Source organism: Marinobacter salinexigens, from assembly GCF_008370345.1.
GTDB lineage: Bacteria > Pseudomonadota > Gammaproteobacteria > Pseudomonadales > Oleiphilaceae > Marinobacter > Marinobacter salinexigens.
Map to the genome: position 1 here is coordinate 1 of NZ_VTUU01000009.1, position 113,867 is coordinate 113,867.

At 55.2% G+C, this 113,867-nt stretch carries 112 protein-coding genes and 1 riboswitch (1 of these 113 running past the window's edge); of the genes, 82 read left to right on the forward strand and 30 right to left on the reverse strand.

The annotated features are described in order from the left end of the window. From FWJ25_RS15595 to rplQ, 29 genes are all read left to right on the forward strand, one after another. The coding region (locus FWJ25_RS15595) for an EF-Tu C-terminal domain-related protein (protein ID WP_497755918.1) at positions 1-158 on the forward strand (158 nt) is incomplete at its 5' end. A gap of 185 nt (positions 159-343) precedes the next feature. Continuing rightward, entirely contained in the window at positions 344-655 is a 312-nt protein-coding gene (gene rpsJ, locus FWJ25_RS15600) for a 30S ribosomal protein S10 (RefSeq protein ID WP_004580743.1), read from the forward strand. Between the two features lie 76 nt (positions 656-731). Then, the gene (gene rplC, locus FWJ25_RS15605; RefSeq protein ID WP_149601199.1) at positions 732-1,370 is read left to right on the forward strand and encodes a 50S ribosomal protein L3; all 639 of its coding nucleotides are present in this window, start codon (positions 732-734) and stop codon (positions 1,368-1,370) included. 11 nt (positions 1,371-1,381) lie between these two features. Beyond that, positions 1,382-1,987, forward strand: coding sequence for a 50S ribosomal protein L4 (rplD, locus tag FWJ25_RS15610; protein WP_149601200.1), 606 nt, complete (start codon positions 1,382-1,384; stop codon positions 1,985-1,987). Beyond that, positions 1,984-2,277 carry a 50S ribosomal protein L23 gene (rplW, locus tag FWJ25_RS15615; RefSeq protein ID WP_149601201.1) on the forward strand — a complete coding sequence of 98 codons (294 nt, stop codon included), beginning with the start codon at positions 1,984-1,986 and terminating at the stop codon, positions 2,275-2,277. Before rplD ends, rplW begins: the two co-directional genes overlap by 4 nt. Before the next feature lie 17 nt (positions 2,278-2,294). Beyond that, positions 2,295-3,122: a 50S ribosomal protein L2 gene (rplB, locus tag FWJ25_RS15620; RefSeq protein ID WP_149601202.1), complete on the forward strand. Its 828-nt coding sequence runs from the start codon at positions 2,295-2,297 to the stop codon at positions 3,120-3,122. A gap of 24 nt (positions 3,123-3,146) precedes the next feature. Beyond that, a complete protein-coding gene (gene rpsS / locus FWJ25_RS15625) occupies positions 3,147-3,422 on the forward strand; it encodes a 30S ribosomal protein S19 (protein ID WP_007154011.1) in 276 nt (91 codons plus the stop codon). Positions 3,423-3,438: 16 nt separating this feature from the next. Further along, positions 3,439-3,771: a 50S ribosomal protein L22 gene (rplV, locus tag FWJ25_RS15630; protein ID WP_149601203.1), complete on the forward strand. Its 333-nt coding sequence runs from the start codon at positions 3,439-3,441 to the stop codon at positions 3,769-3,771. Positions 3,772-3,782: 11 nt separating this feature from the next. Then, positions 3,783-4,466 carry a 30S ribosomal protein S3 gene (gene rpsC / locus FWJ25_RS15635; protein WP_008174872.1) on the forward strand — a complete coding sequence of 228 codons (684 nt, stop codon included), beginning with the start codon at positions 3,783-3,785 and terminating at the stop codon, positions 4,464-4,466. A 12-nt stretch (positions 4,467-4,478) separates the two neighbouring features. Then, entirely contained in the window at positions 4,479-4,892 is a 414-nt protein-coding gene (gene rplP, locus FWJ25_RS15640) for a 50S ribosomal protein L16 (protein WP_149601204.1), read from the forward strand. Further along, on the forward strand, positions 4,892-5,083 hold the full coding sequence (rpmC, locus tag FWJ25_RS15645) for a 50S ribosomal protein L29 (protein ID WP_008174877.1): 192 nt from the start codon (positions 4,892-4,894) through the stop codon (positions 5,081-5,083). The genes rplP and rpmC overlap by 1 nt, the downstream gene beginning before the upstream one ends. 1 nt (position 5,084) lies before the next feature. Next, positions 5,085-5,351 (forward strand): 30S ribosomal protein S17, encoded by a 267-nt coding sequence (rpsQ, locus tag FWJ25_RS15650; RefSeq protein ID WP_092005427.1) that lies wholly within the window; start codon positions 5,085-5,087, stop codon positions 5,349-5,351. Positions 5,352-5,369: 18 nt separating this feature from the next. Continuing rightward, entirely contained in the window at positions 5,370-5,738 is a 369-nt protein-coding gene (gene rplN, locus FWJ25_RS15655) for a 50S ribosomal protein L14 (RefSeq protein ID WP_149601205.1), read from the forward strand. Positions 5,739-5,755: 17 nt separating this feature from the next. After that, complete coding sequence (rplX, locus tag FWJ25_RS15660) at positions 5,756-6,076, forward strand: 50S ribosomal protein L24 (RefSeq protein ID WP_149601206.1); 321 nt, start codon at positions 5,756-5,758, stop codon at positions 6,074-6,076. 15 nt (positions 6,077-6,091) lie between these two features. Beyond that, entirely contained in the window at positions 6,092-6,631 is a 540-nt protein-coding gene (gene rplE, locus FWJ25_RS15665) for a 50S ribosomal protein L5 (RefSeq protein WP_149601207.1), read from the forward strand. A gap of 13 nt (positions 6,632-6,644) precedes the next feature. Beyond that, positions 6,645-6,950: a 30S ribosomal protein S14 gene (gene rpsN, locus FWJ25_RS15670; RefSeq protein WP_036134925.1), complete on the forward strand. Its 306-nt coding sequence runs from the start codon at positions 6,645-6,647 to the stop codon at positions 6,948-6,950. 87 nt (positions 6,951-7,037) lie between these two features. Further along, on the forward strand, positions 7,038-7,430 hold the full coding sequence (gene rpsH / locus FWJ25_RS15675) for a 30S ribosomal protein S8 (RefSeq protein ID WP_149601208.1): 393 nt from the start codon (positions 7,038-7,040) through the stop codon (positions 7,428-7,430). Positions 7,431-7,442: 12 nt separating this feature from the next. Next, entirely contained in the window at positions 7,443-7,976 is a 534-nt protein-coding gene (rplF, locus tag FWJ25_RS15680; protein ID WP_149601209.1) for a 50S ribosomal protein L6, read from the forward strand. Positions 7,977-7,985: 9 nt separating this feature from the next. After that, entirely contained in the window at positions 7,986-8,333 is a 348-nt protein-coding gene (gene rplR, locus FWJ25_RS15685) for a 50S ribosomal protein L18 (RefSeq protein ID WP_149601210.1), read from the forward strand. A gap of 12 nt (positions 8,334-8,345) precedes the next feature. Then, positions 8,346-8,846, forward strand: coding sequence for a 30S ribosomal protein S5 (gene rpsE, locus FWJ25_RS15690; protein WP_149601211.1), 501 nt, complete (start codon positions 8,346-8,348; stop codon positions 8,844-8,846). Between the two features lie 4 nt (positions 8,847-8,850). Next, positions 8,851-9,039, forward strand: a complete 189-nt coding sequence (rpmD, locus tag FWJ25_RS15695; RefSeq protein ID WP_149601212.1) for a 50S ribosomal protein L30 — start codon at positions 8,851-8,853, stop codon at positions 9,037-9,039. 1 nt (position 9,040) lies between these two features. Next, positions 9,041-9,475 (forward strand): 50S ribosomal protein L15, encoded by a 435-nt coding sequence (gene rplO, locus FWJ25_RS15700; RefSeq protein WP_149601213.1) that lies wholly within the window; start codon positions 9,041-9,043, stop codon positions 9,473-9,475. Between the two features lie 17 nt (positions 9,476-9,492). Beyond that, on the forward strand, positions 9,493-10,815 hold the full coding sequence (gene secY, locus FWJ25_RS15705; RefSeq protein ID WP_149601214.1) for a preprotein translocase subunit SecY: 1,323 nt from the start codon (positions 9,493-9,495) through the stop codon (positions 10,813-10,815). Between the two features lie 29 nt (positions 10,816-10,844). After that, a complete protein-coding gene (rpmJ, locus tag FWJ25_RS15710) occupies positions 10,845-10,958 on the forward strand; it encodes a 50S ribosomal protein L36 (protein WP_008174902.1) in 114 nt (37 codons plus the stop codon). A gap of 140 nt (positions 10,959-11,098) precedes the next feature. Further along, the gene (rpsM, locus tag FWJ25_RS15715; protein WP_036134911.1) at positions 11,099-11,455 is read left to right on the forward strand and encodes a 30S ribosomal protein S13; all 357 of its coding nucleotides are present in this window, start codon (positions 11,099-11,101) and stop codon (positions 11,453-11,455) included. 13 nt (positions 11,456-11,468) lie between these two features. Beyond that, complete coding sequence (gene rpsK, locus FWJ25_RS15720; RefSeq protein ID WP_007153992.1) at positions 11,469-11,858, forward strand: 30S ribosomal protein S11; 390 nt, start codon at positions 11,469-11,471, stop codon at positions 11,856-11,858. Between the two features lie 18 nt (positions 11,859-11,876). Then, positions 11,877-12,497, forward strand: coding sequence for a 30S ribosomal protein S4 (rpsD, locus tag FWJ25_RS15725; RefSeq protein WP_149601215.1), 621 nt, complete (start codon positions 11,877-11,879; stop codon positions 12,495-12,497). Between the two features lie 35 nt (positions 12,498-12,532). Further along, positions 12,533-13,537 carry a DNA-directed RNA polymerase subunit alpha gene (locus FWJ25_RS15730; protein ID WP_149601216.1) on the forward strand — a complete coding sequence of 335 codons (1,005 nt, stop codon included), beginning with the start codon at positions 12,533-12,535 and terminating at the stop codon, positions 13,535-13,537. Between the two features lie 33 nt (positions 13,538-13,570). Then, a complete protein-coding gene (gene rplQ / locus FWJ25_RS15735; RefSeq protein ID WP_149601217.1) occupies positions 13,571-13,969 on the forward strand; it encodes a 50S ribosomal protein L17 in 399 nt (132 codons plus the stop codon). 220 nt (positions 13,970-14,189) lie between these two features. Here rplQ and uvrA read toward each other — a convergent pair whose 3' ends face one another. Next, positions 14,190-17,012, reverse strand: a complete 2,823-nt coding sequence (gene uvrA, locus FWJ25_RS15740; RefSeq protein WP_149601218.1) for an excinuclease ABC subunit UvrA — start codon at positions 17,010-17,012, stop codon at positions 14,190-14,192. 179 nt (positions 17,013-17,191) lie between these two features. Here uvrA and FWJ25_RS15745 point away from each other — a divergent pair, with 179 nt between their 5' ends. Both FWJ25_RS15745 and ssb read left to right on the forward strand, forming a co-directional pair. Continuing rightward, entirely contained in the window at positions 17,192-18,562 is a 1,371-nt protein-coding gene (locus tag FWJ25_RS15745; RefSeq protein ID WP_149601219.1) for an MFS transporter, read from the forward strand. Between the two features lie 57 nt (positions 18,563-18,619). Then, positions 18,620-19,153: a single-stranded DNA-binding protein gene (gene ssb / locus FWJ25_RS15750; RefSeq protein WP_149601220.1), complete on the forward strand. Its 534-nt coding sequence runs from the start codon at positions 18,620-18,622 to the stop codon at positions 19,151-19,153. A 125-nt stretch (positions 19,154-19,278) separates the two neighbouring features. Here ssb and ntrC read toward each other — a convergent pair whose 3' ends face one another. The 4 genes from ntrC to glnA all read right to left on the reverse strand — a co-directional run bounded on the left by ntrC (position 19,279) and on the right by glnA (position 24,151). Then, positions 19,279-20,706, reverse strand: coding sequence for a nitrogen regulation protein NR(I) (gene ntrC, locus FWJ25_RS15755; protein ID WP_149601221.1), 1,428 nt, complete (start codon positions 20,704-20,706; stop codon positions 19,279-19,281). After that, the gene (glnL, locus tag FWJ25_RS15760) at positions 20,703-21,797 is read right to left on the reverse strand and encodes a nitrogen regulation protein NR(II) (RefSeq protein ID WP_149601222.1); all 1,095 of its coding nucleotides are present in this window, start codon (positions 21,795-21,797) and stop codon (positions 20,703-20,705) included. Before glnL ends, ntrC begins: the two co-directional genes overlap by 4 nt. Before the next feature lie 259 nt (positions 21,798-22,056). Continuing rightward, positions 22,057-22,581: a DUF4124 domain-containing protein gene (locus FWJ25_RS15765; protein ID WP_149601223.1), complete on the reverse strand. Its 525-nt coding sequence runs from the start codon at positions 22,579-22,581 to the stop codon at positions 22,057-22,059. A gap of 166 nt (positions 22,582-22,747) precedes the next feature. Then, on the reverse strand, positions 22,748-24,151 hold the full coding sequence (glnA, locus tag FWJ25_RS15770; protein ID WP_149601224.1) for a glutamate--ammonia ligase: 1,404 nt from the start codon (positions 24,149-24,151) through the stop codon (positions 22,748-22,750). Positions 24,152-24,690: 539 nt separating this feature from the next. On the opposite strand from glnA, the gene typA reads away from it, so the two are divergent. From typA to FWJ25_RS15795, 5 genes are all read left to right on the forward strand, one after another. Then, a complete protein-coding gene (typA, locus tag FWJ25_RS15775; protein ID WP_149601225.1) occupies positions 24,691-26,502 on the forward strand; it encodes a translational GTPase TypA in 1,812 nt (603 codons plus the stop codon). Between the two features lie 98 nt (positions 26,503-26,600). Beyond that, positions 26,601-27,563 carry a prolyl aminopeptidase gene (pip, locus tag FWJ25_RS15780; RefSeq protein ID WP_149601226.1) on the forward strand — a complete coding sequence of 321 codons (963 nt, stop codon included), beginning with the start codon at positions 26,601-26,603 and terminating at the stop codon, positions 27,561-27,563. A 95-nt stretch (positions 27,564-27,658) separates the two neighbouring features. Then, a complete protein-coding gene (gene dtd, locus FWJ25_RS15785) occupies positions 27,659-28,120 on the forward strand; it encodes a D-aminoacyl-tRNA deacylase (protein ID WP_149601227.1) in 462 nt (153 codons plus the stop codon). Positions 28,121-28,628: 508 nt separating this feature from the next. Continuing rightward, the gene (locus tag FWJ25_RS15790) at positions 28,629-29,591 is read left to right on the forward strand and encodes a porin (RefSeq protein ID WP_149601228.1); all 963 of its coding nucleotides are present in this window, start codon (positions 28,629-28,631) and stop codon (positions 29,589-29,591) included. An 86-nt stretch (positions 29,592-29,677) separates the two neighbouring features. Continuing rightward, on the forward strand, positions 29,678-30,538 hold the full coding sequence (locus FWJ25_RS15795; protein WP_149601229.1) for a CYTH domain-containing protein: 861 nt from the start codon (positions 29,678-29,680) through the stop codon (positions 30,536-30,538). Positions 30,539-30,543: 5 nt separating this feature from the next. Here FWJ25_RS15795 and FWJ25_RS15800 read toward each other — a convergent pair whose 3' ends face one another. Next, the gene (locus tag FWJ25_RS15800; protein ID WP_149601230.1) at positions 30,544-31,710 is read right to left on the reverse strand and encodes a potassium channel family protein; all 1,167 of its coding nucleotides are present in this window, start codon (positions 31,708-31,710) and stop codon (positions 30,544-30,546) included. An 80-nt stretch (positions 31,711-31,790) separates the two neighbouring features. Here FWJ25_RS15800 and glnE point away from each other — a divergent pair, with 80 nt between their 5' ends. The 3 genes from glnE (at position 31,791) to FWJ25_RS15815 (ending at position 36,224) form a co-directional block, all read left to right on the forward strand. Continuing rightward, positions 31,791-34,697 (forward strand): bifunctional [glutamate--ammonia ligase]-adenylyl-L-tyrosine phosphorylase/[glutamate--ammonia-ligase] adenylyltransferase, encoded by a 2,907-nt coding sequence (glnE, locus tag FWJ25_RS15805; RefSeq protein ID WP_149601231.1) that lies wholly within the window; start codon positions 31,791-31,793, stop codon positions 34,695-34,697. 76 nt (positions 34,698-34,773) lie between these two features. Beyond that, positions 34,774-35,700, forward strand: a complete 927-nt coding sequence (locus FWJ25_RS15810) for a branched-chain amino acid transaminase (RefSeq protein ID WP_149601232.1) — start codon at positions 34,774-34,776, stop codon at positions 35,698-35,700. 119 nt (positions 35,701-35,819) lie between these two features. Continuing rightward, entirely contained in the window at positions 35,820-36,224 is a 405-nt protein-coding gene (locus tag FWJ25_RS15815) for a DUF6165 family protein (protein WP_149601233.1), read from the forward strand. Between the two features lie 62 nt (positions 36,225-36,286). Here the strand turns inward: FWJ25_RS15815 and FWJ25_RS15820 are convergent, their stop codons facing one another. Then, on the reverse strand, positions 36,287-37,324 hold the full coding sequence (locus tag FWJ25_RS15820) for a glycosyltransferase family 9 protein (protein WP_149601234.1): 1,038 nt from the start codon (positions 37,322-37,324) through the stop codon (positions 36,287-36,289). A 151-nt stretch (positions 37,325-37,475) separates the two neighbouring features. Here FWJ25_RS15820 and FWJ25_RS15825 point away from each other — a divergent pair, with 151 nt between their 5' ends. The 4 genes from FWJ25_RS15825 to FWJ25_RS15840 are packed head-to-tail and all read left to right on the forward strand — an operon-like array spanning position 37,476 to position 41,414. Further along, positions 37,476-38,192: a 3-deoxy-D-manno-octulosonic acid kinase gene (locus FWJ25_RS15825; RefSeq protein ID WP_149601235.1), complete on the forward strand. Its 717-nt coding sequence runs from the start codon at positions 37,476-37,478 to the stop codon at positions 38,190-38,192. Next, positions 38,189-39,307 (forward strand): glycosyltransferase family 4 protein, encoded by a 1,119-nt coding sequence (locus FWJ25_RS15830; protein WP_149601236.1) that lies wholly within the window; start codon positions 38,189-38,191, stop codon positions 39,305-39,307. The genes FWJ25_RS15825 and FWJ25_RS15830 overlap by 4 nt, the downstream gene beginning before the upstream one ends. Then, positions 39,308-40,384, forward strand: coding sequence for a CDP-glycerol glycerophosphotransferase family protein (locus FWJ25_RS15835; RefSeq protein ID WP_149601237.1), 1,077 nt, complete (start codon positions 39,308-39,310; stop codon positions 40,382-40,384). 25 nt (positions 40,385-40,409) lie between these two features. Then, positions 40,410-41,414 (forward strand): polysialyltransferase family glycosyltransferase, encoded by a 1,005-nt coding sequence (locus FWJ25_RS15840; protein WP_149601238.1) that lies wholly within the window; start codon positions 40,410-40,412, stop codon positions 41,412-41,414. A 27-nt stretch (positions 41,415-41,441) separates the two neighbouring features. On the opposite strand, the gene FWJ25_RS15845 is transcribed toward FWJ25_RS15840, so the two are convergent. Genes FWJ25_RS15845 through FWJ25_RS15855 form a run of 3 tightly spaced genes read right to left on the reverse strand, consistent with a single transcriptional unit; the run spans position 41,442 to position 45,786 of the window. Further along, positions 41,442-43,457, reverse strand: a complete 2,016-nt coding sequence (locus FWJ25_RS15845; protein WP_149601239.1) for a glycosyltransferase — start codon at positions 43,455-43,457, stop codon at positions 41,442-41,444. An 11-nt stretch (positions 43,458-43,468) separates the two neighbouring features. Further along, complete coding sequence (locus tag FWJ25_RS15850; RefSeq protein WP_149601240.1) at positions 43,469-44,374, reverse strand: lysophospholipid acyltransferase family protein; 906 nt, start codon at positions 44,372-44,374, stop codon at positions 43,469-43,471. Beyond that, positions 44,371-45,786: a mannose-1-phosphate guanylyltransferase/mannose-6-phosphate isomerase gene (locus tag FWJ25_RS15855; protein WP_149601241.1), complete on the reverse strand. Its 1,416-nt coding sequence runs from the start codon at positions 45,784-45,786 to the stop codon at positions 44,371-44,373. The genes FWJ25_RS15850 and FWJ25_RS15855 overlap by 4 nt, the downstream gene beginning before the upstream one ends. 128 nt (positions 45,787-45,914) lie before the next feature. Here FWJ25_RS15855 and FWJ25_RS15860 point away from each other — a divergent pair, with 128 nt between their 5' ends. Continuing rightward, positions 45,915-46,727: a glycosyltransferase family 2 protein gene (locus tag FWJ25_RS15860; protein ID WP_149601242.1), complete on the forward strand. Its 813-nt coding sequence runs from the start codon at positions 45,915-45,917 to the stop codon at positions 46,725-46,727. On the opposite strand, the gene FWJ25_RS15865 is transcribed toward FWJ25_RS15860, so the two are convergent. From FWJ25_RS15865 to lpxL, 4 genes are read right to left on the reverse strand one after another with little or no spacing between them, the layout of a single operon-like run. Next, a complete protein-coding gene (locus FWJ25_RS15865; RefSeq protein ID WP_149601243.1) occupies positions 46,712-47,779 on the reverse strand; it encodes a glycosyltransferase in 1,068 nt (355 codons plus the stop codon). The two genes, FWJ25_RS15860 and FWJ25_RS15865, sit on opposite strands and share 16 nt — an antisense overlap. Continuing rightward, positions 47,776-48,891, reverse strand: coding sequence for a glycosyltransferase family 4 protein (locus FWJ25_RS15870; protein ID WP_149601244.1), 1,116 nt, complete (start codon positions 48,889-48,891; stop codon positions 47,776-47,778). Before FWJ25_RS15870 ends, FWJ25_RS15865 begins: the two co-directional genes overlap by 4 nt. After that, on the reverse strand, positions 48,888-49,874 hold the full coding sequence (locus FWJ25_RS15875) for a mitochondrial fission ELM1 family protein (protein ID WP_149601245.1): 987 nt from the start codon (positions 49,872-49,874) through the stop codon (positions 48,888-48,890). Before FWJ25_RS15875 ends, FWJ25_RS15870 begins: the two co-directional genes overlap by 4 nt. 34 nt (positions 49,875-49,908) lie before the next feature. Beyond that, positions 49,909-50,856: an LpxL/LpxP family Kdo(2)-lipid IV(A) lauroyl/palmitoleoyl acyltransferase gene (gene lpxL, locus FWJ25_RS15880; protein WP_149601246.1), complete on the reverse strand. Its 948-nt coding sequence runs from the start codon at positions 50,854-50,856 to the stop codon at positions 49,909-49,911. A gap of 76 nt (positions 50,857-50,932) precedes the next feature. Here lpxL and waaA point away from each other — a divergent pair, with 76 nt between their 5' ends. Continuing rightward, positions 50,933-52,186 (forward strand): lipid IV(A) 3-deoxy-D-manno-octulosonic acid transferase, encoded by a 1,254-nt coding sequence (gene waaA, locus FWJ25_RS15885; protein WP_149601247.1) that lies wholly within the window; start codon positions 50,933-50,935, stop codon positions 52,184-52,186. 47 nt (positions 52,187-52,233) lie between these two features. Here waaA and FWJ25_RS15890 read toward each other — a convergent pair whose 3' ends face one another. Further along, complete coding sequence (locus tag FWJ25_RS15890; protein WP_149601248.1) at positions 52,234-53,592, reverse strand: TolC family outer membrane protein; 1,359 nt, start codon at positions 53,590-53,592, stop codon at positions 52,234-52,236. 169 nt (positions 53,593-53,761) lie between these two features. Beyond that, positions 53,762-53,875, forward strand: a riboswitch (TPP riboswitch). 137 nt (positions 53,876-54,012) lie between these two features. On the opposite strand from FWJ25_RS15890, the gene thiC reads away from it, so the two are divergent. The 6 genes from thiC to FWJ25_RS15920 all read left to right on the forward strand — a co-directional run bounded on the left by thiC (position 54,013) and on the right by FWJ25_RS15920 (position 59,719). Further along, entirely contained in the window at positions 54,013-55,890 is a 1,878-nt protein-coding gene (gene thiC / locus FWJ25_RS15895; RefSeq protein ID WP_149601249.1) for a phosphomethylpyrimidine synthase ThiC, read from the forward strand. A gap of 63 nt (positions 55,891-55,953) precedes the next feature. After that, positions 55,954-56,574 carry an NUDIX domain-containing protein gene (locus FWJ25_RS15900; RefSeq protein ID WP_149601250.1) on the forward strand — a complete coding sequence of 207 codons (621 nt, stop codon included), beginning with the start codon at positions 55,954-55,956 and terminating at the stop codon, positions 56,572-56,574. Beyond that, on the forward strand, positions 56,571-57,056 hold the full coding sequence (locus FWJ25_RS15905; RefSeq protein WP_149601251.1) for a DUF1249 domain-containing protein: 486 nt from the start codon (positions 56,571-56,573) through the stop codon (positions 57,054-57,056). The genes FWJ25_RS15900 and FWJ25_RS15905 overlap by 4 nt, the downstream gene beginning before the upstream one ends. A 152-nt stretch (positions 57,057-57,208) precedes the next feature. Then, a complete protein-coding gene (gene cpdA / locus FWJ25_RS15910; protein ID WP_149601252.1) occupies positions 57,209-58,015 on the forward strand; it encodes a 3',5'-cyclic-AMP phosphodiesterase in 807 nt (268 codons plus the stop codon). Between the two features lie 94 nt (positions 58,016-58,109). Next, positions 58,110-58,502, forward strand: coding sequence for a glycine cleavage system protein GcvH (gene gcvH, locus FWJ25_RS15915; protein WP_149601253.1), 393 nt, complete (start codon positions 58,110-58,112; stop codon positions 58,500-58,502). Between the two features lie 20 nt (positions 58,503-58,522). Then, the gene (locus tag FWJ25_RS15920) at positions 58,523-59,719 is read left to right on the forward strand and encodes a class I SAM-dependent rRNA methyltransferase (protein WP_149601254.1); all 1,197 of its coding nucleotides are present in this window, start codon (positions 58,523-58,525) and stop codon (positions 59,717-59,719) included. Between the two features lie 34 nt (positions 59,720-59,753). Here the strand turns inward: FWJ25_RS15920 and FWJ25_RS15925 are convergent, their stop codons facing one another. Continuing rightward, positions 59,754-60,410 carry a histidinol-phosphatase gene (locus tag FWJ25_RS15925; protein ID WP_149601255.1) on the reverse strand — a complete coding sequence of 219 codons (657 nt, stop codon included), beginning with the start codon at positions 60,408-60,410 and terminating at the stop codon, positions 59,754-59,756. A 173-nt stretch (positions 60,411-60,583) separates the two neighbouring features. Here FWJ25_RS15925 and FWJ25_RS15930 point away from each other — a divergent pair, with 173 nt between their 5' ends. The 3 genes from FWJ25_RS15930 to FWJ25_RS15940 all read left to right on the forward strand — a co-directional run bounded on the left by FWJ25_RS15930 (position 60,584) and on the right by FWJ25_RS15940 (position 64,825). Beyond that, a complete protein-coding gene (locus tag FWJ25_RS15930) occupies positions 60,584-61,114 on the forward strand; it encodes an RNA pyrophosphohydrolase (RefSeq protein WP_149601256.1) in 531 nt (176 codons plus the stop codon). A gap of 21 nt (positions 61,115-61,135) precedes the next feature. Next, positions 61,136-63,442: a phosphoenolpyruvate--protein phosphotransferase gene (ptsP, locus tag FWJ25_RS15935; protein WP_149601321.1), complete on the forward strand. Its 2,307-nt coding sequence runs from the start codon at positions 61,136-61,138 to the stop codon at positions 63,440-63,442. A 141-nt stretch (positions 63,443-63,583) separates the two neighbouring features. Then, positions 63,584-64,825 carry a patatin-like phospholipase family protein gene (locus FWJ25_RS15940; RefSeq protein ID WP_149601257.1) on the forward strand — a complete coding sequence of 414 codons (1,242 nt, stop codon included), beginning with the start codon at positions 63,584-63,586 and terminating at the stop codon, positions 64,823-64,825. A gap of 72 nt (positions 64,826-64,897) precedes the next feature. Here FWJ25_RS15940 and hslU read toward each other — a convergent pair whose 3' ends face one another. The 6 genes from hslU to FWJ25_RS15970 form a co-directional block, all read right to left on the reverse strand. Continuing rightward, a complete protein-coding gene (gene hslU / locus FWJ25_RS15945; RefSeq protein WP_149601258.1) occupies positions 64,898-66,226 on the reverse strand; it encodes an ATP-dependent protease ATPase subunit HslU in 1,329 nt (442 codons plus the stop codon). Positions 66,227-66,238: 12 nt separating this feature from the next. Further along, the gene (hslV, locus tag FWJ25_RS15950; protein WP_149601259.1) at positions 66,239-66,769 is read right to left on the reverse strand and encodes an ATP-dependent protease subunit HslV; all 531 of its coding nucleotides are present in this window, start codon (positions 66,767-66,769) and stop codon (positions 66,239-66,241) included. Positions 66,770-66,866: 97 nt separating this feature from the next. Further along, complete coding sequence (locus FWJ25_RS15955) at positions 66,867-67,511, reverse strand: SPOR domain-containing protein (RefSeq protein ID WP_149601260.1); 645 nt, start codon at positions 67,509-67,511, stop codon at positions 66,867-66,869. A gap of 9 nt (positions 67,512-67,520) precedes the next feature. Then, a complete protein-coding gene (argS, locus tag FWJ25_RS15960) occupies positions 67,521-69,206 on the reverse strand; it encodes an arginine--tRNA ligase (RefSeq protein ID WP_149601261.1) in 1,686 nt (561 codons plus the stop codon). 151 nt (positions 69,207-69,357) lie between these two features. Beyond that, positions 69,358-71,358 (reverse strand): Ig-like domain-containing protein, encoded by a 2,001-nt coding sequence (locus tag FWJ25_RS15965; RefSeq protein ID WP_149601262.1) that lies wholly within the window; start codon positions 71,356-71,358, stop codon positions 69,358-69,360. 195 nt (positions 71,359-71,553) lie between these two features. Then, positions 71,554-73,725: a primosomal protein N' gene (locus tag FWJ25_RS15970; RefSeq protein ID WP_149601263.1), complete on the reverse strand. Its 2,172-nt coding sequence runs from the start codon at positions 73,723-73,725 to the stop codon at positions 71,554-71,556. Between the two features lie 264 nt (positions 73,726-73,989). Between FWJ25_RS15970 and rpmE the strand changes: the two genes are divergently transcribed. Both rpmE and FWJ25_RS15980 read left to right on the forward strand, forming a co-directional pair. Then, a complete protein-coding gene (rpmE, locus tag FWJ25_RS15975; RefSeq protein WP_149601264.1) occupies positions 73,990-74,211 on the forward strand; it encodes a 50S ribosomal protein L31 in 222 nt (73 codons plus the stop codon). 219 nt (positions 74,212-74,430) lie between these two features. After that, on the forward strand, positions 74,431-75,696 hold the full coding sequence (locus tag FWJ25_RS15980) for a malic enzyme-like NAD(P)-binding protein (protein WP_149601265.1): 1,266 nt from the start codon (positions 74,431-74,433) through the stop codon (positions 75,694-75,696). 63 nt (positions 75,697-75,759) lie between these two features. On the opposite strand, the gene FWJ25_RS15985 is transcribed toward FWJ25_RS15980, so the two are convergent. Then, a complete protein-coding gene (locus FWJ25_RS15985) occupies positions 75,760-78,255 on the reverse strand; it encodes a penicillin-binding protein 1A (RefSeq protein WP_149601266.1) in 2,496 nt (831 codons plus the stop codon). Between the two features lie 196 nt (positions 78,256-78,451). Between FWJ25_RS15985 and FWJ25_RS15990 the strand changes: the two genes are divergently transcribed. From FWJ25_RS15990 to FWJ25_RS16045, 12 genes are all read left to right on the forward strand, one after another. Then, entirely contained in the window at positions 78,452-79,516 is a 1,065-nt protein-coding gene (locus tag FWJ25_RS15990) for a pilus assembly protein PilM (RefSeq protein ID WP_149601267.1), read from the forward strand. Beyond that, positions 79,516-80,079: a PilN domain-containing protein gene (locus FWJ25_RS15995; RefSeq protein ID WP_149601268.1), complete on the forward strand. Its 564-nt coding sequence runs from the start codon at positions 79,516-79,518 to the stop codon at positions 80,077-80,079. The genes FWJ25_RS15990 and FWJ25_RS15995 overlap by 1 nt, the downstream gene beginning before the upstream one ends. Further along, complete coding sequence (locus FWJ25_RS16000) at positions 80,079-80,690, forward strand: type IV pilus inner membrane component PilO (protein ID WP_149601269.1); 612 nt, start codon at positions 80,079-80,081, stop codon at positions 80,688-80,690. The genes FWJ25_RS15995 and FWJ25_RS16000 overlap by 1 nt, the downstream gene beginning before the upstream one ends. A 2-nt stretch (positions 80,691-80,692) precedes the next feature. After that, entirely contained in the window at positions 80,693-81,241 is a 549-nt protein-coding gene (locus FWJ25_RS16005) for a pilus assembly protein PilP (RefSeq protein ID WP_149601270.1), read from the forward strand. Positions 81,242-81,253: 12 nt separating this feature from the next. Then, positions 81,254-83,368 (forward strand): type IV pilus secretin PilQ, encoded by a 2,115-nt coding sequence (locus FWJ25_RS16010; RefSeq protein WP_149601271.1) that lies wholly within the window; start codon positions 81,254-81,256, stop codon positions 83,366-83,368. A gap of 91 nt (positions 83,369-83,459) precedes the next feature. Further along, on the forward strand, positions 83,460-84,026 hold the full coding sequence (aroK, locus tag FWJ25_RS16015; RefSeq protein WP_149601272.1) for a shikimate kinase AroK: 567 nt from the start codon (positions 83,460-83,462) through the stop codon (positions 84,024-84,026). Then, a complete protein-coding gene (gene aroB / locus FWJ25_RS16020; RefSeq protein ID WP_149601273.1) occupies positions 84,019-85,113 on the forward strand; it encodes a 3-dehydroquinate synthase in 1,095 nt (364 codons plus the stop codon). The genes aroK and aroB overlap by 8 nt, the downstream gene beginning before the upstream one ends. Before the next feature lie 42 nt (positions 85,114-85,155). Beyond that, complete coding sequence (locus FWJ25_RS16025) at positions 85,156-86,727, forward strand: AAA family ATPase (protein ID WP_246166861.1); 1,572 nt, start codon at positions 85,156-85,158, stop codon at positions 86,725-86,727. Positions 86,728-86,941: 214 nt separating this feature from the next. Then, a complete protein-coding gene (gene gltB / locus FWJ25_RS16030) occupies positions 86,942-91,390 on the forward strand; it encodes a glutamate synthase large subunit (RefSeq protein WP_149601275.1) in 4,449 nt (1,482 codons plus the stop codon). Between the two features lie 78 nt (positions 91,391-91,468). After that, on the forward strand, positions 91,469-92,887 hold the full coding sequence (locus tag FWJ25_RS16035) for an FAD-dependent oxidoreductase (RefSeq protein WP_149601322.1): 1,419 nt from the start codon (positions 91,469-91,471) through the stop codon (positions 92,885-92,887). A gap of 130 nt (positions 92,888-93,017) precedes the next feature. Continuing rightward, entirely contained in the window at positions 93,018-94,082 is a 1,065-nt protein-coding gene (gene hemE / locus FWJ25_RS16040; protein WP_149601276.1) for a uroporphyrinogen decarboxylase, read from the forward strand. 71 nt (positions 94,083-94,153) lie between these two features. After that, on the forward strand, positions 94,154-94,522 hold the full coding sequence (locus FWJ25_RS16045) for a PilZ domain-containing protein (protein ID WP_149601277.1): 369 nt from the start codon (positions 94,154-94,156) through the stop codon (positions 94,520-94,522). Between the two features lie 44 nt (positions 94,523-94,566). On the opposite strand, the gene radA is transcribed toward FWJ25_RS16045, so the two are convergent. Together radA and ettA are read right to left on the reverse strand one after the other, a co-directional pair. Next, positions 94,567-95,943 (reverse strand): DNA repair protein RadA, encoded by a 1,377-nt coding sequence (gene radA / locus FWJ25_RS16050; RefSeq protein ID WP_149601278.1) that lies wholly within the window; start codon positions 95,941-95,943, stop codon positions 94,567-94,569. A gap of 74 nt (positions 95,944-96,017) precedes the next feature. Next, complete coding sequence (ettA, locus tag FWJ25_RS16055) at positions 96,018-97,679, reverse strand: energy-dependent translational throttle protein EttA (RefSeq protein WP_149601279.1); 1,662 nt, start codon at positions 97,677-97,679, stop codon at positions 96,018-96,020. Positions 97,680-97,944: 265 nt separating this feature from the next. On the opposite strand from ettA, the gene glyA reads away from it, so the two are divergent. The 8 genes from glyA (at position 97,945) to FWJ25_RS16095 (ending at position 104,565) form a co-directional block, all read left to right on the forward strand. Continuing rightward, complete coding sequence (gene glyA / locus FWJ25_RS16060; RefSeq protein WP_149601280.1) at positions 97,945-99,198, forward strand: serine hydroxymethyltransferase; 1,254 nt, start codon at positions 97,945-97,947, stop codon at positions 99,196-99,198. Positions 99,199-99,268: 70 nt separating this feature from the next. Next, positions 99,269-99,787: a transcriptional regulator NrdR gene (gene nrdR / locus FWJ25_RS16065; RefSeq protein WP_149601281.1), complete on the forward strand. Its 519-nt coding sequence runs from the start codon at positions 99,269-99,271 to the stop codon at positions 99,785-99,787. Next, positions 99,784-100,899 (forward strand): bifunctional diaminohydroxyphosphoribosylaminopyrimidine deaminase/5-amino-6-(5-phosphoribosylamino)uracil reductase RibD, encoded by a 1,116-nt coding sequence (gene ribD, locus FWJ25_RS16070; RefSeq protein WP_149601282.1) that lies wholly within the window; start codon positions 99,784-99,786, stop codon positions 100,897-100,899. The genes nrdR and ribD overlap by 4 nt, the downstream gene beginning before the upstream one ends. 63 nt (positions 100,900-100,962) lie before the next feature. Continuing rightward, complete coding sequence (gene ribBA / locus FWJ25_RS16075; RefSeq protein WP_149601283.1) at positions 100,963-102,078, forward strand: bifunctional 3,4-dihydroxy-2-butanone-4-phosphate synthase/GTP cyclohydrolase II; 1,116 nt, start codon at positions 100,963-100,965, stop codon at positions 102,076-102,078. Positions 102,079-102,126: 48 nt separating this feature from the next. Continuing rightward, the gene (ribH, locus tag FWJ25_RS16080; RefSeq protein ID WP_149601284.1) at positions 102,127-102,603 is read left to right on the forward strand and encodes a 6,7-dimethyl-8-ribityllumazine synthase; all 477 of its coding nucleotides are present in this window, start codon (positions 102,127-102,129) and stop codon (positions 102,601-102,603) included. Then, positions 102,603-103,082 (forward strand): transcription antitermination factor NusB, encoded by a 480-nt coding sequence (gene nusB, locus FWJ25_RS16085; protein WP_149601285.1) that lies wholly within the window; start codon positions 102,603-102,605, stop codon positions 103,080-103,082. Before ribH ends, nusB begins: the two co-directional genes overlap by 1 nt. Then, positions 103,082-104,041, forward strand: coding sequence for a thiamine-phosphate kinase (thiL, locus tag FWJ25_RS16090; protein WP_149601286.1), 960 nt, complete (start codon positions 103,082-103,084; stop codon positions 104,039-104,041). The genes nusB and thiL overlap by 1 nt, the downstream gene beginning before the upstream one ends. Beyond that, positions 104,038-104,565: a phosphatidylglycerophosphatase A family protein gene (locus FWJ25_RS16095; protein ID WP_149601287.1), complete on the forward strand. Its 528-nt coding sequence runs from the start codon at positions 104,038-104,040 to the stop codon at positions 104,563-104,565. The genes thiL and FWJ25_RS16095 overlap by 4 nt, the downstream gene beginning before the upstream one ends. Positions 104,566-104,606: 41 nt before the next feature. Here FWJ25_RS16095 and FWJ25_RS19755 read toward each other — a convergent pair whose 3' ends face one another. Continuing rightward, positions 104,607-104,810 carry a DUF6316 family protein gene (locus FWJ25_RS19755; protein WP_149601288.1) on the reverse strand — a complete coding sequence of 68 codons (204 nt, stop codon included), beginning with the start codon at positions 104,808-104,810 and terminating at the stop codon, positions 104,607-104,609. A gap of 241 nt (positions 104,811-105,051) precedes the next feature. Between FWJ25_RS19755 and FWJ25_RS16105 the strand changes: the two genes are divergently transcribed. Then, positions 105,052-105,732 carry a DUF2057 family protein gene (locus tag FWJ25_RS16105; RefSeq protein ID WP_149601289.1) on the forward strand — a complete coding sequence of 227 codons (681 nt, stop codon included), beginning with the start codon at positions 105,052-105,054 and terminating at the stop codon, positions 105,730-105,732. Between the two features lie 30 nt (positions 105,733-105,762). Here FWJ25_RS16105 and FWJ25_RS16110 read toward each other — a convergent pair whose 3' ends face one another. Together FWJ25_RS16110 and FWJ25_RS16115 are read right to left on the reverse strand one after the other, a co-directional pair. Continuing rightward, on the reverse strand, positions 105,763-107,292 hold the full coding sequence (locus tag FWJ25_RS16110; RefSeq protein ID WP_149601290.1) for a WS/DGAT/MGAT family O-acyltransferase: 1,530 nt from the start codon (positions 107,290-107,292) through the stop codon (positions 105,763-105,765). 106 nt (positions 107,293-107,398) lie between these two features. Then, complete coding sequence (locus tag FWJ25_RS16115; RefSeq protein ID WP_149601291.1) at positions 107,399-108,319, reverse strand: LysR substrate-binding domain-containing protein; 921 nt, start codon at positions 108,317-108,319, stop codon at positions 107,399-107,401. A gap of 115 nt (positions 108,320-108,434) precedes the next feature. Between FWJ25_RS16115 and FWJ25_RS16120 the strand changes: the two genes are divergently transcribed. Continuing rightward, complete coding sequence (locus tag FWJ25_RS16120) at positions 108,435-109,421, forward strand: glutathione S-transferase family protein (protein ID WP_149601292.1); 987 nt, start codon at positions 108,435-108,437, stop codon at positions 109,419-109,421. Here FWJ25_RS16120 and ispB read toward each other — a convergent pair. Next, a complete protein-coding gene (gene ispB, locus FWJ25_RS16125; protein WP_149601293.1) occupies positions 109,414-110,382 on the reverse strand; it encodes an octaprenyl diphosphate synthase in 969 nt (322 codons plus the stop codon). The genes FWJ25_RS16120 and ispB overlap by 8 nt on opposite strands. A 256-nt stretch (positions 110,383-110,638) precedes the next feature. On the opposite strand from ispB, the gene rplU reads away from it, so the two are divergent. The 4 genes from rplU (at position 110,639) to proB (ending at position 113,730) form a co-directional block, all read left to right on the forward strand. After that, complete coding sequence (rplU, locus tag FWJ25_RS16130; protein ID WP_149601294.1) at positions 110,639-110,950, forward strand: 50S ribosomal protein L21; 312 nt, start codon at positions 110,639-110,641, stop codon at positions 110,948-110,950. A 35-nt stretch (positions 110,951-110,985) separates the two neighbouring features. Continuing rightward, entirely contained in the window at positions 110,986-111,246 is a 261-nt protein-coding gene (gene rpmA, locus FWJ25_RS16135) for a 50S ribosomal protein L27 (RefSeq protein WP_149601295.1), read from the forward strand. A 142-nt stretch (positions 111,247-111,388) separates the two neighbouring features. Next, positions 111,389-112,585 (forward strand): Obg family GTPase CgtA, encoded by a 1,197-nt coding sequence (gene cgtA, locus FWJ25_RS16140; protein ID WP_149601296.1) that lies wholly within the window; start codon positions 111,389-111,391, stop codon positions 112,583-112,585. Between the two features lie 20 nt (positions 112,586-112,605). Next, positions 112,606-113,730, forward strand: coding sequence for a glutamate 5-kinase (gene proB, locus FWJ25_RS16145; protein WP_149601297.1), 1,125 nt, complete (start codon positions 112,606-112,608; stop codon positions 113,728-113,730). A gap of 84 nt (positions 113,731-113,814) precedes the next feature. Here proB and rpsT read toward each other — a convergent pair whose 3' ends face one another. After that, positions 113,815-113,867, reverse strand: partial view of a 30S ribosomal protein S20 gene (gene rpsT, locus FWJ25_RS16150; RefSeq protein WP_149601298.1) — the 3' portion only. 217 nt of this gene lie beyond the right edge of the window; the window shows 53 of its 270 coding nt (coding positions 218-270); the start codon falls outside the window, past its right edge; the stop codon is at positions 113,815-113,817.

Here is a 113,867-nt window from a genome sequence, read left to right on the forward strand (position 1 = left end):
AACTGCCGGAAGGCGTTGAAATGGTAATGCCGGGTGACAACGTCAAGATGACGGTTACCCTGATCGCTCCGATCGCCATGGAAGATGGTCTGCGCTTCGCGATTCGCGAAGGTGGCCGTACCGTTGGTGCCGGTGTGGTATCCAAGATCATCGAGTGATTCTGCTCGTTTGATCAGGAAAAAGGGGCTGATTCATCAGCCCCTTTTTCTGTTTCAGTCGCATAGTCTGCTTAACTCTGTTGACGGGATAACTGTTGACAGGGTTGTCTAATATGCATACAATGCGGCTCCTTTTTTTGAAGGTCGGCTAAAAAATAGCTGCTACGAGTGGAGTTTGGTGCATCATGCAAAGCCAAAAGATTCGAATCCGGTTGAAGGCGTTTGATTATCGCCTGATCGACCAGTCCACGCAGGAGATCGTCGATACCGCTAAGCGGACCGGCGCTCAGGTGCGTGGCCCTATTCCTCTGCCGACGCGGAAGGAAAAGTACACAGTATTGATCTCTCCGCACGTCAACAAAGACGCGCGCGATCAGTATGAAATTCGTACTCACAAGCGTTTGCTCGACATTGTTGAGCCGACCGAAAAGACAGTAGATGCTCTGATGAAGTTGGACCTGGCAGCAGGTGTAGACGTTCAGATCAGCCTCGGCTAATACCGCCCGGTATTAGTCTGTGTAACTGTCATAAGGCCATAGAGGGTGAGAGCCCCGTACACTTAAGAGGTGAAACATGGCAATTGGTGTTGTCGGTCGTAAGGCCGGTATGACCCGTATTTTTACGGAAGATGGGCAGGCTCTGCCTGTCACGGTAATTGAGGTTGAACCCAACCGCATTACCCAGCTGAAGACTCTCGAAAGCGATGGTTATCGGGCCGTACAGGTTACTGTCGGTGCACGTCGTTCCTCTCGCGTATCCAAGGCAGAAGCAGGTCACTTTGCGAAGGCTGGTGTAGAAGCCGGTCGTGGTGTTTGGGAATTCCGTCTCGCTGATGGCGAGGGTGAAGACCTGGCAGCAGGTGGCGAAATCACTGCATCCATCTTTGAAGATGGTCAGGCAGTCGATGCTATCGGCCAATCCAAGGGTAAGGGCTATCAGGGTGGTGTTAAGCGCTGGAATTTCTCCATGCAGGACGCTACTCACGGTAACTCTCTGTCTCACCGTGCTCCGGGTTCTATTGGTCAGAACCAGACTCCGGGCCGGGTATTCAAAGGCAAAAAGATGGCGGGCCAGATGGGTAATGCGCAAGTTACTGTGCAGAATCTCAAGATCGTCCGTGTCGACGCCGAGCGCAACCTGCTGCTGGTGAGTGGTGCCGTACCAGGTGCAACTGGCGGCGACGTTGTCATCAAGCCTGCAGTCAAAGCCTGAGGAGCGGTGCGATGGAATTGACAATTACTGGTAGCGGTAAAGGAATTTCTGTTTCCGACGCTACGTTCGCCAAAGATTTCAATGAGGCTCTGGTTCACCAGGTCGTCACTGCCTACATGGCAGCTGGTCGTCAGGGTACCAAGGCTCAGAAGACTCGTTCCGAAGTAAGCGGTGGTGGTAAGAAGCCATGGCGTCAGAAGGGTACAGGTCGTGCCCGTGCCGGTACTATTCGTAGTCCGATCTGGCGTTCCGGTGGTACCACGTTTGCTGCCAAGCCTCGTGACTTTGAGCAGAAGGTTAATCGTAAGATGTACCGCGCGGCCATGCGCTCGATTCTTTCCGAGCTGGTCCGTCAGGAACGTCTGGTGGTTGTTGACGATATGAATGTCGACACTCCGAAAACCAAGGCTTTCAATGCCAAGCTGAAGGATCTGGGCGTGTCCAGTGCGTTGATCCTGTCAGAAAGTGTTGAGCAGAACCTGCATCTGGCTTCTCGCAATGTTCCTCACGTGGACGTGCGCGATGTGGCGGGTCTGGATCCGGTTAGCCTGGTTGCCTTTGAGAACGTCGTAGTGACTGTTCCCGCTCTGAAGAAGATCGAGGAGATGTTGGGATGAACCAGGAACGTATTTATAAGGTCCTGCTCGGGCCTCACGTGTCAGAGAAAGCATCTCTGGTAGCTGAAAAAGGTCAGGTTGTATTTCGCGTAGCGCCTGATGCTACCAAGCCGGAGATCAAAAAAGCCGTTGAGCAGTTGTTCAACGTCACCGTAGAAGGTGTTCAGGTTCTGAATCGCAAGGGTAAGCTCAAGCGCACTATCCGCGGGTTCGGCAAGCGTAATGACATTCGTAAGGCTTACGTCAAGCTGGCAGAAGGTCAGGACATCGATTTTCTGGATGTGGAATAAGGTAAAGGGGTCGTAAAATGCCGATCATCAAAACCAAGCCAACATCTGCCGGACGCCGCCACGTTGTAAAACTTTACAACCCGGATCTGCACAAGGGGCGCCCTTACGAACCGTTGGTAGAAACTCAGAGCAAGTCGGGTGGTCGTAACCATTTTGGTCGCATCACTACCCGTCACATCGGTGGTGGTCATAAGAAGCACTACCGTGTCATCGATTTTAAGCGGACCAAAGATGGTATCCCGGCCGTTGTAGAACGTCTGGAATATGATCCTAATCGCTCTGCGCACATCGCGCTGCTGAAGTACGCCGATGGCGAGCGTCGCTACATTATCGCTCCCAAAGGTGTAAAGGCTGGTGATGAAGTGCGCTCCGGTATCGACGCGCCGATTAAAGTGGGCTCCACACTGCCTATCCGGAATATTCCGGTTGGTTCTGTGATCCACTGCGTTGAACTCAAGCCTGGCAAAGGTGCTCAGCTGGCTCGCTCTGCGGGCGCATCCGTACAGCTGGTTGCTCGGGAAGGGGCTTATGCCACCCTCCGCCTGCGTTCAGGTGAAATGCGTAAGGTGCTTGTAGACTGCCGTGCGACGCTGGGTGAAGTATGTAACAGCGAGCATAGCCTCAAGCAGCTTGGTAAAGCGGGTGCATCACGTTGGCGCGGCAAACGGCCAACAGTACGTGGTGTTGCTATGAACCCAGTTGACCACCCGCATGGTGGTGGTGAAGGGCGTACCTCTGGCGGACGTCACCCGGTTACTCCGTGGGGTGTTCCGACCAAAGGGCATAAGACTCGTAAGAACAAGCGTACTGATAAGATGATAGTACGTCGTCGTTCGGCCAAGTAAACGACTACATAGAGGTAATTTGCTGTGCCACGTTCTTTGAAGAAAGGTCCTTTTATAGACCTGCATCTGTTGAAGAAGGTCGAGGCAGCTCTGGAAGCTAACGACAAGCGGCCCATTAAAACTTGGTCCCGCCGGTCAACAGTCTTTCCTGAGATGGTAGGCCTGACCATTGCAGTCCACAACGGCAAGCAGCACGTGCCGGTTTATGTCACCGAAGATATGGTCGGACATAAGCTGGGTGAGTTCGCGGCAACGCGTACTTATCGTGGTCATGCGGCCGACAAGAAAGCTAAACGCTGATTCTGAGGTAATAGAAATGGAAGTAGCAGCCAAGTACAAGGGCGCTCGCCTCTCAGCTCAAAAAGCGCGTCTTGTCGCTGACCAGGTACGCGGCAAGGCTGTTGAGGACGCCCTGAACATTCTGACTTTCAGCCCGAAAAAGGCGGCAGTAATCATCAAGAAAGCTCTTGAGTCTGCTATCGCCAATGCTGAGCATAACGAAGGTCTGGACGTAGATGATCTGAAGGTATCCACCATCATGGTGGACGAGGGCCCGACGCTCAAGCGGATCAAGGCTCGAGCCAAGGGGCGCGCTGATCGTATTTTCAAGCGCACCTGTCATATCACCGTCAAGGTCGCCGACAAGTAGGAGATGCTCAGATGGGTCATAAAGTAAATCCAACCGGCATTCGCCTGGGTGTGATCAAAGAGCACAACTCAGTCTGGTATGCCGACAAAAAGGAATACTCCAAGAACCTGCTGAATGATATTCAGGTTCGCGAGTTCCTTGACAAGCGTCTGGTTAAGGCGTCTGTCAGCAAGATTGTGATCGAGCGCCCTGCTCAGAACGCCCGGATCACGATCCATACTGCCCGCCCCGGTATTGTTATCGGTAAGAAGGGCGAAGATGTTGATCGTCTGCGTCGCGAAGTAAGCGACATGATGGGTGTGCCTGTGCACATCAACATCGAGGAAGTCCGCAAGCCGGATCTGGATGCTCGCCTGGTAGCGCAAAACGTTGCTGGTCAGCTTGAGCGTCGTGTGATGTTCCGTCGTGCCATGAAGCGCGCGGTTCAGAACGCTATGCGTCAAGGTGCCAAGGGTATCAAGATTCAGGTCGGTGGTCGTCTTGGGGGTGCTGAAATCGCACGTTCCGAGTGGTATCGCGAAGGTCGTGTACCTCTGCACACACTGCGTGCAGATATTGATTACGCAACCTACGAAGCGCATACCACTTACGGCGTAATCGGCGTCAAGGTATGGATCTTCAAAGGTGAGATTCTTGGTGGTATGGAGCAGGTCCGTGCTGACAAGAAAGCCTCTGGGAAGAAAGGTTCTAAGTAAAGGGGCACTCTTATGCTGCAACCAAAACGCACCAAATTTCGCAAGGTAATGAAAGGCCGTAACACCGGTCTTGCTCACCGTGCTAACAAGGTGAGCTTCGGTGAATACGGATTGAAGGCGACTAGCCGTGGGCGTATAACTGCGCGTCAGATTGAGGCAGCGCGTCGTACCATGACACGTCGTATCAAGCGGGGCGGTAAGATCTGGATCCGGGTATTCCCGGACAAGCCGATCACTGGTAAGCCCCTGGAAGTACGGATGGGTAAAGGTAAAGGTTCTGTCGAGTATTGGGTGGCTGAAATCCAGCCAGGCCGCATGCTCTACGAGATGGAAGGTGTTGCTGAAGAAGTAGCGCGCGAAGCCTTCACTCTCGCGGCGGCCAAACTGCCGGTACAGACCACCTTTGTAACGAGGACGGTGATGTGATGAAAGCAACAGAGCTGCGTGAAAAGTCAGTCGAGGAGCTGAACAAAGAGCTGATCGACCTCCTGAAGGAGCAGTTCAACCTGCGCATGCGTAAGGCGACGGGTCAGCTGAATCAGTCTCACCTTCTCGGCAAGGTGAAGCGTGACATTGCTCGCGTGAAAACAGTATTGAACGAAAAGGCAGGACAGTGACATGACCGAAGCTACCCAAACTGCCAGAACTCTGAGCGGGAAGGTCGTGAGCAACAAGATGGACAAGTCCATCGTGGTTCTGGTCGAGCGTCAGGTGAAACACCCGCTGTACGGTAAGTACATGAAGCGTTCTACCAAGATTCACGCTCATGATGAGAGTAACCAGTGCAACATCGGTGACACTGTAACCATCCAGGAAACCCGTCCGGTCTCCAAGACCAAGAGCTGGGCCCTGGTTGAAGTCACCGAACGTGCATCCAAGGTGTAATTCGCCCGGAGAACAACCATGATTCAGACTCAAACAATGCTTGAAGTCGCGGACAACAGTGGTGCACGCCAGGTTCAGTGCATCAAGGTCCTGGGCGGTTCACACCGGCGCTATGCCGGCGTTGGGGATATCATCAAGGTGACCGTTAAGGAAGCCATCCCCCGCGGTAAAGTGAAAAAAGGCCAGGTCCTGAAAGCTGTTGTTGTGCGTACGCGTAAGGGCGTTCGTCGTCCTGACGGTTCGCTGATCCGTTTCGACGGTAACGCGGCAGTACTTCTGAACAATCAGGACGCACCGATTGGTACCCGTATCTTCGGACCGGTTACCCGTGAACTGCGTAATGAAAAGTTCATGAAAATTATCTCACTGGCACCCGAAGTACTTTAAAGGACCAGAGGCCGGTTATGAAAAAGATCAAACGAGATGACGAAGTAATCGTCACTACGGGGAAAGATAAGGGCAAACGTGGTAAAGTCCTGAAAGTTCAGGATGATGGCCGCCTTGTTGTTTCTGGTATCAATATGATCAAGAAGCACACCAAGCCCAACCCGATGCTGGGTACCCCTGGTGGTATCGTCGAAAAAGAAGCACCTATCCAGGCTTCCAACGTGGCTATTTTTAATCCGCAGACCGGCAAGGCCGATCGCGTAGGCTTCCAGACCAAGGAAGACGGCGCTAAAGTGCGGATCTTCAAGTCCACGAACGAAGCTGTCGATAACCAGTAAGCGGTGGTGGTTACGATGCTTAATATGAAAGAGCAATACAGTAAGGAAGTGGTACCCGCCCTGCAGCAGGAGTTCGGCTACAAGAACATTATGCAGGTGCCGCGTATCGAAAAGATCACCCTGAACATGGGTGTCGGCGAAGCAGTTGGCGACAAGAAACTGATCGAAAATGCAGTGGCTGATCTCGAAGCCCTGACTGGTCAGAAGGTTGTTGTCACCAAGGCGCGTAAATCCGTAGCGGGCTTCAAAATCCGTGAAGGTTGGCCTATCGGCTGTAAGGTTACTCTGCGCGGCGAGCGTATGTGGGACTTCTTTGATCGCCTGGTTCACATTGCGGTTCCCCGCATTCGTGACTTCCGCGGTCTGAACCCCAAATCGTTCGACGGTCGTGGTAACTACAGCATGGGTGTGCGTGAGCAGATCATTTTCCCTGAGATCGAGTACGACAAAGTCGACAAGATCCGTGGTCTGGATATCACCATTACCACCACTGCCGGTACCGACGATGAAGGTCGTGAACTGCTGAAAGCCTTCGGCTTTCCGTTCAAGAAATAAAGGAACGAGTGTAATGGCTAAGGTTTCCATGAAAAACCGTGAGCTCAAGCGCGAGAAAACCGTTGCGAAATATGCAGCGAAGCGTGCAGAGCTCAAGGCGATTATCAAAAACCCGAATACCAGCGACGATGACCGTTGGGACGCTCAGATGAAGCTTCAGCAGCTTCCTCGTAACGCGAGCCCTGCACGTCTTCGTAATCGTTGCCAGGTGACTGGTCGTCCTCACGGCGTCCTGCGTAAGTTCGAGCTTTCACGAATCAAACTTCGTGAATACGGCATGCGCGGTGATGTCCCGGGTCTGACTAAGTCCAGCTGGTAAAATAGGTTCCTGACTTCGGTCAGGAGCCTGTTGGTAAGCGGTGCGGCAAGCCGCTGCACAACTAAAAAGATCAGGAGCCTCATACCAATGAGTATGCAAGACACGCTTGCGGATATGTTTACCCGTATCCGTAATGCACAGATGGCATCAAAAGCAGACGTTACGATGCCGTCTTCAAAGATGAAGATCTCCGTAGCCCAGGTCCTCAAGGACGAAGGCTACGTAGAAGATTTTTCCGTTTCAGCTGATGCCAAGCCCGAGCTGACCATCGCTCTGAAATACTTCGGTGGCAAGCCTGTTATCGAAGAGATTCAGCGGGTTAGCCGTCCGAGTCTGCGCCAGTACAAAGGCGCTGGGGAACTGCCGAAAGTATCCGGTGGTCTGGGTGTCGCCATTGTCTCAACGTCCAAGGGCGTTATGACAGACCGCGCTGCACGTGCTGCAGGCGTGGGTGGCGAAGTCATCTGCACCGTATTCTAAAGGAGGTTTATCATGTCCAGGGTTGCCAATAATCCTGTCGTGCTGCCTTCCGGTGTTGAAGTGAAGCTGAACGGACAGGAAATCAACGTGAAGGGCTCTAAAGGAGCACTTCAATTCACCGTACATCAGGCTGTTGAAGTGTCTCAGGAGGAAAATACCCTGCGCTTCGCCGCCCGTGATGGCGCCAAGCAGTCCCGCGCACTCGCAGGTACCACCCGCGCGCTGGTAAACAATATGGTTACCGGTGTTTCTACGGGCTTCGAGCGTAAACTCCAGCTTGTGGGCGTTGGTTATCGTGCCCAGGCGCAGGGCAAAAAGCTCAACCTGACTCTGGGTTTCTCACACCCGGTTGAGTATGAGCTGCCCGAGGGGGTCACCGCTGAAACTCCGTCACAGACGGAAGTTGTTATCCGCGGGATCGATAAGCAACAGGTTGGCCAGGTCGCTGCGGAAATCCGCGCTTACCGTCCGCCCGAGCCGTATAAAGGTAAGGGTGTTCGTTATGCGGATGAGCAGGTCAGACGCAAAGAAGCCAAGAAGAAATAAGGCGGGACTATGAGCGCGAATAACGAAAGATTGCGTCGTGCACGCAAAGTGCGCATGAAGATCCGTGAGCTGGGTACTAATCGCCTGTGCGTTCACCGCACACCGCGTCATATGTACGCCCAGGTCACTACTGCAGACGGCAGCACTGTGCTGGCTTCTGCCTCCACGTTGGATAAGGAACTGCGCCAGGGTGCAACCGGTAACGTGGACGCTGCTAAAAAGGTCGGTCAGCTGATTGCTGAGCGCGCCAAGGCAGCAGGTGTAGAGCAGGTTGCTTTTGACCGCTCCGGTTACCGTTATCACGGTCGCGTGCAGGCTCTGGCCGACGCTGCTCGTGAAGCTGGCTTGCAATTCTAAGAGGTGGAGAAGATGAGCGTTAACGAACAGAAAGCGCCTGAGCTCCAGGAAAGGCTGGTTCAGGTAAACCGTGTCGCCAAAGTGGTTAAAGGTGGCCGGATTTTCGCTTTCACCGCACTGACTGTAGTGGGTGATGGCAAGGGTCGCGTTGGTTTTGGTCGTGGCAAGGCGCGTGAAGTGCCAGTTGCTATCCAGAAAGCCATGGAAGCTGCGCGTAAGAACATGGTTGACGTCGCACTGGACGGAAACACTCTCCAGTACCCGGTGAAAGCCCAGCATGGAGGCTCCAAAGTCTACATGCAGCCGGCTTCTGAAGGTACTGGTGTCATTGCCGGCGGTGCGATGCGCGCCGTTCTGGAAGTGGCAGGTGTTCAGAACGTACTGTCCAAGTGTTACGGGTCTACAAACCCTGTAAACGTGGTACGTTCCACCATCAAGGGTCTTCAGGCAATGCAAGCGCCGGAAGATATCGCAGCCAAGCGCGGTAAGACCGTGGAAGAGATTCTGGGTTGAAGTCATGGCGAACGCAAAAACGATCAAAGTAACTCTGACTCGTAGCCCGATCGGCTGTCAGCCGAAGCACAAGCTGTGCGTTAAGGGCCTGGGTCTTCGTAAAATCGGTCATACCGTTGAACTGGAAGATACTCCTTCCGTTCGCGGAATGATCAACCGGGTTAATTACCTGGTTCGGGTTGAGGAGAACTAAGATGCGTCTGAACGAACTTGCTCCAGAACCCGGTTCACGTCCTTCCGCTAAGCGCGTTGGTCGTGGTATCGGTAGTGGCCTCGGTAAAACCGGTGGTCGCGGTCACAAGGGTCTGAAATCTCGTTCCGGTGGCTCCGTAGCTCCTGGCTTCGAGGGTGGTCAGCAGCCTTTGGCTCGCCGTCTGCCTAAGTTCGGTTTCACCTCCCGTCAGCAGCGCTACGTGGCGGAGATCCGTCTTAACGAGCTGGCGAAAGTTGAAGGCGACGTGGTAGATCTGGAAGCCCTGAAGAAGGCCGATATCGTTCGCGAAGAGATTCGCGAAGCGAAGGTTATCCTGTCCGGCGAACTGAGCCGTGCGGTAACCGTTAAGGGACTTCGGGTAACCAAAGGCGCACGCGAGGCAATTGCTGCCGCGGGTGGTAAAGTCGAAGACTAAGGCGAGTCGAGGACTAAATGGCCAAGACAGCATCATTGCCTGCGGGCGCGGGTAAAGGACTGGCAGAGCTGCGTTCGCGGCTCTGGTTCGTCTTCCTGGCATTGTTGGTGTACCGGATCGGTGCACACATTCCGGTGCCGGGGATTAACCCCGACCGTTTGGCGGCACTGTTCGAGCAGAATCAGGGCACGATCCTGAGTATGTTCAACATGTTTTCAGGTGGTGCGCTTGAGCGCATGAGTATCTTCGCTCTCGGTATCATGCCGTATATTTCGGCATCCATTATCATGCAGCTCATGACTGCGGTTAGTCCGCAGCTTGAGCAGCTGAAAAAGGAAGGCGAAGCTGGCCGTCGTAAGATCAGCCAGTATACGCGGTATGGTACGGTTATCCTTGCTCTGGTACAGGGCGCGGGTATTTCTGTCGGCCTGGCTTCCCAAGGCGTGACGTTCAATGACAGCTTCAGCTTCCACTTCGTAGCTGTCGTATCGTTTGTCAGTGGTGCCGTTTTCATGATGTGGCTTGGTGAGCAGATCACCGAGCGAGGCGTCGGAAATGGTATTTCCCTGCTTATATTCGCAGGCATCGTGGCCGGCTTACCGGGTGCGATTGGACAGACGCTTGAGCAGGCACGCAATGGGGAGATGAGCCTCCTGTTTGTGCTCGGTATTGGTATTGTTGCCGTTGCGGTGATTGGTTTCGTTGTGTTTATGGAACGCGGTCAACGCCGGCTTACAATTAACTATGCCAAGCGTCAGCAGGGGCGCCGGGTGTTCGCGCAGCAATCCAGCCACCTGCCTCTCAAGGTTAATATGGCTGGTGTTATACCGCCGATCTTCGCATCGTCCATACTGTTGTTCCCAGCTTCCATGGGGCAGTGGTTTGGTCAGGGTGAGGGTATGGAATGGTTGAGCGACATCTCCCAGGCGCTGGCACCGAGCCAGCCGCTGTACATTATCCTGTTTGCTGTAGCTGTGGTATTCTTCTGCTACTTCTATACAGCCCTGATGTACAACCCGAAAGAAGTTGCGGATAACCTCAAGCGCTCTGGAGCGTTTATCCCGGGTATTCGTCCTGGTGATCAGACCGCCAAGTATATTGATGGTGTTCTGACCCGGCTGACGTTGTTCGGGGCAATGTACATTGCAGCAGTGTCTCTGTTCCCTCAGTTTCTGATGGTTGCGGGGAATGTTCCGTTTTATCTTGGCGGTACCTCACTGCTGATTGTGGTAGTCGTGGTGATGGATTTTATGGCTCAGGTTCAGTCGCACCTGATGTCGCATCAGTATGAATCTCTGATGAAGAAGTCCAATCTCAAAGGCTATGGTCGGAACGGTTAATCCGTTCCCCTTGGAAACTGGAGTCGACAATGAAAGTACGCGCTTCGGTAAAGAAAATTTGCCGTAACTGCAAAGTAATTCGTCGCAATGGCTCAGTACGAGTCATTTGCTCGGAGCCTCGTCACAAGCAGCGCCAGGGCTAATTCCTTCGGGAAGAAAACCTGACATTGCAGGGGATCGGAATAACGGCGCTTGACTCCGGTAGGGGTCAAGCGCTATTATTTCGCGCCCTTTTTGTGGCGGAAAATTCACACAGCAAAGCTTTGAACGCGGAGTAATTTGGATGGCACGTATAGCCGGTGTCAATATACCCGATAACAAACATGCTGTTATCTCGCTGACTTACATCTTTGGTGTTGGCAAGACAACAGCCCAGAAGCTTTGCGATGCAACCGGCGTTAAGCCGGACGTCAAGGTCAAAGACCTTACCGACGATCAGCTTGAAGCACTTCGTACCGAAGTGGGCAAGGTGACTGTCGAAGGCGATCTGCGTCGTGAAGTACAGATGAACATCAAGCGTTTGAAGGATCTCGGTTGCTTCCGTGGTCTGCGTCACCGTCACGGCCTTCCGGTCCGCGGTCAGCGCACTAAGACCAACGCCCGCACCCGTAAAGGTCCTCGCAAACCTATTCGCAAGTAACAGGTAGGCAAACATGGCAAAGCCAGGTACACGTACCCGTAAAAAGGTGAAAAAGACGGTTGTTGATGGCGTCGCGCACATTCACGCGTCCTTCAATAACACTATCGTGACCATTTCGGACCGTCAGGGCAACGTCCTGTCCTGGGCCACTTCTGGTGGTTCCGGTTTCCGCGGCTCGCGTAAGAGTACACCTTTTGCTGCGCAGGTAGCAGCTGAAAGAGCCGGTAATGCGGCTGCTGAATACGGCCTTAAAAACCTGGACGTAGAGGTTAAGGGTCCTGGGCCCGGACGTGAATCTGCAGTTCGTGCGCTGAATGCGTGCGGCTACAAGATCACTAACATCACTGATGTGACGCCGATTCCTCACAACGGTTGTCGTCCGCCCAAGAAGCGCCGCGTCTAACACAGGAGACAGTGAAAAATGGCTCGTTATATAGGCCCGAAGTGCAAGCTGTCTCGTCGTGAAGGGACAGATCTTTTTCTGAAGAGCGGCGTTCGCGCGCTCGATTCGAAGTGCAACATCGAGACTCCGCCGGGTATGCACGGCGCGCGTCGCGGTCGTCTGTCCGAATACGGCGTACAGCTTCGTGAGAAACAGAAAGTTCGTCGTATTTACGGTGTGCTCGAGAAGCAGTTCCGTAACTACTACAAAGAGGCTGCCCGTCTGAAGGGTGCAACAGGCGAAAACCTGCTGCAGCTTCTGGAAGGCCGTCTTGACAACGTTGTATATCGCATGGGTTTTGGTTCTACTCGTGCGGAAGCTCGTCAGCTCGTCTCTCACAAGGCGATCCTGGTAAATGATAAGACTGTTAACATTCCGTCTTATCAGGTTAAGCCGGGTGACGTTGTGAGCGTGCGTGAAAAGGCGAAGAATCAGCTGCGTGTTAAAGGCGCACTGGATCTGTCTGCCAGCCGCGCTGCGGTGGGCTGGGTAGAGGTCGACGCCAGCAAGATGTCCGGCGTATACAAGTCAGTACCTGAGCGTACTGAACTGCCGGCCGACATCAACGAGAACCTCATCGTCGAGCTTTACTCTAAGTAAAGCCCAGTTAGCAACGATAGCAGATAGGGGCGTCTATGCAGCGTTCAGTACATGAGTTATTGACACCTCGTACCATTGACGTGAAGGAAGCGAGTGCTACACGAGCCAAGGTGACACTTGAGCCTCTCGAAAGAGGGTTCGGTCATACCTTGGGTAGTGCACTGCGTCGCATCCTCTTGTCTTCGATGCCGGGCTGCGCTGTAACTGAAGCGCAGATCGACGGCGTCTTGCACGAGTACAGCGCCATTGAGGGTGTCCAGGAAGACGTTATTGAGATTCTCCTGAATCTTAAGGGCGTCGCCGTTAAGATGAACGGCCGGGACGATGCAGAGCTTACGCTCAGCAAGAAAGGCCCAGGTGCCGTTACAGCCGGTGATATCAAGCTGGATCATGATGTCGAGATCGCTAATCCCGACCACGTTATCTGTCACCTGAGTGAAAATGGTGAAGTTAACATGCGTCTCCGGATTGGTCGCGGTCGCGGCTATGAGCCTGCCGACCAGCGCGGTCTCGACGAAGACGAAACCCGCGCCATCGGACGCCTGCAGCTGGACGCTACTTTCAGTCCGGTTCGCCGCGTAGCCTACGCAGTAGAAAGCGCACGGGTTGAGCAGCGTACCGACCTGGACAAGCTGGTTATTGACCTGGAAACCAATGGCACCATCGACCCGGAGGAAGCAATTCGTCGGGCGGCGACCATTCTCCAGCAGCAACTGGCTGTGTTCGTAGATTTCGATCATGAGAAAGAGCCTGAGCGCGTAGAGGAAGAGGAAGAAATCGATCCTATTCTGCTGCGTCCGGTTGATGATCTGGAATTGACAGTGCGTTCAGCTAACTGCTTGAAGGCTGAGAACATTTACTACATCGGCGATCTGATCCAGCGCACAGAAGTTGAGCTGCTGAAGACGCCTAACCTTGGTAAAAAGTCGCTAACCGAAATCAAGGACGTTCTTGCGTCCCGTGGTTTATCCCTCGGTATGCGGCTCGATAACTGGCCACCGGCTAGCCTTCGTGGCGACGACCGGGTTCTGGGCGGTTAATCGCCGATTAGTTTAAGGTAAGGAATCAGAGCAATGCGTCATCGTAAGAGTGGTCGTAAGTTCAGCAGGACCAGTGCGCATCGCAAGGCCATGTTCCGTAACATGACTGCGTCACTGGTTGAACACGAGCTGATCAAAACAACGCTGCCGAAAGCTAAAGAGCTTCGTCGGGTAGCTGAGCCTTTGATCACGCTTTCCAAGAATGATTCGGTCGCGAATCGTCGTCTGGCGTTCTCACGCCTGCGTAGCGATGCAGCGGTTGCCAAGCTCTTTGACGAGCTGGGTCCCCGTTACAGCGAGCGTCCGGGTGGTTACCTTCGTATCCTGAAGTGCGGTTTCCGTGCTGGCGACAACGCGCCTATGGCGTTTGTTGAGCTGGTAGGTCGTCCGCTGGATATTGAAGCGGAAGAGGTGGACGAAGACGAGGAGTAAGTTCCTCGGCTTCGGCCAACCAGAAAAACCGGGTTCCGTGAGGTTCCCGGTTTTTTTGTGCCTTGGTTGTATGTAATTAGTAGGCTGTTGGCTCGGGTGGCTGGCAAGGGAGTGGGGGTTTATTTTCTTTGGAAAAATAACTCGCTTCGCTCAGACATCTTTTTCCGGCAGAAAATAAAGCCCCACTCCCTCGCCGACAGAGCTCTTCATTTCCCGCCAATTACTGCTTCAACATGGGCTTCAAGTAGCGGCCCGTGTGGGATGCGGGGTTCTCGGCAACTTCTTCTGGTGTCCCCTCTGCAATAATCTGTCCGCCTCCGGAACCGCCCTCTGGCCCCAGATCCACAATCCAATCTGCGGTTTTGATCACGTCCAGGTTGTGCTCGATCACCACAATGGTATTGCCGTGGTCACGTAGCCTCTCCAGTACATTCAGCAACTGCTGGATATCATAGAAGTGCAGGCCTGTGGTCGGTTCGTCCAGGATGTAGAGTGTTTTGCCTGTGTCGCGTTTGGAGAGTTCTTTGGCCAGTTTTACCCGTTGAGCTTCGCCACCTGAGAGGGTGACCGCACTCTGTCCCAGGCGGATGTATGAAAGGCCGACGTCGATCAGTGTTTGAAGCTTGCGGGCTATGAAGGGCACTGCCTCGAAAAATTCACGGCCTTCTTCGACAGTCATCTCCAGCACTTCGTTGATGTTTTTACCCTTGTAGCGGACTTCGAGTGTTTCCCGGTTGTAGCGCTTTCCTTTGCACACATCGCAAGGTACGTACACATCGGGCAGGAAGTGCATTTCAACCTTGATGACGCCGTCACCCTGGCAGGCTTCACATCGGCCGCCTTTCACGTTGAACGAGAAACGCCCGGGTTTGTAACCCCGCGAGCGGGCTTCCTGGGTTCCGGAGAACAGTTCACGGATCGGGGTGAACAATCCGGTATAGGTCGCAGGGTTTGAGCGAGGCGTCCGGCCGATGGGGCTCTGGTCTATATCGATGACCTTATCAAGGTGATCAAGCCCTTTCAGTGATTGGTAGGGGGCGTGGCTCAGGCTCGTGGCCTTGTTAAGTTTTGTCGCGGCTACTGGGTACAGGGTGCCATTGATCAGCGTGGATTTTCCGGAACCTGATACCCCGGTGATACAGGTCATGATTCCCAATGGGATGTTCAGGGTTACGTTCTGGAGGTTGTTCCCGGAGGCTCCCTTGAGTGTCAGCTTTTTACCTGACCCAGGGTTTCGCGTTTTCGGCACAGCGATTTCCCGTGCTCCACTCAGGTACTGGCCGGTGAGGGAGCTGGGGTTTTCGATAATTTCGCCGGGGGTTCCCTGGGCTATAACCTGTCCACCATGGACTCCGGCGCCGGGCCCTATGTCGATGACATGGTCAGCAGCGCGGATAGCGTCTTCATCGTGCTCGACCACTATGACGGTGTTGCCGAGATCCCGCAGATGATTGAGGGTTGCGAGCAGGCGATCGTTGTCCCTTTGGTGGAGGCCAATAGAAGGCTCATCAAGAATGTACATGACGCCCACCAGGCCAGCTCCAATCTGGCTGGCTAGCCGGATGCGCTGAGCTTCACCGCCGGAGAGGGTGTCCGCACTGCGCTCGAGGGTGAGGTATTCAAGTCCGACATTGACAAGAAACTGTAGGCGCTGGCGCACTTCCTTGAGAATTTTTTCTGCTATTTCTCCCTTTCGGCCCGGCAGCGAAAGGCTTTCGAAGTAGGCATGGGCATCGCCAACAGGCAAGTGGGTTATATCGGGAAGTGCGCGTTCCTCGATGAAGACGTTACGTGCGCCTCGACGGAGCCGTGAGCCGTGGCAATCTTTACAGGGTTGAGTGCTGAGGTTTCGAGAAAGCTCCTCCCGCATGCTCTGTGAGTCGGTTTCCCTGTAGCGCCGTTCCAGATTGGGGAGGATGCCTTCAAAGGGGTGGGCTTTTTCCATGATATGGCCCCGGGAATTGACATAGCGGAAGCTTATGTCCTCCTTGCCTGAACCGTTCAGAAGGACATCCTGAAAGTCCTCGGGTAGGTCCGCCCACGGTGTTTCCAGATCAATACCATAATGCTCTGCAACGCTGCCCAGCATCTGAAAGTAATACACGGCACGTCGGTCCCAGCCCTTGATGGCTCCGGCTGCCAGTGTTGCTTCGGGGTGCTGGACGATCTTTTCGGGGTCAAAAAATTGCCTTACTCCAAGTCCGTCACAGGTTGGGCAGGCACCGGCCGGGTTGTTAAACGAGAATAGTCGGGGTTCGAGCTCGCTGAGAGCGTAGCCACACTGTGTGCAGGCAAACCGGGCGGAAAAAGTATGTTCTTCCCCGGTGCCGTCCATCGGTGCAACCAGCGCAATCCCGTCGGCCAGTTCGAGCGCTGTTTCAAAACTTTCAGCCAGGCGCTGCTCGAGTCCGGGTTTGACCTTGAAGCGGTCAACAACCACGTCGATTTGGTGCTTCCGCTTTTTGTCGAGGGCCGGCACATCGTCAATATCGTAGACGGTGCCGTCGATTCTGAGGCGAATGAACCCCTGGCTTTTCATGGTATCAATAATTTGCAGGTGTTCGCCTTTTCTGTCCCGGATCACTGGCGCAAGGATCATTAACTTGCTTGCTTCCGGCATCGCCAAAACCTGGTCTACCATCTGGCTAACGGTCTGGGCCTCAAGGGGCTGGCCGTGGTCAGGGCAGCGAGGTTCGCCCGCCCGGGCAAACAACAAGCGCAGGTAGTCGTAGATTTCAGTAATGGTGCCCACGGTTGAGCGGGGGTTGTGTGAGGTTGATTTCTGCTCGATTGAAATGGCAGGAGACAGACCTTCGATGTGGTCTACATCGGGCTTTTCCATCATGGAAAGGAACTGGCGGGCATACGTTGACAAGGATTCAACATAACGGCGCTGGCCCTCGGCGTAGAGGGTATCGAAGGCGAGGGAGGATTTGCCTGAGCCGGATAGGCCTGTAATGACAATGAGTTTGTCCCGCGGCATGTCCAGGTCGATGTTCTTCAGGTTGTGAGTGCGTGCGCCCTTGATCTGGATGCGGTCCATAAAACCTCGCTCAGAGAAAAAACGGAAAGTATACCGCGTTATAGCGGCGGTCGTGAAAGCGTGATTGCCCGGATGATCTGGATTGTGCGCCCACTGCCTGCCTTCTGTTACAATGCGCCGCCTGCGGGCCCCGGCGCCCGACTCGAATTATTCATCTCCTGGCTGAGGTAGTTGCCACCATGAACGCACTGGAAAAGCGATCCGTTCTGGCCCTGGCGTCAGTGTATGCCATGCGCATGCTCGGGCTGTTTATGGTCATGCCGGTGTTCATGTTACTGGGGGCCGATCTGGAAGGCGCAACGCCCGCTCTGCTTGGCTTCGCTATTGGTGCCTATGGTCTCAGCCAAGCGCTCCTGCAAATACCCTTTGGCCTTTTGTCTGACAGAGTTGGCCGAAAACGCATGATTTACATCGGTCTGATTCTTTTTGCGTCGGGCAGTTTGCTGGCCGCCTCCGCCGATTCAATATACGTAGTTATCGCCGGTCGGGTTCTCCAGGGCGCTGGCGCGATTGCGAGCGTGCTGATGGCTCTTCTGAGCGATCTTACCCGTGAGCAGGAGCGAACCAAGGCGATGGCAACGGTGGGTATTTCCATCGGTATGTCATTTTCGGTGTCTCTGGTGCTTGGCCCGCTTCTCGGTTCGGTTTGGGGATTGTCCGGGTTGTTTTACGCGACAGCCATCCTCGCGGCTCTGGCTCTGCTGATTGTGTTCCGGCTGGTTCCCACCCCACACCAGAGTAAAGTCAGCGCCGATACCCATCCTGCGCGGGAAATGCTGGGGCGGGTGTTATCAGATGGCCGATTGTTGCGACTGGATTTCGGTATTTTTTCTTTGCACCTCGTGCTGACTTCTTTATTCCTTGTATTCCCGGTGATGCTCAGGGATCAGCTGGGATTGCCCAGCAGCTCCCATTGGTGGTTCTACCTGAGCGTGATGGTCACTTCGTTTTTCGCCATGGTGCCGTTCATTATCATTGGTGAAAAGAAAAGGAAGATGAAGCAGGTGTTGTGTGGTGCGATTGCGCTATTGACGCTTTCCGCCGCAGGATTGTCCGTTGTGTCTGCCAGCCTCCCGTGGGCCTGGGGAACATTATTCTGTTTCTTTATGGCATTTAATCTCCTCGAAGCGAGCCTCCCTTCTCTGATTAGTAAAGAAGCGCCTGCGGCTGCTAAGGGCACCGCCATGGGGGCTTATTCAACCTCGCAGTTTCTGGGGGCTTTCCTGGGTGGGGCCTTGGGGGGGGCGTTAATGGGCCTGCTTGGCATGACGGGAGTATTCTGGTTCATGGTTGCTGTTCTGGCATTGTGGCTTGTTGTCGCGATCACGATGCCTGCACCGGGTTATAGCACCAGTTTCGTGTTACAGTTGAAGGAAGTTGTCGCGAGCCAGTATGACGAGATTGACAACCGTCTCCGCGGGTTGCCGGGGGTTGAGGATGTGGTCATCGTCGAAGATACCGCCACCGCGTATCTCAAGGTGGATCGACAGTATTTTGATGAGGGGTTACTTGCCGGTTTTTCGTTTGTCCGGCAAGGTAGCAGTTCTTGAAATCCGGAGGTTCGCAAGGATTGCGGGCTTTCATGAAACGATAGTCGGGAGCAGAACATGGCACGTGGTGTAAACAAGGTTATTCTCATCGGGAATCTGGGGCAGGATCCGGATACCCGTTATACCCCCAACGGTAGCGCCGTTGTGAATCTGACCCTTGCGACTGATGAAAGTTACAAGGATCGTCAGACCGGGCAGATGGTACCCAAGACGGAATGGCATCGTATTGTGTTGTTCGGCAAGATCGCCGAAGTGGCCGGTCAGTACCTGCGTAAAGGCTCCAAGGTTTACATTGAAGGCAAGCTTCAAACCCGCAAGTGGCAGGGGCAAGATGGTCAGGATCGTTACACCACCGAGGTGGTTGTAGACATCAATGGCCAGATGCAAATGTTGGATAGCCGCGGTGACGGTGGTATGAATCAGGGGGCCCCTGCAGGTCGCCCACAACAGTCGGGCTACAACGCGCCAGCGGGTGGTCAGCCTCAGCAGGGTGGTAATCCTCCGCCTCAGCAATCTGGCGGATACAGCCAGCCTTCTCAGGGCTCCATGCCGGAGCCAGTGGATGACTTCGACGACGATATTCCGTTTTAAGGTTTACCGCGCACTAAACCGGTAGAGCATCCGATAGAAGCCCCGTTTTGCGGGGCTTTTGTTTTTGCAGAAATAAAAAAAGGGGCAAACCTTTCGGCCTGCCCCAAAACAAAGAGCCCGGCGGCTCAGTCGTCATCGCTTTCGGGGTGATCAAGCCCCAATTCGTTGATTTTTCGGGTCAGCGTGTTTCGTCCCCAGCCCAGCAAGACAGAGGCATCCCGGCGTCGCCCGCCGGTGTGCTTGAGAGCTGTCTCAATCATGATTTTTTCAAACTCCGGCACGGCGGTGTCCAGAATGCCCTTCTTACCCCTTTTAAGCTCCTGCTCAGCCCAGCCGCGCAGACCCTCCTGCCAGGTTGTGCCTGTCGTGGGGGTTTCCGCCTGGTGCAGAAGTTCCGGGGGGAGATCGTCGATATGAATCTCCCGACCACTGGCCATGACCGTCAGCCAGCGGCAGGTGTTTTCCAACTGACGGACGTTGCCGGGCCAGGGCAGGGTTGTGAGGTATTCCTCGGCATCCGGGCGCAGGATTTTGGGCTCGACTGCCAGCTCTTTCGCTGCGCGCTTCAGGAAGTGTTGCATCAACCTCGGGATGTCTTCCCGGCGTTCCGCAAGCTTGGGCAGGTGTACCCGGATGACGTTCAGCCGGTGGAACAGGTCTTCCCGGAAGGATCCCGCCTGTACAAGTTTCTCCAGGTCCTGGTGAGTGGCGGCAATTATGCGGACATCAACCTTGATGGGGGTGGTTCCGCCAACGCGATAGAATTCCCCATCCGCCAATACCCTGAGCAGTCGGGTCTGAGTGTCCGCCGGCATGTCACCGATTTCGTCCAGAAACAGAGTGCCTCCATTGGACTGTTCGAAGCGACCCTGCCGGGCGGCGCCGGCCCCTGTGAAGGCGCCTTTCTCATGGCCGAACAGCTCTGATTCGATCAGATCCTTGGGGATGGCGGCCATGTTCAGGGCGATAAACGGGTGGTTTGCCCTTGGGCTGTGGTTGTGCAGGGCCTGGGCGACCAGTTCCTTACCTGTACCACTTTCACCGTTAATCAGAACGGTAATGTTGGAATGAGAGAGGCGACCGATAGCGCGGAATACCTCCTGCATTGCAGGAGCTTCACCAATAATCTCGGCGTTGCGGGCGGCACTATCTGGTTGGGGCTCGGCATTTGCCCGCTTCTCGTGGCTATGGGCTACAGCCCTTTTGACCAGAGCAACAGCATCGTCCACGTCAAATGGTTTTGGCAGGTATTCAAAGGCGCCGGTCTGATAGCTGGTAACGGCGCTTTCGAGGTCCGAGTGGGCGGTCATTATGATGACCGGGACATCGGGATGGACTTCGACGATCTGAGAGAGCAGGGTGATGCCATCAACGCCGGGCATCCGCACATCACTGATGATGGCATCTGGTTGTTCATGTTCCAGGCGCATCATGATGCTCTCGCCGCTGTCAAATACGCGAGGCTCCATACCGGCCTGTGTGAGGGCGCGTTCCAGCACCCAGCGAATGCTCTTGTCGTCGTCAATAATCCAGACGTTTGCCGGTTGGCTCATGGGGTTTCCTCCAGGGGCAGGAAGATGATGAAGTCGGTCTGTCCTGGTTCGCTTTCACACTCAACCAGGCCTTTATGTTGTCCGATAATGCTTTGGGTAATGGAAAGGCCCAGGCCTGTGCCGGTGGCTCGGCCGCTGATCATCGGATAGAAAATGTTCTGCAGAAGCTCGGGCGGAATGCCCGGACCGTTGTCGATAACATCAACACGACATACCAGTCGATGACGTCGGTGACCAATAGTGAACTGTCGGAGAGCTCGGGTCCGGAACGTGATGGTGGGCGGCTCGTCGCTGCTAGGACCATCCTGATTTTCGAACGCTGCTTCCATGGCGTTGCGGGCAATGTTGAGGAAGGCCTGTATCAGCTGCTCTTTGTCACCGGTCACTTCTGGAATGCTGGGATCGTAGTCCCGTCGAAACACCAGCCGCCCCCGGCTTTCGGCTTCCAGTAGAGTGGCAACGCGTTCCAATACTTCGTGAATGTTGGTTTCGGCAAGCTTCAGCGCCTTATTGGGGCCGAGCATCCGGTCTACGAGGCTTCTCAGGCGGTCCGCCTCGTCAATGATGACCCGTGTATATTCACGTTGATCTTCGCTGTTCAACTCCCGGTCCAGCAACTGCGCTGCTCCGCGGATTCCTCCCAGCGGGTTCTTGATCTCGTGGGCCATTCCCCGAACGAGTGTGCGGGTCGCTTCATGTTGTGAAATGATGTCTTCTTCGCGGCTGATGCGAAGCAGGCGATCCCGGGGCTGGATTTCAATCAAGAGTTCGGTCGGGGCCAGGCTGAGGGGGCTGACGGAGTAATCTACAGTGAGCCGACATCCGCTGGTGAGAATGAACTCCGCTTCCCGGCGAGTATAGGATTGCCCGTTTTCCAGGGCGGCCCACAGTGTTTTCAGGGCATCTGCCGAGTCGATCAGAATGTCGCTGAAGGACTGACCGCTGCTGCGGGTCATACTGGTTTCAAAGAGGCTTTCCGCTGCAGGATTCAGGTAGCGGATATTGAGATTGTCTTCCAGAACCAACACGGCCGTAGTGAGGCTGTCGAGAATGCTTTTGTATTCGTTGGTGTAGGCCTTGGACAGTGCCATGGGTGAATTCCGTTGGTCCGACATAGTGATCTTGGTAACCCCTATATATTTGCAAAAAGCGAACCAGTTTCGTGGTTGTGTCTGAATTGATGAGCAAAGTCCGGGCACGGGGGAGTTATGTGTAGCAATAGCATGCCGTAAGCTGGTGCATGCCCTTTTTAGAGGCCGTGCCTGGCGGCAAGGGTCGCCCTGTTGCTGATCAGAGTATGGCTTTTTTCTGGTGCGAGCGCACTAAAGTAGTGCGCTTGTGTTCGTGGGATCAGTTGGCGACGGAGGGGCGGTGAACGGTGAATGAGATGGGGGTGCCGCTTTTTACCTGAATGCCGTTTTCGTCAACGATATGGACGAGAGCTGTGTGAGTGCCACGATATATGTTGCTGACCGTGATGGACCCTGAGGTGGTCTGGCCTACTGGCTGGCCGTCGATGGTAACTTCGAACTTGTGGCCGGGCTGTAGGTCCGGGGTACTTTTCAGTTCAAACTGAATGTCGCCGCTACCGCTGTGAAAGGCCTGATTGTTTTTCGGGTACGTAAAGGATACGCCCTGGTAAATGGCTCCCTCGCGCTTGACCTCTTTTCGCAATGTTTCTGTTTCCTGCACAGTTTGGGGTTTCGGCAGGGTTATTGTGGTGACCGGTTTTACTTCAATCGCCTCTGCACCTTTGGACGGTTCATCGGAATAGGTGACATTCCCGTACTGGTCCACGTTGCGGTAGATCTCGGCGGCTGTAGGGCCGCTCAAAGCGATCAATGCTGCGGCAAGTAGTCCGTGACTCGCGTTCATACGCACACCTTCTAGTGATTTTTCTCGATTATCGGTGGCCCCTTGAGGCATTTCAACGCCTGGGGTTGAGATGTTGGTTACATATCGTTAAGGGGAGCGGGGAGGGGCGGTTATAAAAAAAAGCCCCGCACGAGGCGGGGCTTTGAAATCCTGAAAAACGGCTGTTTTAGCAGGAGTAGTAAAGATCGAACTCAACCGGGTGAGTGGTCATGTTCAGTTTCTCTACTTCGCCGCGCTTCAGGTCAATGTAGCCAGCGATCATGTCTTCGGTGAACACGCCGCCACGAGTCAGGAACTCGTGATCTTCCTGCAGGCAGTCCAGCGCTTCCTGGAATGTTTCTGCAACAGTCGGGATGCTCAGTGCTTCTTCCTTCGGCAGGTCGTACAGATCCTTGTCCATGGCATCGCCGGGGTGGATCTTGTTCTGGATGCCGTCAAGGCCGGCCATCATCAGAGCTGCGAAAGCCAGGTACGGGTTAGCGGAAGGATCCGGGAAGCGTACTTCGATACGACGGGCCTTCGGGCTGTTTACGTACGGGATACGGATGGAAGCGGAGCGGTTACGGGCAGAGTATGCCAGCATAACCGGAGCTTCGAAGCCTGGAACCAGACGCTTGTAAGAGTTGGTAGAGCTGTTGGTGAAGGCGTTGATGGCCTTGGCGTGCTTGATGATGCCGCCGATGTAGTACAGGGCAGCTTCGCTCAGGCCGGCATAGCTGTCACCGGCAAACAGGTTTTTGCCGTCTTTGTTCAGAGACATGTGAACGTGCATACCGGAGCCGTTGTCACCTACAACCGGCTTGGGCATAAAGGTTGCGGTCTTGCCGTATGCGTGAGCTACGTTGTGCACGCAGTACTTGAGGATCTGTACTTCGTCAGCCTTGCGGGTCAGGGTGTTAGCGCCAACGCCGATTTCACACTGGCCAGCTGTGCCCACTTCGTGGTGGTGTACTTCGATTTCCAGGCCCATGGACTCCATGGCCGCGCACATTGCTCCGCGCAGGTCATGCAGGCTGTCGACCGGTGGAACCGGGAAGTAGCCACCTTTAACGCCGGGGCGGTGACCGATGTTGTTGCGGTCGAAGTCTTCGCCGGAAACCCAGGCAGCTTCTTCGGAGTGGATGGAGTAGCTTGCGCCCTTCATGTCCACTTCCCATTTTACGGAATCAAATACGAAGAACTCCGGCTCAGGGCCAAACAGTGCGCCGTCTGCGATACCGGTAGACTTCAGGTACTCTTCTGCGCGCTTGGCAACGGAGCGGGGATCACGCTCGTAACCCTGCATGGTAGAAGGCTCTACAATGTTGCAGGTGATGTTGATGGTGGTTTCTTCGGTGAACGGATCCAGTACGGCAGTTTCGTCGTCCGGCATCAGGATCATGTCGGATTCGTTAATGCCCTTCCAGCCGGCAATTGAGGAGCCGTCGAACATCTTGCCATCGGTGAAGAAATCTTCTTTTACCTCGGTGGCAGGCAGTGTTACGTGCTGTTCCTTACCACGGCTGTCGGTAAAGCGCAGATCTACCCATTTGACTTCGTGTTCTTTGATCAAATCAACTGTCTTGGACATTGTGCATGCTCCATCGGTTTTCCCGCAGTCGCGGGCCTGTTTCATGTTCGGTGTGCCGGATCGCTCGGGGCTCCCGAGTTCCGATCGGTTTTCAGGTCTGCGCAGCTTATCAAAAACTCTCGCAAGTAACCTGCAAATTTCGGCTGCATTCTGCAAAGCAAGGGGCTTGCCAATTTTTGGGGCATTCGGCAAACTCCAGTAATAACAAGGGGTTTCTGCGTTCTTAGGTCGCCAGATTGGCATCCTCCGCTGCAAAAAAGGGCGGCTAAAGCACCAAAAAGGTGCGCAAAATGATGATTTGCCTTATTGTGGTGCGGGCGCTGTTCAAAGAATAGGCGTTTTTCTACATATTAACGTCATCAACTTTCGGATATACTGCGCGCCTCCTCATTTTTTGCCGGTCTGGCTACGCCAGTCGGAGCTGGTGCCGCCCGGTGCCGGACAATGGGTTCACTTTACGGATTTGAGACGGCATGTGTGGGGCCCCGGCTCCAGTAGATCCTCTCAGGTCAATGAAAGCATGCCGCAGGATTATTGTTGTGATTGAAAAGCTTCGTAATATCGCCATCATCGCCCACGTCGACCATGGCAAGACTACGCTTGTAGACCAGTTGTTGCGCCAGTCCGGAACCCTGGATCGGAAAGAGCTGGAAAATGATCGGGTCATGGACTCTAACGATCAGGAAAAAGAGCGGGGTATTACCATCCTCGCCAAGAACACAGCCCTGAAGTGGAAGGACTACGATATCAATATCGTAGACACCCCGGGCCACGCTGACTTCGGTGGTGAAGTAGAGCGGGTGATGAGCATGGTTGACTGCGTGCTGCTGGTGGTTGACTCCATCGATGGACCCATGCCTCAGACTCGTTTTGTTACCCAAAAGGCTTTTGCCGCAGGTCTGCGGCCTATCGTTGTTGTTAACAAGATCGACCGCCCGGGCGCCCGTCCGGATTGGGTCATTGATCAGGTATTCGATCTTTTCGATGCGCTTGGTGCGACCGATGAACAGTTGGATTTTCCAATTGTTTACGCCAGCGCCCTGAACGGTATTGCTGGTGAAGATCACGAAAACCTTGATGACAACATGGATGCGGTATTCCAGGCGATTGTTGATCATGTGCCTGCACCGAGCGTTGATCTCGATGGTCCTTTCCAGATGCAGATCTCCCAGCTGGATTACAACAGCTTCCTGGGTGTAATCGGCATTGGTCGCATCATGCGCGGCAAGGTCAAAGCAAACTCCCCGGTTACTGCAATTGGCGCTGATGGCAAGAAGCGTAACGGTCGTATTCTCAAGATCATGGGCCACTCGGGTCTGCAGCGTGTTGAAGTCGAAGAGGCTCAGGCGGGTGATATCGTCTGTGTCAGCGGTCTGGATGAGTTGTATATTTCAGACACGCTTTGTGATCAGAGTGCCGTTGAGGCCCTGCCGCCTCTGACCGTTGACGAACCGACCGTATCGATGACGTTCCAGGTCAACGATTCGCCGTTTGCCGGTAAGGAAGGCAAGTACGTTACCAGCCGGAATATCAAGGAGCGCCTTGAAAAAGAACTGCTGCATAACGTTGCTCTGCGCGTCGAAGAAGGCGACTCCGCTGACAAGTTCAAAGTGTCTGGCCGTGGCGAGCTGCATCTGTCAGTTCTGATTGAGAACATGCGTCGGGAAAACTTCGAGCTGGCGGTTGGCCGCCCTGAAGTTGTCATTCGTGAAGTCGATGGCGAAAAGCAGGAGCCGTACGAAAACGTTATTGTTGATATTGAAGAGGCGCACCAGGGGCCTTTGATGGAACAGATGGGTCTGCGCAAAGGCGACCTGACCAACATGGCTCCGGACGGTAAAGGGCGTATGCGTCTTGAGTACACAATTCCTGCTCGCGGGCTTATCGGCTTCCGGAATACGTTCCTGACGATGACCTCCGGTACCGGTATTCTGACGTCTACCTTCAGTCACTACGGGCCGATCAAGTCTGGTGATATGACCAGCCGCCAGAATGGTGTACTGGTATCAATGGCTAACGGAACTGCGCTGACATACTCTCTGGAAACCCTGCAAAGCCGGGGCAAGCTGTTCCTGGAGCCTGGTCAGGATATTTACGAAGGTCAGCTGTGCGGCATTCATAGCCGCGAGAATGATCTCGTGGTTAACCCGACCAAGGGTAAAAAGCTCGACAACATGCGTGCTTCAGGGAAAGACGAAGTCATTGCGCTGGTTCCGCCGATCAAGCATACCCTTGAGCAGGCACTTGAGTTCATTGACGACGACGAGTTGGTTGAGGTTACTCCGAAATCTATCCGTCTGCGCAAGAAGTTGCTGACTGAAAACGAACGGAAACGCGCCAACAAGAAGTAATTCTGGCAAGTGGTATCCGGAAGGGGCAGATCACCTGATCTGCCCCTTTTTTTTTGTGTTCAGCTACACTCCGGGTAAATCCATCTCGGGAATTGCCCATGCTGACTCTTTATCCGGAAATTCAGCCGTATGCACAGCACCGCGTTGTCGTTGATGCGCCTCACGCGCTTTACGTGGAAGAAAGTGGTAATCCCGATGGCATACCCGTTGTGGTCATTCATGGTGGGCCTGGGGGAGGGTGTGAAGAGTATCATCGCCGTTTCTTCGATGCTGAACGCTTCAGGATCATCCTTATGGACCAGCGTGGAGCCGGTCGGTCAACTCCCCTGGCTGAGCTTGATGGAAATGATACCGGGGCCCTGGTTAGAGATCTGGAAACGGTGCGTTGCTTTCTTGGCGTAGATCGTTGGCTGTTGTTCGGTGGTAGCTGGGGCTCGACCCTCAGCCTGGTGTATGCCCAAGCGTATCCGGAGCGAGTTCTGGGGCTGATTTTGAGGGGGATTTTTCTTTGTCGTCCAAAGGATATCGAATGGTTCTACCAGGACGGTGCGAGCAGAGTTTTTCCTGACTACTGGGCGGACTACGAGTCTCAGATTCCTGAGCGCGAGCGGGAGAATATGGTCGCTGCATACTACCGCAAGCTCACCAGTAGTAATGAGCTGGAGCAGATTCAGGCCGCGAAAGCCTGGTCGGTTTGGGAGGGGCGGTGCGCAACGCTGCATCCTAATCCCCGGGTGGTGGAGCATTTTGGCCACCCTCATGTAGCAATCGCATTGGCGCGGATCGAGTGCCATTACTTTATGAATAATGCTTTTCTGGAGCCGGATCAGATTGTGCGTGATGCCCACAAACTGGCGGATATTCCAGGGGTTATTGTGCATGGCCGGTACGACATGGTTTGCCCTCTGGATAACGCACTGGCTCTCAGCAAAGCCTGGCCGGAAGCGGATATGAGGATTATCCGGGATGCCGGGCATTCGGCTTCCGAGCCGGCGATTGTCGATGCTCTGATCCGTGGGGTGGAAGAGGTGGTCGCGAAGTTCCGCGGGCAGGCCGGGTAGGTTTTCTGACTTTTGTATGGTTGCGATAGCGAATCCACAGAGATAGAATCCCGCCCGGAGTTGACCACCTCTCCCAACGGAATTCAGGGATGTGAATGAAAGGGCTGATCCAGCGAGTATCGGAAGCCAGTGTCAAGGTTAATGGTGAGCAGATTGCAGCCATTGATCAGGGCCTGTTGCTCCTGCTGGGGGTGGAGCGTGGAGATGGAGATGCGCAGGCAAGGGAACTATGCCGAAAAATTCTGACTTACCGAGTTTTCCCCGATAGTCAGGGACGAATGAATCTGAGCCTGAAGGACATTGCGGGCTCCCTTCTGATTGTTCCCCAGTTTACGCTTGCTGCAGATACGTCGTCCGGAACCCGGCCGGGTTTTTCGCTGGCGGCTGCTCCCGATGTGGCCAATGACCTGTTTGAGCTGTTTGTGGCTGAGTCCCGTTCGGTGCTTGGCTCCGGTAGCGTAGGTTGTGGGATGTTTGGCGCGGATATGAAGGTGACGTTAGTCAATGATGGGCCGGTGACCTTCATGTTACAAACCGGGGCTGCCAGCAAAAAGTAAGTGCCTGTGAATCTTGCACAGAAGTGGGGCGACCTTGTGGCGTGTGACCTCGAGTGGTGCGAAAATTGGCCCTTGATGAGAGTCGGAATAAATTCCACGTAAGGTTTTTTGTGTTAAGTGCATGAAATTCTGACGTTTAATGGCATTTGGCCCCGTAATTGAAATATAGCTGTCACGAAGGGTTATGCGCACTTTACGGTATAAGTCCTTGCCTTTCTGGTGCCAAACGAGCTAAAAATGCACCGCCTAATATTTGCAAAATCAGGCAGGTTGTATTAAAACAGGTTCATCATGTGGGGCTTTAAGAAGATCCCGTAAGTGATTGACCTGTATAGATCTGCTGGATTGCGGATTTTCAGGATACAGAGAAAAGTTATCCTTCATGTCACAAAACTGACATAAGGGTAATGCAGAATCGGGCACATCCAGCATGACTGGTGATGCCTTACAAAATCGGGATAAGAACCCGTCGCTAAAACCTGAGTTAACTCAAAAAGGAAGACGCAACATGAAAAAAACGCTCCTCGCATCTGCTATCGCTGCTGCTACCGCGTTCTCTGGCGCTGCTGCTGCCGCTGACAACATGCCGACTGTTTACGGTAACATTCAGCTGGCTATCAGCCATTCTGATTCCGATCCCGGTTCTTCCGCTGTTGATTTCCTCGACAACGGTTCTACCCTGGGTGTTAAGCACTCCCACGAGATTGCTCCTGGCATCGAAGGTTTCTTCAAGGCTGAGCTCGAGTTCGACGCTGACGACAAAGCCGGCAATGGCGGTCTGAACGCATTCGACGAAGCCTACATCGGTATTAAAGGCGACAGCTTCGGTACTATCTGGGCCGGCTCTGATGACTCTACTTACGAGTCTGCCATCGACGAAATTGCCAACTACTACGAGTACGCCTCTCAGAACATCGGTGGCTCCTACGACACCGGCGAAGGTGACCTGGTTCAGTACAGCTCCCCAAGCTTCGGTGGTCTGCAGCTGCACGGTGCTGTTCAGATCAATGGCGATTCCACCACTGGTGGCAAGTCCTACCCGTACCAGCTGGCGGCTACTTACGCTGTAGACGCGTTTGAGCTGGCCGTTGCCATGGACTCCAACGACGGTACTACTTCTTACTCCTCCAACGGTGCGGACGTAAACAACGAAAACACCTACGGTGCTCGTGGTAGCTACACCGCTGGCGACCTGCGTCTGACTGGTCAGTTCCAGACTCGTGAAGACGTTGGTGACGTTTGGGGTGTATTCGCTGGTTACTCTGTAGGCGCTAACACCTTCGCTCTGTCCTACGAATTCGCTGACGGTGCTGACTCCAACGAGGAAGCGTCTACCGTTTCTGCACAGGCTCTGCACAACGTGTCTGACAACATGTACGTTTGGGTTGAAGGTTACCTGAACAACTCTGAAGACGTATCTTCAGACGTAGACAACACTGATCTGGCTATCGGTGCTGTTTACTACTTCTGATCACTCTCTGAGTTGATTGGATAGCCGAAACCGGCAGCCTGAGGGCTGCCGGTTTTTTATTTTCAGGCGCTGAAAAAGGAGGCGTCATGTCGGAAGAGCTCGAAATAAAGCTGACACTCTCAGGCGATGCGTTACCGCAGGCACTGGATTGGCTGCTGGCTCAGCCGGAGGCCATCAAGGGCAATGAAAAGCTGCTGGTGAATCGCTATTTCGATACGCCGGGCTCTGACCTGAACCGTCAACGGGCGGCCTTGCGGGTACGGCAGGCTGGTGGTCGGTTTATCCAGACACTTAAAACCCGCGGCGAGTTCGTTGATGGTGCCCATAAGCGGCAGGAGTGGGAATGGCCCCTGCAGGGTGCCGGTCTCGATATGTCCCTGCTGGCCGCAACCTCGTTGGGTGATGCGGTGGACTTGAGCAGTCTGTACCCTGTGTTTGAAACGAATTTCCGCCGCCAGGTCGTTGATCTTCAGCTGGGGGCTACAGAGGTTGAAGTTGCCGTTGATCATGGTGAGGTTATCTCCGGTAACGCCGTAAAGCCACTTTCAGAGGTTGAGTTTGAGCTGAAGGCGGGCGACCCCGGGGCGCTGGTGCAATGGGCCATGAAGCTGGCAGAACAGGTTCCCGTGTTTCTGAACCTTGTCAGCAAAGCGGAGCAGGGATATTACCTCGCCGGGCTTCACACACCTCAGGCCTGGCCGGAAGGCAACGGATCTCCACTCTCGGTGACCGACTTTCTTTATGGGCTCAGCGTTCTGTGGTTAACCGGTGAGGTCGTGTCTTTTGATCAGCTGGACCTGTCTGATGTGGCGAACAGGGCAAAAGAGGCTGGTGCGAGTGATCTGTTTGCCAGAGTGGTGGACGCCGCTGCGGCGGGAGTCGGGCTCGATGCACTGATCAACGAGGGTGTGCTGGGTCGCCTGCAGTTGTCCATTGCAGCCGCCTGACCGAATCAGGCGTCTGTGGCCGGCTCCTCAGTATTGTCTTTGTTATTGCTTTTGGCGTGCCAGCTGGCGATGAATGCCCGGTAGCGATCAAGCGCTTCTCTGACCATCTCGACATCGGGCGTGTTGGTTGACTTCACCAGTACGATCAAACCCTTCCCTTCAATCTCTTCCGAAGTCGGTGGATGGCAGATAACTTCGTCATCCTTGTCGATGTAGGCGAGTGCTGTGCCGATGCCGTGGCGTACCAGGGCGCTCACAATGTCGGCCCAGTTCAGATCATCCAGTGGCAAATCGTAACGATGAGGGTGGTCGTGTTCGTAGTTGAACAAATCCTCCAATACCTTCTCGGATCCCGGCGCTACGACCGATCTCACCATGATTTCCGGATACGTGCGCACGGGTCGTATGACGGTCCGGATTCCCAGTGCCTTGAACCGGCTGCGGTTCTCGTCGCTGACACACTCCACCGTAGCGCGGTTTGCGAGGTTCAGTTCGCTCAGACGATGGGAGATATCGAAGGTCAGGCTATCGGAAATGGGATCGGATTCATCGGATGCCAGCACGATAATGTGTCGGGCGCTGCCCGCGTGAACAGCTCTCAAAGCCTGGGCGTCAAACCCTGCACCATGATAATGCACCAGCCCTACGTCAGACAGTTCTGTGGGAAGTCCCTGGGGGAACTGGCGGGTCAGTAGCATAATGGGGATGGTTTCATAGCCCGGAATGGATCGTATCTGGGACGCAAAACGCATGAAATACTGCTCACCGCCGTTCCTGGGTGTGTTGATGATGACGATATGGTCTTTCATGGTGTAGATCCACCTCCCCGTAAGAATGCGTTCCCGGCGATAGAACCGGTATTCGATAAAGTCACTGACGATCAGCGTCAGGAGAGTGATCGCCCCGACGAACATGATCAGAATGGTGCTGAGTCGTCCGATGGTTGTCTGGGGCGAGTAATCCCCGTAGCCAACGGTAGATACCGTTGTCATGGTGATCCAGACTGACTCAAACAAGGTCAGGTCTTCCACCGTCCAGATAACCAGTATTTGCAGCAGCAGCAGTCCGGCGAGAATCGCGAACAGCCTTTTCATGCGGTGCCTGATTAACCCTCCCATGGACAGGTGAGGTTGTTGATGTTCAGGATTGAGCGGGCGACGGTTTCTCTGCATCCCTGGGTCTGGCCTGTTCAGTCGCGGGTAAGTTCGTTATACAGTACCGGAAATATAACAGAGAGACAGGGGTTTGCATTATGTCCGAGCCATGGAATTCCCTTCCAGTACCGTTGGCTGACGAGATTTCAGGATGTTGGTCTTCAGTATTTCCTGACGGTTTCCCGGATTGGCTTAAGAGTGCTGAGGGAATGACGGAAGGTGTCGTGGCAGGTGCTTTTGCACGCAGCCTGTTTCTCAGGCAAACCGTAGAGCGTCATCCGGAACAGGTGAGGGCGATGATGGTTTCCCGGAGTCTCACAGAGGCGACGACGGCAGGCTACCTGGAACAACGTTGGCAGGAATATCTTGCCGATGTTGATAGTGAAACGTCTCTGCATGCCGCACTTCGGCAGTTCAGACGGGAAGCCCAGTTCAGGATTATCTGGCGGGATCTTATGCGCTGGGCCGACCTGTCTGAGACCATGCTCGCCACCAGTGGTTTTGCCGATACCTGCATTCAGGGAGCACTTGATTGGCTGTATGACGATGCCTGCGAACAGTCAGGAACGCCGTGGGGCGAGCACCCGGTAACCGGTGAGGATGCACCTCAGAAAATGGTGGTGCTGGGAATGGGCAAGCTGGGTGGCCGGGAACTGAATGTTTCCTCTGATATCGACCTGATTTTTGCGTTTCCAAGTGGTGGAGAAACCCGGGACGGTCGGCGCTCTATCGACAATCAGACCTTTTTTATCCGGCTGGGGCAGCGTCTCATTCAGGCGCTGGACCAAATAACCGGAGATGGCTTCGTGTTCCGTGTGGATATGCGGTTACGTCCATACGGACAGAGTGGCGCGCTGGCACTGAGCTTCGCGGCTCTGGAGGCGTACTACCAGGATCAGGGGCGGGACTGGGAACGCTACGCCATGGTCAAGGCCAGGGTAGTGGCCGGTGATCAGGAGGCGGGTCAGGTTCTGATGGAGAGCCTTCGTCCCTTTGTTTATCGCAAATACATTGATTTCAGTGCGTTTGAGTCGCTGCGCAGTATGAAGGCGATGATCAGTCGGGAAGTGCGGCGTAAAGGGCTGGAAAACAATATCAAGCTGGGTAGCGGCGGGATCCGGGAAATCGAATTTGTTGTCCAGGCATTCCAGCTGATTCGTGGTGGCCGGGACAGGGAGCTGCAGCAGCGGGAACTTCTGGTCATCCTCAAGGAACTGGAAGAACTGGAGCTTTTGCCCTCCCGGGTGGTGATCGAGCTCCGTGAGGCTTATGTGTTTCTCCGCAATCTGGAGCACGCATTGCAGGGTATGGAGGACAAGCAGACCCAGCTCCTGCCCGATGATGATCTGAGCAGAGATCGGGTCGCTTTGATCATGGGGTTTGACGACTGGGCTGGCTGCGAACACGCCCTGAACCGCCATCGTGAACAGGTGGCTACTCACTTCTCGGATATCATTACTACGGAAGACGAAGAGGAATCGGGGGCGGATGCCCTCGACGAAGGTTGGCATGAACTCTGGCTGGCGGAAGTCGAGGAAGAGGCCGCAACCCGCTGGCTTTCGGACCATGGTTATGAGGCGCCTTCAGACAGCTATAAGGCCTTGTGTGATCTTCGTGAGAACCGGACTGTACAAACCATGCAGACTCAGGGGCGAAAACGGCTGAACCAGTTCATGCCGATGCTGCTGAATGCGCTTACAACGGTGGACAATCCGTCGGAGACACTGTCCCGGGTTCTTCAGTTGGTGGAAGCCATACTGAGGCGCACGGCCTACATGGTGTTGTTGCTGGAAAATCCAGGGGCCGGTACCCAGTTGGTCAGGTTGTGTAGCGACAGTCCCTGGATTGCCAGGCAACTGGCGGAGACGCCTCTGCTGCTGGATGAGTTGCTGAATGCCGAGAGCCTGTATCACCCGCCGGCAAAAGAACAGCTGCAGGACGACCTGAGGCAGCAGATGTTGAGGATTCCTTTCGAGGACCTCGAAGAGCAGATGGAATCCCTTCGCCATTTCAAGAAGGCGCATATCTTGCGAGTTGCTGCATCGGAACTTAAAGGCACCCTGCCGTTGATGAAGGTCAGTGACTACCTGACCTGGATTGCCGAAGTGGTACTGGATCACGTGGTCGACGTGGCTTATGCCAACCTGGTCAGTCGTCACGGTTATCCCGGGCGAGCGGATGGGGAAACGGGAGAAATGGACTTTGCGGTGATCGGCTATGGCAAACTTGGCGGGATTGAGCTGGGATATAGCTCTGATCTTGACCTGGTGTTCGTTCACAAAGGTGATCCGGAACTGTCCACCGACGGTGATAAGCCTATCGATAACGCCGTGTTCTATACCCGGCTGGGTCAACGGATTGTGCATATTCTCAATACCCAGACGCCATCGGGACAACTCTATGAAGTGGATATGAGGTTGCGGCCGTCTGGTAACTCGGGGTTGTTGGTCAGTACGCTTCAGGCGTTTGATAAATACCAGCGGAACGATGCCTGGACATGGGAGCATCAGGCGCTGTCCCGTGCCCGGGGTGTTGCGGGGTGTCCGGAAACCCTGCAGTCCTTCGAGCGCATCAGGCATGATATTTTGTGCCAGCCACGGGAGCGGGAGGCGCTGCGAAAGGAAGTGGTGGATATGCGCGAGAAAATGCGGGCGAACCTAGGTACCCCCGCCAATCGCCAGACGGAAACCTTTCACATCAAGCATGATGCCGGCGGTATCGTTGATATTGAATTCATGGTTCAGTACCTGATGTTGGCCTGGAGTTCCGATCACCCGGAACTTACCCAATGGTCAGACAATATCCGTCAGATGGAAGAGCTGGGCCGGGCCGGGCTGATACCGGTTGAGGACACGGAAAGGTTGCGGGAGGCCTTTATTGCCTTGCGCTCCACCATCCATCGCCGGGCGTTGCAAAACCTTAACAGCCAGGTGGAAGGAGGTTCTTTCCCCGAGGAAAGAACCTATATCCGGGCTATGTGGAAAAAAGTCATGATGGACAGCTGAGCAAATTCATTTCTGGCGAAAATTCCTGCTAGAATGCCGGTTCCCCGAAAACCGCTTTATTTAGGAGCAACGTAGAATGTCGATGGCTGATCGCGATGGCCTTATCTGGCTTGATGGTGAAATGGTTCCCTGGCGGGAAGCAAAAACCCATGTACTCACCCACACCCTGCATTACGGCCTGGGCTGTTTTGAAGGCGTGCGTGCGTATAACACCGCGAATGGCCCGGCGATTTTCCGTCTCAAAGAGCACACTGACCGTTTGTTCCGTTCTGCTCACATCCTCAACATGAAAATGCCGTTCACCAAGGACGAGCTCAATGAGGCACAGTGCGCAGCGGTTCGCGAGAACAACCTCGACGAAGCGTACCTCCGCCCGATGGTATTCCTTGGTTCTGAAGGTATGGGTCTGCGCGCAGACAACCTGAAGGTTCATGTGATGGTTGCCGCCTGGAGCTGGCCATCCTATATGTCTCCGGAAGCCAAGGAAATGGGTATCAAGGTGCGTACGTCATCGTATACCCGCCACCACGTAAACATCACCATGTGTAAAGCCAAGGCGAACGGCAACTACATCAACTCCATGCTAGCGCTCAACGAAGCGATTTCCGGCGGTGCCGAAGAAGCTCTGTTGCTGGACAATGAAGGTTATGTTGCTGAAGGTTCGGGGGAAAACATCTTCATTGTGCGTGACGGTGTTCTGCATACTCCAGAGCTGACCTCGTGCCTTGAAGGTATTACCCGCGCCACCATCATCGACTTTGCGAAAGATCAGGGGCTGGAAGTTCGTGAGCGTCGGATCACCCGCGATGAAGTCTACATTGCGGAAGAAGCCTTCTTTACCGGAACTGCCGCAGAAGTTCTGCCGATTCGTGAGCTGGACGGCCGCTCGATTGGAGCCGGTAAGCGTGGACCAGTGACCGAGAAGCTCCAGTCACTGTACTTCGATGCAGTGAAAGGGAAGCTTCCTGAACACAGCGAATGGCTGACACCCGTCAACGGCTGAGAGGTCGATCTCGGGAAGTCTCTGAGTAAAGGCCGCCTTCTGTTATTTGGCAGAGTGGCGGCTTCTGTTTTTTGATACAACTGATTTTTGATACACCAGATAGTGGGCAGGAACAGATAATGGCAGATGTCATCAAAGTCCCGGTTTCCTTCGGGGAAGTTCTCGACAAGATCACCATTCTTGAGATCAAGTCCGAGCGCATCAAGGACGAAGCCAAGCTCAACAATGTCCGTCTCGAGCTTGAAGAACTGAGTGAGACCTGGAATGAAGCCGTTCCGGATCAGAACGCAATTGCGGATCTTCGTCAGCAACTTAAAGCCGTTAACGAAGAGCTTTGGGTGATCGAGGATGATATCCGGGATCAGGAAGCGGATCAGAGCTTCGGGCCGAAGTTCATCGAGCTGGCTCGGGCAGTCTATGTGACAAACGACAAGCGAGCTGCGATCAAGAAAGACATTAACCTTGCATTGGGCTCTCGTTTTGTTGAAGAAAAGTCCTATCAGGATTACACAGCCAGAAAGTGATTCTGGTCCGGGGCTGGTGAAGGGTGCCGCTGGCGAGCACCCCATCAGTCCCCGTCACTGTTTTACGATCCCGCCTTTTCCTTGAACCACCGATCCAGAATATCGGTAGTGTCTTCAACGGTCACCAGCTCCATCGCACCTTCGAATTCTGCCTTCGCCCCCCACCGAGCCTCCCCAACGGCTTTTCCGGTGAATTTTTTGAGGGCTTCGGGGTAGCGGTTGACGCACCATTTGAGCGAATTGTATGGGCCAGAGCGGTTCGGGTTACTGGCGGCAAACAGGCCGAGTACATCGGTCCCCACCGCGCTGGCGATGTGTGCGGGGCCGGTATCAGGGGCGACCACCAAGTCGGCATGAGTCATCATGGCGGTTAGTTGTTTGAGGGTATCCTGGCCACAAATGTTCAGAGCCTTTTCCCTCATTGAGGCTTCGATGGCAGAGCAGTACTCTTTCTCAAAAGGCGCCGGGCTTCCCACAAGGATCACGTTCATACCGTAAGTTTGTATGGCGTAGTCGGCAAGGCGTGCATAGCGCTCGGCGGGCCAGTTACGGAGTGCGTGGCTGGCACAGGGGCTGATGACCAGATTCTTGCGGTCGCTGGCAAGGTGTTTGTAGGCGAACTCATGATCTGACTCGCTCAGGGGGATGTTCCAGCGGGGAGGTGCGGCTTTCAGGCCGATGGGTTCAAGGAAACTGGCAAGGCAATCGCGAACGTGCTGCTCTGGTGCAGCAGCGATGCGCTTGTTGATAAACAGGCTGTGAAGATCCTTGCTGCGGGCGTAGTCATAGCCAACCCGTACGCGGGCGGGAATGCAGGCAGCGGCAAGGTTGGCGCGGAATGCAACCTGCATGTGGAGCAAGGCATCAAAGCGCCGCCCTCTCATTTTCTGGCGCAGTTCCTTGTAGCCCTGTCGCCCTGCCTTCTTGTCGAAAATGATGAACTCGACACCGGGCAGATCGCCAATCAGTCTGGCTTCGATCTTACCAATCACCCAGGTGATTTCGATGCCTGGAACCTGTTCCTGAAGGCTCAACACCACGGGTATTACGTGGGTAACGTCGCCAATGGCTGACAAGCGAAGTATGCAGATGGATTTCATCAGGCAGTCGTCCGTTCCAGGTTATTCCGCCCCTTTTGTGGAGCTGGGTAGTCATTCGTTGATAAACTGGCGGCCATTCTATCCTACTCACCGGCACACGTCCTGATGCCTGTATGAGCAGGTGCAGTTGAACGATGTTAGTTAGGAAACCATGGCCGACTCCGAGATTATAGAGCGACACAAAGGCTCCGCGTTGCTGGTACATCCAGACTATCGGGGGCGGGTGACTGCCGAATGGTTCAGTGCCGAGTATTGGGGAGACTGCGCACGCCCTGTCAGCAGTGGCGGTCGAGGTGGTGCCTGGTTCATTGAAGCGGGCGAGGTGAGTCTGGTGCTGCGGGAATACCGTCGTGGAGGTCTGGCGGCGCGGATATCCCGGAAGACTTATGCTTACACCAAAGAAGCGGAAGTCAGGTCATTCTCGGAATTCCGATTGCTTGATCAGCTTTATCGGATGGGATTGCCCGTGCCCAAGCCCGTAGGGGCCTGGTACCGGAAAAGATCCCCAGTGCAATACCAGGCGTCTATTATCATTGAGCGGCTGAACGATACGGTACCGCTGGCGGAGTTGCTGGAAGATCTTGATCTCAAAGACTGGACTGCTCTGGGGCAGGTGATCCGTCGCTTCCATGATGCCGGCGTTCGCCATGCTGATCTCAACTGCTTCAACGTGCTGGTGCGGGGTAATGTCTATTACCTGATTGATTTCGATAAAGGCAGCATTGTCCCTCCCGGTTCGCCTTTGGACTGGAAAAGCCGAAACCTGGAGCGCTTTGCGAGGTCGATCAGAAAAGTCGCGGGCGATGCGGTCCAGGCCCGGGTCTGGGAACCTTTTATGACTGGATATAACGGGAGTCACTCTGTTTGACTGAACTAAACCGTGATAGTGAATTGCCTGCGATCCTGTGCCTGACGGATTCGTGTGACCGTCCAGAGTCCGAACTCTTTATCGGGCTCAGGAATGCTGGTTTTGATGTGGATGTCATGTGCAATCCCAAGGGTCGGAACTACCAGCGCCTGGTAGATGAAGGCTTGGTGGCCCAGCCGATGGCGTTGAAGAATCGTTTCGATAAAGAGGGCACGGAAGCGATCCGAAGCCAACTGTCGAAGAAACACTACGAGGTTATTCACGCCTATAACCCACGGGCACTGGCTTGTGGGTTGCGGGCGTCGAAAGGAACCGATATCAAAGTGGTGGCTTATCGGGGCGTCATTGGCAATATCAGTTTCGTGAATCCGGAATCCTGGATAACGTTTTTGCATCCAAGGGTCAGTAAGATCGTCTGCGTGGCTGATGCAATTAAAGACTATCTTGCCAGCCTTCATTTCCTCTGGATGCACATCCCTGACAGCAAGCTACAGCGTATCTACAAAGGGCATGATCTTGCCTGGTACCAGGCGGAACCTGCTGATCTCAGTGAGTTTGGTGTGCCGGAAGATGCTCTGGTGGTGTGTTGTACAGGCCGTAACAGCCCGAGAAAGGGGTTTGATGACCTGATTCAGGCCATGAACCATCTGCCGACGGACGCGAATGTTCACTTGCTGCTGGTTGGTGATGTCATTAACAGTGAGGAGATCCGGCAACTGGCTGAGCAATCCCCCCTTGCCGACCGGATCCATTTCACCGGATACCGCAATGATGCTCCAGCCATTGCAGCAGCCAGCGACGTGTTCGTGTTGCCCTCAAAAGGCCGGGAAGGTTTGCCCCGAGCTGTTATTGAAGCAATGGTCTATGGCGTTGCGCCTGTCGTTACCAGCGTTGGGGGCATGCCAGAGTTGGTGGAAGATGGTGTCAGTGGATTGGTTGTTCCGCCGGAGCATCCCGCTGCGCTGGCAGCAGCGATAGATCGTTTGATTAGGGACCGGGCATTGGCTGGCGCCTTGGGGGCGGCTGCGAGGGACCGGATTGCCCGGGACTTCCATACCTCCATGACGGTTCGAGAAACCGGTGAGCTCTACAAATCATTAACGGGCAGAAGCTGAATGCGTCGCTATCTGTTTTTCGTCAATCAGCCATATTCATACTCTATCCTGAGGCCGTTACAGGATGAAATCCGCCGTCGTGGAGACGAGGCCGCCTGGTTCGTAGCGGGGTGTTCCACTGCACCACTGCAAGCAGGAGAGCGTCGGCTGAAGACGGTCAGGGAAGTGATGGAGTTCAAGGCGGACGCGACGTTTGTGCCGGGAGACTGGGTTCCCTATTTCTTTCCGGGCATCAAGGTGGAAGTGTTTCACGGCATGGCACGGAATAAACGGGGCCACAGCAGTGAGGATGAAAGCGATCATTACCGGATTCGTGGGTGGTTTGATCTTTACTGCACACATGCGGTGAAGGACACTGCCAAGTTTCAGGCGTTGGCAAAGGAGCATGGGCATTTCGCGGTAGCGCATACCGGTTGGCCCAAGCTGGATCCGTTGCTGTCAGGCGCATCGTTGGGGAAACCGCAACGAGCGGAGGGAGAGGCCCCGGTCGTTTTTTATGCATCGACGTTCAGTCGTTCGGTGACCTCTGCACCTGCACTGGTAGACAAAATCGGTGAGCTTTCCCGAAGCGGACGATGGCAGTTTATTGTTACTCTGCACCCCAAAATGGATGAGGAGGTTGTTGAGCAGTATCGCAAACTGGCGGGTGATAACCTGAGATTTGTGGAGAGTGATGAAGATTTGCTTCCTATTTTGCCGGAAGCCGACGTTATGATGTGTGATACGTCCTCCATCATGTTTGAATTCATGTTCCTGGACCGCCCGGTAGTGACTTTCCGGACCAAGATGCCAGGGCCCTACCTGATTGATGTAGATAGCCCGGATGAGGTTGAGGCGGCGCTTGCCAGGGCGGTGTCGTACCCTGACGAGCTGATGTCGGAAACCCGTAGACTGTGTGACGATCTCCATAGTTTCCGGGATGGCCAGTCCAGCCCGCGAGTGCTGGATGCGGTTGAAAACTTCCTGCGGGATAAGCAGGGCGCACTGAAGAAAAAGCCGCTGAACCTGCTGAGGAAACTCAAGGTCAGGCGCCGGCTTCAGAGGGAACTGAAGCGGATGAAACAGCAGGACAGCTAATTTACATCTAACGGAATAAGCCAGCTTGACTAGCCTCGACACCACCCTGAATGTATTTGTGGTAAGTACACCGTTGCAACTGATCAGTTGCGCTGAGGCACGCCGCTATTATGGGTGTTCTGCCGCGGAGTCTCTGCTGGTTATCGCCCGACCGGACAACAGTGAAACAGAGTCTCAGCTCGCACTGCTGTCCACAGCCTTGGGGTGGCAGGACGTCGAGACGATACACCTGAAAAAAAGCTCCTTCTACCTGCATTTAGGTGGTGTGGCCCGATCCCTGGCGCATCGCCCCATTAAAAGAATGTTCATCGGTAACAAGGCCAGTTGGATTCACGAGGTTTTCTATCGGGGGTTCGACGCCGAGGAACTGGTTTTTGTGGATGATGGTCTGGCGACGGTCAAGTATTACCATGCCATCCACAACGAGGGGCTAGCGTCCCGGGTGTCGAAGGGAAAAGCCCGCTTGCTATCAGCCATGGGCATCCGGCTCCATCGGGTTGTACCCGAGGTCGTGTCCTTTTTTACTTTTTTCCCGTTGCCATGCACGGACAAGATCACGACTGTAATCCACGATTTTCCAGTATTTCGGGAAACGTTCCGGACCCGTGAGCATGTAAGCTCGGCACTGCCCCCGCTGATTGGCTTTCTGGGGCAGCCGTTTGGCGGTGGTATACGTCTGCAGCGGTTAAAACTTCAGATTGAACATGTACTGGAACGTCATCCAGACAGTCGTATTGTTTACTTTATGCACCGTAAGGAAGTCCGCGCAGAACTGGATTCACTGCTTTGGGGCTTGCCCGTAGAGGTGCGGCAGGCCGGCCGTCCTATCGAAGTGGAAGTTGCGCTTTCCGGAGAAAAGTACACGGCGTTTTACAGTTTCGCCTCCACGGCTCTGTTTACCCTGAAAAAGATGTTCCCCTATATCAACGTGTACCAGATTGACGATGAGGCCCTGGGCGCCCAGGTGCCTTATTACGAGGAAATCGTGTCCATGTTCCAGTCTGCGGGCGTAGAAGCCACCACTCTCTGACGGTTGGTCAGAGCTGGTGATCGGTCTTCATTCTTGCTGGCGCCTTGGGCGCTTCAGGGTCCACAATCCCGCATATTTGTTAAACGTAACCTGGGCGTAGGTAACGGCTGTCAGATAGCCGACAGAACCGTCGAGAAAACCAAAACGGATAAAATAAACCTGCACGAAGGTCATCAGGCCGCGAAGGGTAGGGTAGATCATTGTGCGGGTTTTCTTGCCCTTCCTGTGTTTTTCCAGTGATCCCAGCCAGGCATATTTTGCGCTTTTCTCCAGCGAATGGCCGAAGTCCCGGTGGGTGTAGTGCGTCAGGCGGCCTCGCAGAGTTTTGACTTTTCTCCCGGAGGGAATCAGGATGCGCTCATGAACCAGAGCATCCGAGAAGCTGACGCCCTCCCGCCGGAACAGTCTCAGAGGGGCTCTTCCACTTCGCCCGAAGTCCAGTCGTGAACCATAGATGGTGACCGCCCACGGTAATTTGTAGGCATCGGCATCCGGTGCTGCCAGGTGATGATTGATCTCCCTGGCCAGTTCTGGAGTGATTCTTTCATCGGCATCAAGTGACAACACCCAGTCGCCAGTCGCTTTTTCCAGTGCTCGTTGCTTCTGAATGCCAAAGCCTGGCCAGTCCGTCACTTCAACAATATCGGCATACTCGCGGGCGATGTCGACGGTGCGGTCGGTACTGCCACTGTCCAGAACAATGATTTCATCTGCCACCAGCCGTGCTGATTTCAAGCAATCGGCGATATGATCTTCTTCATTTTTGGTGATGATGGTGGCGGATACGGTACGTGATCGCGTACGCGTGTACGAAGCACTGAGTTCTGTATACAGCGCTGAGCCTATGGCAGCCACGTACACCATATAGAGTGTCAGGAAGAGGCTTCTGTCGAATGCTGCTTCTGTCAGGCCAAACATCAGATAGCCAACGCTGACCATGGTGCCCGCTACCGCCAAATGGGCCGCTGGAGCGTGGGAGCTGAACAGGTGGCGCCCGAACAGCACCATCGGGATGAAGATCAGAAATGTCCAGCTCAGAATGCCGGGAACACCGCTGGTTGCGGCATTATTGAGCAGATCGTTGTGGGCATGACCCGTACAGCAAAGGTAGGTCTTTGAGAGCTGCCCAGCTTCAACGGCATCCTCTATATGGTGGGTATAGCCCCCAAGGCCGGCGCCAAACCAGGGGTTATCGAGGAACAGACCGCTGGCCTGATCCCATATCTCGATGCGTTTGCCCATACCCTGCTCAAGCTGGCCCTTGTCAACAAGGCCATCAAGGGATTTGGACATACGGTCACTGGTAGTGACTGCGGTAACCAGGATGGCAGGGATCAGGAAAAGTGCCACGATTCGCAGCTTTTTGCTGACCAAGGGGATCAACAGGAGAAGCAGGAAGGGCAGTGCAACGAGGTTGCTCCGGGTTTCAGACAGCATGGAGATCAGGGCCGCTGTTGTGCCCATAGCCATCAATGCCAGAGCTGTCAGTGGCCGTTTGCTTTTCAGGAAGAAAAAACCACCGACGATGGTCAGCATTCCTCCCAGGAGTGCAAGGTTGCCGAAGCTGATGGGATTGATACCGCCACCGAACCGATACTTCATGATGCCGCCGAGAGCGCCTTTGCTCTCGATGATCACTGACAGAAGTATGGCAATCACTGAAACGGACATCAGAGCCGCCGCCAGGAATACCGTGCCGGCCCTTACCCTGGCAAAGGTAAATGCAGTGATCAGCGGCCAGAACAGGATAAAGCGGGCATGGGTGCCCAGTGTCTTGCCTCCGTCATAGTCGAATCCTTCAAGGGACCAGGAGCAAAGGCTTACCAGGAAGAAAAACCAGAAGGCAAAATGCAGAAGGCGCAGTTCCTTGGGCTTATCCCAGCCGGCTTCGTACAGGGTTTTGCGGAATGCGACCACCATACCGCTGATGGCCAGCAACAAAGTGGCAGCGGCAAGCAGGCTGGACGAGAGTAGTGCGCCCCCGAGGCCGGTCATTAGCAGAGCGTAAGATACCAGTCGGGACTTTGGCGTGGTGTCGGTCATGTCCGGCTCGTTCAGCAAATTCGGTCGGGGTTGTAGGGGTTGATCTCTCCGGGAGGCCGGTGCCGCATACGCTTGTATTCCCACTGATATTGTTCCGGAATCTGACGCACGCAGTCTTCGATGGATCGATTCATGGCGGTGGTTGCGATCACAGCGTCCTTGTCGCCGAGGCCGGCCTCAGTCCGCCTGACAACAATGCGGAAGCCACTGGCATCGGGCAGTCTTTCTGCATAGGTGATCAGCACCTTGGCACCGGTTCTTTGAATCAGTTTGGAAACCAGAGTCATGGTTTTGACTTCCATACCGAAGAAGGGGGCAAACGCATTGCCTTTCCCTCGTGGTGACTGATCCGGGAGGATACCTGCAACACCACCTTCACGGAGGATCGAGGCAAGTCTTGCGAGCCCTCGACGGTCGCCGCGCACCAGTTCGGAGCCAAGCCTGCCTCGTACGCGAACCATGTAGTTCTCGAACTCCGGCATGTTGGGCGGGCTATACAGTGCAGCCATTTTGTAACGGGACGAGAAAAACAGGCCCGCCAGTTCCCAGTTACCCAGGTGGGGGGCCAGCAGAATAAGGCCGTCCCCATCTGCCATGGCCTCGTCAATCAATTCGAGGCCTTCGGTTTCCCTGATCAGGCCCAGGCATTTTTCAACTGGCCACTCCCACATCAGGGGCACTTCCACCATGGTCATGCCAGTCTGGGCAAGGGATTTTCGTGACAAAGCAGCCCGTTCTCCGGGTGACAGCTCGGGCAGGCAAATATCCAGATTGATATCGGTTACCTGCCTGAGCTTGGTCGGCAGTCGCCATGACAGAAACCCGATGAGTTTCCCAATACGCTGAGCGTTGGCAAGAGAAAGCCAGCCGATCATTCTGAGCAGTCCGGCAATCAGGAAGTACTTTACTTTGCTCATTTTCGACCGTACCGATCCTCGTAACGAACGATGTCGTCTTCCCCGAGATATGAACCGGACTGCACCTCGATCAGCTCGAGATCAATGACACCAGGGTTTTCCAGAGAGTGTACCTGACCAACCGGTATGTAGGTTGACTGGTTTTCAGTCACCAGATAGGTCTCATCGCCGTTGGTTACTTTGGCGGTACCGCTGACAACAATCCAGTGCTCGGCGCGATGGTGATGCATCTGTACAGAAAGCTTCGCCCCGGGCTTAACGGTAATGCGTTTCACCTGGTAGCGGGTGCCATTGTCAATGGAGTCGTAAACCCCCCAGGGACGATATACCTCTCTGTGGTTCATATGCTCATGGCGGCCATCACTCTTGATCTGTTCCACCACAGATTTCACGTCCTGAACCCGATCTTTGTGGGCAACCAGAAGCGCGTCCTTGGTTTCGATAATGACCAGGTTGTCCACGCCAACGGTTGCGACCAGGCGGCTGTCGGCCCTGACCAGGGTGTTTGACGTGTCATGGGTGATGACATCTCCCGACAGGCTGTTGCCATCGGCATCTTTTTCGCTGACATCCCAGAGTGCAGACCAGGATCCGATGTCGCTCCATCCGGCATCCAGAGCTACAACGGCGGCCTTGTCGGTTTTTTCCATGACGGCGTAGTCGACAGAGTCGGACGGGCACTGGGCGAACAGCTCTGCATTCACCCGGGTAAAGTGAAGGTCCTCGGACGCGTCGGCGATGGCCGATTTGCACGCAGCGAGAATGTCTGGCCTGTGGGTTTCGAGCTCGTTCAGGTAGTCGCGGGCACCAAACAGGAACATACCGCTGTTCCAGAGGTATTCGCCAGAGTCGAGATAGGCTTTGGCAGTATCCAGATCGGGCTTTTCAACAAAACGGTCGACGGTGAAGCAATTGTCTGCAAGGTTGCTTCCCCGGTGAATATAACCGTAGCCAGTTTCTGGGTTGTGAGGCACGATGCCGAAGGTGACCAGCTTGCCCTGAGATGCGAGAGGGACGGCTCGCTCGACGCCTTCCTGGAATGCTGCGACATCGGTAATCAGGTGATCGGCCGCTAGCACCAGCATTAACGGGTTTTCGGTCTCCGAGTTGTTGCAAAGCTGGAGAGCTGCCAGAGCAATAGCAGGCGCAGTGTTGCGGCCACAGGGTTCCAGAATTATCCGGGTTTCTTCATGGCCTGACTGGCGCATCTGTTCCGCCGCGAGAAAACGATGCTCTTCGTTGCAGATCAAAAGCGGGCTGTCTGCATTCATGCCGTCCAGACGGGCAACGGTTGCTTGCAGCATGGACAATGGTCCATCGGTCAGCTTGAGAAACTGCTTTGGATTGAGCTGCCGCGATAGTGGCCAAAGTCTTGAACCTGTGCCACCGGCCATGATGACGGGATGAATCATGCGTCTACTCCGGACTAGAGTGATAAATTCCTCGAGAACCCTGATTTGGGATGCGTCATCTTAACACAGGCAGTTGATAATATTGCCTAAGTGAAGCCCCAACCAACGTGCCAAAACCAGGAGTTTTGATGAAACTGCCGTTATCTGTGTATTACATCACTCAGAATGAGGAAGTCCGGTTGCCTGAGTCGCTGGCCAGGGTTGTCGGATGGGTAGATGAGATTATTGTCGTCGACTCGGGGAGTACCGATGGAACCCGGGCAGTTGCAGAGTCGGCTGGGGCGCGGTTTGTCCACAATGACTGGCAGGGCTTTGCGTCCCAGAAAGCCTTCGCAGCCAGTTTATGCAGAAACGACTGGGTACTGGATCTGGATGCGGATGAGGTGCTGTCGGATCAGTTGGTTACCAACATAAAGGCCCTTTTTGCCAGTCAGGTCTCCGACGAGATTGCCGGTTTCAGGATGCGATGGGTGCTCTCCCAGCCAAACCCCCGACATCCCTTCCGGCACGATAAAAGCAAAAAAATTCTTCGTTTGTATAACCGAAAGCGTGCGGCCATTGAACCGGAAGCGGACAGCAACGATGACCGGCCCCGGGTTAAAAACGGCAGAGTGTTGGAGCTAAAAGGGGACGTGCTGCATCGCACCCTGATTTCACTGGAGCAGATGGAGAAGAAATACTGTCAGCTCTCGTCGGAGCAGGCCAGGTATATGGCGGCAAAGGGGAGGCGTATCTCCAGTGCCCGGCTCTTTGTTGAATTTCCTCTGAAGTTTCTCAAGTATTACCTGATCCATCGACAGGTTTTAAATGGCTGGTTTGGGTTGAGTGTGGCCATTACGGCTGCGAACCGTAACTTCATGAGATTGGCCAAGGCGAAGGAGTTGCAGATGCTGGCCGAGATAGAAAGCGAGTTGGATTCAAAGAGTCATGTGGGCGGGTAGCCCGCCAATGCGTCGACGTAAAGTTGTTCAGTTTGTTTCGCCATGGCTTCAAGCGTCAGCTTTTCCCTGGCGAAGGCCATTGCTGACTTCTCGGACGCCTTGAGCTTCTCCAACTCTCCAAGAGCCTGTGCGATGATGTTCTTAAAGCTGTCCATGCTGTGATCCTGGCTGAGGGCGTTTGCGGGAAGCATTTCCCGGCAGCCGGACACCGGCGTCGAAATAACGGGACAGTCAGCCAGCAAGGATTCCACGAGCGCATAGGGAAACCCCTCGCGATCAGAACTGATGACCGTCAGATCTGCCTGCTGGTAGGCCGGGGCCATCGGTTCCACAAAGCCGGGCAGGCTGATTGAATCTCCGGCATTGACTTCCCTGACCAGGTTTTCCAGATGCCTGCGTTCTGACCCTTCTCCGTAAATGGTCAGGTGCGCGTGGGAAAATGCCGAAGCCAACTCCGCCCAGGCCTTGATCAGCAGGCTGAAGTTCTTGACCGGCTCCAGTCGTCCCACGGCCACTACATTGAGTGAGCCGGCTACCATGCCGGGGGGGAGCCGGGAAGAGCACCCCGTTTGCGCGGGTATTGGCCGGGCAACGCCGTTGTATATCAGGTGACTGGACGGATGATCTAGCTGGTCGTAGATCTGCTGGCTGACGGCAATAACGTGATCCAGTTTTGCGAAGGGACCGTGGCTGGATTTGATGCCGTGAACGGTACCGATCCGCACCCTGGCAATTCCGCATGGTAGTCCGCTCAGTAATGTTGCTGCCTTGTTGCCCTGGGCGTGAATGATATCCGCGGCGATAGGGCGTAGCACCCGCTTTAACCTGTGGGACAGCCAGGGATTCCGCCGGCCCATTTGCACCGGTACCGGATGAAAGTGGGTGCTTGTTGAAAAACGATGCCTGTAAGCCTTATGAGCCAGAACATGGATCGTATGGCCGTGCCCTGCCAACGCGTCCGCAAGGTCTGCGGTGTGTTTTTCCATGCCACCCCATGTGGTGCCGGGTGTTGCGAGGAGAAAGGCTATCGTCAAGCCTGCCCTGTCGTTCATTGTCTGGCCTGGCGGGCGGCAAGTACCTCGTTGTATACCCTGAGAGATGACTCTGTCTGGGCCTGCAACCGGAACTGGTAGGGAATCTTGATGTCCGGTATGTCAGAGTCCAGAACCTTCATCGCGGTTTGGGCAAATGCGCTGATGTCATCGGGGGGAACCAGCCCCTCCTGATAGCAGGCCTGGAGGGTTTCTGCTGCTCCGCCCCGGTTAAAGGCAACAACGGGTGTGCCGGACGCCAGAGCTTCCGTGACGGTGCGGCCGAATGGTTCGGGCTTGGTGGACATGTGGCAGACGACGTCCGCGAACAGATACAGTTCTGCCATATCATTTCGTTGACCGAGAAACGTGACGTTGTTGGTCAGCCCGAGTTCTGTGCGGCGCCGTTCCAGCTCATTCATGAAACGTTCTTTGCCAGGTTCTACGCCGCCCACAATGATGCCGTGTGTGTTGGGACGGGTGCGAAGAATTTCTGCCATAGCCGCCAGAAAATGAAGCTGGCCTTTCCAGCGGGAAATGCGCCCGGGCATCATCAGTATTTTCTTGTCTGCAAACTGAGGGAAATCCCGTAGCAGGTTCTGTTTCCAGGATTCGTTCAGCTGACGATTCTGGAAGTAATCGACATTGACGCCGCGGTGAATGACGGTCAGCTTCTGTTCTGGCACCTGAAAGTGCTCAAGGACATAGTCCCTTACACAGGTGGATACGGCAATAATGCGATCAGCCCTGGTCATGATCGCGCTGTAGGGGTTAACTGAGTACATGCCGTGAAACGTGGACACGATTGCTGGCCGTTCGTAGTCGGCCAGTCCTCTCCAGGCCAGGTTAACAATCCAGGCGGGCATCCGGGAGCGGACATGAATGATGTCGGGCTTCAGGTCCCGTATGAGTTGCCTCATAGGGCGGATCTGTCCGAACGACAGGGGGGATTTTCGATGAATGGGCATTCGGATGTGCGTGCTGCCCTGAGCCCTCAGTTTCTCCACCAGGGGGCCGCCGTTGGAGACAACAAAGGATTCATGCCCGCGCTTTGCCAGATCGGATGCAAACTCAATGGTGCCGCGCTCGACTCCGCCACTGTATAGGGCGGGCAACGCCTGGAGTATTCTCAAGTTGTCGTCCTCTTGTCCGTTTTCCCCGACCGGAGGGGCAGAGGTAACAGGCGCCGGCTGATGACCCAGCGGGCAGCTCTGTCGGCTTCCCATAATCCATGTTCGAGAGTATGCCTGCCGGACATGACCGCTTCGTGATCACTCACTGGCGAGGCCAGGCCCTCCTTGACCAGATGCATGATGCCTTCTGCCACACGGCTGCCGGTCTTTGCGGGTAGTTCGAGCAGTCCGGTCGGTATTCCTGACGTCACGGCTTCGCAGACCATGGACATACTGTCGGGTGTCACCCACACGGCGCGAGACGCAGGCAGTTGATGATTGAGCCAGCTTTCGTGAGTTCGCCGGTGATCAACGACGGTTACTTTCAGATTGGCAAGTTCTTCCAGGCGGGTGAGAAGGTCGTCCGGGGTTCGCCGTGACCCACTGATCGTCCATCGCCACTGGGGATAATCCATGATCAGTTTCTGTGTCTGGCTGAATATCGAGTCGCTGTCCCACTCGAAGTGTGGCGATGGGCCGCCAATCAGGATCAGCGCCTCAGGTTTGTTGGTCACTCTGGCCAGTGGGGTGACGGTGTTGATGACGCCTTGAGTTGTCAGGATGCGAGGGGAACTGGCCGGGTGGTCATGGGAGGGGATCGCGGCGGCGTTAACCCAGCGAACCGGGAACCCCGGTTTCATGATGACCATCGTTTTTGCGTTGCGGGACTTTCTGAGCGCGAGCAGAAGCCTGTGAGTACCGGTTCCGGCAGCGATAATCAGGTCCGGGTTGGGAAGGTTTTCCGACTGTTTGGGCGGCCTTGCCAGGATAACCCTCCAGAGGGGAACTTTGCGTGCAGGAATTTCAACCCAGTGAAGGCTGGCTCCGGTCAGCACCCTCAGGCGGTTGCCAAGGCCTTTCAGCTGGTTTCTGTGGCCGGGCTTGTTGTCTGTTAACAGCCAGACAACGGGGGCCTGGTCATGATGGTCTTGCTGCCGTCCCATAGATCCGCACCATTGGTGACCTTGTTACGTCGGGTTACTTGCGCTGGTAGAAGCCCGGATCCTCAGGATCTGGGCGGGTCTTGAAGCGCCTGTGCATCCAGAGATACTGATCCGGAGCCCGACGGATTTCCTGCTCGATTTTGCTATTGATCGCGGTTGCATCCTGAAGGTCATCCCCGCTCGGGAAATTCTCCAGAGCCGGGTGAAAGTAAATATCATATCCGGGCTTGCCTTCCCGTCGGAAATGACTGAAAGGAACAATCTGGCAACCGCTGCGCTCGGCAATCCTGGAGGTAGCAGTAATGGTGCCTGTGGGGATGCCGAAAAACGGGGCGAAAACGATATCCTTACGGCCGTAGTCCTGGTCCGTGGCATACCAGACGGCGTGATTGCTTTTCAGGCTCCGGAACAAGCCCCTGAGATCTTTGGCGCCTAGTACAGTGCCATAACGCCGACCTCGTGCCCGTGTCATGACTGCATTCATAAGAGGATTATTGTGATCCCTCTGCATGACATCCGCACGGATGACCTGTGTGACCAGACTACCGCCGAGATCCAGTGTGCTGTAATGGCCACCAAGGAGTAATACGCCTTTGCCCTGGCTGAGTGCGTGTTCAAAGTGCTCCAGACCATGGATGTCCGTGATGCCCATCAGTTTCGATGGGTCCCGGAACCAGGCGATGCCAAGCTCCAGTATACCGATGCCATTGGCGATAAAGGCATTGCGCACGAGAGCCGCCTGTTGCTCGGCAGGCAGTTCCGGGAAACACAGACGGATATTGGTTTCGGTAATCCTGCGCCGGCTTCCGGCGATCCGGTGTGCCAACAGGCCGACCACTTTCCCCATCCACCACTGGAATCGAATCGGAAACTGGGCGACGCACCACATCACAGCAATGAGCACCCACGTCGGCCACCAGCGCGGGTGCCGGTATGCCGAGTAATCTGTGTTTCGTGGTAGTTTGCGGTACTTTTTCTTCACTTGTAAAAGGTCCTGGTCTTACGCAAAACAACGGGTTGTGCGCTATGATAACGCACTGGTTTGCCTGGAGTCCTGTGTGCTGCAATTTATCTATTCCCAACTCATTCGGCTTCTTCTGCCCTTTATTCTTGTGCGGTTGTGGTGGAATGGCCGCAACGCTCCGGAACTCCGTCGCAACTGGCAGCAACGGTTGGGGATTGTGTCCCGGGCCGACGGTCCGGTTGTCTGGGTTCATGCTGTATCGGTCGGGGAAACCATCGCTGCGGCTCCCATGGTCCGGCGCCTGCTCGCCCGTAACCCGGATATCACGATTCTGATGACTGCGATGACGGATACTGGTCTGGCGCAGGCAAGAAAGATGTTCGGCGACCAAGTCAGGTATTCCTATGCGCCGTACGATACTCCGGGGTCGATCCGGCGCTTCCTTGCAAGGGTCCGGCCCAGCATTCTCGTGATCATGGAAACCGAAATCTGGCCTAATATGATCCGCCAGTCCCGGGCACGGGGTGTGCCGGTTTTCCTGATCAATGCCCGCATGTCTGAACGATCGGCCCGTGGTTACGAAAGAGTTAAATCGCTGGCGGCCCCTATCATGAAAAGTATCAGTTGGGTGGCTGCCCAGGCGGAGAAAGACGCCGAAAGGTTGCGCAGAATAGGTGTCGCCGGGGATAAGGTCGATGTAACGGGAAGCGTCAAATTCGATGTCGATATTCCCGAGGCTGTCAGGTTAGCCTCCGAGACGTTCAAAGCCGCTCTGGCCGGGCGTCCGGTTTGGATTGCGGGTAGTACCCACAGTGGTGAGGATGCCCAGTTAATTGCTGCACATGAAAGGATACTGGCGGTGCATCCCCGGACCCTTCTCATTATCGTTCCTCGACACCCTGAACGTTTTGAACCGGTTGCGGAAAAAGTGGAGAAAGCGGGGCTATTGCTGGCCCGGCGTTCGTTGGGTGCGTCTCCCCAGGGTGCGCAGGTCTACCTCGGCGATACCATGGGTGAGTTGATGATGTTCTACGGTGCCAGCGACGTGGCCTTTGTTGGCGGATCGCTGATCGAGCGTGGCGGACACAATCCCCTTGAACCTGCAGCCTGGGGCATTCCTGTGTTCTCCGGCCCCCACATCTTCAATTTTGAAACGATCTACCAGCGGTTGCTGGATGATTCCGGTGTGAAACTGGTGAAAGACTCTGATGAGCTGGCGGACCACATTATCCGCCTGTTCAGTGATGAAACTGAACGGCAGATTATCGGTGCCCGTGCGTTGGCGGTCGTCGAAAGAAACCGAGGCGCGCTGGACAAGGTGGTGGACGGCATCGTTGCGAGGGTGTGATGGCGGGGTAGCGTTCCCCGCCATCTGAGCGAAACTAACCGGCAGGATTATTGGGCGGGATCGTCCAGGGTTTGCTTCTCGTTGGCCAGGGCCTCAATGCCAGGAGCCGTCTCGCTCAACCAGCCGTTCAGGTCAATCAGGTCCTGGGGGCTGAGAATGCCAGCTGACTGCTTCAGTTGCAGAGAGTTGATTACATAGTCGTAGCGTGCGTTGGAGTAGTCCAGCAGTGCGACGTAGTATGCCCTCTCGGCATCCAGCACTTCCACGATATTCCGTGTTCCCACCTCATAGCCTGCACGAGTTGCATCCAGGGCGCTGCGACGGGAAATGATGGTCTGTTCGAGTGCTGAAGCGGTTTCGATGTTGTTGTTCACCGTGAGGAACAGGCTTCTGGTGTTAACCCTGACGTCCCGGCGCACCGTGTTGAGGCTCTCCTCTGCAACGGTGACAAGCGAACGTTGTTGTCTAACGCCAGCTTGCGTTCCGCCACCCGAGTAAAGGGGCACGTTAAGAGTCAGGCCGATGACGCCTTGTGTCCCTTCAAACTGGGACGGTGAGCCGCCATCGATATTGCTGTCGCCATAGGATGCGGTGAGATCCAGGGTCGGGTAATGGCCGGATTTGGCCACTTTCAGGTTGGACTCACTGGCATTCAGATCAGACATGGCAGATTGAATGGACCAGTTCTGCTCCAGGGCGGTTGTTTCCCACTGGGAAGGGTCCATGGGATCTGGCCGTCCGAGCGGGAATGTCTGGAGAAGGTTTTCCAGATCTTCGTTGTATTCGCCGGTCAGTCGGGCCAGCTGTTCACGAGCTACGTTGAGTTGGTTTTCCGCGGCAATGCGCTGACTGCGGGTGTCATCGTAACTGGCACGGGCTTCATAGACTTCGGTGATGGCGATCAGGCCCACATCAAAGCGTTCCTGAGCCTGTTCATACTGGCGCTGAATGGCCGCTTCGGCCGCCAGGGCCGTCGTGACCGTATCCCGTGCCCTGAGAACCGCGAAGTAGGCATTAGCAACATCAAGGATCAGTTGTTGTTGCGCAAGGTTGTATTGGGCTCGAGCCGATTCGGTCTGGAACTGGCTGGCGTCGTAGGCAAACCAGGAATCAGCCCGGAAAAGTGGCTGGGAAAGCTGAACACCATAGTTAAGGCTCTTGTAGCTTTCGTCCTGATTATCCCCGTCCAGGTCGGTGTGATTGGCTTCGCCATAGGCGCCGATCTGGGGAAGCAGGGCACTCTGGGTGACGTCGCTGGCAGCCTGCTGGGCTTCAAAGCTGGCCCGGGCCGCGGCAATACCGGAGTCGTAGGAAAGTGCTTTCTCATAGGTCTCTACCAGATCCATGGAAAGGGCGGGCTGCGCCGCCAAGAGGCCAACAAGTCCGGAAAGCAGTTGTTTCTTCATTGTTTCTCCTGAATACCTATGCACTTAAGCGTCCCGCTTGATACACCGGTTTGGCAGCCGATAGGGTCGCGCTCGGTCCGCAATCTATGGCTGGCCATTATGGACAATAATCCTGCTCAGCTCTACACTTGCATTTGGCATCCATTATGGGTGCCAAACAATACAGAATCGCGTCTTGACGGGGTGCTGGTTTTCGCATGTTCGGAAACCGGCTGAGATTGCAGTGCAGAACCCGCGACCTGATCCGGATAATACCGGCGTAGGGATTGAGACCATGAAGCTGAACGGCCTGTGCACCTGACTTATACGAGCCCTCTCTTGCCTGTCCTCCGAAGGATGCAGGCGGGCTGAAAAGTTGGAAACCGCCTCACTCAGCTCCGTCATACGCGGCCCGACACAATCAAAATACGGGAGCGAATGATGAGCGAATTGCCGTCCTACCTCAGTGACTCTGCCAAAGTGGACTCAGCTGCAGTCCAACCCCTTCCAAAATCCCGGAAAATCTATGTGCAGGGCAGTCGGCCCGATCTGCGCGTACCCATGCGAGAAATCTCTGTGGGTGATACTCCGACAGAAATGGGCGGAGAGAAGAATCCGGCCGTGGTGGTTTATGACACATCCGGTGCCTATACCGATCCGGAAGCCGCCATCGATTTGCGTAAAGGCCTTGAACCGATCCGCGCAGCCTGGATTGCAGAACGGGGGGATGTGGAGCAGCTGGAAGGCTACACATCGGAATTTACCCGCCGCCGGATGAATGATCCTCTGCTGGATCCATTGAGGTTTATGGATGAGCGAAAACCGCTGAAAGCCATGGCGGGTCAGAATGTCAGCCAGATGCACTACGCACGCAAGGGGATTATCACTCCGGAAATGGAGTACATCGCAATCCGGGAAAACCTGAAACTGCAGGAGGCCCGGGAGCGGGGGTTGCTCAAGGAACAGCATGCTGGTCAGTCCTTTGGAGCAAGTCTTCCGGACGAGATTACCCCCGAATTCGTGCGTGACGAAGTGGCCCGAGGCCGCGCCATCATTCCCTCCAATATCAACCACCCCGAATCCGAACCTATGATTATTGGCCGGAACTTCCTGGTTAAGATCAACGGTAACATCGGTAACTCTGCTGTCAGCTCGTCGATTGAAGAAGAAGTGGAGAAGCTGACCTGGGGTATCCGTTGGGGTGCCGATACCATCATGGACCTGTCTACCGGCAAGAACATCCATGAAACCCGGGAGTGGATCATCCGGAATTCGCCGGTCCCCATTGGCACGGTGCCCATCTATCAGGCGCTGGAAAAAGTGGGCGGAGTCGCTGAAGACCTGACCTGGGAAATTTTCCGGGACACACTCATCGAGCAGGCCGAGCAAGGCGTCGACTACTTCACCATTCATGCGGGGGTACGCCTCCATCACGTACCTCTGACGGCCAGCCGCACCACGGGAATCGTATCACGGGGTGGTTCCATCATGGCGAAGTGGTGTCTGGCCCATCACAAGGAAAGTTTCCTGTACGAACACTTCGAAGACATCTGCGAAATCATGAAGGCCTACGATGTGTCTTTCAGCCTCGGCGATGGTCTGCGACCGGGGTCAATTGCTGATGCCAATGATGCGGCGCAGTTCGGCGAACTGGAGACTCTGGGAGAGCTCACCAAAATTGCCTGGAAGCATGATGTTCAGGTGATGATTGAAGGTCCGGGCCATGTGCCGATGCACCTGATCAAGGAAAACATGGATAAACAGCTTGAGTGCTGTGATGAAGCTCCGTTCTATACTCTCGGGCCACTGATTACCGACATCGCACCAGGGTACGATCACATTACGTCGGGTATCGGTGCTGCAATGATCGGCTGGTATGGCTGCGCGATGCTTTGTTACGTCACCCCGAAAGAGCATCTCGGGTTGCCGAACAAGGATGACGTCAAGACAGGCATTATCACCTACAAAATAGCCGCCCATGCTGCTGATCTGGCTAAAGGGCATCCGGGGGCTCAGGTACGGGATAATGCGTTGTCCAAGGCGCGCTTTGAATTCCGCTGGGAAGACCAGTTCAACCTCGGTCTTGATCCGGATACCGCGCGGGCCTTCCATGATGAAACCCTGCCGAAGGAATCCGCCAAGGTGGCTCATTTCTGTTCCATGTGCGGGCCAAAATTCTGCTCCATGAAAATTTCTCAGGAAGTAAGGGATTATGCGGCGGAGAATGGCCTGGATGAAGTGAAGGCTATTGATGCGGGGATGCAGGAGAAGTCCCGGGAGTTCGTGGAGTCGGGGAGTAAGCTATACGATAAGGTCTGATGGCTTGCAGATACACCCGGCTACCGGCTATCGTTCAAAGCTGATTACACATCGGGATGAATGATGACCGAGCCGTTCCAGTTCAACGCCAGCGATGTCACCATCGAAAAGCGTGAAACCGTCTTCCAGGGCTTCTTCCGCATGGATAAGCTCTGGTTGACTCATCCGCGTTTTGATGGCGACACCATGCCAGTATTTACCCGCGAACTGTTTATCCGTGGCGATGCTACCTGCGTGCTGCCTTACGACCCGGTTCGTGATGAGGTCGTGCTCCTGGAGCAGTTTCGCCTCGGGGCCCTGGGGCGTTCGCAGTCGCCATGGCTGTTAGAACTTGTGGCGGGGATGAACGAAGACGGCGAGTCGCCGGAGGACGTCGCCCGGCGTGAAGGTCAGGAAGAGGCGGGTTTGAGCTTTGCCAGGCTGGAAAAGATCTGTGACTACCTGGTTTCACCCGGAGGGACGACGGAGCTCATTCACCTGTTCTATGGTGCAGTCAGTACCGAATCAGCCGGCGGACTGTTCGGTATCGAGCATGAGCACGAAGACATCCGGGCCCATGTGGTCAATGCTGAACATGCTATAGCCATGATCCGTGATGGCCGGATCAACAATGCCGCCGCTATTATTGCCTTGCAATGGCTCGAACTGAATCGTTCGAGGCTACGGAACGAGGCACAGCAATGACTGAGTGGGTGATGAAACCAAAGCGATACGTCCCCGACCTGCGGCAGCTTGGTGCTCTGTGTGATGGCAATTACCAGAGGCTGAACAAACTGCGGCAACTGGAAGTCGATGGGAAGCCGGTGTGCGAATTCGAGTTGCACCGGGAGAACCAGTACCTTGGCCGGGTACGCATTGCCGTAATTCAGGAAGCCAGATTCACGGAGACTCTGCTGTTGGAGCAGGTTCACAACTCGGGTCGGTGGCTGAACAACCCGCAGATGACCGTCCGCGTCTATCATGACGCTGCCATGGCAGAAGTGATCAGTTGTTACCGGGATCGCCGGATCGCGCCGGTCAATGATTACCCCAATCGGTTCATGCACCATCCGGATGAGAAAGTTCAGGTGAATGGATTTCTGGCGGACTGGCTGGATTACTGCCTGCGTTTCGGCCACCTGCCGATGGAGCATGCTGCCTGGTCGGCGGGCGAGGGTGTTGACTGACCCTGTGCCGCAGTTGTCATAATGTGAAATAAAAAAGCATAGCTTGGCAATAATGTGACGGTTGTTCCATTAATCGATGATCAAACCGTGAACGCTCGGCGTACACTTGTGTCATATACCAGAAGCTAGTGCACTTATTGACCGCGAGCATTATGACTATAAAAGCAGACAGCCGGCCCCTTCGCGTATTGCAACTGACAGACCCCCATTTGATGGCGGACCCCGGTGGTGCCTTGTTGGGGGTAAATACCCGTGACAGTCTCTCTGCCGTTATTTCTGAAGTTCTGGACGTTCATGGTCAGCCTGATCTGATTCTTGCTACGGGAGACCTTGCGCAGGACGGATCCGAAGAGGCCTATCGCGTCTTTGGTGAGCAGTTGCAGGTATTCGGCTGTCAGTCTGCCTGGATTTCAGGTAATCACGATAGGTCCGACATACTGCACCGTGTAGCGACCCGGTTCCAGGCCGACCAGCGCCAGATTGTTCAGGGTGGCTGGCAATTTGTTCTGTTGGACTCTTCTGTGTCGGGGAAAGTGTTTGGGGAACTGGCTCCGTCCGAACTGGACTTTCTGGAGCGGTGTCTTTCTCAACATCCAGGCACTCCCACCATTGTGTCACTGCACCATCACCCGGTGGATATTGGCTCCGACTGGATGGAGAAAATCGGTCTTCAAAACCGGGAAGCGTTCTGGCATGTCATTGATCAGCACCCGCAGGTGAAAATTGTGTTGTGGGGGCATATTCACCAGGATCTCGAGCAACAGCGGCGGGGGGTATCGCTGTTAGCGACGCCATCCACCTGTATTCAGTTCACGGCAGGGTCCAGCGATTTTTCTGTGGAGCCTTTGCCGCCAGGGTATCGGTGGTTTGAACTGGGACCTGGCGGTGAGATTCACACTGAAGTTCGCCGCGCCCACCGCTTTGAATTCACTCTGGATCAGAACAGTTCCGGCTACTGATTTCTCCTGTTCCTTCTGAACCTGTTACTCAAGGCCTCGCTGGCGCGGGGCTGTTGCGGTAAACTGCGCGAAAATCCAATCAGGGAACCCGATCATGAGCGATATACCCGCAGATCTTAAATACATTGAAACCCATCAGTGGGTCCGCGTGGCCGATGACGGTACGGCGACGGTTGGCATTACCGATTTTGCCCAGGAGCAGTTGGGTGACGTCGTTTATATCGGCGTACCTGATCTCGGAGTGACAGTGAATGGCGGTGAAGAAGCTGGTGTGGCGGAATCGGTGAAATCAGCATCTGATGTTTTCAGTCCGGTCACCGGTGAAGTGATCGAAGTGAACGAGTCGCTGGAAGATGAGCCGGAGAAGGTGAACGAGGATCCGTATGGTGATGGCTGGTTGTTCAAAGTTCGGCTTGCGGACAAGGGCGAGCTTGATGGTTTGATGGATGCAACAGCGTATTCGGAGCATGTTGCGGCCGAAGAATGATGGTTTCACCAGGATCCGATATGAATTTACCTGTGCTATACCTGCGCAAAGGCGCAGAACGCCGCCTTCGTTCTGGCCATCTCTGGGTGTACAGCAACGAAGTGGATACCCGGCGCACCCCTCTGACGGACTTTGAGGCTGGTGCTCAGGCTGAGTTGCGCGCGTCCAACGACAAGCCTTTGGGCACGGTATTCGTAAACCCTCACGCCCTGATCTGTGGCCGTCTGATTAGCCGGGACCCTCGTCACGGGATGACGCCCCAGCGCCTGGAACAGAGGCTGGAAGCAGCGTTGGTCTTGCGGGAAAAGCTTTTTCCGAAGCCTTTTTACCGTTGGGTATTTGGTGACAGCGATGGCCTGTCGGGGCTGGTGATTGACCGTTTCGGCGACACAGTCGTTGTCCAGATTTCTACGGCAGGGATGGAACTGCTGAAAGATACGATTGTTCGCGCTGTGCAGCGCCTGGTGCACCCATCGGCTGTTGTCCTCAAGAACGACGGTAAGATGCGTCGGGTTGAGGGCCTGGAGTCTTATGTAGAACAGGCCCACGGCCCAGAGGTTTCCGTGCTCCAGGTCGAAGAGAACGGTGTTCGCTTTGAGGTGGATCTGGCTGAAGGTCAAAAGACAGGGTGGTTCTATGATCACCGGATGAATCGCCAGCGCCTCCAGGCCTATTCTCCTGGCAAGCGGGTTCTTGACGTATTCAGCTATGTGGGTGGTTGGGGTATCCAGGCTGCCAGTGCCGGCGCCTCGCAGGTGACTTGTGTGGACAGCTCCTCATCCGCCATGGATGCAGTCCATCATAATGCGAAGCTCAATGGCCTAGACAATGTCGACACCCTTGAAGGGGATGCCTTTGATGCCCTCAAGGCGTTATGTGACGAGAAGGAAAAGTACGACATCGTTGTGCTGGATCCGCCCGCGCTGATCCCCCGCCGTCGCGACCAGAAAGCTGGCGAGCAGGCTTATGCCCGACTGAACCAGTTGGCGCTGAGGCTGCTGGACAGGGACGGCTTGTTGGTCTCTGCTTCCTGCTCGATGCACCTGTCTCAAGAAAAACTGGTGGACATCATTCGGGGAAGTGGCCGCAAGATCGACCGTTTTGTTCAGTTGCTGGAACAGGGACATCAGGCGCCGGATCACCCGACAATACCGGGGATCCCCGAGACGGACTACATCAAATCCTGTTTCGTGCGTTCATTGACAGGCTTTTTTTGACGCTGCAGGCATCAGGCCTGCAGCGCAAAGTTTCTCAGTCCCTCAGCGACATGACCTTCCAGTCGTTTTCCCGGGCCAATGCTTCCAGCTTGGGGTCCGGGTCAACGGCGACCGGGTTTTCTACCTGTTGCAGCAATGGTACGTCATTGTGGGAGTCGCTATAGAACCAGGCTCCGGCCAGATTCTCTCCGTAGGCGTCCAACCACTCGTTCAGTCGGGTAACCTTGCCATCCTGAAAGCTTGGAATGCCTGCCACCTTCCCGGTGTAGTGCCCGTTTATGATTTCCGGCTCGGTCGCAATCAGGTGATCAATGCCGAGTGCTTGGGCGATAGGTTCGGTGACAAAGCGGTTGGTCGCTGTGATGATCATCAGCGTATGGCCCTGTTCCCGGTGGCTGTCCAGCAACTGAAATGCTTTCTTTTGCATCATTGGCTCAACTTTATGGGCCATGAATCGCTCTCTCCAGGCCAATAAATCATCCATGCTGTGTTGTGCCAGCGGGCGCAGTGCAAAGCCGAGGTAGTGAAGGATGTCCAGCTCGCCGTTCAGGTATTCCTGGTAAAAACGATCATTGGCCTTGCGGTATTCTTCAGCATCCACAATGCCTTCCTCGACAAGAAAATCCCCCCAGGCGTGATCGCTGTCTCCTGCCAGCAGGGTGTTGTCCAGATCAAATATTGCGAGCGTCAAGCTGTTTCCTCCGATGGTCGCTGGGCTAGCGTTGCGAAACATAGTCTAACACGACCTGTATAGCGAGGCTGCGTTTGCCGAACCCTTGGGTTTCTGCAAGAATGATAGCAACTTGGACAATTCTGACCGGTGAATTTTTGTACTGGTCGACCGACCTTTGAGAGGACTGTGCCGTGATTGATTCAGACGGTTTCAGACCCAACGTCGGAATCATTCTGGCCAACCACAGAGGAGAGGTTCTCTGGGCAAGGCGAATAGGGCAGGACTCCTGGCAATTTCCACAAGGTGGCATCAAGCACAACGAGTCACCTGAGGAAGCGCTATACCGGGAGCTTGGGGAGGAAGTAGGTCTCGGTGCCGACGATGTGGAAATCATCAGTTGTACCCGGGGCTGGCTACGTTACCGGCTTCCCAGGAGGATGGTTCGCCATAACTCCCACCCTGTTTGTGTGGGCCAAAAGCAGAAATGGTTCCTGCTGAGGATGTTATCGCCAGACGCACATGTGTGCGTGGATGGCACTGATTCACCGGAGTTCGATGGGTGGCAGTGGGTTAGCTACTGGTATCCGTTGGGGCAGGTGGTTTCATTTAAACGAGAAGTGTATCGACGAGCGTTGAGAGAGCTGGCTCCGCGACTGTTCTATAACATGGAACAGTGGCATAGAGGGGAGCAGCCCCGGCGTATCAAGGATCCCAGGAAATGATGGACTGAACCGGCCATGGCCATGCTGAGCATTCTGCGAAGTCTTGTACAAGAGGTAAACGGTGCCCGCGATTTGCAGGAGGCGCTGGATATCATCGTATCGCGGGTGCAAAAGGCTATGGGAACCGAAGTGTGTTCTGTCTACCTGCTGGACCCTGCCACGAACCGGTACCTGTTGATGGCCACTGAAGGCCTTTACCGCAAGGCTGTTGGGCAGGTCACTCTGGGGTATTCCGAAGGCCTGGTTGGTCTGGTGGGCTCACGGGAAGAGCCCATCAACCTCGAAGATGCCCCGTCCCATCCTCGTTATCGCTATTTCCCTGAAACCGGCGAGGAGCGTTTCCGCTCCTTTCTCGGTGTGCCCATTATTCACCATCGCCGAGTGCTTGGCGTCCTTGTCGTGCAGCAACGCGAAAGCTCCCGTTGCTTTGACGAGGGCGAAGAAGCGTTTCTGGTCACGGTTTCCGCCCAGTTGGCCGGAGTGATTGCCCACAGCGAAGCCACGGGTGCAATCAGCGGCATGTCGCTGACTGGTGAGGAAGCTCATGATGTGAGCTTTAACGGTGTGCCCGGAGCACCGGGTGTAGCCATCGGAAACAGTGTGGTTGTCTATCCGGCTGCCGATCTGGACGTTGTTCCTGAAAAACCTACGGAAGATGTAGAGTTGGAACTGGAACTGTTCCGGGATGCGGTGCAGGCAGTGCGGGAAGATATCGAACGTGTGGCCCGGCGCCTGGCCAGCCAGCTCAGACCGGAAGAGCAGGCCCTGTTTGACGTGTATCTCCGTATGCTGGGCGATGAGGCTCTGCCCGGAGAAGTTGCCAACAAGATTCGTGAGGGTATCTGGGCTCAGGGCGCTTTGAAGCAGGTTGTGCAGCAGTATGTACGCCACTTCGAGATGATGGATGATCATTATCTCCAGGAACGTGCCGTGGATGTGCGGGATCTTGGTCGTCGCCTGCTGTCCCACTTGCAGGAAGGTGAACAGCGCCACCTGGAGTATCCGGAGCGGACTGTCCTGGTCAGTGAAGAGCTGACCCCGGCAATGCTGGGTGAAGTCCCTAAGGGGCAGCTCGTTGGTCTGGTCTCGGTCAAAGGGTCAAGTAACTCACACGTTGCCATTCTGGCTCGAGCCATGGGCGTGCCAACCGTTATGGGCCTGGTGGACATACCAGTCAACCAACTCGACGGGAAGGAGCTGATCGTTGATGGTTTTGAGGGCCAGATCTTTGCCTCGCCTTCGGACGATCTGAGGGCATTCTATCAGGCTATTTGTGACGAGGAGGACGAACTGGTCCGTGGCCTGGAAGCCCTGCGGGACAAACCGTGCGAAACCATTGATGGCCACCGGGTGTCGTTGCTGGTGAATACCGGCCTGATGACAGACGTGGTGCGTTCATTGTCCCATGGTGCTGAAGGGATTGGTCTTTACCGGACAGAAGTGCCGTTCATGATCAAGGACCGTTTCCCGTCCGAGCAGGAGCAACGGGAGTATTACCGGGAGCAGTTGGAAGCCTTCGCGCCGAATCCTGTCACCATGCGGTCCCTCGACGTGGGCGGGGACAAGTCGCTTACCTACTTCCCGATTCACGAGGAAAACCCTTTCCTGGGCTGGCGGGGCATCAGGGTTACCCTGGATCACCCGGAAATTTTCCTGGTGCAGGTAAGGGCAATGCTCAAGGCCAGCGAAGGGCTGAATAACCTGCAGATCATGCTGCCAATGATCAGCAATATTTCCGAGGTTGAAGAGTCGCTGCACCTGATTTACCGGGTTTACCATGAGGTCAGGGAGGAAGGCTACGATATCCATATGCCGAAAGTGGGCGTTATGGTCGAGATTCCCGCTGCGGTGTATCAGATTCGCGAGCTTGCGGATCGCGTCGACTTCCTGTCCGTCGGCTCCAACGATCTTACCCAGTACCTGCTTGCGGTGGACCGAAACAATCCCCGCGTGGCGCAGCTTTATCACTCCTATCATCCTGCGGTGCTGCAGGCTTTGGTTCGGGTGGCACAGGATGCCCATGCCGTTGGTAAACCTGTCGGGATCTGTGGCGAACTGGCTGGAGATCCGGGTGGTGCACTGCTGCTGATGGCCATGGGCTACGATTCACTGTCAATGAATGCTGCCAGCCTGCCCAAGGTTAAGTCGGTGATTCGTTCGGTGAGCCGCGAGTGGGCCATGCAGTTGTTGGAGGACGTGCTGCTTTTGGATTCGCCCCATGTGATCAAAAGTTGTGTTGATCTTGCATTACGTAACGCCGGATTCGGGCGCTATCTGAGGCCTGGAAAGTCCTCTCCTGCAGCCCTGGCCGAACAGGCCCTTTCCTGAGTGACCGCGTCTGTGTAACGGATTATAGGGTGTGTATTCTAGAACGGCCTGTTATCTTGGTTTCTGGTCGGGATGGATGTAACGCCTTGCGGAAGTCCGGGAAGCCCGGATTGACGGGTAGTGTGGATAAAAGGAACAGATATGACGGCGCCAAGTGAGTTGAAATCTTCACCGCGTATCGGGCTCGCACTGGGCGGCGGCGGACCTCTGGGTGGTATTTATGAGATTGGTGCGCTGAGAGCCCTTGATGAGGCTCTGGATGGTCTCGATTTCAATGACATTGCTGTCTATGTCGGCGTGAACGCCGGCTCTTTTGTCGCCGCCAACCTGGCCAATCAGATGACAACAGCTCAGTTGTGCCGGATTTTTGTGCGCAACGAGGCAGAAGTTCACCCTTTCCATCCCGAAGTATTTTACCGACCGGCACTCAAGGAAATCGGCAGTCGCCTGTTGGCGGTTCCGGGCCTGATGGGCACGGCACTGCAGCGTTTTATCAATAACCCATACGATCAGAGCCTCCTGGAAGCACTGACCATCCTGGCGCAGGCAGCTCCGGCAGGTCTGTTTGATAACGAAGGCCTGCACGAATATCTGAAGCGTGCCTTCACCATGCTGGGTCGCACCAACGATTTCCGGCAGCTGAAACGAAGCCTCTACATCATCGCTGCGGATGTCGAGAGTACCGAGGCAGCCTGTTTCGGCGCTCCGGGGTTTGATCATGTCCCTATTTCCAAAGCAATTCAGGCAAGCACCGCTTCGCCGGGGTTGTACGTTCCAGTGGATATTGACGGCCGGTATTACGTAGACGGCACTTTGCGCAAGGGGCTTCACGCGTCAGTGGCCTTTGAGGATGGGGCGGATCTGGTGTTTGCGGTGAACCCTCAGGTTCCTATCGATGCCAGTGCAGCGGTGCGGGCAGGTTCAATGAAGCCCGGAGATTTGACCCGTTCAGGCATGCCAAACCTGCTGTCTCAGATGTTCCGAACGATTGTCTATTCCCGCATGCAGTCCGGAATTGCCCAGTATGCGAGGGATTATCCCGACAAGGACATTCTTCTGTTCGAACCAACCAGGGATGACGCCAAGCTCTTTTTCTCCAACGTCTTCAGTTTCCAGTCTCGCAGAATGGTGTGCGAGCATGCCTACCAGATGACCCGTCGGGACCTTCTTGCCCGTGCGGACCAGTTGGAGCCGGTGTTGGAAAAATACGGCATAAAGCTGCGGCGTGACCGCCTGGAAGATGAGCAGCGAACAATCAGTACCAGCCTCTATGGCGAAATGCTGCCTCTCTACGTTGCGAAGGGTCGAAAGAAAGCAGGGGAGAAAGGCCGGTTGGCCTCCGGGCTGGAGAATGTGACCAGCCTGTTCAGTAAGGCTCAGTAACGCCTGGCTTTTACGCTCGGGCTCGCAGTGAGGTTGGCGGCCAGGGCGCACTGTGGCCCTGGCCGGAAGACATCAAAGGATATAGCGGCTCAGGTCTTCGTCTTCAGAGAGTTCCCCAAGCTTTTCGTTCACATAGGCTGCGGTCACTTCAAATCCCTCGGTAACCTTGTCACCGGCATCGAAGGACAATTGCTCCAGAAGCCTTTCCAGCACGGTGTGCAGGCGGCGCGCACCGATGTTCTCGGTGGTTTCATTCACCTTCCACGCGACTTCTGCAAGGCGGGCGATCGCATCATCGGCGAATGTCAGCTTCACCCCTTCAGTGCCCATCAGGGCTTCGTACTGCTGTACCAGCGATGCATCCGGCTCAGTCAGGATGCGTTTGAAGTCATCCGGGCTCAGAGCCTGCAATTCGACCCGGATCGGCAGCCGGCCCTGAAGCTCAGGGATCAGGTCTGACGGCTTCGACAGGTGGAAGGCACCAGAGGCAATAAACAGGATGTGATCGGTGCGGATCGAGCCGTACTTGGTGCTGACGGTGCTGCCTTCTATGAGAGGCAACAGATCTCGCTGAACGCCCTCCCGTGACACGTCCGAAGAAGTATTTTCAGAGCGTTTGGCGACCTTGTCGATCTCATCGATAAACACGATGCCATTTTGCTCAACGGCCTGAATAGCCTTCTGCTTGATTTCCTCTTCGTTGACCAGCTTGGCAGCTTCCTCATCCTTTGCAACCTTCAGCGCGTCTGCCACTTTCATCTTGCGGGTTTTGCGTTTGTCGGATGACAGGTTGGAAAACATGCTTTGCAGCTGGCTTGTCATTTCTTCCATACCGGGAGGCGCCATGATTTCCACGCCGGCAGCGCTGCTACGAAGGTCAATCTCGATTTCCTTGTCATCCAGTTCGCCTTCCCGAAGTTTCTTCCGGAAAAGCTGCCGGGTAGACGAATCCTGGCCGCGCTGGCTGTCTTCGTTGAAGTCCCGGGCCGGTGGCAGCAGAGCGTCGAGAATGCGCTCCTCAGCAGCATCCAGGGCCCGGTTTTCGTGGAACGTCATTTCCTTTTCACGGAGCATCTTGATGGCCATATCGGCCAGATCCCGGATGATGGACTCCACATCACGGCCCACGTAGCCCACCTCGGTAAACTTGGTAGCTTCTACCTTGAGGAAGGGTGCGTCAGCAAGTTTGGCCAGGCGACGTGCGATCTCGGTTTTACCAACGCCTGTGGGGCCGATCATCAAAATGTTCTTGGGTGTGATCTCGTCACGGAGGCCGCTGTCCAGTTGCATCCGGCGCCAGCGATTTCGGAGGGCGATCGCTACCGCCCGCTTGGCTTCTTCCTGTCCCACGATGTGTTTGTTGAGCTCGTGGACAATCTCACGGGGAGTCATTGCAGACATGGTTGCTCCGGATCACTCGTTGATTGGCAGCACTTCAAGCGTGCGGTTCTGGTTGGTGTAGATGCAGATATCTGCGGCGATTTCGAGTCCCTTCTCGACAATCTCATGGGCGGAAAGACTCGTGTTCTCTAAGAGAGCCCGGGCCGACGCCTGAGCGAATGGGCCGCCTGAGCCAATAGCGATAAGGCCTTGTTCTGGTTCAATGACGTCGCCATTGCCGGTGATGATCAGGGAGGCCGTCTTGTCAGCGACTGCCAGCAGCGCTTCGAGTTTTCTGAGGGCTCTATCCGTTCGCCAGTCTTTAGCCAGTTCGACGGCGGCCCGGGTCAGGTTACCCTGGTGTTTCTCAAGTTGGGCCTCGAACCGCTCAAACAGGGTGAATGCGTCTGCAGTGCCACCGGCAAAGCCGGCGATTACCTTGCCGTTGTACAGGCGCCGGACTTTGCGGGCATTACCCTTCATCACGGTGTTGCCAAGGGAAACCTGACCGTCGCCACCCATGGCAACTTCGTCATCGCGGCGAACGGAAAGTATGGTAGTCATTTGGGCTCCAATTGCCTGATTGAAATTGGTATTCAGGGTTTTATGGAGGCGGTGCGGGAGAATTCAAGTGGGGGCTGCCGGTACAGAGTTGGACCGACTAGCCCTCTTTCGGAATTTTCCGGATCAGGGGCTGGATGTTGATGGACACCAGTTTGTCGATCGCTGAGTTCATCTGGCTACGGGAAGTGAACGGGCCCACATTTACCCGGTACCAGACAGAGCCGCTATCCAGATCGATACGTTGAACGCTGGCACGTAGACCCTGAAAAGCGATCTGCGCCCTCTGGCGTTCGGCGTCGTCTTTGCTGCGGAAGGAGCCGGACTGGACCAGGTAGTTGTAGCTCTGCTTTGCCGGGCCTGGTGTATATTCCTCGACATCCGACGGTACAACTTCAGACTGCGGGAGCATTTCGTAGAAGCGGAATCCCTGCTTCTTTTCGTCTGCCTTGGCCGTTGTTTTCGGTGGCGCCTTTTCCTGTGCTACCGGCGCGGTATCCTTTTGCGCAGCCCGGGGAGGTGTGCTTGCAGGCAACGAGTTGAGGTAGACAATAAAACCGATAAATCCGCCCACAGCGGCGAGCGACAGAATCCACTTCAATGATAGCCCTCCCTGTTGCTGGTGGGCTGAAGGAGAGGATTTGGCGCGTGCGGGTTTTTGGGCACGCGCCGGCTTGCTCGGCTTCTTTCTCGGTGTTGCCGAAGGCTTTGCCTGTCGGTCCTTGCGGGCATAATCTCGGGACATCGGTCGGTTTTACATCTCTTCCGGAGCACTGACGCCCAGAAGATCCAGGCCGTTGGCAATAACCTGTCGAACAGCCAGATACAGGCTGATCCGGGCATCGCGCAGGTTCTGGTCTTCGATCAGTACCTTGTGAGCGTTGTAATAGGTGTGGAACTGTCCAGCCAGATCCCGCAGATAGTGGGTCAGGTGGTGAGGTTCCCTCTGCTGCGCCGAATTAGCGATCAGCTCCGGATACTTGGCCAGCTGATTGGCCAGCTCCTTCTCCTCATCCAGAACCAGCGATGACAGGTCACCACGGCGCTCATTAAGCCCACGCTCTTCGCCTTCTGCGGCGAGCTTTCGGAGCACACTACAGATCCGGGCATGAGCATATTGAATGTAATAGACCGGGTTTTCATTGGTTTGAGAGCGGGCCAGGTCGATATCGAAGGTCAACTGCGAATCGACACGGCGGGCTGCCAGGAAGAACCGGGTAGCGTCGCGGCCAACTTCGTCAATCAGATCCCGAACCGTCACGTAGCTTCCCGCACGCTTGGAAATTTTCACTTCCTGGCCTGAGCGGGTCACCATCACCATCTGGTGCAGTACGTAATCCGGCCATCCATTGGGGATGCCAGCGTCAAGCGCTTGCAGGCCGGCGCGCACCCGGGTAACGGTGGAGTGGTGGTCAGCACCCTGTTCGTTGATGACGGTGGTGAAGCCGCGCTGCCATTTATCCAGATGATAGGCCACATCTGGCAGGAAGTAGGTGTAACCGCCATCTTTTTTGCGCATTACCCGATCTTTGTCGTCGCCAAATTCTGTGGTTTTCAGCCACATGGCGCCATCCTGCTCGTAGGTGTAGCCATTTTCTCTGAGGCGGTTAACGGTTGCTTCCACTTTGCCGTCTTCGTAGAGCGAGGACTCGAGGAAGTAAACGTCAAACTGCACTCCGAAAGCCTTCAGATCCAGGTCCTGCTCCCGGCGCAGGTAAGCTACCGCAAACTCGCGAATGGCATCGCTGTTGTCCGGATCGCCTTTGCCGGTTACTTCCCGGTCATCCGCTGTGACTGTTTCACCCGCAAGGTAGGCTTTGGCAACATCGATGATGTAGTCGCCACGATAGCCGTCGGCAGGCCAGCTTTCGTCATCCGGTGTCAGCCCTTTGGCCCGGGACTGCACAGACAGGGCGAGGTTGTTGATCTGAGCACCGGCGTCGTTGTAGTAGAACTCACGGGTTACGTCGTAACCATTGGCTTCCAGCAGGCGGCACAGGCAGTCGCCGATAGCCGCGCCGCGGCCATGCCCGACATGAAGGGGACCGGTAGGATTGGCGGATACGAATTCCACCTGCACCTTCTGGTTCTGGCCCTGGTTGTTTCGGCCGAACTGCTCACCTTCGTTAAGGATGGTATCGACGATACCGAAAGCGCTGGCCGTGCTCATGAAGAAATTGATGAAGCCCGGGCCAGCAATCTCCACTTTCTCAACCGCTGGGCTTTCCGGCAACCGTTCAATCAGGGCTTCGGCCAACTGTCGCGGAGGGCAGCCGGCGGCCTTGGACGCGACGAGAGCGATGTTGCAGGCGTAATCACCATGGGACTTGTCCTTGGTGTTACCTACCTGAGGCGTAAAGGTCTGGTCGGCAGGCAGGGTGCCTTCGGACTGAAGCGTGGCCAGTGCAGACTGGAGCAGCTCGGAAACGGTCTCTTTCATGCTGTCAGATGACTCGGTTTACTGGAAAGTTGAGATTGGGCGGGCGCCCGTTGAGTATAGAAGGCGGGTATTATCGCGGAAAGTTCGGTTGTACGCAAAAGCCCGGCTCTGGGAGCCGGGCTTTCCTAACGCTAGCTTGTACCTTATTGGCTTAATCGGTCCAGCTTTCTGAAAGTAGCTGAGTCTCGGATGCTCCATTAGCTGGTGTTTGAACAGTTGCTGACAGGTCGATTGTGTAGGTATTTGGCACAACGGTATCGTCAACTTCAGGTTTAACAGTCGTACAGACTTCGTAGCCGTCGCTATCCAGGACAAGTTCTCCCATTGATGCGATCATCTCGCTCTCGACAGCACCCTCGTAAAACTCTCCAGTTTCGACGTTGAATGAAATTTCCGTACCGACTGGTGGTGTGTACCGTGTTGCTCCTTGGCCGGGAAGTTGGACCCATGCAGTTGCACAGAACTCGGTTCCGGCCGCGCTTGGAGCGCCTGTCCTTGTGAGCTCAAGGAATACATTTTCGTTAGTAGACATCAGTAGGGTAATCGAGGTTTCGATTGTCCCGATTTCAGTTTCTGAAATGCGCCCGTGCGTAGAAGCGATGATCGTTGCGTACGGTTCGTTGGTGTTCAGGCTTTCCCAGATGATGTTGCATCGACCGTCAACGACGACGCAGTCAGGGTCAATAGATCCGTGGTTTTGGCTTGGGTCTATCTGGAAGTTGACATAAGTATTGCCGCGAACCCGGTTCCCATTAACGTCTGCGACGAACAGCGTTAGATTTGACTGGACACCGTTGATATTCCAGGTGTTGGGGGCAAAATTGTCGGTGCTGAGTGAAAAGCGCGGCTCGTATGGTAGCTTGGAGTTAACGACGATAGGCATGGTGTAGGTTGTGAGGGAATCATAGGAAGCGATGATTCTGAACTCTTCGTGGTCTACACCTTCTTTGGCGCGAACCCTTACGGATGCAACGCCATTGGTATCCGTAGTGGCGGTTGTTTCGTTGACGATAGCACCGGTACCTTGCTCTACGAATTCAGCCGTCCCCGCCGAATCGATTGTGAAGGTGACCTCTTCAAAAGCGAGTGGGTCGCCGTTCTGATCCTCTAGAGTGAAACTTACCGTAGAGACGGTTTCTCGGTCCTCACCGGACAGGAATGAGGGAGCTATAGACATTGGTTCCGGCAGCGCAGCAACGAGCTGGAACGCCTGTGTTTCGTCTACCGTGATCGATACGGATGCCGGGGAAACGGTTCCCTCTTCGCCAGCCAGTGTCGCAGTGATGACTTGTGGGTTTTGGGAGCAGTTGCCCGCAGTGAAAATAGTTTCTGCAATGCCTGTCGTCGTGGTGACGGAAGTGCTAGAAAATCCGGATAGGTTTTCTCCGTCGGCGCAGAATGACTCAAAGTTGACCGTGAACGACATGCCATTTTGCAGTGCATTGCCGTTGTTGATATCGACAATGCCCACGGTGAGCCTGGCTTGCCCATGGTTAGCGATTTCTGTTGAAGACGCTTGAATGGCATCTACTTGCGTAATAGAACCGGTAGACGGGTCGTAGTCAGCCAGGGCGAGTTGCAGCGTTTCTGGCTCCTCTATTGCTATCGTGCCAGATGCCGCAGGAGTAGAACTATCGCCTAAGAAGGCGTGAATCCTGTCTTCGCCATAGCACCCACTAGAGGTGTACTCTAGTTTCATAATCCCGGATTCCGGGGATGTTGGCCCTGAAATGCTGGCTATACCAGCGTCAATGCATGGGGAAACAAAGGAAACGCTCTGGCCGGACCTTAGCAGTGCTTCGTTGGTGTCAGGGTCCGCGATTGTTAGCTCGAAGCTGTATGCTTCGTCGCTTTCAATACTGGGTGGTGTTACGAAAAGCTGCCCTTCAGTGAATGTGTTTCCTTGTCCTGTGCCCAGCAAAGCGACAACTTGGGATTCATCGGTCCCTGTATCTGTGTCGCCGCCGGTGTCTGTCCCAGTGTCGGCCCCAGTGTCAGTCTCCGCAGAGTCCGGAGTATCGCTGGTATTGGTCGGCGTAGACGTGCCTGACCCGACATTTATGATGGGGGTCGAATTCTCATCACCACCACAGGCAGCAAGAACGAGAGCTAACGACAGGACTGTCGTACGCGCAAGGAATTTCCCTGACATTTCCAATCTCCATGGTTTCCATTTGGGTATTGACGCTATCCATAAAGACGATTCACAGCGCTAGAATCGCTTATATGACTTTTGCATGTTTGTTTTAATTAATATTTAGTCAGGATCTTAGCACAGGAATATGAAGACAAAATGGAGCAAGAGGTCAGGAATGTGAAAAACTGTTAAATTTATGATTCTGTTGGATTAGCCTGTTTCCTGTGGGTCAACATCAATCATCCATCTGAGGTCTGAGGGCCATTTTTTCTGGTCAAGCTCGTTACAGATTTTTGACAAAAGAGCATTTAAAAGCTTTCTGTTGTTGGCGTTCAGGATCAGCTGTGCACGGTGTTTCTCTGCGCGGCGGGCGATCAGGGCTGGTAGTGGGCCCCAGGTTTCGATGCCCGGAACCTGGGTCATGGCTTTGATTGTGTCGAGCGCCTGTAAGCTCTTTTCCATGGTTGAAGCTTCGGCCCGGAATATGGTCATGGATCGGAAGGGGGGGAACTGTCCGGCTCTGCGTTCGTTAAGCAGTTGGTCAGCAAGTTCCAGGTACTTTCCGTGGCAGAGTGCTTTGAGTAGCGGGTGATCACTATGGCAGGTCTGAATAATGACTTGTCCTGCCTTCTCACCCCGGCCGGCCCGGCCGCTCACCTGCAGCACGGTCTGGACCAACTGTTCCGGTGCGCGGAAGTCGACGCTGAACAAACCGCCGTCGGCGTTTACCACGACGACGAGGGTGACATTCGGGAAATCGTGCCCCTTTGCCAGCATTTGGGTGCCTACCAGTACGCAGGGCGTGCCGGAGTTTACCTGGTCGAGAATTTTCTGGATGCTTCCCTTGCGCTGGGTGCTGTCACGATCCACCCGGACGACGGGTGTGTCAGTGAAAGTAGCTGAGAGTACCTCTTCTGTTCGCTCCGTACCTTGTCCCACGGGTTTGAAAGCATCGCTGTGGCATTCGGGGCAGTGATCTGTTGCTGCTGTCTGGTAATCGCAGTGATGGCAGCGCATCGCCCGGTCCCGTCGATGGTAGGTTAATCGGGAGTCGCACCTTGGGCATTCCAGAGTGTGCCCGCAATCGAAGCACATCATGACCGGTGCAAAGCCGCGTCGGTTAACGAAAACCAGTGCCTGCTCTCCGTTCTGGAGGGTCTGCTTTATGCTATCTAATGCCGGGCGAGAGAGTCCGCCTTCCAGAGGGCGGCTTCGGATGTCGAGTAGCGATACCGTGGGTGATGTGGCCTTGCCGGCGCGTTGTTCAAGTTTGATCAGGTTGTATTTGCCCTGACTGGCGTTCTGGTAGGACTCCAGAGAGGGGGTGGCAGAGCCCAGAATGACCGGGCAGTGGTTCAGGTGCGCGCGATAGACGGCCAGGTCACGTCCGGAGTAGCGGAAACCCTCACCTTGCTTGTAGGAGCTGTCATGTTCCTCATCGACGATTATGGTCTGTAAGCCCGTAAAGGGCAGCAGTACAGAGGACCGTGTTCCAATCAATATGATGGGGTCGCCATTGCGGATACGTAGCCACGTGGATAACCGTTCACCATCGTTCAGGGCTGAATGCCAGACAACGACCCGACTACCAAAATAGCGCCTGAATCGGGCAACCGTTTGTGGCGTGAGGTTGATTTCGGGTACGAGAACCAGTGCCTGCTTTTGGGGGGCAAGGTTTTGTTTCAGGTAATAAAGGTATAGCTCGGTCTTTCCGCTGCCGGTGATGCCATATAAAAGTGACGCGCTGAAACCGTCTTCGGGTAGCGGTAATTCCGACGCGGCGCGGGCTTGGGCAGAGGATAGCTTCGGGGCCCCGTGTTCTGAATGGTCCTGGCCGGTTGTTGTTTGTTCCGGTGGTGCGCATTCGAGCACCAGTCCTCTTTCCGTGAGTGATTTCAGTTGTGCGCGGCTGAACCCTTTGTTCAGGATATTGGAGGTAGGCGCTCCGTTGTCTTCCCCAGACAGCCAGTCATGCAGCGCCTGCTGTTTTTTTGCGTTTGCCGGAATCTGACTGGCGTCCCCGGCGGCCTTCCACCACTGTTCGTGTTTTTCATGGGCTGGTCGCCCGCGTCGGAGGGCGGGGGGGAGTGCTGTGAACAGGCACTCTCCCAGGGGATGCTGGTAGTAGGAACTTGCCCAGCTCAGTAACTTGAAGGTTTCCTCCGGGAGTGCCGGCCACTCTTCCAGTGCGGATGAGACGGGTTTGAGAGTTATGCCAGGCACGGGAGTAGAGTTCGTGTCTGTGACCAGGCCGATGGCTTGTTGGCGACCGAAAGGAATACGTACTCTCTGGCCGGGGTGTAGCTTCATGCCATCCGGAATGCGGTAGTCGAACAGGCGACGCAATGGCCGGTTTAGGGCTATCCGGGCTGTTTTTACCACTTGCTGATCCGCTGTTTTCTGGAGGTCACGGTATTTGCTTATCCTGTATGTGCCGGCTGAGCTGCCGGAGCGGCTGATTGGCGTGCTTGCTCGTACCTGGGATGCTTGCCTGCCGGGGAAATAGCAAGTAAGATTCGCGGTCTGATTTTGACAGGGCATGATTGTGCCCCGTCTTTTTAATGGATTCAAACATGCGGTGCCTGACACCTGGGCCGATTTTCAGGCTTTGTGATCGGGTAGCGGCATGACCTACAGAGGTTCGCCATGAAAGAAGGTATTCACCCTAAGTACGAAGACATCACCGCTACCTGCTCCTGCGGTAATGTTATCAAGACTCGTTCTACCATCGGTCACGATCTGCAGCTGGACGTATGCTCCCAGTGCCACCCGTTCTACACTGGCAAGCAGAAGGTTATGGACACCGGTGGTCGTATCGACCGCTTCAACAAGCGGTTCGGTGGTCGTATCGGTGGCAAGAGAGACTGATCGGTCTTTCGTCTCCGAAAAAAAAGCGCCTTCGGGCGCTTTTTTTATGCCTGAATTAAAGGGTATGGGGTGGCTGTATACGCAATTTGCCCTATTGACTGTACGAAAAATGCACGACGGCCACTTGTCGTTTAAGGTCTGGCGAGCCATAATGGCGCGCTCCGCCGGGCAGAGCGCCTGGTGGGGATAACTTTAAACGTGAAAAACGGAACAGTGGCAATGTCTCAAGATCTGAAAGAAGCAGCCCTTGAATATCACGCCAAGCCGCGGCCTGGTAAGGTTAGCGTCGAGATCACCAAACCGACCCTGACCTCCCGCGACCTTTCCCTGGCGTATAGCCCCGGGGTTGCCGAGCCGGTCCGCGAGATCGCAAAGGACCCGGAGAATGCATACAAATACACCGCCAAGGGTAACCTGGTGGCTGTTATCTCTGATGGTTCTGCGATTCTTGGTCTGGGCAACCTGGGTCCGCTGGCTAGTAAGCCGGTAATGGAAGGCAAGGGCGTACTGTTCAAGCGCTTTGCCGGAATCGATGTATTCGATATCGAAGTCGATTCCGAAAGCCCGCAGGCGTTTATTGAGACGGTCGAGCGTATCGCTGATACCTTCGGTGGTATCAACCTCGAAGACATCAAGGCCCCGGAATGCTTTGAGATCGAGCGTGCGTTGATCGAGAAATGTAACGTGCCGGTCTTCCACGATGACCAGCATGGTACCGCTATCGTAACTGCGGCTGGCATGATCAATGCCCTTGAGCTGCAGGGTAAGAAGATTGAAGAAGCGACTGTGGTGTGCCTGGGTGCCGGTGCTGCTGCTGTTGCTTGTATGAAGCTGCTGATCAGCTGCGGTATTCGCTCTGAGAACATCTTCATGCTCGACCGCAAGGGTGTGATCCACTCTGGTCGTGATGACCTTAACCAGTACAAAGCTATGTTCGCCAACGAGACGGATAAGCGTACTCTGGATGACGCTATCGACGGTGCCGACGTGTTCGTTGGGCTGTCAGGTCCGGACCTTCTGAGCGGAGAACAGCTCAAGAAAATGGCTCCGAACCCGATTGTGTTCGCATGTTCCAACCCGGATCCGGAAATCAGTCCGGAGGTTGCTCTGGCAGCTCGTGATGACCTTATCATGGCTACCGGTCGCTCCGACTATCCGAACCAGGTTAACAATGTGCTGGGCTTCCCGTTCATCTTCCGCGGTGCGCTGGATGTTCGTGCTACTGCCATCAACGAGGAAATGAAGGTGGCGGCTGTTCACGCTATCCGTGAGCTTGCCAAAGAGCCTGTTCCTCAGGAAATCTGTGAAGCCTACGGAGTGGATAACTTCGAATTCGGTAAGGAGTACATCATTCCTAAGCCGATGGATGTTCGTCTGCTTGAAGTGGTGCCTGCGGCTGTTGCCCGTGCAGCGGTGGATTCCGGTGTGGCGCGTCTGCCGTACCCGGCTCACTACCCGCTCAAGTCCATGGATGACATTATCTGACGTCATTCAGTGGTAGATAAAAAAACCGGCGGTGATCCCGCCGGTTTTTTTGTGTCTGGTCGATCAGAAAATCTGTCTCGACAGGTCGTCACCAGAGCTTGCGCCGCTGCGCTGATCCTCATCCTGTGGGGGCAGGGCTGGTGGTGCGTCTTCTTCTTTAAAGACTTCAAATACGCCTTCCTCCCCGGGTCTTGCTCGCCTGCCGGTTTCTGGGTTGATGCGGATGTTAACGATGCCGTTGGGGCGCGGCATGAAAGATGCCGGGGTATCGTTGAGGGCCACGCGCATGTAGTCCACCCATATTGGCAAGGCTGTGCTGGCGCCAAATTCGCTGCGACCCAGCGGAGCAGGTTGATCGAATCCGACCCAGGTTGTTGTAGCGATTTCATGGTTGTAGCCGGCAAACCAGGTGTCTTTCTGTTCGTTGGTGGTACCGGTCTTGCCAGCGATGTCATCGCGACCCAGTGCGAGGGCGCGTCGTCCGGTGCCTCGGCGGATGACGTCCCTCATCATCGAATGCAGAATGTAGACGGATCGCTCCTCGGCGAGCCTGCGCATGATGCGTGGCTCAGGCTGTTCCCGGGTTGTCGCAGCGTTATCTTCCTGCGATGAGGTTTCGGGATTGTCTTCCATGCCACGGTCGTTGTTTTGGGCTGCTTCGAGTTCGTCGCAGTTCTGATCGCACAGTATGGTTTCGGGAGCTTCGTAGAGGATGTCTCCGTGTACGTCCTGGATGCTCTGGATCAGATAGGGTTGGACGTCATAACCGCCATTGGCGATGACTGCGAGACCTCGTGCAAGTTCCATTGGTGTGAGTTGCCCGCTGCCCAGTGATAGAGAGAGGTTGCTGGGCATGTTCTCGGTGGGGATCTTGAGTTGCTTCAGGTAATCGAGAACATTTGGTATGCCCAGATCTCTTAGGAGCCGGATAGACACAATGTTTCGCGAGCGGTAAAGCGCCTCCCGCAGTCTTGTGGGACCATAAAACTGACCGGAGGAGTTTTGTGGGCGCCAGGCGGTTTCCAGTTCTGAGTCATCAAATACGATGGGGGCGTCGTTGTATATAGTGGCCGGCGTTTTGCCGTTTTCGAGGCCTGCCAGGTAAAGGAAGGGCTTGAAGGTGGAGCCGGGTTGGCGACGGGCCTGAATCGCGCGGTTGTATTTGCTCTGTCTGAAACTGTAGCCCCCGGAAAGGGCTTCGATGGCGCCAGTCTCTGCCTTTATTGAAATCAGCGCGCCTTCAACTCTGGGTGCCTGGGCGAGAGATGCCGTTATTTGTGTGTCGCTTTCTTCTGATTCAGCTGATGGCGTATTGAGGTGAACATAGACAACGTCGCCGGAGCTGAGCACATCGCTTGGCTTTTTGGGGGCGGGGCCAGTTAGATTGTCTGTCTTGTAACGCTTCGCCCATTTTATGCTTTCAAACGGCATGGCGACGTCGCCAGCACCCCTGGCGTAGACCCGGGCTGCCATCTGTTTGTCATCGACGTTGGTGACAATAGCTGGAATCAGGGTTTCGATCCGTGGGTAATTAAGGATCAGGTCTGAGAGTTCGTTTCCAGTGATTTCGGCCTTGTCGAGTTGGCCGATGGGGCCTCTGAAGCCGTGGCGCCGGTCATAGGCTTCCAGTCCATTGCGCAGGGCCTCGGTTGCCGTCTGTTGCTTCAGGCTGTCCACCGTCAGTGTGACGGTGTAACCGTCGGTATAGGCCGCTTCTCCGAATCGTCTGACCATCTCCGAACGAGCCATTTCTGCTACATAGTCAGCATCAACTTCGGTGTCGGTGGCGTTGTAGGTGGCTGTGATCGGGGCGGCGACCGCGAGTTCGTACGCGTCTGCTGAGATGTAGCCCAGCTCCTTCATCCGTCCGAGGATCCAGTTGCGGCGAATGGTGGCGCGCTCCGGATTTGCGAGCGGGTTATAGGCAGAGGGGGCCTTGGGGAGTCCTGCCAACATAGCCATCTGGGCAAGAGATAGTTCTGAAACGGACTTGTTGTAGTAGACCTGAGCGGCAGCGGCGATACCGTAGGCCCGGTTGCCCAGGTAGATTTTGTTGAGGTACAGCTCAAGAATGCGATCTTTATCGAGTTCGCGTTCAATCTGAAGAGCCAGAAGTATCTCGTTGAACTTGCGAATAAAGGTCCGGTCGCGTGACAAAAAGTAATTTTTTGCAACCTGCATGGTGATGGTACTGCCTCCGGACTGAATGGATCCGGTGGAGACGAGTTCGATGGCAGCCCGCGCCAGTCCTTTGATGTCGACTCCGAAGTGCTCATAAAAACGGGAGTCTTCGGCAGCCATAAAGGCTTGTAACTGAATTGTAGGGATCTGTTCTATTGTGATCGGAGCCCTTCTCTTTTCACCGAATTCTGCTATTAATTTGCTGTCTTTGCTATATACCCGAAGTGGGGTCTGGAGCTTTATGTCCAGAAGTTGTTCGACAGGTGGCAGCCCCGGGCGAAGGTAAAGATAAAAGCCGGCTGTGACGATAGTGGTGGCACTCAGCCCAGTAAGAAACAGCCAGGTGAAAACGCGGGATATACGCAAGAAATGAGACATTTTTTTCTGACAACTGTTGGATATAGGTCTATCATTTGAGAAATTGCTTTAGGAAGGAAGAATCGCTTCACTGTTGCAATGTCCCTTAATAAATCAAAGAAATGGCATTGTAGACGTAAAAAAGAAGAAATTCTCTTAAATTAAAAACACATAAGTAACGTAGCCGGGTGCATCTAACCAGGTATAGGGTGAGCGCGTGTTCGGATTGTTTGGAAAGAAATCCAGTGCTGTGCTGGGCGTGGATATAAGCTCCAGCTCGGTCAAATTGCTGGAACTGTCGAAGCAGGGCGGCCGATATAAGGTCGAAAGCTACGCAGTTGAGCCGTTACCGGCGAATGCTGTTGTCGAGAAAAATATCACGGATGTTGAGGCGGTCGGTGAGGTGCTCAAGCGCGTTGCATCCAAGTCCAGAACCGGGGTGAAGCAGGTGGCTGTGGCCGTGTCTGGTTCCGCCGTTATCACAAAAGTCATCGAGATGGATGGCAGCCTGAACGAATTCGAGATGGAAGATCAGATTGCTCTCGAAGCCGATCAGTATATTCCTTATCCGCTGGATGAAGTGGCCATCGATTTTGAAGTCCAGGGACCCTCCGAAAACAATCCTGATCAGGTCGATGTTCTGCTGGCAGCGTGCCGGAAGGAGAATGTCGATATTCGGGAAGATGCGCTGGAAATTGCATCGCTGTCTGCAAAAATTGTCGATGTCGAGGCCTATGCGCTTGAGCGTGCATACAACCTGATTGAGCCCCAGCTGGACTCCCAGGGCGAAAACCTCGTCGTGGCCATTGTGGATGTGGGGGCCACCATGACAACGCTGAGCGTTCTGGCGGATGGCAAGACCGTTTACACCAGGGAGCAGATTTTTGGTGGAAAGCAGCTGACAGAGGAAATTCAGCGCCGTTATGGCCTGTCTGTGGAGGAAGCCGGTCTTGCCAAAAAACAGGGTGGCCTGCCTGACGACTATGAGTCTGAAGTGCTTGCTCCCTTCCGTGAGGCGGTGGTTCAGCAGGTTGCGCGTGCGCTTCAGTTCTTTTTCGGCGCCAGTCAATATAACACGGTTGACTATGTGGTTCTGGCAGGCGGAACGGCTTCGATACAGGGGCTGACGGAGATGGTAGAGGAGAAAACAGGGACGCCCACGGTCATCGCAAATCCATTTGCAGATATGGCGGTAGGTTCCCGGGTAAACGCATCAGCCCTCGGTAATGATGCTCCTTCGCTGATGATTGCCTGTGGCCTGGCAATGAGGAGCTTTGACTGATGGCAAATATCAATCTCCGATCCTGGCGTGAAGAGCTTCGCGCGGAGAAGCAGAAACAGTTCATCGTCATGATCCTCGGTGCAGCTATTGTGGCCGCAGGGCTTGTGTTTCTCTGGAAAACCGATATGGACAACCGCATTGCTTACCAGCAGTCGCGTAATGCCTATATCGAGACGGCTACCAAAAAACTTGATCAGCAGATCAAGGAAATTCAGGCACTCAAGAAAAAGCGGGATGAGCTGTTGGCCCGAATGGAGGTCATTCAGGATCTTCAGGGTAAGCGCCCTGTCATTGTCCGGGTGTTTGATGAGCTTGTGCGTACCCTGCCGGATGGTTTGTTCTATACCGACCTCAACAAACGTGGGGATACGGTAAATATCGTGGGTATGGCTGAATCCAATAGCCGGATTTCCGGGTTGATGCGTCAGTTTGATGAGTCGGACTGGTTTGCTGATCCCAATCTGACGAACGTATCAGCGGCAGACAACAAGCGGGCTGGTTACAGTCAGTTCAATATGTCGGTCAAGCAAAAAACACCAGAGCCCGAAGGGGAGGATAAATAATGAGCCTCGCGGACTCGCTGAAAAGTCTGAACGAATTTGATCTTAATGATCTGGATATCAACAACGCTGGTATCTGGCCGCTTCCGATCAAGATTATTGTTGCGTTGCTTATCTTTGGTCTCATCGTGGGTGGTGGCTACTGGTTTCTGGTTAAAGACCAGTACATGCAGCTGGAGCGCGTGGAAAAGGTAGAGCAGGATCTTCGTAAAAAATACGAAGAGAAAGCCTATCAGGTGGCAAACCTTGAGGTGTTTAAAGCCCAGATGGCCGAAATGGAGGAAACATTCGGTGCTCTGGTGCGTCAGCTGCCCAGTGAAACGGAAGTGCCTGGCCTGCTTGAAGATATTACCAATACTGCTCTGGGTAGCGGTCTGGAGCTCAAGCAGGTAAAACTGCTGCCTGAGCAGCGGCGCGATTTTTATGCGGAATTGCCGATTAATATCCAGGTTTCGGGTTCTTACCACGAACTGGCGTCTTTTGTGAGCAGTGTGGCAGCCCTCCCCAGGATTGTGACGCTTCACGACCTTACCATCAAACCAATTGGCGGAGACGGAGAGCAGCTTGATATGCAGGTTGTAGCTCGAACCTACCGCTACCGGGCTGGAGAATGAGCATGACAGGAAAGCATGCGAGCAAGGCCTGGTTTGGCGTCTGTCTGGTGACCTTTCTGGCGGGCTGTTCTCAAGGGGGCGGCTTTGCGGATCTGGATAAATTCATGGCAGATACCCGGGCCAAGCCTCGTGGCCACGTAGAGCCATTACCTGAATTCAAGGCCTATGAAGCCTTTACATACTCCGCGGCGGACCGACGGGCGCCGTTTGAACCACCGATTGATGTCCAGCTGACGATGGTCGATAACGAGCCCGTCAGCGATGTCGAGCCGGATCTGGATCGTCCACGGGAGGTTCTTGAGAATTTCGACCTCAAAGTGTTGGATATGGTCGGAACCCTTCAGCGAGTGGAAGGTGGTCTGTTCGCTCTGATCAAGGACGGGTCCGGTGGTATTCACAGGGTTCGTACCGGAAATTATATGGGTCAGAACTATGGCCGTATTGTTGGTATCAGTGAAACCCGGATCGAATTGATAGAAATCGTTCCCAATGGCCGGGGTGGATGGGTTGAGCGTCCTCGCTCCCTGACACTGGACGAGGAAGCGGGCTAAGGAGCGGCAGATATGATTGAAAGAAACATGCATGAACAAAAAAGTTTGGGGTCGAGGCTAGCGATGTTCAGAAAACTCAATGTATACGTCGGCGCAGTTGCTTTGGGGTTGTCCAGCCTGGCCCACGCGGTCACGCTGGAAGACGTGTCATTTTCATCGCTGCCTGGTGAACGGCTTGAGGTGAAACTGCAATTTGATGGTCAGCCACCAGAGCCGACCGGATACACGATTGAAAAGCCCGCCCGGATCGCGGTTGATCTCAAGGGAACAACAAGCGGCCTGGATAGTCGGAGCATTCCACTGGGCTCAGGTAACGCCCAAAGTGTCACCGTAGTTGAGACCAAAGATCGAACCCGCCTGATTTTCAATCTGGTTGAACTTGTACCTTACGAGACGGTTCGTGGCGACCACTCTCTGGTGATGACGATTGGAAGTGAGGGGACTGCCGGCGCCTCTGTAGCGTCTGCTAACACCACTGCGGCTCCTGTAGCCACCGGTGCTGATAGCTCTGGCGCTCTGGCTGGTGTGGACTTCCGTCGGGGCAAAGACGGCGAGGGTCGGGTAGTTGTTGACCTGGGGAGCCCCAATGCCGCGGTCGATCTGTCCGAACTGGGAGGCAAGATTCGTCTGACCATGCCAGAGTTGAGGGTGCCGAATAACCTGAAGCGTCGTCTCGATGTTACTGACTTCGCAACCCCGGTATCCCGTATTGATACCTTCATTGAAGATGGTAAGGCGGTTGTGGAAATCCGCCCTGAAGGTAATTACGACTACATCGCTTATCAGTCTGGCAGCGAATTCACAGTGAGTGTCGAGGCGTTGAGCGAGCAGGAAGCTGAGGCTCGCCGAGAAGAGAAATTCCCGTACACAGGCGAGAAGCTGTCTCTTAACTTCCAGGACATTGAAGTGCGTTCCGTGCTTCAGTTGATCGCTGACTTTACCGGGCTGAACCTGGTGGCCAGTGATACGGTTGGCGGTAGCATTACCCTGCGACTGCAGAACGTGCCCTGGGATCAGGCGCTTGATCTGATTCTCAAAACCAAGGGGCTGGACAAGCGCCAAATTGGTAACGTTCTGCTGGTTGCTCCTGCGGACGAAATTGCGGCTCGTGAAAAGCTTGAGCTGGAAACCACCAAGCAGATCGCCGAACTGGCGCCGGTTCGCCTGGACATCATTCAGGTCAACTACGCGAAAGCTGCGGATATCGTAGCGCTGATCCAGGCGGATGCGGAACTGATCTCCGAGCGTGGCTTTGTCTCCTCGGACGTACGCACCAACACCATCAGTGTTCGTGAAACCACTGAGAAGCTCGAAGAGATTCGTCGTCTCGTGTCCACGTGGGATGTTCCGGTCCGTCAGGTCTCCATCGAAGCTCGTATCGTTCGCGCGCAGACCAACGTAGCTGAGGACCTCGGTATTCGCTGGGGTGGTGCAGCCTACGACGTGAGTGGTGACAACGTCTTTGCTATCGGTGGTTCTCAGGAGGCGGTAGAAGAGGCGCGCCAGGCGGCGGCAGGTAATAACAACACCATTACCTTCCCGGGGGCTCTGGCGGTAGATCTGGGTGTGACCGGTGAAGGTGCATCCTCCTTTGCCATTGGTTGGGGTAGCGATGACTTCCTGGTTGATCTGGAGCTTTCTGCTCTTGAAAGTGACGGCCAGGCAGAAGTTGTGTCTCAGCCGCGAGTTGTGACCGCTGACCGTCAGACGGCATCCATCAAATCTGGTGAGGAGATTCCATACCAGGAAGCCTCGTCCAGTGGCGCGACATCTGTCTCTTTCAAAGAAGCTGTGCTTTCTCTGGAAGTAACACCTCAGATTACGCCGGATGACAAGATCATTATGGATCTGGTTGTAAACCAGGACTCCCGAGGTGAAGTGACTGCTGGCATTCCTTCAATCAATACCAATGAAGTCACAACTCAGGTGTTGGTGGGTAATGGTGAGACAGTCGTCCTCGGTGGTATCTTCCAGTCCGAAGTGGCCACTCAGACCACGAAAACTCCGTTCCTGGGCGACATCCCTTATCTTGGGCGTCTGTTCAAACGGACCGAGCACATTGATGAGCGTAGCGAACTGTTGATCTTCATCACGCCGAAGATCATCAAGAGTGATTTGATCCAGTAAGCGCTCCCTTATCAATCGAAAAGCCGCCGCGTAAAACCGGCGGCTTTTTTTGTGATATTCTCACCCGCCTGAGTTATTTTGAGCGGATATTATGCCCTTGCCCAAACGCGTTGTTCTGGTAGGTCCCATGGGGGCTGGAAAAAGTACGATTGGCCGAATGCTTGCGAAAGAATTGGGCTATCGCTTTCTGGATTCTGATCGCATCATTGAAGAGCGATGTGGGGCAAATATACCCTGGATTTTTGATGTGGAAGGCGAGGATGGCTTCCGTCAGCGAGAGACCGCGATGCTCGATGAGTTATCGGGTGAGGAACGAACGGTTCTTGCGACAGGCGGTGGCGCGGTAATGAAACCTGAAAATCATCCCCTGTTAAAAAAGGGCGCGGTCGTTATCTATCTGAAAACGTCGCTTGAGCAGCAGGTGGAGCGTACCAGGAAAGATCGTAACCGACCATTGTTGCAGAATGATGATCCCGTTGGGGTGCTTAAGCGGCTGTTCCGGATCCGGGATCCTCTGTATTGCCGGTTGGCGGATATCATCATGTATACCGACCGTAAGAGCCCGCGCCTGGTCGTGCGTCAGTTGGTCAACAAAATTAACCCAAGGACTCCACGCCACCGGCGTCAAATGCGCAAAGAAGGACGAAGTCATGCCTAGAGTGCTTCACCAGCTTAAGGTGGATCTTGGCGATCGCAGTTACCCGATCATCATCGGTCAGGGCTTGTTGGGGACATCTGACCTCTCGTCCTATGTGGCGGGTTCACAGGTTATGATCGTGACCAATGAAACCATCGCGCCTTTGTATCTTGAGCGTGCGAAGGAGTGTTTCCCGGGAAAGACGGTCGATTCGGTTGTGTTGCCTGACGGTGAGCGTTACAAAAACTGGGAAGTGCTTAACCTGATTTTTGATGCGCTGCTGGAGAAACGACACACCAGGAAGACCACTCTGGTAGCCCTGGGCGGTGGTGTTGTTGGCGACATGACAGGCTTTGCGGCGGCGTGCTATCAGCGCGGTGTTCCCTTTATCCAGATTCCTACGACATTGCTTTCCCAAGTGGATTCATCGGTTGGTGGAAAAACCGGGATCAATCATCCCTTAGGGAAGAATATGATTGGTGCGTTTCATCAGCCTGAAGCGGTGCTGATCGATACTGACAGCCTGCTCACGCTTCCTCCACGAGAGGTCTCTGCGGGGATTGCTGAGGTCATCAAGTACGGCCTTATCCGTGATGTGGATTTCCTTGCATGGCTTGAGGGGAATATCGACGGGCTGGTCGACCGTCAGCCGGAGGTGCTTGCCGAAGCTATTTACCGTTCATGTGTGTGCAAGGCTGAGGTGGTTGCACTGGACGAGCGGGAAGGTGGGCTCAGGGCTATTCTTAACCTTGGGCATACCTTTGGTCATGCTATTGAGACCTTTGCAGGCTATGGCAACTGGTTGCACGGTGAAGCCGTCGGCACCGGTATGATTATGGCGGCGGATCTGTCTGAGCGGGAAGGTATGATTAACGCTGAGCAGTTGGAGACGGTCAGAGCGTTAATTTTGCGGGCGGGCCTGCCGGCGCTGCCTCCACAAAACATGACACCGGAAGATTTTCTCAACCTGATGGCGGTTGATAAGAAAAATGTGGACGGCCAGCTGAGGCTGGTTCTGCTTCAAGCGGTTGGCAACGCCGTAGTCACCAGTAAAGCAGCCTCCGGGAACCTTGATGCTACACTGACACACTTCTGCCAGCGTCAGTGACTGGCGCCCTCATAGATCTGATTTAGGTGGGATGTGCGAGTGATGAATGAGCCCCTGAATAGCCTGGATGGTGGTGGCTTGTTCCCAAGGCTGCAGCAGCGCTATGGATTGCGCTCAAACCCTGTGGAGATGGACGGTCCTTTTTTTCCGGAAGCGATGCGCCAACACGCGCTTGAAACATTACGGCACCTCTGTGGCTTTGGTGATCTCGCGCTGGTCCTCACTGGCTCGGAAGGGGCTGGAAAGACCCGGCTGCTTGCCGAGTTAGTCGCCAGCGAAGCATCGAGGCTGGATTTTCATCGCATACCAGCAGCGGCATTGACCAGCGCGCAAGCACTGGCTCGCGACCTGAAGTCTCATGCCCGTGCCAGTCTGGAAGATGGGGCGAGCCCGAGGGATACCGTCTACCGCTTTTTTAGGTGGACAGAATCCCTTGCCCGAAAGGGACGAAGAATGGTTCTTCTGGTTGATGATGCCAACCGGGCCTCGCCGGAAGTTGTGCGCCTGATTCTTGCTGCCTTTCTGGCTTCTGAGAAAAGCGCCTCGGCGGTTCCGGTTTTCTCTGGTACGGATGCGTTGATTGGCATTATGGGGCTTGAAGACGGCTCTTCGAATGTCCACCAGATTCACCTGCAACCGTTATCTGAAAAGGATGTTCTGAAATTCCTGGCGCCCCGGGTCGATTTGGCCGGGGGAAAACAGGGAGAATTGCTGGGATCTGCCCGTGTTGCGAAAATTCACCAGCTGAGTCAGGGTAGCTTTTCCGGCATCCTGAGGGTCGCCCCCGCAGTCTGGCTTGATATGGCCTCGGAGCCGGTACGCCGTCGTTCTGCAAGCTGGAAGTTTCCGGGAAAGGTGGCGTGGCCGGTTCTGGTGCTGGCTTTGCTAGGGCTTTCCTGGTGGTTTGTCTCGGAGCAATATGAGGATTCATTAGCCAGAGAGGCTGGCCCGGTGCCTTCGGATGAGCCCATCCGGAAAAGCATCACCATTGGCCCTGGCTCTCCCTCTCCTTCTCCCCAGGGTGAGTCGGTTGGCGCGCCGGGAGATGCATTATCGGAACCATACGCAGAGCCTGCGCCAGCTGATTCAGACGCTCAACGGGAGCCTGTTTTAGCGTTGGCGTCGAAAGAGTCCCAGATAATCGCTCCTGAGCCTGAGCCTGAGCCTGAGCCTGAGCCTGAGCCTGAGCCTGAGCCTGAGCCTGAGCCTGAGCCTGAGCCTGAGCCTGAGCCTGAGCCTGAGCCTGAGCCTGCGATGACAAAGGCTGCCGTTGAAGCTCCAGCCCCTGTTGTGACCGAATCTGACGGAGAGGCGCCCGCATTCCGACCGGCAAAGCCTGAACGCTATGTCGTTCTTGAGGAGTTGAGGCCTAGTGATGGCTGGGTGGTTCAACTGATCGCCGGAAACCTGGAGCAGACTGCGCTGAATGTCCTTGGCCGCTATCCGGAGCTGTCGGGATTGGTGTATACAAAAGGCGAACGTAAGGGGAAGGACTGGTTTATGGTATTCTATGGTCAATACCCGACGAAGGCAGCTGCGCAGGGCGCGGTTGCCGAACTGCCTGAGCAGCTCAGGACCCAGGGGCCATGGGTGCGCTCCATCTCGGGATTATAAAAATTCCTCCAATTCCGAGATAAGTTGTTGTTCTATAAGCCTGTGGTCTCGAAATTGCAGGCTAATTTCCCCGGAATAGCATCACTCCGATTTGAGTACGTATTTTTACGTGTGTAAAATAGCCAGCCCCCATTTTCAGTGTCAGAGGGTTCTGGGACGGCCGAGTGCCGGGTAACTCTCTGATTGAAAAGCATTTATATGTGAGAGAACGCTTATGATGACAGGTTTGTATCATCCCGACGAGTTCAGGGACAACTGTGGATTTGGTCTGATTGCCCACATGAAGGGCGAGGCCAGCCATAAGTTGTTGCAAACTGCCATCGAGTCGCTGACCTGCATGACCCACCGTGGTGGTATCGCTGCAGACGGAAAGACCGGCGATGGTTGTGGCCTCCTGATTCAGAGCCCGGACGCCTTTTTGAGAAAGGCGGCCAAGGCTGCATTTGGCAAGGAGCCCGGAGACCTGTTTGCCGTGGGTCAGGTATTCCTGAATCCGGAAGAAGGAAAAGCAGCTGCTGGTCGTGCTGCTGTAGAACAATCTTTGGCCGAGCAGGGCCTGGAAATTCTGGGCTGGCGGGAAGTACCCGTTGACGACAGTTGTCTGGGGCCGATGGCTCTGGACTGCCTGCCGCGTATTGAGCAGGTGTTTGTTGCCCCGGCGGGCAAGTCTGAGAAAGAATTTGCGATCAGTCTGTTTGTCGGACGTCGTCATGCCGAGCGTGATATGGCAGACGATTCCGAATTCTATATCTGTAGCCTTTCCCATCGCACTCTGGCCTACAAAGGCCTGATGATGCCGGCTGATCTGGCTAATTTCTACAAGGATCTGGGCGATCCCGATCTGCAGACTGCTATCTGTGTCTTCCACCAGCGTTTTTCCACTAACACCATGCCGCGCTGGCCTCTGGCACAGCCGTTCCGCTACCTGGCCCACAACGGCGAGATCAACACCATTGATGGCAACCGGAACTGGGCACTGGCCCGTGCTGCAAAATTCAGCTCACCGGATCTGCCTGATCTGCAAACCCTGCAGCCGTTGGTTAACCTGACCGGTTCTGATTCCTCAAGCATGGATAACATGCTGGAAGTCCTGCTGGCTGGTGGCGTGGACCTGTTCCGTGCGGTACGGATGATGATCCCGCCTGCATGGCAGAATGTAGATAGCATGGATTCCGAGCTGCGTGCGTTTTACGAGTACAACTCCATGCATATGGAGCCCTGGGATGGACCGGCCGGCCTGGTTATGTCTGATGGCCGGTATGCCGTGTGTATGCTTGACCGCAATGGTCTGCGCCCGGCTCGCTGGGTTATCACCAAGGACGACTTCATTACCCTGGCTTCCGAGATCGGTACCTACGGATACCAGCCTGATGATGTGGTTGCCAAAGGGCGTGTCGGGCCAGGGCAGATGCTGGCTATCGATACCGAGTCCGGCGAAGTCCTGCATACCAAGGACATTGACCAGCGTCTGAAATCTTCCCAGCCTTACAAGCGCTGGTTGCGTGAAAATGCGCTGCGGGTCGAGACGACTCTTCATCAGGATACTCCGGAATTCAAATTGATGGATTCCGATGAATTGCTGGTACACCAGAAGATGTTCATGGTGTCCTACGAGGAGCGGGATCAGGTGCTGCGTCCTCTGGCTGAAAATGGCCAGGAAGCCGTAGGCTCCATGGGCGATGATACGCCGATGGCAGTTCTGTCCAGCAAGGTGCGCCATGTTGCAGACTACTTCAGGCAGAAGTTTGCTCAGGTAACCAACCCGGCGATTGATCCGCTTCGCGAAGCCATCGTTATGTCTCTGGAAACCTGCCTGGGTGCAGAGCGCAATGTTTTCGAAGAGACTGCAGAACATGCAGACCGGATCATTCTGACAACACCGGTCCTCTCTCCCGCGAAGTTCCTGCGCATCTCCAATAACGAGCGCCCGGGCTTTGAAGTTGCTCGCATCTCCATGGGATATCGCCCGGAGCTGGGCCTGGAACAGGCTGTTCGTCAGGTCTGTGACGACGCTGAAAAGGCCGTAAAAGATGGCAAGGTTCTGCTGATCCTGTCCGATAAGGATCTGAAGGAAGGCGAGCTGCCAGTGAATGCGATGATGGCGACCGGCGCAGTGCATCATCACCTGGTTGCCAAAGGCCTGCGCTGTGACTCCAATATCATTGTAGAGACCGGCTGGGCTCGCGATCCGCACCACTTTGCCGTGCTGTTTGGCTTCGGTGCTACGGCTGTGTACCCGTACCTGGCCTATCAGGTCCTGAATGACCTGATCCGTACAGGCGAAGTTCTGATTGATCCGGTGGATGCGAAAAACAACTACCGTAAGGGGATCAATAAAGGGCTTCTCAAGATTCTCTCCAAGATGGGCATCTCTACCATCACGTCCTACCGCGGAGCGCAGCTCTTCGAAGCTATTGGTCTTGCAGACGAAGTTGTTGATCTGTGCTTCAAGGGCGTGCCCAGCCGTATCCAGGGGGCTGATTTCTACGATTTCCAGCAGGACCAGCAGCAACTTGCTGACGTTGCCTGGAAACCTCGTAAGCCCCTCAGTCAGGGCGGTTTGCTGAAGTATGTACATGGCCAGGAATACCACGCGTTCAACCCGGATGTGGTCGGCAAGTTGCAGGAAGCGGTTACCAGTGGTGATTACGGTCACTATCAGGAATACGCGAGCCTGGTAAACGAGCGCCCGGTGGCAACCCTGCGTGATCTCATCGGTTTCCGTAAAGACATTGCGGGCGTTGATATTTCGGAAGTCGAGCCGGTAGAGAACATCTTCCCGCGTTTTGACTCTGCGGCTATGTCTCTGGGGGCGCTCTCTCCGGAGGCTCATGAGGCCTTGGCTGTGGCGATGAACACCCTGGGTGGTCGCTCCAACTCCGGTGAGGGTGGTGAGGATTCTGCACGCTATGGCACGAACAAACGTTCCAAGATCAAGCAGGTGGCCTCAGGTCGTTTCGGTGTAACTGCGGAATACCTGCGCAGCGCCGATGTCATGCAGATCAAGGTTGCTCAGGGCGCCAAGCCGGGTGAGGGTGGTCAGCTTCCTGGTGGTAAAGTAAACGAGCTTATTGCCCGTCTGCGTTACTCGGTACCGGGTGTTACTTTGATCTCGCCGCCTCCGCATCACGATATCTATTCAATCGAGGATCTGGCTCAGCTGATCTTTGATCTGAAACAGGTCAACCCGGAAGCTCTGGTGTCCGTGAAACTGGTGTCCGAGCCGGGCGTTGGTACGATCGCTGCCGGTGTTGCCAAGGCATACGCTGATCTCATTACCGTATCCGGCTATGACGGTGGTACTGCTGCGAGCCCGCTGGCTTCCATCCGCTACGCTGGTTCCCCATGGGAGCTCGGTTTGACCGAAACCCAGCAGGCTCTGCGTGCCAATGATCTGCGCGGCAAGATCCGCCTGCAGACAGACGGTGGCATCAAGACCGGTCTGGATGTCGTTAAAGGTGCCATCCTGGGCGCGGAAAGCTTCGGCTTTGGTACCACTCCGATGGTTGCCCTGGGTTGTAAATACCTGCGTATCTGTCATCTGAACAACTGTGCAACCGGTGTTGCAACCCAGAACGAGCACCTTCGTGAGGAGCACTTCAAGGGTACCGTCGAGATGGCGATGAACTTCTTCCGCTTTGTGGCTGAAGAGACTCGCGAGTGGATGGCCCGGCTGGGTGTTCGTACCCTGGAAGAGCTGGTAGGTCGGGTAGACCTGCTGGAGCGTCTGCCAGGGGACACGGAGCGCCAGAAGAAGCTGGATCTCTCCCGTCTGTTGTCCAACGACCATATCCCGGCGGACAAGCCGCAGACTTGTCAGGTTGAGCGTAACCACCCATTCGACCAGGGCACCCTGGCGGAGCAGATGGTCAAGGATACTGCTGCTGCTATCGCCGAGAAGAGTGGTGGCGCCTGGACCTACCGTGTGACCAACTGCGACCGTTCCATTGGTGCTCGCCTGTCCGGAGAGATCGCTGCGAAGTACGGTAACCAGGGCATGGCTGATGCCCCGATCACCCTGGATCTTACCGGTACCGCCGGGCAGAGCTTTGGTGTGTGGAACGTCGGCGGTCTGAACCTGGTGCTTGAAGGGGATGCCAACGACTACGTGGGTAAAGGCATGACCGGCGGTAAGCTGGTCGTCAAGCCACCCCGTGGTAGCGCTTTCAAGACCAATGAAACCTCCATTGTCGGTAACACCTGCCTCTACGGTGCAACCGGTGGCAAGTTGTTTGCAGCGGGAACCGCAGGTGAACGTTTCGCGGTTCGTAACTCTGGCGCCCACGCGGTTGTAGAAGGCGCTGGCGACCACTGCTGCGAATACATGACTGGTGGTCTTGTGACCGTTCTTGGTAACACCGGGCACAACTTTGGTGCCGGTATGACCGGAGGCTTCGCCTACGTCATGGATCTGAACAACACCTTCGTGGACAAGTACAACCACGAACTGGTGGAGATCCAGCGTATTTCCAGCGAGGACATGGAGTCCTACCGTAATCACCTGCGTGGTGTTATCCGCGAGCATATCTCGGAAACCGGTAGCGAGTGGGCAGAGCACATTCTTGAGAATTTCGACGACTACATCGGCCGTTTCTGGCTGGTTAAACCCAAGGCTGCCAACCTCCGCAGCCTGCTGGCCAGCACCCGGGCGCGTCCTGAATAAAACCGGGTCGAAAAGGGTTCGGAGCGGCAGACGACAGACCGCCGCTCCTGTCGAAATTGAGCTGATGAGAGCATCATGATGAAAGAACGACTGAGTAACGACTTCCAGTTTGTTGAAGTTGGGCGGATCGACCCGAAGAAGGTGCCAGCCAACAAGCGGAAGAAAGAGTTTGGCGAGATCTATCATCCATTCACTGCTGACAACGCCTCCTCGCAGGCGCACCGTTGTCTGGCGTGTGGTAACCCATACTGTGAGTGGAAGTGCCCGGTACACAACTATATTCCGAATTGGCTGAAGCTGGTGTCGGAAGGGAATGTGATGAAGGCCGTCGAGTTGTGTCATCAGACCAACTCTCTCCCAGAGGTCTGTGGTCGCGTCTGTCCGCAGGATCGCCTCTGTGAAGGTGCGTGTACGCTTAACGACGGCTTCGGAGCGGTTACCATTGGCTCTGTTGAAAAATACATTACCGATACCGCGTTTGCTCTTGGCTGGAAACCGGACATGTCCGCCGTCAAGTGGACCGATAAGAAGGTTGCTGTCATTGGTGCAGGCCCTGCCGGGCTGGGTTGCGCGGATATCCTGGTGCGCAATGGCGTCAAGCCGGTGGTCTTTGACCGCTATCCGGAAATTGGCGGTTTGCTGACGTTTGGTATCCCCGAGTTCAAACTCGAAAAGACCGTGATGTCCCGTCGTCGTAAGGTATTTGAAGAGATGGGCGTTGAGTTCCGTCTTTCCACCGAAGTAGGCAAAGACGTCATGCTGCAGGACATCATCGACGAATACGATGCGGTGTTCATGGGCATGGGAACCTATACCTACATGAAAGGTGGTTTCCCGGGTGAAAACCTGGACGGCGTCTATGATGCGCTTCCGTTCCTGATCTCCAACGTCAATCGCCGCCTGGGCTTCGAAAAAGACGAAGCTGATTTCATCGATATGAAGGGTCAGCGTGTTGTGGTTCTGGGCGGTGGTGATACCGCGATGGACTGCAACCGTACGTCGATTCGCCAGCAGGCCGAAAGCGTCACCTGTGCCTATCGTCGGGACGAGGCGAACATGCCGGGCTCCCGTCGCGAAGTGGCCAACGCGAAGGAAGAAGGCGTCAAGTTCCTGTTCAACCGGCAGCCGATCGCGATCATCGGTGAAGATCGTGTTGAGGGTGTGAAGGTTGTTTCAACTCAGTTGGGTGAGCCGGACGAGAATGGCCGTCGCCGTCCGGAGGTTGTTCCTGGTAGCGAAGAAGTGATCCCGGCTGATGCGGTTCTGGTGGCCTTCGGTTTCCGTCCCAGCCCTGCGGACTGGTTTGATGAACTGAACGTGAATACCGATGATTCCGGCCGAGTGAGTGCTCCAGAAAGCGCGGAGTTCGCCTTCCAGACCAGCAACCCGAAAATCTTTGCGGGTGGTGATATGGTGCGTGGTTCCGACCTTGTTGTAACCGCGATCTGGGAAGGCCGTCAGGCCGCAGAAGGGATCCTCGATTACCTGGATCTCTGATTCCGGTTTGATCCTGATCAGAAGGGCGGCTTCCTAAGGGTATGCCGCCCTTTTTTATTGCTGCAAACGGGGTATTATGGCTCCCCGAATTATTGAACATCCTTTACAGACTGAGACCGCTGGAATCATTATGACCGAGCTGAAAAATGACCGTTTCCTGCGCGCCCTGATGCGCCAGCCCGTTGACCGTACTCCGGTATGGATGATGCGACAGGCCGGACGGTATCTCCCTGAATACCGGGCCACACGGGCCAAGGCCGGTGATTTCCTCAGTTTGTGCAAGAACACTCCTCTGGCCTGTGAGGTCACTCTGCAGCCACTAGAGCGTTATCCGCTGGATGCTGCCATCCTCTTCTCGGATATCCTGACTATCCCTGATGCCTTGGGGCTGGGGTTGTACTTTGAAACCGGGGAAGGGCCCAAGTTCAGGAATGTGATCCGCTCTGCAGCGGACGTGGCGGCTTTGCCGAAAATGAACGCTGAGGTTGATCTGGACTACGTGATGAATGCGGTGTCCACCATTCGTCGTGAGCTTAACGGCCGCGTGCCGCTAATCGGCTTCTCGGGCAGCCCCTGGACATTGGCAACGTACATGATTGAGGGTGGTTCCTCCAAGGATTTCCGCGAGGCGAAGAAGCTCATGTACGGGCAGCCAGACGTGATGCACCAGTTGCTGGATCACCTGGCGGATTCCGTTATTGATTACCTGAACGGTCAGGTGAAAGCTGGCGCTCAAGCGCTCCAGATCTTCGATACCTGGGGTGGTGTCCTGAGCAGTTGGGCCTATGAGGAGTTTTCCCTGCGTTACATGAAGAAGATCGTCGATGGTCTGATTCGTGAACATGAAGGACGGAAAATTCCGGTCATCTTGTTCACCAAAAATGGCGGCCAGTGGCTGGAATCCATTGCTGATTCCGGTGCTGATGCGGTTGGTCTGGACTGGACGACGGATATTGGCAACGCCCGAGCTCGAGTGGGTGATCGTGTGGCGTTGCAGGGCAATATGGATCCGGCGATGCTTTATGCACCGAAAGAGCGTATTCGAGAGGAAGTAGCCGATATTCTGCGTCGCTTTGGCAATGGAACCGGGCATATCTTCAATCTCGGGCATGGTATTACGCCGGATGTGGACCCTGAGCATGCGCGGGCGTTTATTGAGTCTGTGGTGGAGTTGAGTTCCGCTTATCACCAGTGAGTTCTGGTGGATGTTGTATTCTGTCCGGTCTATAGTCACGTAAAACAAGACCGGTAAACAGGAGTAACCACTTGACCGCCAAGCCGTCTGAAAAGCGTCGATTTCATCGCATCGAATTCGATGCCCCGTGCGAACTGCACTGTCTCGACCATGTGTGGACTACGGAAGTACTCGATATCTCGTTGAAAGGCGTTCTGGTCAAGCGGCCGGAGGGATGGGATGTGCCGTTAAAGCAGCCCAGTGAGGTGATTATTCACTTGAATGATCACGAAGCAGCCATTGTGATGGCGGTTGAATTGCGCCACATTGAAGCCCATCGGCTTGGGTTTAAGTGCCAGTACATTGATCTGGAGAGTGCGACTCACCTCAAGCGCCTTGTCGAATTGAATCTGGGTGATCAGACGTTGCTTGAACGCGAATTTGCGCACTTGATTGAGTGAAGTGATCTCAGCCAGCATGACCGTTAACTCGAATAAATGCGGACTTACAGATCTTCAAGGGCCGTAAGCGCCTCACTCAGTTTTGTCACTGGAATAACCTTCATCCCTTCTATCGCCTTCCGCGGTGCGTTGGCCTTTGGCACTAGGGCGCGGGTAAAACCGTGCTTGGCGGCTTCGTAGATTCTCTCCTGCCCACTGGGTACTGGCCGAATCTCTCCGGACAGTCCCACTTCGCCAAAGATAACGAGATCCTGCGGCAAGGCCCGATCCCGGAAGGACGAGACGATTGAGGCCAGCAGTGCCAGGTCGGCGCTGGTCTCGGCGACTTTGACTCCGCCGACGACATTTACAAACACATCCTGATCGGCCACATGCATGCCGCCGTGGCGGTGAAGAACTGCCAGGAGCATCGCAAGCCGGTTCTGATCGAGGCCGACGGCCACCCGCCTCGGATAGCTGCCCTGTGCCATATCGACCAGAGCCTGGATCTCCACCAGCATCGGGCGAGTGCCTTCCCATACCACCATCACCACGCTACCGGGAGCGGCTTCTTCTCCCCGATTGAGGAAGATCGCACTGGGGTTTTTGACCTCCTTCAACCCCTGTTCCACCATGGCAAAAACACCCAGCTCGTTGACGGCGCCAAAGCGGTTCTTGATGCCCCGGAGTGTCCGGTAGCGGCTGTCGCTGGAGCCTTCGAGCAGAATCGAGCAATCAATCATGTGCTCCAGCACCTTCGGGCCAGCCAGGCTGCCATCTTTCGTGACGTGGCCAACCAGAAACAGGATGGTGCCGGTCTGTTTGGCGAAGCGGGTCAGGAAGGCGGCGCTCTCACGGACCTGGGACACTGAACCGGGAGCCGATTCAATATCGGCCACGTGCATCACCTGGATGCTGTCTACCACCAGTATTCGGGGCTTTTCAGCCTCGGCTACCTGCATTAGCCGTTCGACACTGGTTTCAGAAAGCATTTTCAGGTCTTTGGTTGGCAGGCCAAGGCGTTTTGCGCGCATGGCGACCTGTTGCAATGACTCCTCGCCAGTCACGTACAGTGCCGGAGTGCTGGCTGCGAGGTGGCAGACCGCCTGGAGTAATAGTGTACTTTTGCCTGCGCCGGGGTGCCCTCCCATCAGTACGGCTGACCCTTCTACAAGGCCGCCGCCCAGAACCCGGTCAAACTCCTGCATCCCGGTGCTGATTCGGGGCTGTTCCGCGAGGCTGACGTCATCAAGGCTCTGTACTTCCGCAAGGCTGCCGGCAAACCCCTCGAATCGGGCGCCCCGGGCACCTTTTGCATTGCTGCTGATGCCCCGCACTTCGCTGATGGTGTTCCAGGCCTGGCAAGCCGTACACTGGCCCTGCCATTTGGAATAATCGGCACCACATTCGGTGCATACAAACGCAGTTTTAGCTTTTGCCATAGGAGATCAGGAACGTCCGGATGGGAGAGGGATACAAGAAGGGCCAGACAGTTAACCGTCTGACCCTCTATGGCTTATGCCAGTTTCTTGTACTTCATGCGCTGGGGCACCATGGCTGAATCGCCTTTACGCTTCTTGTGGTCTTCATCGTATTCGCTGAAGTTACCTTCGAAGTAAACCACTTCGCCATCGTCCTCAAAGGCCAGGATGTGCGTGGCGACACGGTCGAGGAACCACCGGTCGTGCGAGATAACCAGTGCGGATCCGGGGAAGTTGAGCAGTGCTTCTTCCAGGGCGCGCAGGGTTTCGACGTCGAGATCGTTGGTCGGTTCGTCCAGCAGCAACACGTTGCCGCCTTCTTTGAGCAACTTGGCCAGGTGGAGTCGGTTGCGCTCACCGCCAGACAAGTCGCCAACACGCTTCTGCTGATCGGTGCCTTTGAAATTGAAGCGGCCAACATAGGCGCGGGACGGTGTTTCGTAGTTGCCAACCTTGATGATGTCCTGGCCGTCACTCAGTTCTTCCCACACGGTCTTGCTGCCGTCCAGATCACGCATCTGGTCAACGTAGGCCAGTTGAACGGTTTCACCGACCGTAATTGACCCTGCATCAGGCTGATCTTTGCCGGCGATCATGCGGAACAGAGTGGATTTACCTGCGCCATTACCGCCGATGATGCCGACGATTGCACCCTGTGGAACGTTGAGAGATACGTTCTCATAAAGCAGACGGTCGTCAAACGACTTGCTGATGCTATCCACTTCAATAACTTTGTCGCCCAGACGCGGTCCGGGTGGGATGTAAAGCTCATTGGTCTCGTTGCGTGACTGGAATTCCTGGGAGCTCATCTCTTCAAAGCGTGCCAGACGGGCCTTACTCTTGGACTGGCGGCCTTTGGCATTAGAGCGAACCCACTCAAGCTCGTGCTTGACGGCTTTCTGATGGGCAGCTTCCTGCTTGGCTTCCATCTCCAGTCGCTTCTCTTTGTTCTCCAGCCACTGGCTGTAGTTGCCTTCGAACGGTATGCCGTGCCCCCGGTCCAGTTCCAGGATCCAGCCGGCAACGTTGTCCAGGAAGTAGCGGTCGTGGGTGATGGCAACCACGGTACCGTTATAATCGTGGAGGAAGCGCTCGAGCCAGGCAACGGATTCTGCGTCCAGGTGGTTGGTTGGCTCGTCCAGCAGCAGCATGTCGGGTCCGGACAGTAGCAGGCGGCACAGGGCGACACGGCGTCGCTCACCACCAGAGAGGTTTTTTACCATCTGATCCCAGGCCGGCAGGCGGAGAGCATCGGCCGCAACTTCCATTTTCCGCTCAATATCATGGCCGTCGGTTGCCTGGATGTAGGCTTCGAGTTGGCCTTGTTTCTTGGCGAGTGCGTCGAAATCAGCATCCGGTTCGGCATAGGCGGCGTAAACCTTGTCTAGTTCTGCCAGCGCGTCGTGAACGCCAGAAACGGCTTCATCAACCACTTCTTTAACCGTTTTGGCATCATCCAGTTCGGGCTCCTGGGGCAGGTAGCCGACGTTGATACCTGGCTGAGGTCTGGCTTCGCCGATGTAGTCCTGGTCAACACCGGCCATGATTCGAAGCAGGGTGGACTTACCAGAACCGTTGAGACCCAGTACGCCGATTTTGGCGCCCGGGAAGAAGCTCAGGGAGATGTCCTTGAGGATTTCACGCTTGGGCGGAACCACTTTGCCCACGCGGTTCATGGTGTATACATACTGGGCCATAACAGGCTGCATCCTCTGTTGTAATCGGAGGTAGGAAAAAGTAACTCTTGAATTAGCCCCGTAAGGTAGCGAAACCGGCAAGCTATAGCAATTGAGGAGAAACCGGGATAAAGCGGTATGGCGGTTTCTCCTGAGGCGCGTGGTGCGGTTTAAAGGATGATTTTTTACCCATTTGTAAGATAGAATAGCGGCCCAATTTTTCAGGGAGCCTGAGGACCTGTTCAGGGCTCTCCGGGCCAGCCAAGCACACAGGGGCACCGCATCCATGTTTAATCGTGAAATGAAAATCGCCGGTTTTGACGACGAGCTCTGGAACGCCATGCAGGCGGAAGAGAAGCGGCAGGAAGCTCACATCGAGCTGATCGCTTCCGAGAACTACACCAGCCCCCGGGTTATGGAAGCCCAGGGCAGTGTGCTGACCAACAAGTATGCTGAAGGCTACCCTGGAAAGCGCTACTACGGTGGTTGTGAGTTTGTGGATATTGCTGAAGAGCTGGCTATCAACCGCGCCAAAGAACTGTTCGGCGCTGCTTACGCCAATGTTCAGCCTCATTCGGGTTCCCAGGCAAACTCTGCTGTGTTCATGGCGCTGGTCAAGCCGGGCGATACCGTTCTTGGTATGAGCCTCGCGCACGGTGGTCACTTGACTCACGGCGCCAGCGTTAACTTTTCGGGCAAGATCTACAATGCCGTGCAGTATGGTCTGAACCCGGAAACCGGCCTGATCGATTACGACGAAGTAGAAGCTCTGGCGGTTGAGCACAAACCGAAAATGATCATCGCAGGCTTCTCTGCATACTCTCAGGAGCTGGACTTTGCCCGCTTCCGTGAGATCGCGGATAAGGTCGGTGCCTACCTGTTTGTTGACATGGCGCACGTTGCAGGCCTGGTTGCCGCTGGCGTTTATCCGGATCCGGTTCCCCATGCTCACGTTGTTGCTACCACCACTCACAAGACTCTGCGTGGGCCCCGCGGTGGTCTGATCCTGGCGTGTGACGATGAGGATATCCAGAAAAAGCTGAACTCCGCGGTGTTCCCGGGTGGTCAGGGTGGTCCTCTGATGCACGTGATTGCTGCCAAGGCAGTTTGCTTCAAGGAAGCAATGAGCGATGAATTCAAGGCCTACCAGCAGCAGGTTGTGAAGAATGCGTCTGCCATGGCCGAAGTTTTCATCGAGCGTGGATACGACGTGGTTTCCGGTGGCACCAAGAACCATCTGTTCCTGTTGAGCCTGATCAAGCAGGACATCACCGGTAAAGATGCTGACGCAGCCCTCGGCCGTGCTCACATCACCGTAAATAAGAACGCTGTTCCGAACGATCCACGCTCCCCGTTCGTGACTTCGGGTCTCCGTATCGGTACCCCGGCGATCACTACCCGTGGCTTCGGCGAGGTCGAGAGCCGTGAGCTGGCTGGCTGGATTTGCGATATTCTGGATAATCTTGAAGACGAAGCTGTTAACGCCCGTGTCCGCGAGCAGGTTGAAGCCCTGTGCGCGCGTTTCCCGGTATACGGCTAACCGTCTGGTAAGTCTCACCGTCAATTGCCCAGACCTGGGCAATTGACGGTAATCCCCGGAGTTATTAATTATGCATTGTCCCTTCTGTGGTGAAGCAGATACCAAGGTGATCGATTCCCGGCTGGTGGCTGAGGGCGATCAGGTGCGTCGCCGCAGGGAATGTCTCTCCTGTCATGAGCGTTTTACCACGTTCGAAAGTGCGGAGTTGGTCATGCCTCGGGTGGTCAAGCAGGACGGTACCCGTCAACCCTTTGATGAAGAAAAACTGCGCTCCGGTATCATGAAGGCGCTTGAGAAGCGCCCTGTCAGCATTGAGGAGATTGATGCTGCGCTGAACAGAATCAAATACCGTTTGCGGGCGACGGGGGAGCGGGAGATCAAGTCCATGCAACTTGGTGAGGAAGTTATGACCGAGTTGCGGCAGCTCGATAAGGTGGCCTATGTGCGGTTTGCATCGGTGTACCGGAGCTTTCAGGATCTCAATGAATTCAAGGAAGAGATCGAGCGTCTGTCTGCGAACAGTGGCGAGAACGCAGTCGATGTTGCGAAGGCCCTCGCGGACAACCATTCATCAAAAGGAAAGGCATGATCAGCGACCGTGACCGTGCCATGATGGCGCGGGCCATACAGCTAGCCTGGCGCGGCCGGTACTCGACCCATCCGAATCCCCGGGTAGGCTGTGTGATCGCGCAGGGCGATGTCATTGTGGGGGAAGGCTGGCATGAGCGTGCTGGTGAGGGCCACGCTGAAGTCCGTGCCCTGAGTCAGGCCGGTGGTGCCGCCCGTGGTGGAACCGCTTACGTTACGCTTGAACCCTGCAGCCATTTTGGTCGCACGCCACCCTGCGCCAGGGCGTTGATTGATGCGGGCGTTGCTCATGTTTTCGCCGCAACGAAAGACCCGAATCCTTCCGTATCCGGGCGCGGCCTGGAAATGCTGCGCGAATCCGGAATCAGGGTGACAGAGGGCTTGCTGTCTGACGAGGCCAGCCGACTGAACCCGGGCTTTATGAAACGCATGACGACGGGGCGCCCATGGGTGCGCCTGAAAATGGCCGCGAGTCTCGATGGCAGAACAGCCATGGCGTCGGGTGAAAGCCAGTGGATCACAGGCCCCGAGGCGCGGAAGGATGTTCAGCGGCTGAGGGCTATGAGTGATGCGATACTGACGGGTGTTGGCACGGTTCTGGCAGATGACCCTTCTCTCACGGTACGTCGTGATGAAATGGGGGATATCGGAGAGGCTACTGAGCCCTCCCGGCAACCTCTGCGGGTTATTGCTGACCGGGACGCACGAACCCCGGCAGCCGCCAAGATCCTGCGAGGAGGCAATGTGCAGGTGTTCTGTGCATCTTCAGCGTTACCCACTGCGCCTGCGCAGGATCTGGCTGCCCTGGGGATTAGTCTCACCGGTGTGGCGTGGAAAGATAATGGTATTGATGTTGCCGAGCTCCTCGATTCGTTGGGCGAGCTGGGTATCAATGAATTGTTAGTTGAGGCGGGGCCGACGCTGGCCGGGACGTTTATCAGCGAAAGACTGGTGGATGAACTCTGGCTCTATCAGGCCCCGGTCTTCCTTGGAAGTACCGGGCGGCCGACCGCCTATCTGCCGCTGGATAGCATGGCAGACAAAGTACAATGGAAGGTGCTGGACAGACGTCAGGTGGGTGAGGATCAAAGGCTGATCCTGGCGCGCCGGTAATCTCTAAATTCACGGCCTGCCCACAGCGACATCCAGCAGGCACGCCGAAAGGTTCAAATCCGTATGGCACTGAACACTGTAGAAGACATCATAGAAGATATCCGTCAGGGCAAAATGGTCATTCTGATGGATGATGAAGACCGCGAGAATGAAGGTGATCTGGTTATGGCGGCGGAGCATTGTACCGCTGACGATATCAACTTCATGGCCCGCTTTGGTCGTGGGCTGATCTGTATGCCAATGACCCGCACCCGATGTGAACAGTTGGGGTTGCCACTGATGGTGCAGCAAAACGCCTCCGGCTTTGGCACCAAGTTCACACTGTCGATCGAAGCCAAAGAGGGTGTTACCACGGGCATCTCCGCTGCCGATCGTGCTCGCACTGTGCAGGCGGCTGTTGCCCGCGACGCCAAGGCTTCGGATCTGGTGCAGCCCGGGCATATTTTCCCGCTGATGTCTGATCCTGGCGGTGTTCTGAGTCGTGCAGGCCATACCGAGGCTTCGTGTGATCTTGCTTCGCTTGCCGGCTGTGAGCCTGCAGGTGTGATCTGTGAAGTTATGAACGATGACGGCTCCATGGCCCGCCGGGAAGATCTGGAGCGCTTTGCAGAAGAGCACAACCTCAAGATTGGAACCATTGCTGACCTGATCCACTACCGGACGATGAACGAGCGTACCGTAGAGTGCGTGGAAGAAAATGATCTGGACACCGAGTACGGTGTGTTCAAGCTACGCACCTATCGTGACAATATTCAGGGTGCGACTCACCTGGCGATGGTCAGGGGTGATATCAGCCCCGATGAGCCGGTACTGGTCCGGGTCCATATTACCGATACGCTGAGGGATCTGTTGGGTGCCCGTCGCAAGGACTCCAGGAGCTGGCCGCTGCATCACGCGCTGGAAAAAGTCGCAAATGACGGCGCGGGTGTTGTTGTGTTGCTGAACAGTGCCGAAGACAGTTATAACCTGGAAGACCGTATCCACGAGTTCTTTGATGAAGGACAAGGGGCATCCGGCAAGGGCAGTTCCGGTGTTTACTTTACGGTTGGCACAGGTTCCCAGATTCTGAAGGATATTGGTGTCGGTAAGATGCGGTTGCTGAGTCCGCCGGTCAAATTCTCCGCTATTTCGGGCTTTGATCTTGAGGTAGTCGAGTACGTTCCCTACACCCCAGAATGATTAACCCGGCCGGAGCATTATGTCCTCCGGCCCGTGAAGGAGCCATGCATGGCAGATATCAAGGTAATTGAAGGTGACTTTACTCAGTGCAGCGGTCGTTATGCACTGGTTGTAGGCCGTTTTAACGGCTTTGTTGTGGAAAGCCTGGTTGAAGGTGCCGTAGACACGCTGCGCCGCCACGGTATTTCTGATGACGATATTGCCATCATTCGTGTTCCTGGCGCTTATGAAATGCCGCTGGCAGTCAAGCGCGTTGCTGAAACCAGCAACTACGACGCGATTATTGCACTGGGAGCCGTTATTCGCGGCGGAACCCCGCACTTCGAGTATGTTGCGGGTGAAGCTTCCAGTGGTCTCGGTGCGGTGAGCCTGGATACCGATGTCCCTGTGACTTTCGGTGTGCTGACCGTGGATTCCATTGAGCAGGCCATTGAGCGCTCTGGTACCAAAGCAGGTAACAAAGGTGCCGAGGCAGCGATTACCGCACTGGAAATGGTAAGCCTGTTCAAGAAACTGGGTGAGTAATGAGCACAAACGAAGACCATCCGTCCCAGCCGGCGCCTACCGGCCAACCTAAGGCTGGTGACCGCCGCAGGGCACGGGCTCTTGCGATGCAGGGGTTATACCAGCGCCACTTCAGCAAAAGCCGGATCTCGGACATAGAGGCTGAGTTCATGGTCGACAACGACATGAGCAAAGTGGATCTACTGTATTTCCGTGACGTGCTCAGGGGCGTTGATCGTGAGCAGCAGGCGCTGGACGAGATTCTCGAGCCTTTCCTGGATCGTCCGCTCAGTGAAGTTGATCCGATCGAGCTGGCCATTGTGCGCCTTGGTGCATACGAGCTTAAGCATCGCCTGGATGTTCCCTATAAAGTGGTGATTAACGAAGGCATCGAAATGGCAAAACGTTTCGGTGGCACGGAAGGTCACAAGTTTGTGAACAGCATTCTGGACAAGCTCAGTCGCCGACTGAGGCTCGCAGAGACCCGCCCTTCACGGTAATGGGTGAGTTTGAGCTGATTCGGCGCTATTTTCGCCCCCTTTCCGGGAATGCTGGCTCCGAAGCCATCATTCTCGGAATAGGGGACGATTGCGCCATTCAGCGGATTCCCGATGGACACGACCTGGTATTTTCTGTCGATACCATGGTCGAAGGTGTTCACTTTCCCCTCAATTACAACCCCGAAAACCTTGCCTGGCGTTCTCTGGCCGCCGCAGTTAGTGATCTCGCGGCCATGGGGGCCTCCCCAGTCTGTTTCACCCTGGCGTTGACTCTGCCGCAATCCGATGACACCTGGGTCGAATCGTTCGCGCGGGGGCTCTCTCAGGCCAGCCGTGCCTTTGGCTTGTCCCTCGTCGGCGGGGATACTACCCGTGGGGCGCTGACCCTGAGTATTCAGGTGCATGGAACCGTTCCCCGCGGCGGGGCTTTGACCCGAGGTGGTGCGAATGTCGGCGACCTTGTCTGTGTGTCCGGAACCTTGGGAGATGCCGGCCAGGCGCTCGATTATCTGGAGCTGGAATGCCCGGAAGGAGACGTTGCTTCGGTGCTGGCGCGTTATCATCGTCCTGCTCCGCGCTTGTCCCTGGGTATGGCACTTGCCGGATGTGCGTCAGCCGCTATCGACGTCTCGGATGGGCTGGTCGCGGATCTGGGGCATATCCTCGATGCGTCTGAGGTGGGGGCGGTCGTGGATGCCAGTTGCCTGCCGATATCTCCGGCCCTGAGGCGCCTGGCGGGCACCAATGCTGCCAGTAAGGCGCTGTATTCCGGTGACGACTACGAGCTCTGTGTCACCATTCCGAGGGAAAAATGGGTGGATGCAGGCAGCAGGGTTCGTGAAGCGTTGACGGTAGTAGGTCACATTGATGCGTCGCGGGGGCTGCGTATTTTGGGCCCGGATGGCGAGGAAGCACTTGCCAGGGATGCGGGGTTTGACCATTTCAGGAGTAACAGATGAGCGACAACGAGCGACTGCCGGAACCCGATTTACCCGTTCCGATCTTACCGCCCGGTTTCCTGAAGCACCCGGTGCACTTTCTGGCCTTCGGTTTCGGTAGTGGCGCCATGGCGCGTGCCCCGGGAACCTGGGGAAGCCTGGCGGCTATTCCTGTTTGGTATGCTTTTGCCTGGTTGCCCGCAACGGCTTACTGGATGGTCGTGTTTGTCGCCTTTCTGGTGGGTATCTGGCTCTGCGGAAAGACGGCGGATGATCTCAAGGTGCATGACCACGGTGGCATCGTCTGGGACGAGTTTGTCGGTATGTGGATTGCGCTGGGCCTGTTTCCCGATCATATTTATGGTGTGTTGATGGCGTTTGCGCTGTTCAGACTGTTTGATGTGGTGAAACCATGGCCGATAAACTGGCTGGACGAGCGTTTGCCCGGTGGCCTGGGAATCATGGTGGATGATGTGGTGGCCGGATTTATGGCACTGGCGTGCGTGTACGGCATCGACCGCTGGTTGCTGCCGATTGCCGCATGAGTCGCAGTTATGGCAACTGAGTCTGACCTGCGTCTGGAGCGTCAGTGCAGTTGAGGTTCTTCGGGTAACATTCGAACCACGTTCAGAAACCGCCGCAAGCCAGTTTCCGCTCGGTCGCGGGACGCAAATGGCCCGCTGTCGAAACCTTCCCGCGTGGTAAAGTACCACTTGCTTCCAACGCAGAAGAATCGACTGCTGCGGAAGGGGGCGGGCCCCTCTTCTCCGGACCTTCGTTGGGTATCCATGGTTGCTCCTGTGGCCCTTCATTATGATTCTGGTTTTGTCGGGCGCCGCGTGTGTTGTGCCGATTGGTTTAAAATTAATCAATTTTTTCTTGAATTCAACATTTTTTTACATTTAACCGATTAGGGTGCTATGGGCGTCACGTATCAGGCCTCTTGTCGCCGCCCGTCGTTCTCGTCAGAATGCAATGAAACTGTGTCAGGCTTCGTGCTGTGCTTTCTCATTCAAAATCAAGGAGATCAAATGAATAATCGTTATGCCCAAGGAAAAGACGCCGGTTTATGGCTGTCATTAGGTCGCAGTGCCAAGCTGGTTTTTGTCGCACTGATGGTGAGCGGTCTGGCTGCCTGTTCTTCCACCATGGCACGAGTTGAGACCTGGGAGGGGCAACCAGACAGCGCAGCGAACGCTGCAACGCTCAAAGCGCCTGCTGCCATCAAAGTTGCGCAAGTGAATGGGCGCAGTATGACCAATTATCTGATGGACGATCTGGCTCTGGAGTACGCATTGCTACCCGGCAAAAATCAGGTGGTCTTCAGCCATAAGTCGATTTGGGCAAAGTCCGGCGTCGTTGAAAATGGCGAGTCGAAAGTCCATGTCTATGAAAGTGAACCTCAGGTTGTCACCTTTGAAGCTGAGCCCGGAGAGATTTACCAGTTTGATTTTACGCACGCGGGTAATCGTCAGGAAGCTGAAGCGCTGAGCAAAGATTTCTCAGCAACGGTTGTTACCGCAAATGGATCTGTGGTCGCTGAGTCCTCTGCATGGGATCCGCAGTCGGCCCTGGCTCGCACACCGATATCTTCCGGTGAGCAGGCGGCAGTGGGCGCAGGCGCCGGTACAGCCCTGGATACGCTGAAGTCAGTCTGGGCGACCGCGACCGATGATGAAAAGAAGGCGTTTCTGCGCTGGGCGTTCGAATAACGCTCGCAGGTTGTCCAGGGATGATATTCGCTAAGAGCGGAATCGCCCAAGAACGCCCTTAAGCACTTTCTCCATCGCTGTCAGTGCTTCGTCCGTGAGGGTTTGTGGAACGGGAATTGGCGCATCTTCTGGCTGATTCCACGCCTCCAGGCCATTTGCGGCCTCTTCGATCGCTTTCAGGCTGTCTTCGATATCGCCCGTGAGAGCCTCGCCGTTGGCCACGACGTCAGGGCACAGCGTGAAGTTGATGGTGAGATTTCCCTGATAACTGACGGCAACAATCACCAACCCCAGGCTGTCGAACAGGGGGGCGGTATTGTATTGCTGAACCAGACGGGCACCTTGCAAATAGAGCGGCACTTGTGGGCCGGGTACGTTGGTGATCGGCAGATTGAAGACTGGTTGATAGCGCTGCGCTACCTGCAATTCGGAATACAGCCGTGCTGACAGCGCCAGCATAGGTGACGGCAGCATCTCGGTGAGCCGGTCCGCGGCGATAGCTTCACGATAGGGTTCCGAGGCAACCGCGTTCCAATGGATGCGGTGAATTCGTCTGGCTGGATCTGGCTCATTGGTGGCCAGTTCAAGGAGCATGGCGGACATTTGGTTTCCGGTGGCCCGGCGCAGGCTGTTCGAGCGCACGGAAATGGGTGTGATGGCCACCAGTGAACGGTCCGTATCCGCTCCCTGACGGTGCAGGTAACGCTTCAGTGCTTCTGCGCAAAGTCCCAGCACGACATCGTTCAGAGTGACGTCTCCCAGGGCTGCCTTGACCGATTTCAGCCGGGACAGCTCAACTGTCGCCGAGACGATCTGGCGATGTCCAGTGATCTGGCGGTTGAACGGGCTATGGGGGGCGGAGAACAGTGGGAGCGGCAGTGGCAGTTTGCGCAGCTGTTTCTGGATCAATCCCCTGGCTGTTGCCTCAGCTGCAGTGAAAGCGAGCGATGTCACCTGGAGCGGTGTTCGCAGCATATTGGCCCCGGCTTGCAACATGACCCGTTCATCGGAGGGTTGAGGGCTGGGGTGCCAGGGCTTTGGGGGCGTGATCGGCCTCGGAGACGGGGTGTACTCCAGCAGCTTGCTGATAATCTCTTCCCCGCTGAAGGCGTCGATGGCGGCGTGGTGCAGCTTGACGATAAGAGCAAAGCCCTCGTTGCCGTCGGGGCGGTCATCCAGCCGGAATCCATCCACAAAGGTAATGTGCCACAGAGGGCGATCCCGCTTCAGGGGCTCCTCCAGTATCCGCGCGGCCAGCGTAGTCAGACTTTCACGGCGTCCCTGCTCTCCGAGATTTACGTAAGCGAGATGGCGCTCAATGCTGAACTCCGTATCGTCAATCCAGTATGGTCGGCCCAGTCGCAGTGGAATTTCTTTGAGGCGTTGGCGAAAAACAGGAACTACGTGCAGTCGACTGCGAAGGTAGGCGACAAAGGTTCCGAACGGTAGTGGCTCCTGTCGTTCGCTGGCATCAAAGAGGTAAACCCCGCCAATGTGCATTGGCGCGATCTCGGATTCCAGATACAGGAATGAAGCGTCCAGTTCGGAAAGCTGCCGCATCAGTGAACTCCCTTCGGCGATGTGAATTGGCGCAGTATAAACGACGCAGTGTTCATTTCTGTTGACTCTTCCGCCCCTGAAGTATTCGCCCGTAAGTCAGCAGGTGTCAGTTGTCCTGTCCCGATATCCAGTCGGCAATAGTATTATCTGAAATCAGATGATTCCAGAACCACATCAGGGCTTTGCCCTGATCCTCGGAGTGCCGGGCCAGCAGCAGAACCGCGGGTTGTCGTGGCTCATGGACGCTCTTGATGACCAGAGAGCCCTGTTTCAGTTCATCACGGATGCGGGGGGTGGGTAGCCAGCCTACGGCGAGCCCGGAAGCCTGAGTGGCAATTTTCTGATCCATGTTGGCGACGGTCAGGGTTCTTTGTCTGCGGAATATACCGGCATGACCTGGTGGCAGGTTTTGAGAGGTGTCAGCGGCGACGGCGGCGGGAAACCTGCAAATGTCTTCTTCCGTAAGCGGTTCCGGGGCCCTGGCCAGTGGGTGATCTTTGGCCACGGCAAAGGCGAACTGGATTTCACCAAGATTGTGAGTTGTAAAGTTGCCTGCAGGCTTGCTGAAGTGATCAGCTCCGACAATCAGGTCCACCCTCCGGCTTTGGAGTGCATCCCATGCGCCGGCAAAAACTTCCTCAATGATCTGAACGTCGACAGGTACACCCAGATTGTAGAAGGTCTCAATGGCGGGAAAGAGGCATTGGGCCGGAAGCAGGGCGTTGAAGCCAATGCGTAACCGGGTTTCCCAGCCTTGGGCAACCTGTCGAGTGGTGTGAGCCAGGTTTTCCGCGGCCTCTAGCAGCGCGCGCCCCTCTTCCAACAGGTAACGACCGGCGGGGGTCAATGTGGCCCTGTGGCCAGAACGGTCGAATATTGAGACATTCAGGTCCTCTTCCAGTTTCTGAACGGTGTAGCTGATGGCAGATGGAACCCGGAACAGTTCGCTTGCTGCCCCGGCAAAACTGCCTTTGCGGTCAATGGCATCAAGGACTTTGAGGGCGTCGATAGTAATGGCTGTGTGCATGTTCGAATAATCTGAGGTAGTTGGCCAGAAACTCTTGTTTGAGAGGGTAGCAGGGAGGTCGGTATTCTGCCCCTTAATTCTTTTCGTTGTTCAGTCTTTCTGAGGTGTAGTGGTTATGGGTTTGTTGGTCGATGGGCAGTGGCACGACAAGTGGTATGACACGGACAAAACTGGCGGCAAGTTCGAACGGGAAGCCGCACGGTTCCGTAATTGGGTTACTCGGGATGGCGCTGCTGGCCCAGCGGGGCTTGGGGACTTCAAGGCTGAATCTGGCCGTTATCATCTCTATGTGTCTATGGCTTGCCCCTGGGCCCACCGCACGCTGATCTTTCGCAAGCTCAAAGGGTTGGAGTCTCACGTCGCGGTATCGGTAGTTCACCCGCACATGCTGGAAAACGGGTGGGAATTTCGGCCGAACGATCCGCTGCATGAAGATCTTCTGCATGGGTTCAGCTACATGCACCAGGTGTATACCCGCGCTGCACCCGGATATTCCGGCCGGGTGACGGTGCCGGTTTTGTGGGATAAGGAAAAGCAGACCATCGTCAGCAACGAATCTGCCGATATCATCCGGATGTTCAACGAGGCATTTGATGATCTGGACGGTGTGAATGCTGATCTGGACTTGTATCCCGAAACGTTACGCGCAGAAATCAACGAAGTGAATGACCGGGTATACAACACTGTAAACAACGGGGTTTACAAGGCGGGCTTTGCAACAGCTCAGGACAAATACAGCGAAGCTTACGATGCGTTATTTGAAACGCTGGATTGGCTGGAGAGCCGATTGTCGGTGCAGAGGTATCTGCTGGGTGGGCAACAGACTGAGGCGGATTGGCGATTATTTACAACGCTTATCCGGTTTGATGCTGTCTACTTTGGCCATTTCAAATGTAATCGCCAGCGGATCAGCGACTATCCCGTGCTGTCCGCCTATCTTCGGGATCTGTATCAGGTGCCGGGAGTGCAGGAAACGGTCGATATTGAACAAATCAAGGAGCACTACTACGTCAGTCAACGTACGATTAATCCGACACAAATCGTACCTGATGGCCCCGCCCTGGATTTTGCTTCACCCCATCGCCGGGATCAGCTTAGCTGACCCTGGCAACCGCTACCTGGGTCAGAAGTTTCAGGGCTTCTTTGTGTTCTGAGTCGGTGAGGTTCTCCAGGCACGCTGCTGCTTTGTGCGCTTCCTCTCGAGCCCGTTGCATGGTGTATTCGAGAGCGCCGGAGCTTTCGACAATCGAGAGAATTCGTGGCATGTCGTCCAGGCCTCCTTTGCGGATGGCCTGGCGTACCAGCTGGCTGTCTTCCTCGCTGGCATTGGCCATGGCGTGAATCAGCGGCAGCGTGGTTTTTCCCTCGGCAAGGTCATCGCCGACATTTTTGCCCATGGCCTCCGCGTCACCGCGATAGTCCAGTACATCATCCACGAGCTGGAATGCGAGCCCGAGATGTTTTCCATAGTCCCTCAGGGCTGTTTCCTGAGCCGCGGACGCGCCGGAAAGCAGTGCGCCAGTATGGGATGCGGCTTCGAACAGCATGGCTGTCTTGTTGTGGATGACCTTCATGTACTGTTCTTCGGTCAGGTCCGGGTTCTTGATGTTCATGAGTTGCATGACTTCACCCTCGGCGATGACCGCCGTGGCGTGGGACAGCACGTCCATGATCTCCAGACTTTTCAACTCGACCATCATTTCGAAGGCACGGGCATAAAGGAAATCACCTACCAGAACGCTCGGGGCGTTACCCCAGCGTGCGTTTGCCGTACTGCGGCCGCGGCGCATATCGGAGGTATCAACTACGTCGTCATGCAGTAATGTGGCGGTATGCAGGAATTCGATAACGGCGGCAAGTTTGAGGTGATCGTCTTTGTCATACCCCAGTGCCTTGCTCGAGAGCAGCACCAGTAAAGGCCTCAGGCGCTTTCCGCCGCTCTCGATTATGTATTCGGCAATCTTTTCGACAAGGGGAACATCTGAGGCAAGCCGCTTGAGTATCAGGTCGTTGACACGGCTGAAATCGTCGGCCACGGTTTCGTTGATGCGCTGGACAGTCATGCGGCTTCTGGAACCCCTGCTGGTGTGGTTTTTCGTTGCTTGATTGCTGATTATTCAGGTAGGTCGCGGCAATGCTAGGTATTGCTGCCTACAGTGTCAACTTGAAGGGTAAACTTACTTGTATTGAATGGCGTATTTTCGTAGAATCACGCGCCCAACTCATCCCAACCTGCGCTCCCTGCTATAGGGTTGCCAGAGAGCTTCCCTTAGAACCAGGTGGATAAGAGCAGGGATGGGTCAATCGCGGAGAATGTGAATGTACGCAGTTATTGTTAGCGGTGGTAAGCAGCACCGTGTGAAAGAAGGTGAAACCCTGAAGCTGGAAAAGCTGGAAGTCGAAACCGGCGGCAACGTCGAGTTTGATCGCGTTCTGCTGGTTGCAGATGGCGACAAGGTTCAGGTAGGCGCGCCGGTTGTTGAAGGTGCCAAAGTGACAGCTGAAGTGGTTAGCCACGGTCGTCACGACAAGGTGCAGATCATCAAGTTCCGTCGTCGTAAGCACCACATGAAGCGTCAGGGCCACCGTCAGTGGTTTACTGAAGTAAAGATCACGGGTATCCAGGGCTAAGGCTCTCGAATTACCCCTTAATCAGGAGGCTGGTCATGGCTCATAAAAAAGCAGCAGGTAGTACCCGTAACGGTCGCGATTCCGAGTCGAAACGACTTGGTGTCAAGCGCTACGGCGGCGAGAGCGTTAGCGCAGGCAGCATTATCGTTCGTCAGCGCGGCACTCGTTTCCACGCTGGTAGCAACGTTGGCATTGGTAAGGATCACACCCTGTTTGCGAAAGCAGACGGTCAGGTGAAATTCGAAACCAAAGGCCCGCAGAGCCGCAAGTTCGTTAGCATCGTTCCTGCTGCATAAGCAGCGGCGATCCGGTTCTGCAGAACCTTGGATGGCGTTGAACTCCTGATATAGTGAGTTATCAATGTTGTCCGGAGCCCCGCAAAGCTTCCTTGAGGCTGCGGGGCTTTTTAGTTTATGCGCTATGCGCAAAGGGTAAATCATGAAGTTCGTAGACGAAGCCACCATCATTGTTGAAGCCGGTAAGGGCGGTCACGGCTGTCTCAGTTTCCGGCGTGAAAAATACGTTCCCAAAGGTGGCCCGGATGGTGGCGACGGCGGGGATGGTGGTTCCGTGTATCTGGAGGCGGATGAGGGGCTGAATACGCTCATTGATTATCGCTTCCAGCGCAAGCACAAAGCCCAGAATGGCGAACCGGGCTCTGGTCGTAACTGCACTGGTACCAAGGGTGAAGATCTGGTGCTTCCGGTGCCGGTTGGGACCACAGTTGTTGACATGGATACTCATGAAATCCTGGGAGATCTGACTCATGCCGGTCAGCGTCTAAAGGTTGCCCAGGGTGGCTTTCATGGTTTGGGGAATACTCGCTTTAAATCATCCATCAACCGGGCGCCGCGGCAGACCACCAAAGGCTCTGAAGGTGAGTTGCGAAACCTTCGGTTGGAGCTGAAGGTTCTCGCGGATGTCGGTCTGCTGGGGATGCCCAATGCGGGTAAGTCTACCTTTATTCGTTCAGTCTCGGCGGCCCGCCCGAAGGTGGCGGATTATCCGTTCACTACGCTGGTGCCCAATCTCGGTGTGGTCAGCGTTCAGGCGCATCAGAGTTTTGTCATTGCTGATATTCCGGGCTTGATTGAGGGTGCTGCTGAAGGTGCTGGTCTGGGTATCCGTTTTCTCAAACACCTGGTTCGTACTCGACTGTTGCTGCATCTGGTTGATGTTGCTCCTTATGATGGCTCTTCGCCGGTTGAGTCTGTGAGGGCGATTGAGCATGAGCTGGAGAAGTTCAGCGAGACGCTTGCTGATCGTGATCGCTGGCTTGTTTTGAATAAGGTGGACATGGTTGCGGAAGAAGATCGTGATGCGCACTGCCAGGCGATTGTGGATGAGTTGGGCTGGGAAGGTCCGGTGTTCTGGATTTCCGCACTGAGTGGCGAGGGCACGAAACCTTTGGTTCAGGCTGTGATGCGCTGGATCGAAGAGCAGGCTGAGGAAGAGGCTCAGAACCCGGAAGTTGCCGAGCGCGAGGCAGAGCGTCGCCGTCAGATGGACGAAGAGGCTCGCGCCAGAATTGAGGCTGATCGTCAGGCCCGCAGAGCGGCTCGTCAGGATGATGAAAGTGATGATGATGACGACGATGATGATTATGACGTTGAAGTGGTATACGCCCCGGAGTAAATCGAGAGATCTGCGTCGCAATGAGTGAACGTGTCCAGTTGCGCCAGGCCCGACGCCTGGTAATCAAAATCGGAAGTGCCTTGCTGACCAACGATGGCAAGGGGCTTGATGTTGCGTCCCTGGGGCTTTGGGTTGATCAGATTGTGGCCCTGATTCAGGACGGTGTTGAGGTTGTCCTGGTTTCTTCCGGGTCTGTAGCGGAGGGGATGAGTCGCCTTGGTTGGTCTGCCCGTCCACAGCAGTTGCATGAATTGCAGGCGGCGGCTGCCGTAGGACAGATGGGGTTGGTGCAAACCTGGGAGGCTCAGTTCAAGCGCCACGGGATTCATGCAGCGCAGATCCTCCTGACTCACGACGATCTGTCCGACCGTAAACGTTATCTCAATGGTCGGAGTACGCTGCGGGCGCTGCTGGATTTTGGCGTGGTTCCCATCGTTAATGAAAACGATACGGTGGTGACTGATGAGATCCGTTTTGGTGACAACGACACTCTCGGTGCTCTGGTAGCAAACCTGATAGAGGCGGACGGACTGATTATTCTGACGGATCAGTTGGGGTTGTTCGATAAAGATCCCCGAAAGCATCAGGATGCTCGTTTGGTTGCTGAGCGGAAGGCTGGAGATCGGGAGTTGGATGTTATGGCTGGTGGCGGTGCGGGCGCGCTTGGTCGGGGTGGTATGCAGACCAAGGTGCGTGCGGCGCGTTTGGCGGCCCGTTCAGGGGCGTTCACTGTCATAGTAGGTGGTCGTATAGAGGGCGTGATCACGCGCCTGCGTCAGGGTGATGTCATCGGTACCTTGCTGCTGCCGGAGCAGGGAAGGGTGGCTGCGCGGAAGCAGTGGCTGGCAAGTCACTTGCAGACACGGGGAAAGCTTACGCTGGACGATGGGGCGGTGAGGGTTCTGTGTCTTGGTGGTCGCAGTTTGTTGCCGGTCGGTGTTAAGGGCGTTGTTGGTCAGTTTCGGCGCGGGGAGATGGTTTCCTGTATCGACACCGGGGGGCGGGAAGTGGCTCGTGGGCTGATCAATTATGATGCTGATGAGGCCAGGGCCATTGCTGGGCAATCCAGTGATCGAATTGTGGGTGTTCTTGGTTATATTTCCGACGAAGAGATGATTCATCGCGACAATCTGGTGATTGTGTAGGCCTGTCGATGATCATTGGGCTATTTCGAGACATAAAAAAACCGGCCAGAAGACCGGTTTTTTTATGTCTCGGGCTAACCGAAATCAGGCGCTTTTCAGAGCCTTGATCTTGGCAGTCAGGCGACTCTTATGACGAG

Bases quoted from the DNA above. Each gene is read 5' to 3' on its own strand.
- rpsJ (WP_004580743.1), top strand. From the start codon at position 344: ATGCAAAGCCAAAAGATTCGAATCCGGTTGAAGGCGTTTGATTATCGC.
- rplC (WP_149601199.1), top strand. From the start codon at position 732: ATGGCAATTGGTGTTGTCGGTCGTAAGGCCGGTATGACCCGTATTTTT.
- rplD (WP_149601200.1), top strand. From the start codon at position 1,382: ATGGAATTGACAATTACTGGTAGCGGTAAAGGAATTTCTGTTTCCGAC.
- rplW (WP_149601201.1), top strand. From the start codon at position 1,984: ATGAACCAGGAACGTATTTATAAGGTCCTGCTCGGGCCTCACGTGTCA.
- rplB (WP_149601202.1), top strand. From the start codon at position 2,295: ATGCCGATCATCAAAACCAAGCCAACATCTGCCGGACGCCGCCACGTT.
- rplV (WP_149601203.1), top strand. From the start codon at position 3,439: ATGGAAGTAGCAGCCAAGTACAAGGGCGCTCGCCTCTCAGCTCAAAAA.
- rpsC (WP_008174872.1), top strand. From the start codon at position 3,783: ATGGGTCATAAAGTAAATCCAACCGGCATTCGCCTGGGTGTGATCAAA.
- rplP (WP_149601204.1), top strand. From the start codon at position 4,479: ATGCTGCAACCAAAACGCACCAAATTTCGCAAGGTAATGAAAGGCCGT.
- rpmC (WP_008174877.1), top strand. From the start codon at position 4,892: ATGAAAGCAACAGAGCTGCGTGAAAAGTCAGTCGAGGAGCTGAACAAA.
- rpsQ (WP_092005427.1), top strand. From the start codon at position 5,085: ATGACCGAAGCTACCCAAACTGCCAGAACTCTGAGCGGGAAGGTCGTG.
- rplN (WP_149601205.1), top strand. From the start codon at position 5,370: ATGATTCAGACTCAAACAATGCTTGAAGTCGCGGACAACAGTGGTGCA.
- rplX (WP_149601206.1), top strand. From the start codon at position 5,756: ATGAAAAAGATCAAACGAGATGACGAAGTAATCGTCACTACGGGGAAA.
- rplE (WP_149601207.1), top strand. From the start codon at position 6,092: ATGCTTAATATGAAAGAGCAATACAGTAAGGAAGTGGTACCCGCCCTG.
- rpsN (WP_036134925.1), top strand. From the start codon at position 6,645: ATGGCTAAGGTTTCCATGAAAAACCGTGAGCTCAAGCGCGAGAAAACC.
- rpsH (WP_149601208.1), top strand. From the start codon at position 7,038: ATGAGTATGCAAGACACGCTTGCGGATATGTTTACCCGTATCCGTAAT.
- rplF (WP_149601209.1), top strand. From the start codon at position 7,443: ATGTCCAGGGTTGCCAATAATCCTGTCGTGCTGCCTTCCGGTGTTGAA.
- rplR (WP_149601210.1), top strand. From the start codon at position 7,986: ATGAGCGCGAATAACGAAAGATTGCGTCGTGCACGCAAAGTGCGCATG.
- rpsE (WP_149601211.1), top strand. From the start codon at position 8,346: ATGAGCGTTAACGAACAGAAAGCGCCTGAGCTCCAGGAAAGGCTGGTT.
- rpmD (WP_149601212.1), top strand. From the start codon at position 8,851: ATGGCGAACGCAAAAACGATCAAAGTAACTCTGACTCGTAGCCCGATC.
- rplO (WP_149601213.1), top strand. From the start codon at position 9,041: ATGCGTCTGAACGAACTTGCTCCAGAACCCGGTTCACGTCCTTCCGCT.
- secY (WP_149601214.1), top strand. From the start codon at position 9,493: ATGGCCAAGACAGCATCATTGCCTGCGGGCGCGGGTAAAGGACTGGCA.
- rpmJ (WP_008174902.1), top strand. From the start codon at position 10,845: ATGAAAGTACGCGCTTCGGTAAAGAAAATTTGCCGTAACTGCAAAGTA.
- rpsM (WP_036134911.1), top strand. From the start codon at position 11,099: ATGGCACGTATAGCCGGTGTCAATATACCCGATAACAAACATGCTGTT.
- rpsK (WP_007153992.1), top strand. From the start codon at position 11,469: ATGGCAAAGCCAGGTACACGTACCCGTAAAAAGGTGAAAAAGACGGTT.
- rpsD (WP_149601215.1), top strand. From the start codon at position 11,877: ATGGCTCGTTATATAGGCCCGAAGTGCAAGCTGTCTCGTCGTGAAGGG.
- FWJ25_RS15730 (WP_149601216.1), top strand. From the start codon at position 12,533: ATGCAGCGTTCAGTACATGAGTTATTGACACCTCGTACCATTGACGTG.
- rplQ (WP_149601217.1), top strand. From the start codon at position 13,571: ATGCGTCATCGTAAGAGTGGTCGTAAGTTCAGCAGGACCAGTGCGCAT.
- uvrA (WP_149601218.1), bottom strand. From the start codon at position 17,012: ATGGACCGCATCCAGATCAAGGGCGCACGCACTCACAACCTGAAGAAC.
- FWJ25_RS15745 (WP_149601219.1), top strand. From the start codon at position 17,192: ATGAACGCACTGGAAAAGCGATCCGTTCTGGCCCTGGCGTCAGTGTAT.
- ssb (WP_149601220.1), top strand. From the start codon at position 18,620: ATGGCACGTGGTGTAAACAAGGTTATTCTCATCGGGAATCTGGGGCAG.
- ntrC (WP_149601221.1), bottom strand. From the start codon at position 20,706: ATGAGCCAACCGGCAAACGTCTGGATTATTGACGACGACAAGAGCATT.
- glnL (WP_149601222.1), bottom strand. From the start codon at position 21,797: ATGGCACTGTCCAAGGCCTACACCAACGAATACAAAAGCATTCTCGAC.
- FWJ25_RS15765 (WP_149601223.1), bottom strand. From the start codon at position 22,581: ATGAACGCGAGTCACGGACTACTTGCCGCAGCATTGATCGCTTTGAGC.
- glnA (WP_149601224.1), bottom strand. From the start codon at position 24,151: ATGTCCAAGACAGTTGATTTGATCAAAGAACACGAAGTCAAATGGGTA.
- pip (WP_149601226.1), top strand. From the start codon at position 26,601: ATGCTGACTCTTTATCCGGAAATTCAGCCGTATGCACAGCACCGCGTT.
- dtd (WP_149601227.1), top strand. From the start codon at position 27,659: ATGAAAGGGCTGATCCAGCGAGTATCGGAAGCCAGTGTCAAGGTTAAT.
- FWJ25_RS15790 (WP_149601228.1), top strand. From the start codon at position 28,629: ATGAAAAAAACGCTCCTCGCATCTGCTATCGCTGCTGCTACCGCGTTC.
- FWJ25_RS15795 (WP_149601229.1), top strand. From the start codon at position 29,678: ATGTCGGAAGAGCTCGAAATAAAGCTGACACTCTCAGGCGATGCGTTA.
- FWJ25_RS15800 (WP_149601230.1), bottom strand. From the start codon at position 31,710: ATGCAGAGAAACCGTCGCCCGCTCAATCCTGAACATCAACAACCTCAC.
- glnE (WP_149601231.1), top strand. From the start codon at position 31,791: ATGTCCGAGCCATGGAATTCCCTTCCAGTACCGTTGGCTGACGAGATT.
- FWJ25_RS15810 (WP_149601232.1), top strand. From the start codon at position 34,774: ATGTCGATGGCTGATCGCGATGGCCTTATCTGGCTTGATGGTGAAATG.
- FWJ25_RS15815 (WP_149601233.1), top strand. From the start codon at position 35,820: ATGGCAGATGTCATCAAAGTCCCGGTTTCCTTCGGGGAAGTTCTCGAC.
- FWJ25_RS15820 (WP_149601234.1), bottom strand. From the start codon at position 37,324: ATGAAATCCATCTGCATACTTCGCTTGTCAGCCATTGGCGACGTTACC.
- FWJ25_RS15825 (WP_149601235.1), top strand. From the start codon at position 37,476: ATGGCCGACTCCGAGATTATAGAGCGACACAAAGGCTCCGCGTTGCTG.
- FWJ25_RS15835 (WP_149601237.1), top strand. From the start codon at position 39,308: ATGCGTCGCTATCTGTTTTTCGTCAATCAGCCATATTCATACTCTATC.
- FWJ25_RS15845 (WP_149601239.1), bottom strand. From the start codon at position 43,457: ATGACCGACACCACGCCAAAGTCCCGACTGGTATCTTACGCTCTGCTA.
- FWJ25_RS15850 (WP_149601240.1), bottom strand. From the start codon at position 44,374: ATGAGCAAAGTAAAGTACTTCCTGATTGCCGGACTGCTCAGAATGATC.
- FWJ25_RS15855 (WP_149601241.1), bottom strand. From the start codon at position 45,786: ATGATTCATCCCGTCATCATGGCCGGTGGCACAGGTTCAAGACTTTGG.
- FWJ25_RS15860 (WP_149601242.1), top strand. From the start codon at position 45,915: ATGAAACTGCCGTTATCTGTGTATTACATCACTCAGAATGAGGAAGTC.
- FWJ25_RS15865 (WP_149601243.1), bottom strand. From the start codon at position 47,779: ATGAACGACAGGGCAGGCTTGACGATAGCCTTTCTCCTCGCAACACCC.
- FWJ25_RS15875 (WP_149601245.1), bottom strand. From the start codon at position 49,874: ATGGGACGGCAGCAAGACCATCATGACCAGGCCCCCGTTGTCTGGCTG.
- FWJ25_RS15890 (WP_149601248.1), bottom strand. From the start codon at position 53,592: ATGAAGAAACAACTGCTTTCCGGACTTGTTGGCCTCTTGGCGGCGCAG.
- thiC (WP_149601249.1), top strand. From the start codon at position 54,013: ATGAGCGAATTGCCGTCCTACCTCAGTGACTCTGCCAAAGTGGACTCA.
- FWJ25_RS15900 (WP_149601250.1), top strand. From the start codon at position 55,954: ATGACCGAGCCGTTCCAGTTCAACGCCAGCGATGTCACCATCGAAAAG.
- FWJ25_RS15905 (WP_149601251.1), top strand. From the start codon at position 56,571: ATGACTGAGTGGGTGATGAAACCAAAGCGATACGTCCCCGACCTGCGG.
- cpdA (WP_149601252.1), top strand. From the start codon at position 57,209: ATGACTATAAAAGCAGACAGCCGGCCCCTTCGCGTATTGCAACTGACA.
- gcvH (WP_149601253.1), top strand. From the start codon at position 58,110: ATGAGCGATATACCCGCAGATCTTAAATACATTGAAACCCATCAGTGG.
- FWJ25_RS15920 (WP_149601254.1), top strand. From the start codon at position 58,523: ATGAATTTACCTGTGCTATACCTGCGCAAAGGCGCAGAACGCCGCCTT.
- ptsP (WP_149601321.1), top strand. From the start codon at position 61,136: ATGCTGAGCATTCTGCGAAGTCTTGTACAAGAGGTAAACGGTGCCCGC.
- FWJ25_RS15940 (WP_149601257.1), top strand. From the start codon at position 63,584: ATGACGGCGCCAAGTGAGTTGAAATCTTCACCGCGTATCGGGCTCGCA.
- hslU (WP_149601258.1), bottom strand. From the start codon at position 66,226: ATGTCTGCAATGACTCCCCGTGAGATTGTCCACGAGCTCAACAAACAC.
- hslV (WP_149601259.1), bottom strand. From the start codon at position 66,769: ATGACTACCATACTTTCCGTTCGCCGCGATGACGAAGTTGCCATGGGT.
- FWJ25_RS15955 (WP_149601260.1), bottom strand. From the start codon at position 67,511: ATGTCCCGAGATTATGCCCGCAAGGACCGACAGGCAAAGCCTTCGGCA.
- argS (WP_149601261.1), bottom strand. From the start codon at position 69,206: ATGAAAGAGACCGTTTCCGAGCTGCTCCAGTCTGCACTGGCCACGCTT.
- FWJ25_RS15965 (WP_149601262.1), bottom strand. From the start codon at position 71,358: ATGTCAGGGAAATTCCTTGCGCGTACGACAGTCCTGTCGTTAGCTCTC.
- rpmE (WP_149601264.1), top strand. From the start codon at position 73,990: ATGAAAGAAGGTATTCACCCTAAGTACGAAGACATCACCGCTACCTGC.
- FWJ25_RS15980 (WP_149601265.1), top strand. From the start codon at position 74,431: ATGTCTCAAGATCTGAAAGAAGCAGCCCTTGAATATCACGCCAAGCCG.
- FWJ25_RS15985 (WP_149601266.1), bottom strand. From the start codon at position 78,255: ATGTCTCATTTCTTGCGTATATCCCGCGTTTTCACCTGGCTGTTTCTT.
- FWJ25_RS15995 (WP_149601268.1), top strand. From the start codon at position 79,516: ATGGCAAATATCAATCTCCGATCCTGGCGTGAAGAGCTTCGCGCGGAG.
- FWJ25_RS16000 (WP_149601269.1), top strand. From the start codon at position 80,079: ATGAGCCTCGCGGACTCGCTGAAAAGTCTGAACGAATTTGATCTTAAT.
- FWJ25_RS16005 (WP_149601270.1), top strand. From the start codon at position 80,693: ATGACAGGAAAGCATGCGAGCAAGGCCTGGTTTGGCGTCTGTCTGGTG.
- FWJ25_RS16010 (WP_149601271.1), top strand. From the start codon at position 81,254: ATGATTGAAAGAAACATGCATGAACAAAAAAGTTTGGGGTCGAGGCTA.
- aroK (WP_149601272.1), top strand. From the start codon at position 83,460: ATGCCCTTGCCCAAACGCGTTGTTCTGGTAGGTCCCATGGGGGCTGGA.
- aroB (WP_149601273.1), top strand. From the start codon at position 84,019: ATGCCTAGAGTGCTTCACCAGCTTAAGGTGGATCTTGGCGATCGCAGT.
- FWJ25_RS16025 (WP_246166861.1), top strand. From the start codon at position 85,156: ATGAATGAGCCCCTGAATAGCCTGGATGGTGGTGGCTTGTTCCCAAGG.
- gltB (WP_149601275.1), top strand. From the start codon at position 86,942: ATGATGACAGGTTTGTATCATCCCGACGAGTTCAGGGACAACTGTGGA.
- FWJ25_RS16035 (WP_149601322.1), top strand. From the start codon at position 91,469: ATGAAAGAACGACTGAGTAACGACTTCCAGTTTGTTGAAGTTGGGCGG.
- hemE (WP_149601276.1), top strand. From the start codon at position 93,018: ATGACCGAGCTGAAAAATGACCGTTTCCTGCGCGCCCTGATGCGCCAG.
- radA (WP_149601278.1), bottom strand. From the start codon at position 95,943: ATGGCAAAAGCTAAAACTGCGTTTGTATGCACCGAATGTGGTGCCGAT.
- ettA (WP_149601279.1), bottom strand. From the start codon at position 97,679: ATGGCCCAGTATGTATACACCATGAACCGCGTGGGCAAAGTGGTTCCG.
- glyA (WP_149601280.1), top strand. From the start codon at position 97,945: ATGTTTAATCGTGAAATGAAAATCGCCGGTTTTGACGACGAGCTCTGG.
- nrdR (WP_149601281.1), top strand. From the start codon at position 99,269: ATGCATTGTCCCTTCTGTGGTGAAGCAGATACCAAGGTGATCGATTCC.
- ribD (WP_149601282.1), top strand. From the start codon at position 99,784: ATGATCAGCGACCGTGACCGTGCCATGATGGCGCGGGCCATACAGCTA.
- ribBA (WP_149601283.1), top strand. From the start codon at position 100,963: ATGGCACTGAACACTGTAGAAGACATCATAGAAGATATCCGTCAGGGC.
- ribH (WP_149601284.1), top strand. From the start codon at position 102,127: ATGGCAGATATCAAGGTAATTGAAGGTGACTTTACTCAGTGCAGCGGT.
- nusB (WP_149601285.1), top strand. From the start codon at position 102,603: ATGAGCACAAACGAAGACCATCCGTCCCAGCCGGCGCCTACCGGCCAA.
- thiL (WP_149601286.1), top strand. From the start codon at position 103,082: ATGGGTGAGTTTGAGCTGATTCGGCGCTATTTTCGCCCCCTTTCCGGG.
- FWJ25_RS16095 (WP_149601287.1), top strand. From the start codon at position 104,038: ATGAGCGACAACGAGCGACTGCCGGAACCCGATTTACCCGTTCCGATC.
- FWJ25_RS19755 (WP_149601288.1), bottom strand. From the start codon at position 104,810: ATGGATACCCAACGAAGGTCCGGAGAAGAGGGGCCCGCCCCCTTCCGC.
- FWJ25_RS16105 (WP_149601289.1), top strand. From the start codon at position 105,052: ATGAATAATCGTTATGCCCAAGGAAAAGACGCCGGTTTATGGCTGTCA.
- FWJ25_RS16110 (WP_149601290.1), bottom strand. From the start codon at position 107,292: ATGCGGCAGCTTTCCGAACTGGACGCTTCATTCCTGTATCTGGAATCC.
- FWJ25_RS16115 (WP_149601291.1), bottom strand. From the start codon at position 108,319: ATGCACACAGCCATTACTATCGACGCCCTCAAAGTCCTTGATGCCATT.
- FWJ25_RS16120 (WP_149601292.1), top strand. From the start codon at position 108,435: ATGGGTTTGTTGGTCGATGGGCAGTGGCACGACAAGTGGTATGACACG.
- ispB (WP_149601293.1), bottom strand. From the start codon at position 110,382: ATGACTGTCCAGCGCATCAACGAAACCGTGGCCGACGATTTCAGCCGT.
- rplU (WP_149601294.1), top strand. From the start codon at position 110,639: ATGTACGCAGTTATTGTTAGCGGTGGTAAGCAGCACCGTGTGAAAGAA.
- rpmA (WP_149601295.1), top strand. From the start codon at position 110,986: ATGGCTCATAAAAAAGCAGCAGGTAGTACCCGTAACGGTCGCGATTCC.
- cgtA (WP_149601296.1), top strand. From the start codon at position 111,389: ATGAAGTTCGTAGACGAAGCCACCATCATTGTTGAAGCCGGTAAGGGC.
- proB (WP_149601297.1), top strand. From the start codon at position 112,606: ATGAGTGAACGTGTCCAGTTGCGCCAGGCCCGACGCCTGGTAATCAAA.